The organism is Pseudomonas sp. NPDC086566 (assembly GCF_050280885.1).
GTDB lineage: Bacteria > Pseudomonadota > Gammaproteobacteria > Pseudomonadales > Pseudomonadaceae > Aquipseudomonas > Aquipseudomonas vlassakiae.
On sequence record NZ_JBNNWD010000002.1, the window covers coordinates 446,713 to 559,957 of the forward strand.

General features: G+C 61.6%; 101 protein-coding genes, 2 tRNA genes and 2 pseudogenes (2 of these 105 running past the window's edge). 46 read left to right on the plus strand and 59 right to left on the minus strand.

Annotation, left to right across the window (positions count from 1 at the left end; all coding sequences use genetic code 11):
• Positions 1-311, plus strand: the end of a protein-coding gene (locus ACQKPS_RS06240) for a TonB-dependent siderophore receptor (protein WP_427603199.1). 1,987 nt of this gene lie to the left of the window's left edge; only the last 311 of its 2,298 coding nucleotides appear in the window; its start codon lies beyond the left edge, outside the window; it ends in the stop codon at positions 309-311.
• A gap of 29 nt (positions 312-340) precedes the next feature.
• Here the strand turns inward: ACQKPS_RS06240 and ACQKPS_RS06245 are convergent.
• The 3 genes and pseudogenes from ACQKPS_RS06245 to ACQKPS_RS06255 all read right to left on the minus strand — a co-directional run bounded on the left by ACQKPS_RS06245 (position 341) and on the right by ACQKPS_RS06255 (position 1,255).
• Positions 341-686: pseudogene (locus ACQKPS_RS06245) on the minus strand (type II toxin-antitoxin system RelE/ParE family toxin).
• A 10-nt stretch (positions 687-696) separates the two neighbouring features.
• The gene (locus ACQKPS_RS06250) at positions 697-945 is read right to left on the minus strand and encodes a type II toxin-antitoxin system Phd/YefM family antitoxin (protein ID WP_427603347.1); all 249 of its coding nucleotides are present in this window, start codon (positions 943-945) and stop codon (positions 697-699) included.
• Positions 946-1,054: 109 nt separating this feature from the next.
• The gene (locus tag ACQKPS_RS06255; RefSeq protein WP_427603201.1) at positions 1,055-1,255 is read right to left on the minus strand and encodes a hypothetical protein; all 201 of its coding nucleotides are present in this window, start codon (positions 1,253-1,255) and stop codon (positions 1,055-1,057) included.
• A 300-nt stretch (positions 1,256-1,555) separates the two neighbouring features.
• Between ACQKPS_RS06255 and ACQKPS_RS06260 the strand changes: the two genes are divergently transcribed.
• Together ACQKPS_RS06260 and ACQKPS_RS06265 are read left to right on the plus strand one after the other, a co-directional pair.
• Positions 1,556-1,714 carry a DUF4160 domain-containing protein gene (locus ACQKPS_RS06260; RefSeq protein ID WP_427603203.1) on the plus strand — a complete coding sequence of 53 codons (159 nt, stop codon included), beginning with the start codon at positions 1,556-1,558 and terminating at the stop codon, positions 1,712-1,714.
• The gene (locus ACQKPS_RS06265) at positions 1,702-2,154 is read left to right on the plus strand and encodes a DUF2442 domain-containing protein (RefSeq protein ID WP_283723369.1); all 453 of its coding nucleotides are present in this window, start codon (positions 1,702-1,704) and stop codon (positions 2,152-2,154) included. Before ACQKPS_RS06260 ends, ACQKPS_RS06265 begins: the two co-directional genes overlap by 13 nt.
• A gap of 202 nt (positions 2,155-2,356) precedes the next feature.
• Here ACQKPS_RS06265 and ACQKPS_RS06270 read toward each other — a convergent pair whose 3' ends face one another.
• From ACQKPS_RS06270 to ACQKPS_RS06305, 8 genes are all read right to left on the minus strand, one after another.
• Positions 2,357-3,022: a dUTP diphosphatase gene (locus ACQKPS_RS06270; protein ID WP_227696669.1), complete on the minus strand. Its 666-nt coding sequence runs from the start codon at positions 3,020-3,022 to the stop codon at positions 2,357-2,359.
• 13 nt (positions 3,023-3,035) lie between these two features.
• Positions 3,036-3,929, minus strand: a complete 894-nt coding sequence (locus ACQKPS_RS06275) for a hypothetical protein (RefSeq protein WP_227696670.1) — start codon at positions 3,927-3,929, stop codon at positions 3,036-3,038.
• Complete coding sequence (locus ACQKPS_RS06280) at positions 3,926-5,872, minus strand: hypothetical protein (RefSeq protein ID WP_227696671.1); 1,947 nt, start codon at positions 5,870-5,872, stop codon at positions 3,926-3,928. The genes ACQKPS_RS06275 and ACQKPS_RS06280 overlap by 4 nt, the downstream gene beginning before the upstream one ends.
• A gap of 2 nt (positions 5,873-5,874) precedes the next feature.
• Positions 5,875-6,753 (minus strand): phosphoribosyltransferase-like protein, encoded by an 879-nt coding sequence (locus ACQKPS_RS06285; protein ID WP_227696672.1) that lies wholly within the window; start codon positions 6,751-6,753, stop codon positions 5,875-5,877.
• 16 nt (positions 6,754-6,769) lie between these two features.
• The gene (locus tag ACQKPS_RS06290; protein ID WP_227696674.1) at positions 6,770-7,966 is read right to left on the minus strand and encodes an N-6 DNA methylase; all 1,197 of its coding nucleotides are present in this window, start codon (positions 7,964-7,966) and stop codon (positions 6,770-6,772) included.
• A gap of 1,008 nt (positions 7,967-8,974) precedes the next feature.
• Positions 8,975-10,294 carry a tyrosine-type recombinase/integrase gene (locus tag ACQKPS_RS06295; protein WP_427603207.1) on the minus strand — a complete coding sequence of 440 codons (1,320 nt, stop codon included), beginning with the start codon at positions 10,292-10,294 and terminating at the stop codon, positions 8,975-8,977.
• A gap of 162 nt (positions 10,295-10,456) precedes the next feature.
• Positions 10,457-10,532: transfer RNA gene (locus ACQKPS_RS06300), tRNA-Thr, on the minus strand.
• A 97-nt stretch (positions 10,533-10,629) separates the two neighbouring features.
• Positions 10,630-10,878, minus strand: coding sequence for a hypothetical protein (locus ACQKPS_RS06305; protein ID WP_254481862.1), 249 nt, complete (start codon positions 10,876-10,878; stop codon positions 10,630-10,632).
• Positions 10,879-11,360: 482 nt separating this feature from the next.
• Here ACQKPS_RS06305 and ACQKPS_RS06310 point away from each other — a divergent pair, with 482 nt between their 5' ends.
• Both ACQKPS_RS06310 and ACQKPS_RS06315 read left to right on the plus strand, forming a co-directional pair.
• On the plus strand, positions 11,361-11,633 hold the full coding sequence (locus ACQKPS_RS06310) for a hypothetical protein (RefSeq protein WP_427603210.1): 273 nt from the start codon (positions 11,361-11,363) through the stop codon (positions 11,631-11,633).
• Complete coding sequence (locus ACQKPS_RS06315; RefSeq protein WP_427603212.1) at positions 11,626-11,898, plus strand: DUF3077 domain-containing protein; 273 nt, start codon at positions 11,626-11,628, stop codon at positions 11,896-11,898. Before ACQKPS_RS06310 ends, ACQKPS_RS06315 begins: the two co-directional genes overlap by 8 nt.
• A 256-nt stretch (positions 11,899-12,154) precedes the next feature.
• Here ACQKPS_RS06315 and ACQKPS_RS06320 read toward each other — a convergent pair whose 3' ends face one another.
• The 5 genes from ACQKPS_RS06320 to ACQKPS_RS06340 all read right to left on the minus strand — a co-directional run bounded on the left by ACQKPS_RS06320 (position 12,155) and on the right by ACQKPS_RS06340 (position 16,467).
• Positions 12,155-13,360 (minus strand): methyltransferase, encoded by a 1,206-nt coding sequence (locus ACQKPS_RS06320; protein ID WP_427603214.1) that lies wholly within the window; start codon positions 13,358-13,360, stop codon positions 12,155-12,157.
• 133 nt (positions 13,361-13,493) lie between these two features.
• Entirely contained in the window at positions 13,494-14,183 is a 690-nt protein-coding gene (locus ACQKPS_RS06325) for an ABC transporter permease (RefSeq protein WP_054886716.1), read from the minus strand.
• On the minus strand, positions 14,180-14,875 hold the full coding sequence (locus ACQKPS_RS06330) for an ABC transporter permease (protein ID WP_254481843.1): 696 nt from the start codon (positions 14,873-14,875) through the stop codon (positions 14,180-14,182). Before ACQKPS_RS06330 ends, ACQKPS_RS06325 begins: the two co-directional genes overlap by 4 nt.
• 54 nt (positions 14,876-14,929) lie before the next feature.
• Positions 14,930-15,682, minus strand: a complete 753-nt coding sequence (locus ACQKPS_RS06335) for an ABC transporter substrate-binding protein (protein ID WP_176509095.1) — start codon at positions 15,680-15,682, stop codon at positions 14,930-14,932.
• An 11-nt stretch (positions 15,683-15,693) separates the two neighbouring features.
• A complete protein-coding gene (locus tag ACQKPS_RS06340) occupies positions 15,694-16,467 on the minus strand; it encodes an ABC transporter ATP-binding protein (protein WP_176509094.1) in 774 nt (257 codons plus the stop codon).
• 583 nt (positions 16,468-17,050) lie between these two features.
• On the opposite strand from ACQKPS_RS06340, the gene gabP reads away from it, so the two are divergent.
• A complete protein-coding gene (gabP, locus tag ACQKPS_RS06345) occupies positions 17,051-18,436 on the plus strand; it encodes a GABA permease (protein ID WP_186602818.1) in 1,386 nt (461 codons plus the stop codon).
• 115 nt (positions 18,437-18,551) lie between these two features.
• On the opposite strand, the gene ACQKPS_RS06350 is transcribed toward gabP, so the two are convergent.
• The 6 genes from ACQKPS_RS06350 to ACQKPS_RS06375 form a co-directional block, all read right to left on the minus strand.
• Positions 18,552-18,995 (minus strand): hypothetical protein, encoded by a 444-nt coding sequence (locus ACQKPS_RS06350; protein WP_427603217.1) that lies wholly within the window; start codon positions 18,993-18,995, stop codon positions 18,552-18,554.
• A gap of 59 nt (positions 18,996-19,054) precedes the next feature.
• Positions 19,055-20,044, minus strand: a complete 990-nt coding sequence (gene ppk2, locus ACQKPS_RS06355; RefSeq protein WP_427603219.1) for a polyphosphate kinase 2 — start codon at positions 20,042-20,044, stop codon at positions 19,055-19,057.
• A 186-nt stretch (positions 20,045-20,230) separates the two neighbouring features.
• Positions 20,231-20,306: transfer RNA gene (locus ACQKPS_RS06360), tRNA-Phe, on the minus strand.
• Positions 20,307-20,396: 90 nt separating this feature from the next.
• Complete coding sequence (locus tag ACQKPS_RS06365; RefSeq protein WP_254481840.1) at positions 20,397-20,669, minus strand: oxidative damage protection protein; 273 nt, start codon at positions 20,667-20,669, stop codon at positions 20,397-20,399.
• On the minus strand, positions 20,666-21,733 hold the full coding sequence (gene mutY, locus ACQKPS_RS06370; protein WP_254481839.1) for an A/G-specific adenine glycosylase: 1,068 nt from the start codon (positions 21,731-21,733) through the stop codon (positions 20,666-20,668). The genes ACQKPS_RS06365 and mutY overlap by 4 nt, the downstream gene beginning before the upstream one ends.
• Positions 21,730-23,967 (minus strand): AsmA family protein, encoded by a 2,238-nt coding sequence (locus ACQKPS_RS06375; RefSeq protein WP_427603222.1) that lies wholly within the window; start codon positions 23,965-23,967, stop codon positions 21,730-21,732. Before ACQKPS_RS06375 ends, mutY begins: the two co-directional genes overlap by 4 nt.
• Positions 23,968-24,349: 382 nt before the next feature.
• Between ACQKPS_RS06375 and ACQKPS_RS06380 the strand changes: the two genes are divergently transcribed.
• The 6 genes from ACQKPS_RS06380 to hisF all read left to right on the plus strand — a co-directional run bounded on the left by ACQKPS_RS06380 (position 24,350) and on the right by hisF (position 29,221).
• Positions 24,350-26,011, plus strand: a complete 1,662-nt coding sequence (locus ACQKPS_RS06380) for an OFA family MFS transporter (RefSeq protein ID WP_313200875.1) — start codon at positions 24,350-24,352, stop codon at positions 26,009-26,011.
• 170 nt (positions 26,012-26,181) lie between these two features.
• Positions 26,182-26,775, plus strand: a complete 594-nt coding sequence (hisB, locus tag ACQKPS_RS06385; RefSeq protein ID WP_027917570.1) for an imidazoleglycerol-phosphate dehydratase HisB — start codon at positions 26,182-26,184, stop codon at positions 26,773-26,775.
• Complete coding sequence (gene hisH, locus ACQKPS_RS06390; protein ID WP_060512243.1) at positions 26,776-27,414, plus strand: imidazole glycerol phosphate synthase subunit HisH; 639 nt, start codon at positions 26,776-26,778, stop codon at positions 27,412-27,414. It abuts the gene before it with no gap.
• Positions 27,415-27,675 carry a DUF2164 domain-containing protein gene (locus ACQKPS_RS06395; RefSeq protein ID WP_027917568.1) on the plus strand — a complete coding sequence of 87 codons (261 nt, stop codon included), beginning with the start codon at positions 27,415-27,417 and terminating at the stop codon, positions 27,673-27,675.
• A gap of 27 nt (positions 27,676-27,702) precedes the next feature.
• Complete coding sequence (hisA, locus tag ACQKPS_RS06400; RefSeq protein ID WP_023382794.1) at positions 27,703-28,440, plus strand: 1-(5-phosphoribosyl)-5-[(5-phosphoribosylamino)methylideneamino]imidazole-4-carboxamide isomerase; 738 nt, start codon at positions 27,703-27,705, stop codon at positions 28,438-28,440.
• Positions 28,441-28,450: 10 nt separating this feature from the next.
• Entirely contained in the window at positions 28,451-29,221 is a 771-nt protein-coding gene (hisF, locus tag ACQKPS_RS06405) for an imidazole glycerol phosphate synthase subunit HisF (protein WP_254481829.1), read from the plus strand.
• Positions 29,222-29,357: 136 nt separating this feature from the next.
• Here the strand turns inward: hisF and choV are convergent, their stop codons facing one another.
• From choV to ACQKPS_RS06420, 3 genes are all read right to left on the minus strand, one after another.
• On the minus strand, positions 29,358-30,536 hold the full coding sequence (gene choV / locus ACQKPS_RS06410; protein ID WP_054886704.1) for a choline ABC transporter ATP-binding protein: 1,179 nt from the start codon (positions 30,534-30,536) through the stop codon (positions 29,358-29,360).
• Positions 30,533-31,381, minus strand: a complete 849-nt coding sequence (gene choW, locus ACQKPS_RS06415) for a choline ABC transporter permease subunit (RefSeq protein WP_176509202.1) — start codon at positions 31,379-31,381, stop codon at positions 30,533-30,535. Before choW ends, choV begins: the two co-directional genes overlap by 4 nt.
• 81 nt (positions 31,382-31,462) lie before the next feature.
• Positions 31,463-32,410, minus strand: a complete 948-nt coding sequence (locus ACQKPS_RS06420; RefSeq protein ID WP_254481828.1) for a choline ABC transporter substrate-binding protein — start codon at positions 32,408-32,410, stop codon at positions 31,463-31,465.
• Between the two features lie 442 nt (positions 32,411-32,852).
• On the opposite strand from ACQKPS_RS06420, the gene ACQKPS_RS06425 reads away from it, so the two are divergent.
• Together ACQKPS_RS06425 and ACQKPS_RS06430 are read left to right on the plus strand one after the other, a co-directional pair.
• Complete coding sequence (locus ACQKPS_RS06425) at positions 32,853-34,229, plus strand: L-serine ammonia-lyase (protein ID WP_427603227.1); 1,377 nt, start codon at positions 32,853-32,855, stop codon at positions 34,227-34,229.
• 481 nt (positions 34,230-34,710) lie between these two features.
• A complete protein-coding gene (locus ACQKPS_RS06430; protein ID WP_054886700.1) occupies positions 34,711-35,817 on the plus strand; it encodes a GlxA family transcriptional regulator in 1,107 nt (368 codons plus the stop codon).
• A gap of 58 nt (positions 35,818-35,875) precedes the next feature.
• Here ACQKPS_RS06430 and ACQKPS_RS06435 read toward each other — a convergent pair whose 3' ends face one another.
• A complete protein-coding gene (locus tag ACQKPS_RS06435) occupies positions 35,876-36,133 on the minus strand; it encodes a hypothetical protein (RefSeq protein ID WP_003255717.1) in 258 nt (85 codons plus the stop codon).
• A gap of 526 nt (positions 36,134-36,659) precedes the next feature.
• Here ACQKPS_RS06435 and ACQKPS_RS06440 point away from each other — a divergent pair.
• A complete protein-coding gene (locus ACQKPS_RS06440) occupies positions 36,660-37,994 on the plus strand; it encodes a hypothetical protein (protein ID WP_427603229.1) in 1,335 nt (444 codons plus the stop codon).
• Positions 37,995-38,029: 35 nt separating this feature from the next.
• Here ACQKPS_RS06440 and ACQKPS_RS06445 read toward each other — a convergent pair whose 3' ends face one another.
• The 4 genes from ACQKPS_RS06445 to choX form a co-directional block, all read right to left on the minus strand.
• Positions 38,030-38,497, minus strand: coding sequence for a thioesterase family protein (locus ACQKPS_RS06445; protein WP_427603231.1), 468 nt, complete (start codon positions 38,495-38,497; stop codon positions 38,030-38,032).
• 10 nt (positions 38,498-38,507) lie between these two features.
• Positions 38,508-39,473: an L-carnitine dehydrogenase gene (locus ACQKPS_RS06450; RefSeq protein WP_254481814.1), complete on the minus strand. Its 966-nt coding sequence runs from the start codon at positions 39,471-39,473 to the stop codon at positions 38,508-38,510.
• Between the two features lie 19 nt (positions 39,474-39,492).
• Positions 39,493-40,377, minus strand: coding sequence for a 3-keto-5-aminohexanoate cleavage protein (locus ACQKPS_RS06455; protein WP_427603233.1), 885 nt, complete (start codon positions 40,375-40,377; stop codon positions 39,493-39,495).
• 121 nt (positions 40,378-40,498) lie between these two features.
• Complete coding sequence (gene choX, locus ACQKPS_RS06460; RefSeq protein ID WP_283725061.1) at positions 40,499-41,443, minus strand: choline ABC transporter substrate-binding protein; 945 nt, start codon at positions 41,441-41,443, stop codon at positions 40,499-40,501.
• A 146-nt stretch (positions 41,444-41,589) separates the two neighbouring features.
• On the opposite strand from choX, the gene ACQKPS_RS06465 reads away from it, so the two are divergent.
• A complete protein-coding gene (locus ACQKPS_RS06465) occupies positions 41,590-42,552 on the plus strand; it encodes a GlxA family transcriptional regulator (protein ID WP_427603236.1) in 963 nt (320 codons plus the stop codon).
• Here the strand turns inward: ACQKPS_RS06465 and ACQKPS_RS06470 are convergent.
• The 3 genes from ACQKPS_RS06470 to ACQKPS_RS06480 all read right to left on the minus strand — a co-directional run bounded on the left by ACQKPS_RS06470 (position 42,543) and on the right by ACQKPS_RS06480 (position 44,392).
• On the minus strand, positions 42,543-43,094 hold the full coding sequence (locus tag ACQKPS_RS06470) for a hypothetical protein (protein WP_254481809.1): 552 nt from the start codon (positions 43,092-43,094) through the stop codon (positions 42,543-42,545). The genes ACQKPS_RS06465 and ACQKPS_RS06470 overlap by 10 nt on opposite strands.
• Before the next feature lie 64 nt (positions 43,095-43,158).
• Positions 43,159-43,875, minus strand: coding sequence for a hypothetical protein (locus tag ACQKPS_RS06475; RefSeq protein ID WP_427603238.1), 717 nt, complete (start codon positions 43,873-43,875; stop codon positions 43,159-43,161).
• 115 nt (positions 43,876-43,990) lie between these two features.
• Complete coding sequence (locus ACQKPS_RS06480; protein ID WP_254481803.1) at positions 43,991-44,392, minus strand: lysozyme inhibitor LprI family protein; 402 nt, start codon at positions 44,390-44,392, stop codon at positions 43,991-43,993.
• A gap of 284 nt (positions 44,393-44,676) precedes the next feature.
• Here ACQKPS_RS06480 and ACQKPS_RS06485 point away from each other — a divergent pair, with 284 nt between their 5' ends.
• The 7 genes from ACQKPS_RS06485 to ACQKPS_RS06515 all read left to right on the plus strand — a co-directional run bounded on the left by ACQKPS_RS06485 (position 44,677) and on the right by ACQKPS_RS06515 (position 53,866).
• Entirely contained in the window at positions 44,677-45,654 is a 978-nt protein-coding gene (locus ACQKPS_RS06485) for a dipeptidase (protein ID WP_016392223.1), read from the plus strand.
• A gap of 76 nt (positions 45,655-45,730) precedes the next feature.
• Positions 45,731-46,261, plus strand: coding sequence for a DUF5943 domain-containing protein (locus ACQKPS_RS06490; RefSeq protein ID WP_054886693.1), 531 nt, complete (start codon positions 45,731-45,733; stop codon positions 46,259-46,261).
• 15 nt (positions 46,262-46,276) lie between these two features.
• Complete coding sequence (gene dgcA / locus ACQKPS_RS06495) at positions 46,277-48,337, plus strand: dimethylglycine demethylation protein DgcA (protein ID WP_427603241.1); 2,061 nt, start codon at positions 46,277-46,279, stop codon at positions 48,335-48,337.
• A 181-nt stretch (positions 48,338-48,518) separates the two neighbouring features.
• Positions 48,519-50,471, plus strand: coding sequence for a dimethylglycine demethylation protein DgcB (gene dgcB, locus ACQKPS_RS06500; protein ID WP_254481799.1), 1,953 nt, complete (start codon positions 48,519-48,521; stop codon positions 50,469-50,471).
• Positions 50,471-51,703 carry an electron transfer flavoprotein subunit alpha/FixB family protein gene (locus tag ACQKPS_RS06505; protein WP_427603243.1) on the plus strand — a complete coding sequence of 411 codons (1,233 nt, stop codon included), beginning with the start codon at positions 50,471-50,473 and terminating at the stop codon, positions 51,701-51,703. Before dgcB ends, ACQKPS_RS06505 begins: the two co-directional genes overlap by 1 nt.
• A gap of 10 nt (positions 51,704-51,713) precedes the next feature.
• Positions 51,714-52,484: an electron transfer flavoprotein subunit beta gene (locus ACQKPS_RS06510; RefSeq protein WP_254481791.1), complete on the plus strand. Its 771-nt coding sequence runs from the start codon at positions 51,714-51,716 to the stop codon at positions 52,482-52,484.
• Between the two features lie 569 nt (positions 52,485-53,053).
• Positions 53,054-53,866, plus strand: a complete 813-nt coding sequence (locus ACQKPS_RS06515; protein WP_427603245.1) for an RHS repeat-associated core domain-containing protein — start codon at positions 53,054-53,056, stop codon at positions 53,864-53,866.
• 52 nt (positions 53,867-53,918) lie between these two features.
• Here ACQKPS_RS06515 and gbcA read toward each other — a convergent pair whose 3' ends face one another.
• Positions 53,919-55,211, minus strand: a complete 1,293-nt coding sequence (gene gbcA, locus ACQKPS_RS06520) for a glycine-betaine demethylase subunit GbcA (protein WP_283725057.1) — start codon at positions 55,209-55,211, stop codon at positions 53,919-53,921.
• A gap of 298 nt (positions 55,212-55,509) precedes the next feature.
• Here gbcA and gbcB point away from each other — a divergent pair, with 298 nt between their 5' ends.
• Positions 55,510-56,610: a glycine-betaine demethylase subunit GbcB gene (gene gbcB, locus ACQKPS_RS06525; RefSeq protein ID WP_254481788.1), complete on the plus strand. Its 1,101-nt coding sequence runs from the start codon at positions 55,510-55,512 to the stop codon at positions 56,608-56,610.
• A 44-nt stretch (positions 56,611-56,654) separates the two neighbouring features.
• Here the strand turns inward: gbcB and ACQKPS_RS06530 are convergent, their stop codons facing one another.
• The gene (locus ACQKPS_RS06530; RefSeq protein ID WP_427603349.1) at positions 56,655-57,527 is read right to left on the minus strand and encodes a methyl-accepting chemotaxis protein; all 873 of its coding nucleotides are present in this window, start codon (positions 57,525-57,527) and stop codon (positions 56,655-56,657) included.
• Positions 57,510-58,280 (minus strand): annotated as a pseudogene (locus ACQKPS_RS06535) (MCP four helix bundle domain-containing protein); the annotation flags it as partial. The pseudogene ACQKPS_RS06535 and the gene ACQKPS_RS06530, both read right to left, overlap by 18 nt.
• A 274-nt stretch (positions 58,281-58,554) precedes the next feature.
• Between ACQKPS_RS06535 and ACQKPS_RS06540 the strand changes: the two are divergent.
• From ACQKPS_RS06540 to ACQKPS_RS06550, 3 genes are all read left to right on the plus strand, one after another.
• Positions 58,555-58,785 (plus strand): hypothetical protein, encoded by a 231-nt coding sequence (locus ACQKPS_RS06540; RefSeq protein ID WP_054903631.1) that lies wholly within the window; start codon positions 58,555-58,557, stop codon positions 58,783-58,785.
• Positions 58,782-59,084 (plus strand): cell division protein ZapA, encoded by a 303-nt coding sequence (locus ACQKPS_RS06545; RefSeq protein WP_254481781.1) that lies wholly within the window; start codon positions 58,782-58,784, stop codon positions 59,082-59,084. Before ACQKPS_RS06540 ends, ACQKPS_RS06545 begins: the two co-directional genes overlap by 4 nt.
• Positions 59,085-59,190: 106 nt before the next feature.
• The gene (locus ACQKPS_RS06550; protein WP_427603249.1) at positions 59,191-61,128 is read left to right on the plus strand and encodes a methyl-accepting chemotaxis protein; all 1,938 of its coding nucleotides are present in this window, start codon (positions 59,191-59,193) and stop codon (positions 61,126-61,128) included.
• 106 nt (positions 61,129-61,234) lie between these two features.
• Here ACQKPS_RS06550 and ACQKPS_RS06555 read toward each other — a convergent pair whose 3' ends face one another.
• Complete coding sequence (locus ACQKPS_RS06555; protein ID WP_254481776.1) at positions 61,235-62,275, minus strand: threonine aldolase family protein; 1,041 nt, start codon at positions 62,273-62,275, stop codon at positions 61,235-61,237.
• Between the two features lie 328 nt (positions 62,276-62,603).
• Between ACQKPS_RS06555 and ACQKPS_RS06560 the strand changes: the two genes are divergently transcribed.
• The 6 genes from ACQKPS_RS06560 (at position 62,604) to purU (ending at position 70,171) form a co-directional block, all read left to right on the plus strand.
• On the plus strand, positions 62,604-63,857 hold the full coding sequence (locus ACQKPS_RS06560) for a serine hydroxymethyltransferase (RefSeq protein WP_254481774.1): 1,254 nt from the start codon (positions 62,604-62,606) through the stop codon (positions 63,855-63,857).
• A gap of 15 nt (positions 63,858-63,872) precedes the next feature.
• Positions 63,873-65,123 (plus strand): sarcosine oxidase subunit beta family protein, encoded by a 1,251-nt coding sequence (locus ACQKPS_RS06565; protein WP_003255680.1) that lies wholly within the window; start codon positions 63,873-63,875, stop codon positions 65,121-65,123.
• Positions 65,124-65,137: 14 nt separating this feature from the next.
• A complete protein-coding gene (locus tag ACQKPS_RS06570) occupies positions 65,138-65,473 on the plus strand; it encodes a sarcosine oxidase subunit delta (protein ID WP_054886031.1) in 336 nt (111 codons plus the stop codon).
• The gene (locus ACQKPS_RS06575) at positions 65,470-68,487 is read left to right on the plus strand and encodes a sarcosine oxidase subunit alpha (protein WP_176509066.1); all 3,018 of its coding nucleotides are present in this window, start codon (positions 65,470-65,472) and stop codon (positions 68,485-68,487) included. Before ACQKPS_RS06570 ends, ACQKPS_RS06575 begins: the two co-directional genes overlap by 4 nt.
• A gap of 181 nt (positions 68,488-68,668) precedes the next feature.
• The gene (locus ACQKPS_RS06580) at positions 68,669-69,301 is read left to right on the plus strand and encodes a sarcosine oxidase subunit gamma (RefSeq protein ID WP_254481768.1); all 633 of its coding nucleotides are present in this window, start codon (positions 68,669-68,671) and stop codon (positions 69,299-69,301) included.
• Between the two features lie 12 nt (positions 69,302-69,313).
• Positions 69,314-70,171 carry a formyltetrahydrofolate deformylase gene (gene purU / locus ACQKPS_RS06585; protein ID WP_254481761.1) on the plus strand — a complete coding sequence of 286 codons (858 nt, stop codon included), beginning with the start codon at positions 69,314-69,316 and terminating at the stop codon, positions 70,169-70,171.
• Here the strand turns inward: purU and ACQKPS_RS06590 are convergent.
• Entirely contained in the window at positions 70,168-70,494 is a 327-nt protein-coding gene (locus tag ACQKPS_RS06590) for a hypothetical protein (protein ID WP_254481759.1), read from the minus strand. The two genes, purU and ACQKPS_RS06590, sit on opposite strands and share 4 nt — an antisense overlap.
• Positions 70,495-70,789: 295 nt before the next feature.
• Between ACQKPS_RS06590 and fdhA the strand changes: the two genes are divergently transcribed.
• On the plus strand, positions 70,790-71,989 hold the full coding sequence (gene fdhA / locus ACQKPS_RS06595; RefSeq protein WP_051095434.1) for a formaldehyde dehydrogenase, glutathione-independent: 1,200 nt from the start codon (positions 70,790-70,792) through the stop codon (positions 71,987-71,989).
• 44 nt (positions 71,990-72,033) lie between these two features.
• Here fdhA and ACQKPS_RS06600 read toward each other — a convergent pair whose 3' ends face one another.
• The 5 genes from ACQKPS_RS06600 to ACQKPS_RS06620 form a co-directional block, all read right to left on the minus strand.
• A complete protein-coding gene (locus tag ACQKPS_RS06600) occupies positions 72,034-72,243 on the minus strand; it encodes a hypothetical protein (protein WP_254481757.1) in 210 nt (69 codons plus the stop codon).
• Positions 72,244-72,454: 211 nt separating this feature from the next.
• A complete protein-coding gene (locus tag ACQKPS_RS06605; protein WP_427603254.1) occupies positions 72,455-73,435 on the minus strand; it encodes an RHS repeat-associated core domain-containing protein in 981 nt (326 codons plus the stop codon).
• Between the two features lie 162 nt (positions 73,436-73,597).
• Entirely contained in the window at positions 73,598-73,861 is a 264-nt protein-coding gene (locus ACQKPS_RS06610; RefSeq protein ID WP_313200862.1) for a DUF3077 domain-containing protein, read from the minus strand.
• Positions 73,862-73,998: 137 nt separating this feature from the next.
• Positions 73,999-74,241, minus strand: coding sequence for a hypothetical protein (locus tag ACQKPS_RS06615; RefSeq protein WP_427603256.1), 243 nt, complete (start codon positions 74,239-74,241; stop codon positions 73,999-74,001).
• 368 nt (positions 74,242-74,609) lie between these two features.
• Positions 74,610-75,551: an RHS repeat-associated core domain-containing protein gene (locus ACQKPS_RS06620; protein WP_427603258.1), complete on the minus strand. Its 942-nt coding sequence runs from the start codon at positions 75,549-75,551 to the stop codon at positions 74,610-74,612.
• A gap of 164 nt (positions 75,552-75,715) precedes the next feature.
• Here ACQKPS_RS06620 and ACQKPS_RS06625 point away from each other — a divergent pair, with 164 nt between their 5' ends.
• Positions 75,716-76,291, plus strand: coding sequence for a DUF2780 domain-containing protein (locus tag ACQKPS_RS06625; RefSeq protein ID WP_427603260.1), 576 nt, complete (start codon positions 75,716-75,718; stop codon positions 76,289-76,291).
• Between the two features lie 121 nt (positions 76,292-76,412).
• On the opposite strand, the gene ACQKPS_RS06630 is transcribed toward ACQKPS_RS06625, so the two are convergent.
• Positions 76,413-77,762 (minus strand): APC family permease, encoded by a 1,350-nt coding sequence (locus ACQKPS_RS06630; RefSeq protein WP_427603262.1) that lies wholly within the window; start codon positions 77,760-77,762, stop codon positions 76,413-76,415.
• A 183-nt stretch (positions 77,763-77,945) separates the two neighbouring features.
• Positions 77,946-78,833, minus strand: a complete 888-nt coding sequence (locus tag ACQKPS_RS06635) for an acyltransferase (RefSeq protein WP_427603264.1) — start codon at positions 78,831-78,833, stop codon at positions 77,946-77,948.
• Between the two features lie 182 nt (positions 78,834-79,015).
• On the opposite strand from ACQKPS_RS06635, the gene ACQKPS_RS06640 reads away from it, so the two are divergent.
• Positions 79,016-79,516, plus strand: a complete 501-nt coding sequence (locus ACQKPS_RS06640) for an ATP-dependent zinc protease family protein (protein WP_254481742.1) — start codon at positions 79,016-79,018, stop codon at positions 79,514-79,516.
• An 84-nt stretch (positions 79,517-79,600) separates the two neighbouring features.
• On the opposite strand, the gene ACQKPS_RS06645 is transcribed toward ACQKPS_RS06640, so the two are convergent.
• The 5 genes from ACQKPS_RS06645 to aceE all read right to left on the minus strand — a co-directional run bounded on the left by ACQKPS_RS06645 (position 79,601) and on the right by aceE (position 88,236).
• Positions 79,601-80,224, minus strand: a complete 624-nt coding sequence (locus tag ACQKPS_RS06645; RefSeq protein ID WP_427603266.1) for a glutathione S-transferase — start codon at positions 80,222-80,224, stop codon at positions 79,601-79,603.
• Positions 80,225-80,227: 3 nt separating this feature from the next.
• The gene (msrA, locus tag ACQKPS_RS06650; protein ID WP_186602869.1) at positions 80,228-80,896 is read right to left on the minus strand and encodes a peptide-methionine (S)-S-oxide reductase MsrA; all 669 of its coding nucleotides are present in this window, start codon (positions 80,894-80,896) and stop codon (positions 80,228-80,230) included.
• Between the two features lie 105 nt (positions 80,897-81,001).
• Positions 81,002-83,683, minus strand: coding sequence for a putative bifunctional diguanylate cyclase/phosphodiesterase (locus ACQKPS_RS06655; protein ID WP_254481740.1), 2,682 nt, complete (start codon positions 83,681-83,683; stop codon positions 81,002-81,004).
• A 247-nt stretch (positions 83,684-83,930) separates the two neighbouring features.
• Positions 83,931-85,577 (minus strand): dihydrolipoyllysine-residue acetyltransferase, encoded by a 1,647-nt coding sequence (gene aceF, locus ACQKPS_RS06660; RefSeq protein WP_427603270.1) that lies wholly within the window; start codon positions 85,575-85,577, stop codon positions 83,931-83,933.
• 13 nt (positions 85,578-85,590) lie between these two features.
• On the minus strand, positions 85,591-88,236 hold the full coding sequence (gene aceE / locus ACQKPS_RS06665) for a pyruvate dehydrogenase (acetyl-transferring), homodimeric type (protein WP_176506812.1): 2,646 nt from the start codon (positions 88,234-88,236) through the stop codon (positions 85,591-85,593).
• A gap of 383 nt (positions 88,237-88,619) precedes the next feature.
• Between aceE and glnE the strand changes: the two genes are divergently transcribed.
• From glnE to ACQKPS_RS06705, 8 genes are all read left to right on the plus strand, one after another.
• The gene (glnE, locus tag ACQKPS_RS06670) at positions 88,620-91,553 is read left to right on the plus strand and encodes a bifunctional [glutamate--ammonia ligase]-adenylyl-L-tyrosine phosphorylase/[glutamate--ammonia-ligase] adenylyltransferase (protein ID WP_254481738.1); all 2,934 of its coding nucleotides are present in this window, start codon (positions 88,620-88,622) and stop codon (positions 91,551-91,553) included.
• A 139-nt stretch (positions 91,554-91,692) separates the two neighbouring features.
• Positions 91,693-92,742, plus strand: coding sequence for a lipopolysaccharide heptosyltransferase II (waaF, locus tag ACQKPS_RS06675; protein WP_054886016.1), 1,050 nt, complete (start codon positions 91,693-91,695; stop codon positions 92,740-92,742).
• A complete protein-coding gene (gene waaC, locus ACQKPS_RS06680; protein WP_283725042.1) occupies positions 92,743-93,801 on the plus strand; it encodes a lipopolysaccharide heptosyltransferase I in 1,059 nt (352 codons plus the stop codon).
• The gene (locus ACQKPS_RS06685) at positions 93,801-94,925 is read left to right on the plus strand and encodes a glycosyltransferase family 4 protein (protein ID WP_283725041.1); all 1,125 of its coding nucleotides are present in this window, start codon (positions 93,801-93,803) and stop codon (positions 94,923-94,925) included. Before waaC ends, ACQKPS_RS06685 begins: the two co-directional genes overlap by 1 nt.
• Entirely contained in the window at positions 94,922-95,728 is an 807-nt protein-coding gene (gene rfaP / locus ACQKPS_RS06690; protein WP_283725040.1) for a lipopolysaccharide core heptose(I) kinase RfaP, read from the plus strand. The genes ACQKPS_RS06685 and rfaP overlap by 4 nt, the downstream gene beginning before the upstream one ends.
• Positions 95,728-96,462 carry a lipopolysaccharide kinase InaA family protein gene (locus tag ACQKPS_RS06695; RefSeq protein WP_054886012.1) on the plus strand — a complete coding sequence of 245 codons (735 nt, stop codon included), beginning with the start codon at positions 95,728-95,730 and terminating at the stop codon, positions 96,460-96,462. Before rfaP ends, ACQKPS_RS06695 begins: the two co-directional genes overlap by 1 nt.
• Positions 96,459-97,211, plus strand: a complete 753-nt coding sequence (locus ACQKPS_RS06700; RefSeq protein ID WP_254481734.1) for a lipopolysaccharide kinase InaA family protein — start codon at positions 96,459-96,461, stop codon at positions 97,209-97,211. Before ACQKPS_RS06695 ends, ACQKPS_RS06700 begins: the two co-directional genes overlap by 4 nt.
• Positions 97,211-98,653, plus strand: a complete 1,443-nt coding sequence (locus ACQKPS_RS06705) for a lipopolysaccharide kinase InaA family protein (RefSeq protein WP_427603274.1) — start codon at positions 97,211-97,213, stop codon at positions 98,651-98,653. The genes ACQKPS_RS06700 and ACQKPS_RS06705 overlap by 1 nt, the downstream gene beginning before the upstream one ends.
• Here the strand turns inward: ACQKPS_RS06705 and ACQKPS_RS06710 are convergent.
• The 8 genes from ACQKPS_RS06710 to ACQKPS_RS06745 form a co-directional block, all read right to left on the minus strand.
• The gene (locus ACQKPS_RS06710; RefSeq protein WP_427603276.1) at positions 98,614-101,433 is read right to left on the minus strand and encodes a dermonecrotic toxin domain-containing protein; all 2,820 of its coding nucleotides are present in this window, start codon (positions 101,431-101,433) and stop codon (positions 98,614-98,616) included. The genes ACQKPS_RS06705 and ACQKPS_RS06710 overlap by 40 nt on opposite strands.
• Positions 101,434-101,499: 66 nt before the next feature.
• Positions 101,500-101,685: a hypothetical protein gene (locus tag ACQKPS_RS06715; RefSeq protein WP_427603278.1), complete on the minus strand. Its 186-nt coding sequence runs from the start codon at positions 101,683-101,685 to the stop codon at positions 101,500-101,502.
• The gene (locus ACQKPS_RS06720) at positions 101,682-102,794 is read right to left on the minus strand and encodes a PepSY-associated TM helix domain-containing protein (RefSeq protein WP_427603279.1); all 1,113 of its coding nucleotides are present in this window, start codon (positions 102,792-102,794) and stop codon (positions 101,682-101,684) included. Before ACQKPS_RS06720 ends, ACQKPS_RS06715 begins: the two co-directional genes overlap by 4 nt.
• Before the next feature lie 57 nt (positions 102,795-102,851).
• The gene (locus tag ACQKPS_RS06725; protein WP_427603281.1) at positions 102,852-105,281 is read right to left on the minus strand and encodes a TonB-dependent siderophore receptor; all 2,430 of its coding nucleotides are present in this window, start codon (positions 105,279-105,281) and stop codon (positions 102,852-102,854) included.
• Between the two features lie 158 nt (positions 105,282-105,439).
• Positions 105,440-106,396, minus strand: a complete 957-nt coding sequence (locus ACQKPS_RS06730) for a FecR domain-containing protein (RefSeq protein WP_427603282.1) — start codon at positions 106,394-106,396, stop codon at positions 105,440-105,442.
• Positions 106,393-106,902, minus strand: a complete 510-nt coding sequence (locus ACQKPS_RS06735) for an RNA polymerase sigma factor (protein ID WP_254481727.1) — start codon at positions 106,900-106,902, stop codon at positions 106,393-106,395. The genes ACQKPS_RS06730 and ACQKPS_RS06735 overlap by 4 nt, the downstream gene beginning before the upstream one ends.
• 114 nt (positions 106,903-107,016) lie before the next feature.
• Positions 107,017-107,727 (minus strand): 3'-5' exonuclease, encoded by a 711-nt coding sequence (locus ACQKPS_RS06740; RefSeq protein WP_283725033.1) that lies wholly within the window; start codon positions 107,725-107,727, stop codon positions 107,017-107,019.
• Entirely contained in the window at positions 107,724-109,661 is a 1,938-nt protein-coding gene (locus ACQKPS_RS06745; RefSeq protein ID WP_427603285.1) for a DUF294 nucleotidyltransferase-like domain-containing protein, read from the minus strand. Before ACQKPS_RS06745 ends, ACQKPS_RS06740 begins: the two co-directional genes overlap by 4 nt.
• A gap of 214 nt (positions 109,662-109,875) precedes the next feature.
• On the opposite strand from ACQKPS_RS06745, the gene ACQKPS_RS06750 reads away from it, so the two are divergent.
• Entirely contained in the window at positions 109,876-110,319 is a 444-nt protein-coding gene (locus ACQKPS_RS06750; RefSeq protein ID WP_254481724.1) for a response regulator, read from the plus strand.
• Positions 110,320-110,362: 43 nt separating this feature from the next.
• On the opposite strand, the gene ACQKPS_RS06755 is transcribed toward ACQKPS_RS06750, so the two are convergent.
• Complete coding sequence (locus ACQKPS_RS06755; protein ID WP_427603288.1) at positions 110,363-112,540, minus strand: malate synthase G; 2,178 nt, start codon at positions 112,538-112,540, stop codon at positions 110,363-110,365.
• Between the two features lie 452 nt (positions 112,541-112,992).
• Between ACQKPS_RS06755 and ACQKPS_RS06760 the strand changes: the two genes are divergently transcribed.
• On the plus strand, positions 112,993-113,245 hold the beginning of the coding sequence (locus ACQKPS_RS06760) for a glycine cleavage system protein R (protein WP_427603290.1). Its footprint extends 266 nt past the window's final position; 253 of the gene's 519 nt are visible here — the first part of the coding sequence; its start codon is at positions 112,993-112,995; its stop codon lies beyond the right edge, outside the window.

The window sequence follows — 113,245 nt, forward strand, 5'->3', positions numbered from 1 at the left end:
ATCGCCTGTCCGGCCCGCTGGACCGCCTGACCCTGGGTGCGGGCGTTAAAGCGCAGACCAACATCCGCGCAATTTCCAGCCCGGCCGGGCAGCCGGTGGATGGTGTGAGTGCGGGGGCGACCGATGTGAACTGGTCTGGTTATGCGATCTGGAATGCCATGGCCAAGTACCAGCTCACCGATGACACCACGGTGAGCCTCAATGTCGACAACCTGTTCGACAAGCACTACTACACCCAGTACGGGTTCTATGCCGGGGCGATTTACGGTGACCCGCGAAATATGTCGCTGACGGTCAGTACCGCGTTCTGATCGATTGGGGCCGCAAAGCGGCCCCTTTGCTAGGGCAGGGGATAGATCAGGCAATAGCGGATCAGGGCTTGTTCGACACTCTGCTTCTGCCGGACAACCAGTTCCACAGCGATGGTGTGGTCATCCTCGAAAATTTCGTAGAAGACCCGGTAGCCGTCGACATTGAGCTCCCGGTATTGCATCACTCCCAGGTCACTTGCCTGCGGGCTGACGGGTAGCCAACCGGGGCGGCCGACAACCGTTGTTCGATGCTGTCGACCAACGATGTGATCTTCTGCAGAGCGGTCTGCGTGCCGTGGTAAACGGCTAGATGATGGACCTGGTCTCGATGCTTTGCGAGGCGGAATCGGTAAAACACATGATTGGCCTGGTCATGCGCTACCGCTTACTCCCCGGAAAACTTGTTCAGCAGGCGCGCCTTCAGATCTTCGGCAGAACTGTGTTTGCCCTGTGCATATTCGCGTGAGCCCATGGCTAGCAGCTTGACCAGTGCAATGGCTTCATCACGTTGCTTTCGATCCGCGTAAGACTCGACGACGTAGGCTGGGGTGCCATTCTGTGTGACGATCATGGGCTCTGCGAGGTCAAGGTCTGCCGCGTGACGCTTCAGATAGCTGATGGTTTCGACTCTGATCTGAATGCCCTCGTTTACTTGATAGCGACATCGTAGTCTGAATTCAGACTGAACCGAGACCAAATATTCGATAGGCGCCCAGCCTCAGGCTGTGAACATGCGGCGGGGGCTATACCATAGTCTCTTCATCTGGCATTTCATCGGTAACCATCACTCGCACATGAGCGCCGCACGGGTCTTCCAGGCGTAAGCCAAAATAACGGGTATCGTTGTCATCCCAGAAAGCCTCGACCTGCGCCATGGAGGCATTGGCAAGCAGCACTTCGGCGTTGTGCTCCAGGATGATCGAGTAACGGATTTCGGCATTCATTGCAGAGGGGCTCGCAAGGGCGGATTGAGTAAACGGATGGGCGAGTAGATCGCGATGGCGATGCCATTATGCCCACCTGTGGATTCTCGATCTTCGCCGCTCGTCGCGCGGTGCCTCACAGCTTCCGCTCACCCGTGACGGGCCTGCTCGTTTTGCAAAGGTTTGTTCGAGCATTCAAGGCTACTCAGCCGCTCCTTGATGTATCGCCAGATTGGCGATACGGTCAAGCCATGTCTACCAAACACCTATTTCGCGGAAAGTATCCTATCGAGCTGAGGGAAGGGATCATCTGCCTCCCACGTGCACCTCACGGGAGGTGGGGTAGACGTGGTGATCAGTCTGGAAACCGTGACTGGTACCCAGGGCAGAGCGCCTGCCAAAGTGATGCAAAAGGCCCTAGCTTGGGTCGCGACCAATCAGGCCGATCTGTTGAAGGAATGGATGAAATGGCATCGATGAAACGTCCCCGCTTGCGAGCTGTTCAGCCTCGCCCAGGCGCCTGCCTCGAACTGACCTTTACCAACGGTCAACGGTTCACCCTGGATATGAACGACGCGTTTGGGGCTTATCCCGGGTTGGCGCCACTGGCTAAGCGTGAAGCATTCGAGGGTGTGGCGTTGGGTGATGGGGGGTGGTCTGTAGAATGGCCTGAGCTGGATATTCAGATTGGTGCCGACACTTTATTACTGGACGCTCTCGCCCAGACCGCTCCCGATGAGAACACCCGAATTTTCATTCGCTGGCGTCTACGACACAGGATGACCCTCGATCAGGCAGCCGAAGCGCTGGGGGTAAGTGCGCGCAGCATTAGCCGTTACAGCAGTGGACGGGAAGCGGTGCCGCGTACGTTGGCGCTGGCTTGTTTGGGTTGGGAGATGTTGGAGCAGAAAGCTGCTTGATAGGCGGTTGTTCCAATCATGAAAACAAAAAGGCCCACCTTTCGGTGAGCCTTTTGAGTACTGCGTATGGTGCGGCACCAGGAGTCGAACTCATCAATATCATGCTGATTTAACGAGTTTTTAGCATTTCGATATGTGGCACTATCCCTAAAGCTATCCTTTAAAGACAGTGCCGTCAGCCGTGGCAGCTATTGGCCCGCAGTCAGCCAATGGATTTGTACTTTAGATCGAGTTCTTTGAGAATCTCTTGAGAGAAGGTAGAAGAAGATGCGTCTAATTTTAATATGATGTCATAGAGGTGTTCATTATCTTCTCTACCATTCCATATTTTCTGATAGCTGCCATCTTTATAGCCGTTATTCTGTCTAAAAATATTAAGTATATTTTTAGACACATAGCCGACATATAAAGAATTCCAGTCTAGTTCGCATTTCTCCATTATCTTTTGCAGGATATTGAAGCTGCGCTGCCTGATAACTGAGGTTGCAGCGAGTAGCTCAAAAAGCGTCTGGGTTTCGACTGAACGTAGGTCGAAATTAATTTTGCCTATACTTAAAGTCTGGCTAAGATCGTTACATTCGGTTGCCATTAGTTTTGTGGCTGATTTAATATCGCCGGAAGTACTTATCAGCAGGTCGGAAAGGTAAAAGTGTAAAATGTCAGAAATCTCAATCTGGACTTGAGGGATGTCTGAAGTTTGTTTTTTCCACCATTTCCATCCGAAGTGGTCTAATGCTTCTGCTGACTCTACAAAAGCGGCTCGTAGGTACGGGAATTTTTTAGTCAGCCAGTCGCGATCTACTAGTGCATTGAGCTTGTACTGAAGGTCAAGCATTGTCTCAATTTGGCTGTCGTTAGGCTTTTTCACGATTATGAAATCCTTAAGAGATTATGACAGTAAATTTGTGCCAGGTACCTACGCCACTTGAGCGTTTAGATTTTTTTTCAGGATGGTCGTATAAAATCCCTACCCGATCCTGATTCAAACTAGCAAATAAGGCTGTTGCAACGCCGCATGGCTTTGTACCAATAGGGGCAATAAACATTTGGCTTTCTTCGGATAACGAGTTTTTAGTTTTCTCAAGCAATTCGTATGCTGCGCTCGGATCATTGGCCGCGCAGTAGGCTATATCGAAAGACTTTTCGCTTAAGCTTGGGAGGTGCGGTATGAAAGAATTTAGTTCCCATCCTGGTTTAAATGCAGGTACACCAAAGACGACTTTGATTTCCTTTGAAGAAATCATCTGGTATTCTTCGAGCGCACGCTCAAGCCTCTCGGGCTCATAGCCGAGAAAAAATACGCCCGCCTCAACATTCTCGCTTGATAAATCAACCACCGCATTAGGAATAGGTCTATATCCAACTATTTTATTGGATAGTGCAAAAGAATCCCCTCCCGGATGGACTGGTGTATAGTCTGCGGGCTCACCATAAATTATGTCGAATTCTTTAACGCCCAAGTTAATCACCGAGCGTATCGTGCAGAAGAGTTCGGCAAGTCCTAGTGTTGTTGCTTCAAATACAATTGGTGCGTCGATATAGTCTTTGATTATTTCTTCAGATATGTCTGCGCTGGCTTCCTGGGGGCCAACTTCAAGGCTCATGGTTTCGTATGAATATGAAACTTTCAGCCTTTCAGATGCTGTAGACTTATCTAACAATAACGCGATATCTCCGCGCTCATCTAGCGAAACGCCATGTAATAAAACGCAGCCTTTGGGAAGTTCTACGTCTTTGGCATCGCTATAGCGTGTAGTGAGTATTGTAGTTGTCATAGCCCAAGCCCGAGCTGGAGATTATCTTGCTGTTCAGATTTTCTATAAAGCGATACCGCAAGCTCGTTGTACTTGTCCTCGGTGCCCATTGATAATGTGTGAAAATCTTCAACTGAAAAGTCTACCTTGCGTTTACGACGGTAGCTAATCATAAAGTAAGGCGAGTAAATCGGATTCAACTGAAAGTCAGTGATGTCTGTGCTTACAGCGCTTTTAGCTTTTGTTTCCAACATTTCGATGAGGATTGCATACTTCAGCGCTTCAGAAATGAATAACATTTCTCCTGCGTCGAGTGATCTATTACCTGAGTTTATAGTGAATTGGTTCTGCTCTGGTTCACTCATGCTAGGTGCAGACTGAAGTGTTCTAAACACATTCCCCAAACGGAGAACAAAGCTACGCAATTGCTCTCCCGACTCACCGAATGTCTTTATTTCCCGAATTAGTTGGTCGGCAGCCTCATATGCGGCTCGTGCCTGGATGTCAATCGAGAATATGTCTGTACCCTCATCCTCCAGCTCACTCATTTCTAGTACTTTATAGGAAAGAATTAAGAAGTGGCGAAGATTTTTGTTGGACATCGATATGAATGTATCGAATCCACTATATAAAGGGCAGTATGTTCTGTAAGGTCTGTAAAGCTCAAGAATGGAGCCAAACAAGTTGTTGTGGATCCAGTTTGAGAATTTGCTTTCTTCGGATTTGCTGTATTTCTCTAGCTCATCAAGAACAAACTCTGCGGAGTTTGTATTTCGATTGAGTAGCGCTGGTAAGATAACCTTTGCTTCGGCGAGGTAGCCTGGCTTTAAGAAACTATCTACATCTAATTTTGTTTGCTTTCTCGAAAGTGCCTTTTCAATGCGCTCGCGTAGAATGTTTTTAATGCGATCTGTTTCAAAGGCATCTACTGCAAATTGTTTATGCTCTTTTGTTGGAAATCGCTTTCTTATTTCATCAATAACATTACTTTTGTAGGCTTTTTCACGGCGGCTCTCTAAAGAGTTCTGGTCGCGGACCAAAAGCAAGAGGTTGGAATCTTGTTTGCCAGCAGCTAGGTCGAGGTTTGCGAGGAATACCTCAGCGAAGAAGCAAGACCTTTCTGTGTCATCCATTAGATTATCGATGTAACACAGGTTGTAGTCATTAGTTGCAGTGATTGACTCTTTGCCGGTGGTTCGATTTTCGTCGGATAATTCTTTTGAGGTGAAATTTACAATAAGCGGTTGTTGGCTATGTCGTAAATATGTGTTTAGCACTCGTCTTTGATAGGGTACTAAATTTTCAACTTCATCAATGTAGATATAAAAGCAGCTTTTGGTCAGGCCTGGTGCTTTTCTAATGTCCGAAATTAACGAGTCTAAAAAGTCTTTGCCAGGTGGTAGAAGCGGGCGCGGGGCTGTGGATAGATTTGAAATCCATAGGCTAAACGCTTTTCTAGTTTTGTCTAGTGCTCTTTCCAATTCTTCAGGATTAGATGGGAAAGAGTAATCCTCTGCAGATGGAAAGGTTAACTTTTCTAAATCTTTGAGGTTGAACTCAGCGTATGAGCTTTGAGAAATACTTCTTAGAGAGCGAACTATTTCTCCGGCGATGGCTAGTGAGAAATAACAATTGAAAATGGTAGTCCACTCGGCTTCTTCAATGCCACGCAATCTCATGGAATTGCAAAATTGAGTATCGACACGCCAGTAGATCCCGATGTGCTCAATTTCGCTTTGGGGTATCTGCTGCCGGTTAGGAGAAAAAAGCGTATGGTAGTCGAGATATTTGAGCAGCATGGTTTTTCCACAACCACGCTTTCCGACCAAATAAGTCGACTTTGTTGCATCTTTAAGTGAAAGGCTATCAAAATAAGGTGGGACGAAGAATTTCCCCCATACGTCAGCTGCATGCTCTTCCGCACGGGTTTTAGCTAATATTGAGTGATCTATTATTGGTTGCATAATTATCTCTCGAATAGAGGTTCCCAGTTTGCGGAGCGCTTCCATAGCAACGGAAGAGTATTGTCAGGTATTCCATGTTCGTAAACTACCATCAACCCGCCCATGCCGGCATCGGACATGTCTGCACGAGCCAGTGTCTTCAAATATAGGTCGTAGGGGTCAACTTTATCGTACGGCCAGATTTTATTTTCAATCCAAAGTTCGCAAACTTTTTTAAAATTATCTTTTTCTGTGAGTAGCTCCCCGTAGAATACTTTTACATTGGGGAAATCTTTTGCGAGACGTTTTATAGCTTCTTCATGAGCGATAGCAAGGACAATTCCGCCTCTCTCGTGATTTCGCATTAGGTCGCCACATTGTACTAAAGTTTGTGATATCTGAGAGCCCGAAAAAGATCCATCGTCAACAATCAATAGGTATTCATCTTCTGGGAGCTTTCTGCTGTTGCAGTAAGTTTGATAGCTCTTGTCAATTCCGAAGTTAGAGTGTAGTGATCGTGCTATTAGCTCACCACTTTTTCCAGGAGGAGTTGTTCCTTCGGTCATAATTGGTGGGGCAAAATAAAAATATCTATTGCTGCGTAGGGGCTTTTTGTTTGAAAGTATTTCTTTCCAGTTGTAACCCGCTTCTGATTTTTCTGGGGGTTCAAAATGGAGTGCGGCCTCTTTCAGCGCCTGTCGGAGTGATGACTCAATCTGAGCAGAATTTCTGAATATAAGATTTTTTACAATAAGTAGTGCTAAGGTTTGCTCTTCCTGGCTTTTGAATTGTTTCAGCCATGTTCTTACTCGCTCCATTGTAAGCGGGTTGCGAATCTTAGTCGCGCAGAGCTTTCGTATTATTTCTTTGAGTTTTGTGTTGTCAGTTGGTGGTACGTCCATGTTTCTAATTCTCAATCTAAAAAGGGAAGTTTTCTAAATCACTTTTCGTTATGAATTTTGCACAGGCGCCGTGGATATGTGCTTGAAGCCAAGACTGCCCGTCTTCTGAGGTAAGAGCTCTGTATAGTTCCTCGGCAGGTCGGTTATCTGTGCGGAGAACGTATAAACAGTCGCTGATTGGAGCAAGTCCACTTTTGACAATTCTAATGCCACTTAGGATGTTTCTCCCTACGCGTGGTATTAGAATATCGCCAGGCTTGGCTATAACTTTGCTTGAAAGCTTTGCGTTGCTAGCGAATTCTTCAGAGAAATTTACTTCGCCAGGAATGCTCTGATCCTTTAGGTCAGTGGTGTGAAATATACACCATTCATTTTTTAGTGCTTCGCTGGTTGTAACGCTGCCTCTCAATACCGAGAGTGTGTGAGCGCTGTGTTTGGGGGCGTTTTTTTTGCTGTGACTTCGCCACTTGTAGTAGCTATAGTCCATTCTGCTTTTGGCTTCTTCTTGAGAAATCCAAATTGGATGTTCCATGCAACCGTCTTTGTTGCATCGATACAGCGCTATTTTCTTTGTTCCTGGCTTATTCTTCTCTAAGTTGAGAATGAATGTTTTGACTTCAGTACCCTTAAAAGCATTGTCGGGCAGCTCAACGATTTCGGTAATACAATGTTGTGATAGCAGTGCGTCTCTAATTGCGTAGTTACGTTCGCCAGAAATTATGCCAGACGGTATTATTATTCCAAGTTGCCCTTTATCTTTAAGGAGCCATAAATTTTGGGCGAGGAATAAAATGTCTGCCCCAACTTTTAATGCCTTGCTCGGTACTGGAAACCCTGCGCGACTGAGTAACGTGGAAAAATTAGGCTTCCAATCTGCAGCGATGAACGGGGGGTTGCAGACGGCTAAGTCCGCGACTCCGCTGGGGAGGCCGATGAGCTCCTCAAGCTGTGGGCTCAATGCATCGGCGCAGTAATGGTGGTGATCTGAAGGCTGGTAAAAAGGCGAGCGCGACAGCATTGGATCTATATCCACTGATATGCAGCGTGCATCAGGCCAACGACCGTTGACAGCTGACAGCAGGGCTCCACCTCCCACCCCTAGCTCCAAGGCGACACTCACGGCATCCTCTTGGAAACGATTCACTAGAAGCGATCCATAGGCTGCGTCAGTGAAATACTGGCCGTGTCGCTTCTTTTTTTCCTGTGCCTGCATTCAGCGACCGCTCTAGCGAAAATATGCATGTTACATCCTATGCAGCGCTGGCAGCACTACGCCCTACCGAGTTTTTTGGATCATTTGATGAGCTAGACAACTGACTTGCCTATCCCCACGTCATCCCGCCAAGAATGCTGAGTGTTATCAGGGATCAAGGCCCCTGCGACCTGTGGGGATGTCCTCTAGCGCGGGACTGGCGGCTCCTTACGTCCGGGAGCAAGGGCATCTCATGATCTGGCCTCCTGAGCACCGTTACCGGTGGGCGGGCGGAGGCTGCATTGGCTGACGAGACCAGTGCCGCGAGATCCTGAGCCAGGTGCAAGCAGCAATGCGATGACCGGGGCATACCTGACTGTCAGTCAGGTGCAGTCCATTCCTTGGTCTGCGGCACCATCATCTACAGCGCTGTTGCTTGTGGCATCGGCGTTTGTCACGCCGATTGTCACGAGGGGAATTGCCGCAAAGCCATGTGCGATCAGGGCTGCAGCAGTTCTAGAAGTGCCCGTCTCTTTCCAGAAGAAAGAGACGGGCACAGGTTGGCGCAATAGGCGGCCAAGCGGATAGGTTGCTGCAGGGCAGCGAGGTACGGTCTGTCTGGCGCACGAGGGCCATATGTGTAAGAGCATCCATCACATGGGTAGTGACCGGGCGAGCTGCCGGATGCGAATCGCCCTTGGGGAGAACCACCGCCAGAGCGGCGTGACCTTTAAGGTTCGGGTCACCTGGGGTGCTGTCATCGACAGCGTTTGCAACTCCCGGTCTACGCCTGTGGACAATGTTCGTCAAGCAAAGCGATTTCAGGGATTTAGCGCCTGTGGATAAAACTATCCCCCGGTGGACATCAGTGGTTTTCCACAGACGTACTCTGTGCCAGCAGTTTTTTTCCAAGGTATGGTCCATTCAAACGGGGCGGCTATGCAGCCCCGTTTGAATGGACCCGCGCGGAGGAGCTTCATGCGGTGCTGTGGGTAACTTCACAGCGAGTTGAGGTGGTGGTGCGGCGGGTTACTCGGTCCTCTTGGCACTGCGCAGGCGCGTGACGTTCTCGCCCGTCTGCTTGGCAAACTCGTGCGGCGTCACATGGTCCTCGCGGTTCGCCTCCAGAAACCGGCTCCACCAGGTCATGATCATCCGGCGTTCTTCGAGGAACTCGGCCTTGTGGGTATAGGCGGCGCGCACGTTGTTGCGTTCCTTGTGGCTCATCTGCCGCTCGATAGCTGTCTCCGACCACAGCCCGGATTCGACCAGCGCACTGCACGCCATGGCTCGGAACCCGTGGCCGCAGATATCCACCTTGGTGTCATAGCCCATCGTCCTGAGCGCGGCATTCACCGTGTTCTCGGACATCGGTTTCCACGGTTTGGCATCTCCCGCGAACACCAGCTCGAACTTGCCGGTGATCGCGTGGATCTGCTCAAGCAAGGCCACTGCTTGCGGCGATAAGGGTACAACGTGAATGTCCCCGGCCATCTTCGTACCCCTTGTGGAAAAGGGTACTCCGTCCAGCGCCGGGCGGGTGTCGGGGATCTCCCAGATGCCACGCTTGAGGTCAAACTCGTTCCAACGGGCGAAGCGCAGTTCACTGGAGCGCACGAACACGTGCAGCGATAGCATCACCGTGAGGCGCGTGAGCGGGCGACCTTTGTAGCCGTCGATACGCGCCTGTAGCTCAGGCAACCGCGATAAGGGTAGTGCGGGTCGATGTGTAACCCGTGGCGTTTTGATCGAGCCATCGAGATCGTGAGCCGGGTTCGCCGTGATCAGTCGCAGCCGTTTGGCTTCGCGCATGATGCTTTGCAGGTAGTTCTTGATCCTGAGCGCCACGTCGATGGTGCCGCGCTTCGTCACAGCCTCCAGTGGCTGCATGAGGTCGTGGGTGTCCAACTCAACGATTGCCCTGGCACCTAACAAAGGGAATACGTGAGTCTTCAACCGGCTGAGCACAGTCTTAGCATGGCCCGGCGCCCACTTCGGCACCATCCCGGCATACCAATCGAGCGCAACGCTTTCGAAGGTGCGGCCATTGATCACGGCTTGCACCTTGGCCTGCTGCTTGGACTGAATAGGGTCAATGACGTTGGCGAGTTGCTGTTTGAGGTCGAAGCGCTTGCGGCGAGCGTCAGCCAGCCCGACCACTGGATAATTGCCGAATGAGGTCAGGCCCTCGCGGCCATCGGGCTTCACGTACCTGAGCCGCCAGCCTTTGCGACCGTTGGGCTTCACGAGCAGGTAAAGGCCATCGCCGTCAAAAAGCTTGTACTCACGTTCGCGAGCCTTTGCAGTGCGGCAGGCGTTGTCGGTGAGGGGAGCCGTTGTGCGAGCCATAAGGGTACTTTCCAATGTCGAATTGGTAGGTATCCTTAAAAGTACCCTTATTAGCGCTGGCTACCCTCGGAATCCGACGGAACGCCAAAACGAAAAAACCCGCCAGAAGGCGGGTTTTTCGGGGGTTCCAGAGATTTTGAAAGCTTTCTATGGAACCTTGAATGGTGCCGGCACCAGGAATCGAACCCGGGACCTACTGATTACAAGTCAGTTGCTCTACCATCTGAGCTATACCGGCAATGGGGCGTCATTATAACGATCGGTTGGCGCCTGTAAACCACTTCCTTGCGAAAGCGTGCAAATAGCCTAAGTCACCGGCCCAAAAGGATATTTTCTTACCAGCCGCGATGGATGGTATTGACGTTCGGCTCGGTCTTGCCCGGGTTGAAAAACAGCTTGTCGTTGTCGCAGCCGCGCTTGCGGCACGGGCTTTCGACGCGCAGGGGCAGGCCGTTGTCGCCGCCCAGCTGCATGCCGGGGGTGTTCCAGTCTAGGTTGCTGGCAGGGCGCGGCGCAGGATCGCTGGCACAGGCGCCCAGGGTCAGGGTGAAGGCGAGCAGGGCAAGGGGTTTGGCTTGGGTCACGATGGGGTAGTCCGTTAGTCCAGTGTCGATTCTGGCGCAACGCCAGACGGTCGCAGGGCTGGCGGGCAGCGTGCGACGTAGCTTTTTAATGATTTGGGGGCGGATGATACACCGTCGGGCCTCTTCGCGGGTGAACCCGCTCCCACAGGGACCGTGGTGATTTTGTGAGGGAAGTCTGAACTTGAGACCAAATGCTTCAGGATTGGAGTATTTGGGAATTATCCTACGCGCGCAGTCGACCGTTCACTGTTGGCGGGGAAATGCCCCGGGGCTAACGTTCTCGGGTCGCCAAAACTGGTGACCGGGTGTGAGAACCCGCTTTGAATGTAGCGGCTGCGTTATGGCGACCGTGCGCGGGCAGATTTCGGTCTGGCCGAGCTTCCTATGTTCACTCGGTTTCTCACCCCGTGTACGGTTGCCGCCTTTGTTCCGTGAGAAAGAATGAGAGTGGCAATCCCTTTTTGAACATAGGGATTTCCATTATGAAAAAGATCGTTCCAGATCCATCTCGTTTTTTAATCCAAACCCCGTATTTCTCCGTCCACAGCGACATCTCCTCCGAAGATGCCATCACCCATGGTGCCGAGCTCATCCGCGGCGTCGCCGAAACCATCGATGAACACTGCCGCCTTCACGCTGGTGAACCTGGTTTGAACACGCTGGCAAACGCCGCCTTTGCGGCCGAATCGGCACTTATCCTGTTCCAGCATGCGTTGGCGAGCATGAGCGATGAAGAGGGGCAGGCGCATGAGTGATACTGCTAAAACCATCGTCACAGCAGGCGTAGAGACCTTCCTTGAAGCAGGAAACCCGACTGTGGACCTGCTACGCGTGCAACCGGGTATCCCGATCGATCATGCCTACGAGCATGTGTCGGTGTTGCTCGGCTATATCAAGCACCTTGTGCGCGAGGGGGATATGGAGGATGACCACAAGCTCTTGGGCGCTGCGGATTACCTGCTGGCCCTGGCCAAGGCGCTGATGAACGATATCGAGATTGCCAAGAACAAGGTGCATTGATTCGAGGGCCCTTTCGCGGGCGCGCCCGCTCCCACAGGGGGCCTATTGCCTAATCGAATTTTTGTTTATGCACAAGAGGCATTGCCGCCGTGCGCGAAAGGCATGCCGCCTCCGCGTACCGCCTGTCTTTGCGCAAACACCTGTTTTTACTGGGCTTGAGGCCCATACTGGAATAAGCCAGACGCTTGACATAGCGCTTGGCTCCATCCAGTCATCAAAAGCTTGTTCACAGAGTTATCCACAGGTTGTCCTGCGGCTAACAGTCACGTTCGGCAAGCAGCAGCAGGTTGCGTGGGGTGAGTGGGTAATCGCAGAAAGTACCCAAGCGCACGGAGTAGCCCTGTTCTTCGAGGAACAGGGCGCGATCGAGCACCAGCCAGAGTTCCAGCGGGCGGCGGAACAGGTTGCGCAGGCGTTCGAGGTTGCGCACCTCGGCCAGGCGTTGCCAGCCAGCCGCCTCCAGCGCCGCCCAGTCCGGATTACCCCTCAGCTCGACTTCGCGCAGCTCGGCCAACTCACGGCAGTACTGCTCGAAAGGCTTGTCCAGCCAGGCGATCGGCAGCGAAGGGGTGGACAGGTATTGATCACACTGGCGCTGTTCGCGCTGCAGCAGGTCGAAGCCCAGGCGCCGGGCCATGGAGCAGTCGCGCTGATGGCGCACGCGGGCGCTGGCGGTGACGGCTTCGTTCAGCGGCAGGCCCAGGTCGATCATGCTCAGCTGCAGCGGGGAGTTCTGCGCGGCTGTGGATAACGGCTGATAATGCTCACCCGGTATGCGGTTGTAACAGCAAGGGGCCACGGCCAGGTGGCGGCAGCCTTGCTCGCTGGCCTGGCGCAGCAGGTGCACGTGCAGTTCGCCGCACGCGTGCAGGGCGACCACGCTTTTCTCGTGGTTCAGGTGTTGGGTGCTGCTGGCAGCCATCACATCCTGGTGCACATGGGTCGCGGGCAGGTGATGGTGATCGCTCAGGGCCTGGCCGGCGGCCACCAGCTCAGGGTTGTATTCCAGGCAGGTGAGCTGCTGGCCGGGTTGTAGCAGACGGCGGCCGAGGTGGCCTTTGCCGGAGCACCAGTCGAGCCAGTGACGGGTCTGCTCGCGAAAGCCCAGGCGGCGGCTGAAGGCTTCGATCTGTTGCCATTTGCGGCCGGGCACGGCGACGTCGAGGCGGTGGCCGGCGATGGGCAGACCGGTGTCGGGGAGTTCGCCCAGGGCTGAAAGTTGCCCGGCTCGTGCGGCCAGTTGCGGGAATGGAGTGGGCAGGGCTTGCGGTTCGATGTCGGCTTCGGCGTCGGCCAGGGTGCACTGGCGCAGGTGGGCGGCGAGTGCGGGGTATTCGGTTTCCCAGTCCAGGCGCAGGGCGGTGAAGGGCCGGGGTTTCCACAGCGACTGGTGCTCGGTCAGGAACTGGTCGAGGGCCTGGAAGCGGTCGTGCAACTGGTGGCTGTGGAGGTAGGTGGACATGGGTGGGGCTTGAGGTGGGTGGTGGTTTTCAGGGCCCTATCGCGGGAAACCCGCTCCTACAGGTTTCAGCACAGGCCCAGAGGCAGTGTGATCCCTGTAGGAGCGGGTTTACCCGCGATAGGGCCAGTAGGGTTTAACGGCCCTGGCAGGCGTCCACGCGCAGCCAGCGCTCCAGCAGCTTGAAGCCTTGCACCAGCACGAACGAGATCACCAGGTAGAAGACCCCGGCAGCGAAGAAGATCTCCACTGGCAGGTAGGTCCGGGCAATGATCGTACGGGCCATGCCGGTCAGTTCCAGCAGGGTCACGGTACTGGCCAGGGCGCTGGCCTTCAGCATCAGGATCACTTCGTTGCTGTAGGCCGGCAGGCCGATGCGCGAGGCGCGTGGCAGCATGATGTAGAACAGCGTCTTGCCCCGCGACATGCCCAATGCCCGCGCTGCTTCGATTTCACCCTTGGGGATCGACTGCAGCGCACCGCGCAGAATCTCGGCGATGTAGGCGGCGGTGTGCAGGGTCATGGTCAGCACCGTGCACCAGAACGGATCGCGCAGGTACGGCCATAGCGAGCTGGAACGCACGGCGTCGAACTGCGCCAGGCCGTAGTAGACCAGGAACAGCTGCACCAGCAGCGGCGTGCCACGGAAGAAGAAGATGTAGCTGAACGGCACGGCGCGCACGTACCAGTGGCGCGAGGAGCGGGCAATGCCCAGCGGGATGGCCAGGATCAACCCGGCGACCACGGCGATGGCCACCAGCTCCAGGGTCAGGGTCGCACCTTGGGCCAGTCGCGGCAGCCACTTGATGATGACTTCCCAATTCATTGTTCAGCCCTCGCAAAGCCGCGAGCGGCGCGTTTTTCCATGAAGTACATGCCGGTCATGGCGATGATCGTGAGGCTCAGGTAGATACAGGCAGCGACCATGTAGAAGGTGAATGGCTCCTTGGTCACGGTCACGCCGATCTGCGCGTGGCGCATGATTTCTTCCAGGCCGATCACCGACACGAGGGCAGTGTCCTTCATCAGGATCATGAACAGGTTGCCCAGGCCCGGCAGGGCGATCCGCCACATCTGCGGCAGGATGATCCGCGACAGGATGCGGCCTTTGGACAGGCCCAGCGCCAGGCCGGCCTCACGGTGGCCCTTGGGGATCGCCAGGATCGCGCCGCGGAACACTTCGGTGGCATAGGCGCCGAAGCACAGGCCCAGGGCGATGACGCCGGCCGCGAAGGCGCTCAGTTCGAGGCCCGGCATGTTCAGGGCTTCGCCGAGGCTGTTCATCAGGCCGACGGTGCCGAAATAGATAAGCAGGACCCAGAGCAGCTCGGGCACGCCGCGCACCAGGGTCGAGTAGAAACCGCCAAGCCATTGCAACGGCTTGATCGTGGAAGTCTTGGCCAGGGCGCCGAGCAGGCCCAGGACCAGCCCCAGCAACAGGGCGCAGAGCGCCAGTTTTACGGTCATCAGGGTGCCGGCCATCATGGCCGGACCGAATCCGTGCAGGTCGATATTCATGGGCAGGTCATTCTAGGGACCTGCGCGCCCCGGGGACGCGCAGGTCGGAGCGGATCATTCGATGCTGAATGGGAAGTACTTGTCGTTGATCTTCTTGTACGTACCGTCAGCCTTGATTTCCGCCAGGGCCTTGTTCAGCTTCTCACGCAGCGGGTCACCTTTACGCACGGCGATGCCGATCTTGTCGCTGTCCACCACAGGCTCGCCCTTGAACTCGAAGTTCATGCCGTCCTTGCTCTTGAGCCACTCGTACTGCACGTACTTGTCGGCCAGGATGCCGTCGATGCGGCCGGACACCAGGTCCAGGTAGGCGTTTTCCTGGGTGTCGTACAGCTTGATCTCTACGTCGTTGCCGTAGTTGTCTTCCAGCCAGGTGCCTGCCAGGGTGGCGCGCTGGGTGCCGATCACCTTGCCTTTGAGCGACGCCTTGTCGGTCTTGAAGTCGACATTCTTCGGCGCGATGAACTGCAGCTTGTTGGAGTAGTACGGGTCGGTGAAGTCGACCGCCTGCTTGCGCTCGTCGGTGATCGACAGCGACGACACCAGGAAGTCGAACTTCTTGGCATTCAGGGCCGGGATGATGCCGTCCCAATCGGAGGTGACCACGTCGCACTCGACCTTCATCTTGGCGCACAGGGCGTCGCCGATGTCCTTGTCGAAGCCGACGACGTTACCGCTGGCATCCTTGTTGTTGAACGGTGGGTAGGCGGCTTCGATACCCATGCGCAGTTTTTCCGCGGCCATGGCGTTTGCCGACATCACCAGGGTGGCAGCGGCTGCCAGGAGGAACTTCTTGTAAATGTGCATGTATTGCTCCGTTAGCGGTGGCTGGACATGAATTGCTTGCAACGCGCCGAGGTCGGGTTCTCGAAGACCTGCTGCGGCGATCCTTGCTCTTCAACCAGGCCCTGGTGCAGGAAGACCACTTCACTGGACACCTGGCGGGCAAAGTTCATCTCGTGCGTCACCAGCAGCATGGTACGGCCTTCTTCGGCCAGTGCGCGGATAACGTTAAGCACTTCCTGGACCATTTCCGGATCGAGCGCCGAGGTCGGCTCGTCGAACAGGATGACCTTGGGCTTCATGGCCAGGGTGCGGGCGATGGCAGCACGTTGTTGCTGGCCACCGGAAAGCTGGGCGGGGTAGCTGTGGCGCTTGTCGTGGATGCCGACCTTGTTCAGCAGCGCTTCGGCGGCTTCGATGGCCTCGGCCCTGCTCTGGCCGAGCACGCGGCGTGGCGCCTCGATGATGTTGTCGAGGATCGACATGTGCGGCCACAGGTTGAAGTTCTGGAAGACGAAGCCGATTTCGCTGCGCAGGCGGTTGATCTGGCGGTTGTCGGCGGCGATCAGGTCGCCGTTCTTGGCGGCCTTGAGCTTGAGGCTCTCGCCGGCAACGAGGATTTCACCCTGGTGGGGGTTTTCCAGCAGGTTGATGCAGCGCAGCAGGGTGGACTTGCCGGAGCCGGACGACCCCAGGATGGAGATCACGTCACCGTCGCGCGCGGTCAGCGAAATGCCCTTGAGAATTTCCTGCTCGCCGTAGCGTTTGTGCAGATTGCGGATTTCCAGCGCGGGCGTGGCCTGGGCCATGTGCGGTCCTCATGTGATCGGGTGCGTTCCCAGCTGTTGGCGGCCTTCCTGGCGTGCGCCAAGCTAGCATAGCGGCATTATCACGGCCAACAGGGTCGCTGGGCACTCGGGGCGCTGGTGGGGCAGTTTGTCGCATCGTTGCAGCGCAACGTCGCGCGGATGTCCGCGAAGGTGTCGCCCAGCACCAGAGCCTTGATGAAAAAAGGCGCGATGGTGCCAGTTTTGGCCCGCGCATGGAAGCGGTTTTAGACCTTTCGCGGGCGGCCGGGTCATGAGGTTGTACCTCGAGGTTGCGCTTTTTGGCATTGCAGTGGTGCACGGGTGTTACCGTGGAGCACCTTTGGTGCGTTTGTAAGTGGGTATTTCAGTAATCCGATGATTTGGCGGCCTTTCGGTCAGCCGCTGGCCGAAAGCCCTCCAAACCGCGTCCTAAAAGGCGCGCTGGCTTTTCTGATGAATGCATCCCGAATATGGCGCGCTTATTGCCAGTACGAAGCCGCCGATTGCAGCGATGCCTAGGTCAACCCCAGGTGCGCTCTGTTAACGCAATCGGAGTGGTCCACTCCTTACAAAGGTAGTTTTAATGAGCGGTAACAATTCCAATGACCTCGCTCAGGGGCTCAAACAACGGCATGTCACCATGCTGTCCATTGCTGGCGTCATCGGCGCCGGTCTGTTCGTGGGTTCCGGCCATGCCATCGCAGCTGCCGGCCCGGCCGTGCTGCTGGCCTATGCCGCCGCTGGTACCTTGGTCGTACTGGTGATGCGCATGCTCGGCGAAATGGCAATCGCCTCGCCGGATACGGGCTCGTTCTCCACCTATGCCGACCGCGCCATTGGCCGCTGGGCCGGTTTTACCATTGGCTGGTTGTACTGGTGGTTCTGGGTGCTGGTGATTCCACTGGAAGCCAACGCCGCTGCGGCCATTCTTCACGCCTGGTTCCCGTCCGTGGACCTGTGGGCCTTCTCGCTTCTTATTACCTTGGCGCTGACCCTCACCAACCTGTGCAGCGTGAAGAACTACGGTGAGTTCGAGTTCTGGTTCGCCCTGCTCAAGGTGCTGGCGATCATCGGCTTCATCGTCGTTGGCTGCATCGCCATGTTTGGCTTCGTGCCAAGCAGCCAGGTGAGCGGCGCTTCGCACCTGTTCGATACCCAGGGCTTCATGCCTAACGGGCTGGGCGCGGTGCTGGCGGCCATGCTGACCACCATGTTCTCGTTCATGGGTACCGAAATCGTCACCATCGCCGCTGCTGAATCGAAAGACCCGGGCAAGCAGATCAGCCGCGCCACCAACTCGGTGATCTGGCGTATCTGCCTGTTCTACCTGGTGTCGATCTTCCTGGTCGTTGCGCTGGTACCGTGGAACGACCCGGCCCTGGCCGAAGTCGGCTCCTACCAGACCGTGCTGAGCCGCATCGGTGTGCCGAACGCCAAGCTGATCGTCGACATCGTGGTATTGGTCGCCGTGACCAGCTGCCTGAACTCGGCGCTGTACACCTCGTCGCGCATGCTGTTCTCGCTGAGCAAGCGTGGTGACGCCCCGGCCATCGCCCAGCGCACCACCAAGGCGGCAACCCCGCATGTGGCCGTGCTGCTGTCGACCGCAGCTGCGTTCCTCTGCGTATTCGCCAACTACGTGGCCCCGGCCCAGGTGTTCGAGTTCCTGCTGGCCAGCTCCGGCGCCATCGCGCTGCTGGTGTACCTGGTGATTGCCGTGTCGCAACTGCGCATGCGCAGCCAGCGTGAAGCGCGTGGCGAGAAAATCGACTTCAAGATGTGGCTGTTCCCTGGCCTGACTTGGGCAACCATCGCCTTCATCATTGCCGTGCTGGCGGTGATGGCGCTGCGTGAGGATCACCGTGCCGAGATCATCGCGACTGCGCTGCTGAGCATTGGCGTGGTGGCGGCGGGCTTGCTGGTGCACCGCAAGCGTGAAGCTGCCGGGCGGGTGGCGCTGGATAACTGATCCGCGCTGCTTGAAAAAAAGGCCGCGTCCTCTGCAGGGCGCGGCCTTTTTTATTGTCTTGCACCCTCTTCGCGGGTTTACCTGCGAAAGGGCCGGAACAGGTCAAGCAGCCCGGTCAGCCAAACTGCTTCTGCTGTTGCTGCTGCTTGGCGACCAGTTCGGAAGCGGCGATATAGGCTTCCTGGAACTCATCGCTCTCCAGCCAGGCCATGGTGGTTTCCTCATCGGCGCCGTCGAGCCAGGTGCGGTAGGCGTTGAACACCAGCACGATGTAGTCGGTGGCGTGCTCTTCCTTGTGGCCCTTGAGCACCAGGGCCAGCAGTGGGTCGACCAGGAACACCGAGATCATCGCCACCAGGCTGGTTTCCTGCGCGGCCTTCATCTTCGCGAACAGCTCTTTGTAGCTGTCGGTCTCCATGGCCTTGTTGAACACCTGCTCGATGCTGGCGCTGTCACCGGCACTGGCCTTGACCGCCTGACCGCTGCGCACCATGCGGTTCTGCTTGGCTTTGCTGGCGGCGCGCTTGGCGCGTTTCTGTTGTTTGGTTGGGGTGGCCATGGGTGAATCCTTGGGGTGTTCGGAAATTGCGCGTATTGAAGCGCAGCAGCCCGGGCGATTCAACTGGCGGGCGGTGTCGGCTCGTCTTCCTCGAACCCGCGCGATGCGCGGCCGACCAGCAGCTCATCGGGCGCATGAGCCACGCGGTGGTCCTTCCCTGGATAGTCCAGCGAATGCAGGAAGTGCCGGATACAGTTGATCCGTGCGCGTTTCTTGTCGTCCGACTTGATCACCGTCCACGGTGCGTCGGCGGTATCGGTATGGAAGAACATCGCCTCCTTGGCTGCGGTGTAGTCTTCCCACTTGTCCAGCGACTTGATGTCGATGGGTGACAGCTTCCAGTGCTTGAGCGGGTCGTCCCGGCGCGAGATGAAGCGGCGCAGCTGCTCTTCGCGGTTCACCGAGAACCAGTACTTGAACAGCAGGATGCCGCTGTTGCACAGCATCCGCTCCAGGTCCGGCGCCTGGCGCATGAACTCCAGGTACTGCAGCGGCGAACAAAAGCCCATTACCTTCTCGACCCCGGCGCGGTTGTACCAGGAGCGGTCGAAGAAGACCATCTCGCCTGCCGTGGGCAGGTGCTGGATGTAACGCTGGAAGTACCACTGGCCCAGTTCCTGCTCGGAAGGCTTCTCCAGCGCGACGATCCGTGCGCCTCGCGGGTTGAGGTGCTCCATGAAGCGTTTGATCGTCCCACCTTTGCCCGCTGCGTCACGCCCCTCGAACAGAATGACCACGCGCTGGCCGGTTTCCTTGACCCAGCTCTGGACCTTCAGCAGTTCGATCTGCAGCGCATGCTTGGCCTTCTCGTACTCCTGGCGACGCAGGCGGGTGCGGTACGGGTAGCTGGCTGGCAGCCGCGCCGAGGTGCTGTCTTCATTACTGCCCTTTGGTGCGCTGGCCACTTCCAGCGCGGCTGGGGCCTGGCTGACCTTGCTGATGGAGGGTTCAGTTTTGCGCTGGCGAGGGCGGCGCGTGCGAGGTACGGCAGGGGCGGGGGAAGAGGATTCGCCGGGGGCGGGGAGCAGGAGGGTGGCTTCTTCGCTCATGGAGGTCCTTGCGAGGTTGGGTCGAATGTCCACCTGCAATTTTGAAACTGAGCGAGAGAAGGCTTGTTGATACCGGTCAACGGCAGAGAGGGGTGGAGCAATAAATCCAAGACAACAAAAAACCCGCACTAGGCGGGTTTCTTGTTGTCGCTTCGGGTAACTTTGCAACCACCAGAAGCTTGAAGGTGGTGCCCAGAGACGGAGTCGAACCGCCGACACGAGGATTTTCAATCCTCTGCTCTACCGACTGAGCTATCTGGGCGACGAGGTGAATTAAATAGATTTTCTGACGGCCCGTCAACGACTTTTTGAAAAAATTTTAAATTAATTCCGTCGCTTACGATTCGTGGGGTCATTCGGAGGGTGGAACGTAGCCTTCCGCCTGGGCGTATTCCTCGCCGGCGAAAAACTTGTCCATCTCGCCCTGGAGGAACTTGCGGTCGTCGCCGTTCATCATGTTCAGGCGCTTTTCGTTGATCAGCATGGTCTGGTGTTTCTTCCAGTCTTCCCAGGCTTTCTCCGAGATGTGGTCGAAGATGTCCTGGCCCTTGGCGCCGGGGTAGGGCGGGCGGGCCAGGCCGGGGAGTTCTTCTTTGTACTTGCGGCACATCACGGTGCGGGTCATCGGGCTTCTCCTGCAATCAGTTCGTCGGCCGCGCGTTTGAGCAGCTTCTTGACCGGGGCGGCGAGGCCCAGGCGCGGCGGGGTGGCGAGGTTATACCAGAGCCAGTCGGCCTCGGCCACGTGCTGGCCGACCGGGTCGACACGTACCAGCCACGGCTCGATCGCCAGCTGGAAGTGGCTGAAGGTATGGGTCAGGCCGTCCAGTGCGCGGCTTTCGGCCAGGCGCAGGCCGTGCTGGTAGGCAAGGTCGTCGAGCTGGGCGATATCGTCCAGCTCTGGCAGGCTCCACAAGCCGCCCCACAGGCCGCTGGATGGGCGGCGGTAAAGCAGAATGGCGCCTTCATCGTTGGCCAGCAGCGGCATCAGCGTGCGCCGTTGCGGCAGTGCCTTGCGTGGCTTGGGCTCGGGGTAGCGGGTTTCTTCGCCGTGCAGGTGCGCTTCGCAGCCGCGCTGCAACGGGCAGATCAGGCAGCTGGGCTTGCTGCGCGTGCACAGCGTCGCGCCCAGGTCCATCATCGCCTGGGTGTAGTGGTTGGCGCGCTGGTGCGGGGTGAAGCGCTCGGCCGTGGCCCACAGCTGGTTGGCCACCTTGGGCTCGCCGGGGTAGCCGGCCTGGGCGGTGTAGCGGGCCAGCACGCGCTTGACGTTGCCATCGAGAATCGGCGCGCGAATGCCCATGCTAATGCTGGCGATGGCACCCGCTGTGGAACGGCCGATGCCGGGCAGCTCGGTGAGTTGCTCGACGCTGCGCGGGAATTCGCCGCCATGTTGCTCGACGACGATCTTCGCGGCCTTCTGCAGGTTGCGTGCGCGGGTGTAGTAGCCAAGGCCGGTCCACAGGTGCAGCACTTCGTCCTCCGGCGCCTCAGCCAGGGCCTGCACGGTCGGCAGGGCCTGCATGAAACGGTCGAAGTAATTGAGCACGGTGCTGACCTGGGTCTGCTGCAGCATGATTTCCGAAACCCACACGCGGTATGGGTTGATGCCCTGTTGCCAGGGCAGGTCGTGGCGACCGTGCTGGTCGTACCAGTCCAGCACGGCGCTGGAGAACTGCGTGGGGGTCATCGCTTGAACAGCCCCTTGAGCGCGTCTTTCAGTTCTGGGCTCACTTTGTCTCCGAGTTTTTCATCGATCTTGTCTTTAAGGCGGTTGCCGGCCAGCTTGGCCGCGACCTTGCCCAAGCCGTCCTGGTCCAGGCGGCAGGCCTTGGCGCCGAGCTCCAGCGGGCCACGGCAGCGCAGCGGCACTTCCACGCCGACGAAGCGCTCACCTACCTGGCAGGCCGGGTCGGGCATGGCGCGCTGGTCACCCTCGACGATCACGCCGATGTTGTAGTCCATGCCCAGCACGCGCAGGTCGAGGTCGCCATGGCCGTTGACGGTCAGGCCCGGGATGCGTGCCTTGAGGTCCGGGTTGCTGGCCACGCCATTGCGAATCACCAGGCTGCCGCGCAGTTCTTCGAACGGGGTGTCCTTGCCACGGGGTTCGCCACTCAAAGTCTTGCGGTTGAGGGTGGCGATGGCCTGGCAGAGTTGCTGCTCGAGGTTGGCGTTGACCAGCACGCCGTCATTGATGGTGAAGTTTGCGCTGCCATTGAGGGTGTCGACCAGTGCCTTCTGGCTGTTACCGGTAGCCGTCAGATCACTGGTCAGGGTCAGCAGGCCTTTGACCGGCGGCGTCTGTGCCTTGCCTTCAGTTTTGATGAAGTGCTCGACCGGCACCCGGTTGATCCTGGTGTTGATGCCGAGCTGCGGCACGGCAGGGCGCACGTCGACGTTGCCCTTGGCTTCGAAAGTGCCGTTATAGAGGCCGCCGCGCAGGGTTTGCAAGGTCAGCAGGCCGCCCTGGCCGGTGGCCTGCAACTGAGCATCGCTGATTGGCAGCTTGTCCAGAATCAGCGAGCCGAAGGCCAGGTCGGCCTGCAGATCGAGGACGCGCAGGCGGTCGACCGGCAGCAGCTTGTCGTCGCTCCAGGCCACCTGGGTCGGGGCGCTGGGCAGCGGCGAGCTACCGGCTGCGGCCACCGCGGTGGATTCCTGTTGCTGAACCTCGGCCTGGCGCGCGGCAGTCGCGCCCTTGGCCTGTTCGCTCTTGGCCAGCAGGTAGCGATCGGCGTCGAACTTGTCACCTTTGAGTTGCAGGCGCAGGGCCTGCTTGGTGAAGTCCTCAATGGCTGCGCGGCCAGTGAAGGTGGTGTCGTCCAGTTTCACGGCCAGGTCGGCCAGGGTCAGGCTGGTCGGTGTGCCTTGCAGGCGGGTCACCAGCTCCAGCTTGCCGAAGGCTGCCGGGTCGTTGGTGGCCGGCAGCGGGTGGCCGATGCCATCGAGGAAGGTGCGCAGGTTGAACTGGGCGATGGACAGGCCGCCGCTCAGTTGCGGGGCCTTGTCGAGGTCGCGCAGGTTCAGTTCGCCGAGGGCGCGCAGCTGGTTGGCCGAGACTTTCAGGCCGCTCCACGAGGCCACGTTGGCCCCCATGTCGACCAGCAGCTGGCCCTGGGCGCCAAAGGTGACGGTCTTGCCAGCGGTAGGTTCGCCCGAGGTTTCGCCGGTCAGGCGCAGGTCTTCGAAGTTGTAGCGCTTGAGCTTGCGATCGAAGCGCAGCTCGCCGGCAAGCTCGGTGCGGGCCTTGATGGCCGGCTGGCTGGCGCTGATGAAGGCGCTGGCTTTCAAGGCGATATTGGCGCCCTCGTGGACCGGGCCGGTGCTCAGCTGGATGCTTTCGGCGCTGTAGCTCTGGCCGCTCTTGGCATCGGTGTAGTAAACCCGGGCGTTGTTCACGGCCAGGCTGTCGATGTCGAGCTTCACAGCGCGCTCACTGTTGCTTTCAGCAGGTTTGGCGGGTTGCTCGGCAGGTGCCTGGGCCGGCGCACTGGCAGTGCCATCGGTGGCGGCCGGTAGCGGCTTGCCGATGTCTTCCCAGTTGCCGTGGCCATTTTCGTCACGAACCAAGGTCAGGTTGAGGCCCTCGACACGCACATCGCTCATCTGCACTTCGCGGCGCAGCAGCGGCAGCACACGCACGGAGAGGCCGAGCATCTGCAGGTCGGCGAACGGTTCCTTGGGTTTGGCCAGGGTCGCGATGCTGGCTTCGTGCAGCTCCAGGCCTAGCCAGGGGAACAGGCTCCAGCCGATGTCGCCGTTGAGGGTCAGCTCGACGTGCGCCTTGTCGCGCGCCAGTTGGCGGATCTCGTCTTTGTAGTCGTTGGGATCGAAGAGGTGGGTCAGGGCGAAGCCCAGCGCCACGATGATCAGCAGCAACCCGAGAAGCCCCAGTCCCAGGATTTTGCCGAACGCTTTCATGGGCGAGTCCTTGTAGTCCGTAGTGTGAATTCCGAACGGCTGAGTATAGCGCCGCAGCGGTGGGTCCTGCGTATTCGACTAGCGATGCAGGGCATTTCAGATAGTTGCGGGATTCGACAGTTGTGGTTTTGGCAGTTCCTTCGGCGCTGGATTCTTCGCGGGTACAGAAAACGTCGAAATACCGTTTCAGCCACGCGAAAAATAACGATATCAGATTGCTTTCATGTCATCTGCGAACTGGTACCCTTGTGCCGCTTCGCGGAACGGCCGCGACCCATTGTCGCGGGCCGTCACCCCCGCAAAGGCCAGTTCGCCCTGCGTGCGAGAACAAGAGCTTGGGCAGTATCCGCCAGCACTGTCTACCTACAAAAGGATCGAATCCATGAGCAGTACCATCACGGCAGAAGGGCTGGCCAGCGCGCCTGGCTTCCTGTCGAAGGAGCGCATCATCGCCCGCCCGGGCTTCAACCGCTGGCTGGTCCCGCCAGCCGCCTTGGCCATCCATCTGTGCATCGGCATGGCCTACGGCTTCTCGGTGTTCTGGCTGCCGCTGTCGCAAGCCATCGGCATCACCGCGCCTGTTGCCTGTTCGGCGGACATGGGCTTCATCGCCCGTATGTTCAGCGCCGAATGCGACTGGCCGATCTCGATGCTGAGCTGGATCTACACCCTGTTCTTCGTCTTCCTTGGCTGCTCGGCAGCGGTGCTGGGCGGCTGGCTGGAACACGCTGGCCCGCGCAAGGCTGGCCTGGTATCGGCACTGTGCTGGTGCGGCGGCATGCTGATCTCGGCGATTGGCGTGAAGACCCACCAGCTGTGGCTGATGTGGCTGGGCTCCGGCGTCATTGGTGGTATCGGCCTGGGCCTGGGCTACATCTCGCCGGTCTCGACCCTGATCAAGTGGTTCCCGGACAAACGCGGCATGGCCACCGGCATGGCGATCATGGGCTTCGGTGGTGGCGCCATGGTGGGTGCACCGCTGGCTACCGCGCTGATGGGCCATTTTGGCAACGCGCAGGAAGTGGGCGTCTGGCAGAGCTTCGTCGCCATGGCCGCCATCTACTTCGTGTTCATGACCGCTGGCGCCCTGGCTTACCGCGTGCCGCCTACCGGCTGGAAGCCTGAAGGCTGGAGCGCGCCGGCGAAGAAGGCCGGCAACGGCATGGTCACCGACCGCCACGTGCACGTCAGCGTCGCCTGGAAAACCCCGCAGTTCGCCCTGGTGTGGCTGGTGCTGTGCCTGAACGTTTCGGCCGGTATCGGCATCCTCGGCATGGCTTCGCCGCTGCTGCAGGAAGTGTTTGCCGGCAAGTTGCTGGGCAACGAGCTGAGCTTCAGCGAGCTGAACGCCGCACAGCTGGCGCAGATCGCCGCCATCGCCGCCGGCTTCACCGGCCTGCTGAGCCTGTTCAACATCGGTGGCCGCTTCTTCTGGGCATCGTTCTCCGACTACATCGGCCGCAAGAACACTTACTTCGCCTTCTTCGCCCTGGGCGTCGGCCTCTACAGCCTGGTGCCGAACATGGGCCACCTGGGCAACGTGGCGCTGTTCGTGGCGGCGTTCTGCATCATTCTGTCGATGTACGGCGGTGGCTTCTCCACCGTTCCGGCCTACCTGGCCGACCTGTTCGGCACGCAGATGGTCGGTGCCATCCATGGTCGCCTGCTGACTGCCTGGGCGGCAGCCGGCGTGCTGGGCCCGGTGCTGATCACCTACCTGCGCGAGTACCAGTTGGCGGCGGGCGTGGAGCGTGCAGCGGCCTACGACATGACCCTGTACATCCTCGCCGGCCTGCTGGTGCTGGGCTTTATCTGCAACATGCTGATCCGCCCGGTGGCCGACAAATACTTCATGACCGATGCCGAACTGGCCGCCGAACGTGCGCTCAGCCACGACAAAGGTGCTGACGGTGCGCGTTCGCTGGAGTGGCACGCCGCACCGGGCAGCCTGCCGCTGGTGCTGCTGGCCTGGGCTGTGGTGGTCGTGCCGCTGGCTTGGGGTGTTTGGATTACCCTGCAGAAGACCGCTGTACTGTTCCATTGATGTAGCCATCTGGGGGTTGCCTGGCAGCCCCCATGATCGGGTTGTATAGACCTGTAGGGCCGTCCGGCCCCGCAATTCCTTGCCATGCCATATGTCATCCGCGTTTCAAGCGGGCGCGTTCTGGGCCTATAATGGAGCCCTTTTCGCCCAATGATTTTGCGGAGCTGGTGATGGTCGAACGTAAGGCTTCCGTCGAGCGCAATACCCTGGAAACCCAGGTCAAGTGCTCGATCAACCTCGATGGCAGTGGCAAGGCCCGATTCGATATCGGTGTGCCTTTCCTTGAACACATGCTGGACCAGATCGCTCGCCATGGGCTGATCGATCTGGATATCGAGTGCAAGGGTGACCTGCATATCGACGATCACCATACCGTCGAAGACGTCGGTATCACGCTGGGCATGGCATTCGCCCAGGCCATCGGCGACAAGAAAGGCATCTTCCGCTACGGCCATGCCTACGTGCCGCTGGACGAAGCGCTGTCGCGCGTGGTCATCGATTTCTCCGGCCGCCCAGGCCTGCAGATGCATGTGCCCTACACCCGCGCCACCGTTGGCGGCTTCGATGTCGACCTGTTCCAGGAATTCTTCCAGGGCTTCGTCAACCACGCCCTGGTGACCCTGCACATCGACAACCTGCGTGGCCATAACACCCACCACCAGATCGAAACCGTATTCAAGGCTTTCGGCCGCGCCCTGCGCATGGCCGTGACCCTCGACGAGCGCATGGCCGGGCAGATGCCGTCCACCAAAGGGTGCCTGTAAATGCAGACGGTAGCCGTAATCGACTATGGCATGGGCAACCTGCACTCGGTGGCCAAGGCGCTAGAGCACGTCGGCGCCGGCAAGGTGCTGGTCACCAGCGACGCTGCGGTGATCCGCGAGGCTGATCGCGTGGTGTTCCCGGGCGTGGGCGCGATCCGTGACTGCATGGCCGAAATCCGCCGCCTGGGCTTCGACAGCCTGGTCCGCGAAGTGAGCCAGGACCGCCCGTTCCTCGGCATCTGCGTCGGCATGCAAGCGTTGCTCGACCATAGCGAAGAAAACGACGGTGTCGACTGCATCGGACTGTTCCCTGGCCAGGTGCGCTTCTTTGGCAAAGACCTGAAAGAAGACGGCGAGCACCTGAAGGTGCCGCACATGGGCTGGAACGAAGTCAGCCAGACCATCGACCATCCGCTGTGGCACGACATTTCCGACCGTGCGCGTTTCTACTTCGTGCACAGCTACTACATCAATGCCGGCAAGCCGGGCCAGGTGGTCGGCCGCGGCCATTATGGCGTCGACTTCGCTGCCGCGCTGGCCGATGGCTCGCGCTTTGCCGTGCAGTTCCACCCGGAGAAGAGCCATACCCATGGCCTGCAGCTGCTGCAGAACTTCGTCGCCTGGGACGGGCGCTGGTAAATGAGCCGTTCGAAGACCAAGGCCCCGATCATTACCCTGGCCCCCGAAGAGGAGCGCGAGGCGCTCGACACGCTCAAGCGCTTCCTGGAAGACCGCTTCGAGCTGCAGCTCGGGTCGTTCGAGGTGGCCGAGGTTCTCGAGCTGTTCAGCAAAGAAATTGCACCCCATTACTACAACAGGGCGATTGCCGATGTTCAGCTGCACCTCAAGGAGCGGTTCGAGAGCATCGAAAGCGATCTGTGGGCACTCGAAAAGCCCTGAACCCCCAAGAACAGACAGGTTCCCAAGATGCTGATTATCCCCGCTATCGATCTGAAGGACGGTGCCTGCGTGCGCCTGCGCCAGGGCCGCATGGAAGACTCCACGGTATTCTCCGACGACCCGGTGAGCATGGCTGCCAAGTGGGTCGAAGGTGGCTGCCGCCGCCTGCACCTGGTCGACCTCAACGGCGCCTTCGAAGGCCAGCCGGTCAACGGTGAAGTGGTCACCGCCATCGCCAAGCGCTACCCGAACCTGCCGATCCAGATCGGCGGCGGCATCCGCTCGCTGGAAACCATCGAGCACTACGTCAAGGCCGGCGTCAGCTACGTGATCATCGGCACCAAGGCGGTCAAGCAGCCTGAGTTCGTCGCCGAAGCGTGCAAGGCTTTCCCGGGCAAGGTCATCGTTGGCCTGGATGCAAAGGACGGCTTCGTCGCCACCGACGGCTGGGCCGAAGTCAGCTCGGTACAGGTCATCGACCTGGCCAAGCGTTTCGAGGCCGATGGCGTGTCGGCGATCGTCTACACCGACATCGCCAAGGACGGCATGATGCAGGGCTGCAACGTGCCGTTCACCAAGGCGCTGGCCGAAGCCACCTCGATCCCGGTGATCGCCTCGGGCGGCATCCACAACCTGGGTGACATCAAGGCCCTGCTGGACGCCAAGGCCCCGGGCATCATCGGCGCCATCACCGGCCGTGCCATCTACGAGGGCACCCTCGATGTCGCCGAGGCCCAGGCATTCTGCGACAACTACCAAGGCTGAGGACTGAACCATGGCACTGGCCAAGCGCATCATCCCTTGCCTGGACGTGGACAACGGCCGGGTGGTCAAGGGCGTCAAGTTCGAGAACATCCGTGATGCCGGCGACCCGGTGGAAATTGCCCGCCGCTACAACGAGCAGGGTGCCGACGAAATCACCTTCCTCGACATCACGGCCAGCGTCGATGGCCGCGACACCACCCTGCATACCGTCGAGCGCATGGCCAGCCAGGTGTTCATCCCGCTGACCGTGGGCGGTGGCGTGCGTACCGTGCAGGACATCCGCAACCTGCTCAACGCCGGTGCAGACAAGGTTTCGATCAACACCGCCGCGGTGTTCAACCCGGAGTTCGTCGGCGAGGCGGCGGACCGTTTCGGTTCGCAGTGCATCGTCGTCGCCATCGACGCCAAGAAGGTGTCCGCGCCAGGCGAAGCGCCACGCTGGGAGATCTTCACCCACGGCGGGCGCAAGCCTACCGGGCTGGACGCGGTTGAGTGGGCGAAGAAGATGGAAGGCCTGGGAGCCGGCGAGATCCTGCTGACCAGCATGGACCAGGACGGCATGAAGAATGGTTTCGATCTGGGTGTAACCTGCGCCATCAGCGATGCGCTGGGGATTCCGGTGATTGCTTCGGGTGGTGTGGGTAACTTGCAGCACCTGGCAGACGGGATTCTGGAAGGACACGCCAGCGCGGTGCTGGCGGCGAGTATCTTCCACTTTGGCGAGTACACTGTGCCGGAGGCCAAGGCCTACATGGCTTCGCGCGGGATCGTCGTTCGCTGAGAGCGTGATTGGGGCTGCGTTGCAGCCCATCGCGGCTAAAGCCGCTCCTACAGGTACAGCACAGGCCCAATGCCTTGTGCGGTCCCTGTGGGAGCGGCTTTAGCCGCGAATGGGCCGCAAGGCGGCCCCAATTGCATCACCCGTGGTTCTTGCCGAGCAGCGCGTGGTAAAGCTCGGTATCCCCAAGAATCCCCACCACCTTGTCATTCTCCTGCAGCACCAGCTTGTTGCCGGTCTGATAACGAATCTGCAGCGCCTCACGCATGCCAATGTCGGCATGCACCAACGTCGGCTTGCGGCCCAGGCCTTCCACAGCCTGCCCCGGCACCCAATTCTGCATGTCCAGCCCGTTCTGCCCCTGGCGTGCACGCTTGATCGAATTCCCTTCACCCAGGTCAAGCCACGAATCGCCACCCGGGTCCAGGCACACCGAGCCGTTGACCCGCTTGCAGTTGTCCAGGCTGCGCATCAGGCTGCGGCCGCACAATACGTTCAGCGGGTTGGTGTGGGCGACGAAGGTACGCACGTATTCGTCGGCCGGGTTCAGCACGATCTCTTCCGGCTTGCTGTACTGGATGATCCGCCCATCCTTCATGATGGCGATGCGGCTGCCCAGTTTCAGCGCCTCGTCGAGGTCGTGGCTGACGAACACGATGGTCTTGCTCAGCTTGGCCTGCAGGCCCAGCAATTCGTCTTGCAGGCCTTGGCGGATCAGCGGGTCGAGGGCCGAGAACGGTTCGTCCATCAGCAGGATGTCGGCATCCATCGCCAGCGCCCGCGCCAGGCCCACACGCTGCTGCATGCCGCCGGAGAGTTCGTCCGGCTTTTTGTTGCGCCACTGGGTCAGGCCGACCAGTTCGAGTTTCTCGTCGACCAGCTTGCGCCGTTCCTTTTCCGGGCGGCCCTGCATTTCCAGGCCGAAGCTGATGTTCTCGCGCACCGTCAGCCATGGCATCAGGGCGAATTTCTGGAACACCATGGCGATGCGCTTGGTGCGCATCATCTTCAGCTCTGCCGGGGTGCAGTGGGCAATATCGATGTGCTTGCCTTCATGCTCGACGAACAGCTTGCCGCGGCTCACGGTGTTGAGGCCGTTGATGCAACGCAGCAGGCTCGACTTGCCTGAGCCGGACAGGCCCATCAGCACGCAGATCTCGCCTTTGTTGATATCGAGGTTGGCCTTTTCCACACCGACCACCAGCCCGGTCTGCTTGAGGATCTGCTCGCGGGTCTGGCCTTTGTCCAGCAGCGCCAGCGCTTCGCGTGGCTTGTTGGAGAAGATGACGTCGACGTCTTCGAATCGAATGATGCTCATGCCTCACCCCTTACCGGCAGTTCCGGTTGCTTGCAGATACGGTCGAGCATGATCGCCAGCAGCACGATCGCCAGGCCTGCCTCGAAGCCCAGGGAGATATCGGCGGTGTTCAGTGCGTTGACCACAGGTTTGCCCAGGCCATCGGCACCCACCAGGGCGGCGATCACCACCATCGACAGCGACAGCATGATGCACTGGGTGACGCCGGCGGCGATGCTTGGCATCGCGTGCGGCAGTTCGATACGGGTGAGCAGCTGGCGGCGCGAACAGCCAAAGGCCTTGCCGGCGTCCATAAGTTCCTGCGGCACGTCGCAGATGCCCAGGTAGGTCAGGCGGATCGGGGCGGCGATGGCGAACACCACTGTCGAGATCAGCCCCGGCACCACGCCCAGGCCGAACAGGGTCAGGGTCGGGATCAGGTAGACGAAGGTTGGCACGGTCTGCATCAGGTCGAGCACCGGGCGCATGGCCGTGTAGAACATCGGCTTGTGCGCGGCGACGATGCCAAGCGGCACGCCGATGGCCACGCAGACCACGGTGGCGAAGGTCACCTGGGCCAAGGTCTCCATGGTTTCCTGCCAGTACCCCAGGTTGAGGATCAGCAGGAAGGAAAGGGCGACGAATGCGGTGAGCGCCCACTTGCGCTGGATGAAATGCGCCAGGGCGGCGAACAGGGCGATGAGCACGAACGGGTTGAAGAAAGTCAGGGTACTGGTGACGCCATGGATCATGAACTCCAGGCCTCGGGCAATGGCGTCGAAATAGTTCGCGCCATTCTGGGTCAGCCATTCGACGAACGCCGCGATGTACTGACCCAAGGGTATTTTCTGATCGATGAGCATGATAGCGAGCTTCCACCTGCGAAGATTGAAAACAGTCCGGGGCGGGCACGGTCCCGCCCCGAGGTAGCGCTACGACATGGTGCGTTATTGCGTGAGCTTGGCCTTGGCCGCCTCAAGGCCGGGCTTGCCGTCCACGGTGGTGACGCCCGCCAGCCAGGTGTCCAGCTTGCCGGGGTTGTCCTTGAGCCACTTCTTGGCGGCCGCTTCGGGCTTCATCTTGTCGTCCAGGACGTAGCCCATCATGGTGCTTTCATCCTTGAGCTCGAACGACAGGTTCTTCAGCAATTGGCCGACGTTGCTGCATTCCTGCACATAGCCCTTGCGGGTATTGGTCAGCACGGTGGCCTTGCCGAATTCGGGGCCGAAGAACTCGTCACCGCCGGTGAGGTACTGCATCTTGAAGCGGGTGTTCATGGGGTGCGGTTCCCAGCCCAGGAACACCACCGCCTCACCACGCTTCTGTGCGCGATCGACCTGCGACAGCATGCCGGCCTCGCTCGACTGCACGATCTTGAAACCGGCGTCCTTCAGGCCGAAGGCGTTCTTGTCGATCATGCTCTGGATGGTGCGGTTGCCATCGTTGCCCGGCTCGATGCCGTAGATCTTGCCGTCCAGCTCCTTCTTGAACTTGGGAATGTCGCTGAAGTCCTTCAGCCCCTTGTCATACAGTGCCTGGGGCACGGCCAAGGTGTACTTGGCGTTTTCCAGGTTGGCGCGCACGGTTTCTACAGTGCCGGCATCGCGGTACTGCTTGATGTCGTTCTCCATGGTCGGCATCCAGTTGCCGAGAAACACGTCCAGGTCCTTGCCGGTGGCCAGCGACTTGTAGGTCACCGGTACCGAGATCATGGTGGTGTGGGTCTTGTAACCCAGTGCTTCGAGCACAACGCTGGTGGTCGCAGTGGTGACGGTGATGTCAGTCCAGCCGACATCGGAGAAGCGTACCGTCTGGCACTGCTCGGGCTCGGCGGCCTGGGCCAGCAGAGGCGCGGACAGCATCGCAACCAGCAACAGCGAGGGTGAACCTTTCATGGATGGACTCCTGTGATTTTGTCTTCGGGTTCGCGTGGGTCGCCGGGCTTTCTCAGGGTCCGGTCGACCAGGCCTGCAGAGGGCAGGATGCGTGGCCGTGCTTTACGAGTCGCTTTCGATAATCCTCCAGCGCCGGGCAATCGCCTACTGGTGGCGTCGTAACCAGTACGGAACGGGTCGCATCCAGTACGGGCGATGTCGTTTATGAGTTTTTCCACCCCTGTAGCCGCATTTTTGCGTCACCCGGTCGCTTGAAAGCGGCGACAAGGTGGCCGAAAAGGCTACGGCGCTGCTGGACAAAATTACGTCGGTTGCAGACGGCGAGGGGGTAGGCAAAAGCCCGATGATGCGTGCATTCGTGGCGGCTCGCAGCTTCAGCCTAGCAGTTGCCCCGCCCTGCGCATGGCGCGCAGAGACAAGCCCAGCAAGAGGTGATTCGACAATGGCCATCAGCGTGTTCGACCTGTTCAAGATCGGTGTCGGGCCTTCCAGCTCCCACACCGTCGGCCCCATGCGTGCAGGTGCCTTGTTCGTCCAGGGCCTGCGGGAACGCGGTGAGCTGGAGCAGGTGCGAAGGATCGAAGTGCGGCTGTACGGTTCGCTGTCGGCCACTGGCATCGGCCATGGCACCGACAACGCCACCATCATGGGCCTGATGGGCGAATGGCCGGACGCCATCGACCCGACCCAGATCGTCCCGCGGATCGCCGACCTGCGCGAAACCAACATCCTGAAGCTGGATAACCGCCTGCCCATCGAGTTCGTCTGGGCCCGCGACATGCTGCTGCTGGACGAGAACCTGCCGTACCACCCCAACGCCATGACCCTGATCGCCGAAGGTGCCCAGGGCGAACTGCATCGCGACACCTATTACTCGGTCGGTGGCGGCTTCGTGGTCGACGCCGCCCAGGCCGCCAGCGGTGTGCTGGACGCCGACCAGACCGTGCTGCCCTACGATTTCAACAGCGCCGCCGAGCTGCTGCGCCTGTGCAAGCAAAACGACCTCAGCGTGTCGCAATTGATGATGGCCAACGAGAAGGTCTGGCGCAGCGAAGAAGAAATCCGCGCCGGCCTGCACAAGCTCTGGGAAGCCATGCAGGAATGCGTCAACAACGGCCTGAAATACGAAGGCACGCTGCCCGGCGGACTGAACGTGCGCAGGCGCGCCGCGAAGTTGCACCGCAGTCTGCAGGAAATCGGCAAGCCCAACGTGATCGGCTCGACCATGAGCGCCATGGAGTGGGTCAACCTGTTCGCCCTGGCCGTCAACGAAGAAAACGCCGCTGGCGGGCGCATGGTCACTGCGCCTACCAACGGCGCGGCGGGCATCATCCCGGCGGTGCTGCATTACTACATGCGCTTCAGTGATGCGGTAGACGAATCGAGCGTGGTCGACTTTTTCCTCGGCGCCGCCGCCGTGGGCATCCTGTGCAAGAAGAACGCGTCGATTTCCGGTGCAGAAGTTGGCTGCCAGGGCGAGGTCGGCTCGGCCTGTGCCATGGCTGCTGCCGGCCTTGCCGAAGTGCTGGGGGCGACCCCGGCACAGGTGGAGAACGCTGCCGAAATCGCTCTGGAGCACAACCTTGGCCTGACCTGCGACCCGGTCGGCGGCCTGGTGCAGGTGCCTTGCATCGAGCGCAACGCGATTGCCGCAGTCAAGGCGATCAATGCCGTGCAGATGGCGTTGCGCGGCGATGGCGAGCACTTCATCTCTCTCGACCAGGTGATCCGCACCATGCGCGACACCGGCGCCGACATGCACGACAAGTATAAAGAGACCTCTCGCGGTGGCCTGGCGGTCAGCGCCATCGAGTGTTGAGTTTTTGAGCCAGCCTCAAGGGCCTCATCGCGGATGAATCCGCTCCTGCAGGATATGCATGATCTTGTAGGAGCGGATTCATCCGCGATGGGGCCCTTGAGTGTTTTAAGTGCACCGCGCCCTGTTTAAGTGCATGGCCCAGGCTGACCAATCGTCGGCTGTCGCTATCAGTGCGGGCATTGTCGGTGACACTCAAGAGTGTCGTTTCTGGGCAACCAAGGCTGCGCGTGTCACCAAATTGCTCAGTCGTTACACGCAAGGCGCTAGCACGGCGCTTTGCGAAGAATTGCCAACTCGATCGAAATCCCTGATTTGCCGAATGAAGGCGTCGTTTTCAGGTTTTTTCGGATGGTCGTTCAATTTCAGGCACGACCCTTGCGTTGAGATTGGCAGCAAGCCCCTGCACGTGAAGCTGGGGCCATAACAAGAAAATCAGTGCCCGCCTGAGGCACACCCTGCATTTGTGTGAGGAGAAATCGCGATGACGTCGTACACCTCCGGGAACCCAACCCAGAACCGCACAGCCCCCCAGTCCATCGGGTTTCTCCTTCTGGACAATTTCACCCTGATTTCCCTGGCATCGGCCGTGGAGCCGCTGCGCATGGCCAACCAGCTTTCCGGCCGCGAGCTGTACCGCTGGCACACGCTGACCGTCGATGGCGGCCAGGTATGGGCCAGTGATGGCCTGCAGATCACTCCCGATGCCGCCATGCACAGCGCACCGCCGATCGACACCGTGATCGTCTGCGGCGGCGTTGGCATCCAGCGTACGGTCACCCGTGAGCATGTCACCTGGCTGCAGGCCCAGGCTCGCCAGTCGCGCCGCCTCGGTGCGGTGTGCACCGGTAGCTGGGCGCTGGCCTGTGCCGGCCTGCTCGATGGCTTCGATTGCAGTGTGCATTGGGAATGCCTGGCGGCCATGCAGGAGGCCTTCCCGCGGGTCAACATGAGCACCCGCCTGTTCACCCTCGACCGCAACCGCTTCACCAGCTCCGGCGGCACCGCGCCGCTGGACATGATGCTGCACCTGATCAGCCGCGATCACGGCCGTGAGCTGTCGGCAGCGATCTCGGAAATGTTCGTCTACGAGCGCATCCGCAACGAGCAGGACCACCAGCGTGTGCCGCTCAAGCACATGCTTGGCACCAATCAGCCGAAGTTGCAGGAGATCGTTGCGCTGATGGAGGCCAACCTCGAAGAGCCGATCGACCTGGATGAACTGGCCGTGTACGTGTCGGTGTCGCGCCGTCAGCTCGAACGGCTGTTCCAGAAGTACCTGCATTGCTCGCCGTCGCGCTACTACCTCAAGCTGCGCCTGATCCGCGCCCGGCAGTTGCTCAAGCAGACACCGATGTCGATCATCGAAGTGGCCTCGGTGTGCGGCTTCGTTTCTACCCCGCACTTCTCCAAGTGTTACCGCGAGTACTTCGGCATCCCGCCGCGTGATGAGCGTGTAGGTTCCAACACCGCGCAGCAGGTGGCGATGATGCCGATCCCGCAAGCCATGACCCTGTCGCCGCACAGCGGACCGATGGCAGCCCTGAGCCAGGCGCGCAACGAGTCGACCTTTGCCAGCGTAAGGCTCTGAAACGGCACTGGCCCCTTCGCGGGTAAACCCGCGAAGGGGCCAGTGCAGGAATAATCGCTCAGGCGCGTTTGTTGAACTGCGCCAACGCCGGCAACAGCTGCTTGTCGATGGCTTGGCGCACCGCCGGCAGAATGGTCGCGCTACCGGTATACATTTGCTCCACCATCCCTTTCAGCGCCCGCGCATTGGGCTCGGTCAGCCCGCGCACCACCGCTTCACAGGCCTGCTCGGCACTGGCCCCGGCCGGAATGTCGAACCCGCGTGCGCGCAGGTGGCCTGCCAGGTCGTCCTGGTCTATCAAATCCGCATGCATCATGGCTGTTGTCCCTTTTATCGCGAAGAGAGTGCTGCTGTGATTTACGACCGATTCTGTGTCCGCTGCGACAGGCCCGCAAGGGCAGAATGTCGCAATGGCTGGTTTGGCTAAGAACAGGTCGCTTCCGGCTAATTGCAGGGGCCGGGAAGCCAGCAGACTGCACTCATTCACGGCTCACGAGGTTTGGTCACCCTCACTCATGCACAGTGGATGTTGCTCGCTCTTGGCCCCGGATGCTCACGGCTTTCCGGGGTTTTTTTATTGGGCGATGGGAATTTATTCCTAACCCATCTCCGGCCGGGTGAAAAGTGTCACGCGTTGTATAGGGCGTGCATACATATGGGCGTTGCATATTTATTGGGTGTGCTGTGTTTCTATTTTCTGGTGCCGGTTGCTGCCGGCGAACTACCAGATAAATAGAGGGTAAATTGTGATTTACAGGGATAATGATGTAACGATTATTTCGCCATACATAGACCATACGTCGTTTCGGCGAGAGTACAAAATTATAGGTGGTACTTGCCGGGTGACCGGGCTGTCCATCACGGGCGGGCAAGACCCAAAACGCTACAACTTTATAGGGCAGGTTAAAACCTTTGGCGAAAACGGCAGGTTGCGTTTCAGAGTCGGGCGTAAAGGATCTGGGGCCGTTGCTTCATGGTGGAAAAGCAGAGTTGCGGCGAGCCAGTGCACGTTCAACCATACACCAGGAAAACTGAATTTTGCCTTCAACGTCGACATGGTCGTCAAGCTGACAGGTGGTAACCTCGGCAGTCGGGTAGCCAGCGTCAGGCTCGATGATCTCTACATTGGACAGGGGCGTGCGGCGTCGAGCAACAATTGGTGGTTCGGTGGTCGGCACTGTACCCACATCGGCGGCGGAAAAGTCCGCGTCGAGGGGTTGGATGTTGCAACCAACCTGAAGGTTTATGTGGATGTAAAGCGTGGTGGGAGCGGTAATCCGGTCAACCACTACGAGTTCAGCAATTACCGATTGGCGGAGTCGGAAAGTTGGATGAAACGCATCGACTCAGCAAAAACGTTGAACCAGATCGTGCTGCCAGGTAGCCACAATGCTGGCATGGGCGAGACGCGAAACTGCAATCCGAATGGATTGGGGCAGGCATTGTCGAGAAATCACGAGTATACGGTTCGTGGTCAGTTGAATCACGGTGCGCGTTATCTGGAGCTCCGCGTTGACTATGACAAGGATAGACTGGTCACTTACCATCGGGACGGTGCGAGGGGATGCAGCGGCCAATATATTGATAGTGTATTGGCCGATGTGAACAGCTTCCTGAGTGCGTATCCCAGTGAAACAGTCATTCTAAAGTTTTCACATATTCGTGGCGATTTCGGCAAGCAAGTCACGACCAAGCGTTTGCTTGATGAGCAGATCGGACGTTTCAGCAAGCGCTTCCAAAGTGCTTCGGTGACCAACCTGGCGCATATGAAACTGCAAGATGTACGCGGCAAGGCGATCATGGTGTTCGATTACAGTGAGCATTATTCCCCGATGTCGGGACGTTACCGTTTTATGGATGGGACCCGGGGTGGGCAACTGGCGGTGTACGACGAATACGCCAATACCTCTACGCTGAGTACCATGACGCGTGATCAGTTGAAGAAGTGGCAGGCATACGCTGGGCTAGGTAAAAACTATCTGTTTCTGCTGTCCTGGACCCTTACGCCAGGCCTGACGACGCCCAGCATTCTTGACATGGCCAAGCAGGCCAACGCAGCGCTGCCGAGCGCGCTTGACCGGTATTCCAAAGAATACCGGTCAAAACCCAATATCGTTTTCATTGACGGTCTTGATCGAGCTGTTACCTCGTCGATCATTGCCCTCAACTTTCTATGACTAGCGGGTGATGGTCAGCCGACGCTACTGCTTCGTCAGGGAAGGTGGATAACGTTACCGATGTACTGCGGCGGCGCCAGATCATGCTGACTGTTTGCCAACTCGTTCAGCAACGCCACACTTCGCTCACCGAACGGCGCCGACTTCGGCCCGGCCAGGTCCACATGCAACAGCATCTGCTCGCTCGCGGACAGCACCTGGTCGAACCCGGCCCGGTGCAGGCTGTGGTAGACATGCAGGCGTTTGCGATCGAAGCCGATGATCTGCGTCTGCACCCAGACCTCGGTACCCAGCTTCACCTCGTGCAGGTAGTTGATATGGGCTTCCAGGGTGAACAGCGAGTTACCACTTTGCCCGCGGCTGCCTTCGTCCAGGCCGATGCGCTCCATCAGCGCATCGGTGGCGTAGCTGAAAATCAGCAGGTAGAAGGCATCGCGCAGGTGCCCGTTGTAGTCGACCCAGTCCTCCTGGACCGGGGTGCGGTAGGTGATCAGTGCGGGCATCGTCTGTTCCTCAGTCGCCGAAGGCCATGCCGTGGCTGGCTTTGCTGGTTTTCACCGCTTCCAGTACGGCCAGCAGCGTGTCATCACGATAGCGCTCCAGCGCGGCGATGCTGCGCTCGCCCAATTGTTCCGAAGTGCCTTCGACCACATCGTCGATCAGCTTGTCGGTCAGCTCCGGTGCCGGCAGGTAGGTCCAGGGCAGCTTCAGCGCCGGGCCGAACTGGGCCATGAAGTGGCGCATGCCGGCATCCCCACCGGCCAGCGTGTAGGTGAGGAAGGTGCCCATGAATGACCAGCGCAGGCCGGCGCCGAAGCGGATCGCGTCGTCGATCTCACCGGTGCTGGCCACACCGTCGTTGACCAGGTGCAGGGCCTCGCGCCACAGCGCTTCGAGCAGGCGGTCGGCAATGAAGCCGGGGACCTCCTTGCGCACATGCAGCGGGCGCATGCCGAGGGCGGTGTAGATGGTTTTCGCGGCCTCGATGGCTTCGGGTGCTGTGCGGTTGCCGCCGACGATCTCCACCAGCGGCAGCAGATACACCGGGTTGAACGGGTGACCCACCACACAACGCTGAGGGTTAGTGGACGACTCGTAGAACTCGCTGGGCAGCAGGCCCGAGGTGCTGGAACCGATGATTGCATCGGGCTTGGCGGCAGCACTGATCTTCGCGTGCAGGTCGAGCTTGAGCTCCAGGCGCTCGGGCGCGCTTTCCTGGATGAAATCAGCGTCGCGTACACATTCCTCGATGGTCGCCACGAATGTCAGCCGGTCCTGCGATGCACCTGGCGCCAGGCCTTGTTTCTCCAGTGCCGGCCAGGCGTTGGCGATACGCTTGCGCAGGGCCTGCTCGGCGCCGGGGGCCGGGTCCCAGGCGACCACGTCCAGGCCGTGGGCCAGGGCGCGGGCGACCCAGCCGCTGCCGATCACGCCGCTACCCAGGGCGGCGAAGGTCTTGATTTCGGTGATGAAAAGCATATCGGTCTCCTGAAGGGGATCAGCGGCGCTTGAGGTTCATTTTTTCCCGGCCTTCCGCCGGGCTGAGCACGCGGCCACCCATGCGGGTGATGATCTCGGCGGCGCGTTCCACCAGCTGGCCGTTGCTGGCCAGCACGCCACGGTCCAGGTACAGGTTGTCTTCCAGGCCCACCCGCACGTTGCCGCCAAGCAACACGGCTTGCGCCGCCATCGGCATCTGCATGCGGCCGATGCCGAATCCGGCCCAGGTGGCGTTGGCTGGCAGGTTGTCGACCATGGCCTTCATGGTGGTGGTGTCGGCCGGCGCGCCCCATGGGATGCCCAGGCACAGCTGGAACAGCGGGTCTTCGAGCAAGCCTTCTTTCATCATCTGCTTGGCGAACCACAGGTGGCCGGTGTCGAAGATCTCCAGCTCGGCCTTCACCCCCAGTTCGGTGATGCGCTTGGCCCCGGCGCGTAGCTGCGCGGGAGTAGATACGTAGATGGCGTTGCCGTCGCCGAAGTTGAGGGTGCCGCAGTCGAGGGTACAGATCTCCGGCAGCAGCGCTTCGACGTGGGCCAGGCGCTCCAGTGGGCCGATCAGGTCGGTGCCGGGGCCGAACTCCATGGGCGATTCGCCCGGGCCGATTTCCAGATCGCCGCCCATGCCGGCGGTGAGGTTGACGATGATGTCGACGTCGGCCTCGCGGATGCGCTCCATGACTTCGCGGTACAGCGCCACGTCGCGGCTGAAGCGGCCGGTCTGCGGGTCGCGGACGTGGCAGTGGACCACAGTGGCGCCGGCCTTGGCGGCCTCTACGGCGGATTCGGCGATCTGTTTGGGGGTGACGGGGACCAGGTGGCTCTTTGCGACCGTGTCTCCAGCGCCGGTGAGGGCGCAGGTGATGATGACGTCGTGGTTCATGGCGGTTCCTTGTGATGTCGGTGTTTGCCGTTTCGCGGGCAAGACCGCTCCCTCAGGGCTCGCGGTGAGCCCCGGTTGCAGGAAAACCTGTGGGAGCGGGCGAGCCCGCGAAGCGGCCGGATCAGTTGGCGGTGAGCTTGAGGTTGTCCGCCGCTGGCTTGCCATCGAAGGTGGTCACCCCTTCAAGCCAGCGGGCCTTGTCCTCGGGGTGGTCCTTGAGCCACTGGCGTGCCGACTCCAGGGCGTCCTTGTGATCGAGCAGCGGCTGCATCATGCGGCTCTCGTCCTCGGCGCTGAAGTTCAGGTTTGCCAGCAGGCGGTGGGCGTTGGGGCAGCGTTCGGCGTAGTCCGGCGCGGTCACTGTCCACACCGTGGCACGGCCTTCGTCCGGGCCCAGGGCGTCCTGGCTGTCGCCCAGGTAGGCCATGTCGATGTTCACGTTCATCGGGTGTGGCGCCCAGCCGAAGAACACTACTGCTTCCTTGCGCCGTACGGCGCGGTCGACGGCGGCGAGCATGCCAGCTTCGCTGGACTCGACCAGCTGGAACTTGCCCAGGTCGAACTGGTTCTTGCTGATCATGGCCTTGATCTGGGTGTTGGCACCGGAGCCGGGTTCTATGCCGTAGATCTTGCCGCCTAGCTCCTTCTCGAACTTGTGGATGTCGGCGAAGGTTTTCAGGCCTTTGTCATACAGGTACTTCGGCACGGCGAGGGTGGCGCGGGCGTCTTCCAGGCTGGGTTTTTCGAGGACCTTGACCTGGTTGGCGTCGACGAACGGGGTGATGGTCTGGGTCATGATCGGGTTCCAGTAACCCAGGAACATGTCCAGGCGCTTGTCGCGAATACCGGCGAAGATGATCTGCTGCGAGGCGCTGGTCTGCTTGGTCTGGTAACCCAGGCCGTCGAGCAGCACCTGGGCCATGGCGCTGGTGGCGATGACGTCGGTCCAGTTGACCACGCCAAGGCGCACGTTCTTGCAGGCCGCGGGCTCGGCGGCGTAAAGCGGGGTGGCGGCGATGCTGCTCAGGGCAAGGGACAACAGACTGCGGCGGATCAAGCGATGCATGGTGGCTCTCCATCGGCAGAGTATTTTTTATAGGTTTCGACCTCTCTGGGCCGTATGAACACGCTACGCTGCTGTCTGGGTGGAAAATCGCACCCTGGCGACCAACAATTGCACGGAGGCGACCACCTTCAGCCGTGGAGCATGCAATGCCGCAGATCATCCATTTCCTGCTGTTGCCGGGGTTCTCGGCGATGGGGTTCATCAGTGCCATCGAGCCTCTTCGCGTGGCCAACCGTTTCAAGGGCCCGTCATATCGCTGGCGCGTACTCAGCCTGGATGGCGGCCCGGTGCTAGCCAGCAATGGCATGTCGGTGAACGCTGATGCGGCGCTGGGGGAGGGAGAACCATGCGGCATTCTGCTGATCGTGGCCGGGTTCGACCCGCTGGCGTGCTATGGGCCGGCATTGCAGCAGGTGCTACGCCGCCTTGACCATGAAAAGGTGCTGCTGGGTGGCATCGACACCGGGGCGATGGTGCTGGCAGAAGCGGGCCTGCTCGATGGCCACCGCGCCACCGTTCATTGGGAAGCCCTGGAGGCGTTCAAGGAAAACTACCCGAACCTGCAGGCGACCCAGGAACTGTTCGAAATCGACCGGCGGCGGATCACCTGCGCGGGTGGCACCGCCTCGATCGACCTGATGCTGGACCTGATCGCGCAGGCCCATGGCAGTGAGTTGGCGGTTCAGGTTTCAGAGCAATTCGTACTCGGTCGCATCCGGCCCCGTCAGGATCACCAGCGGATGCAGATTGCCTCGCGCTATGGCATCAGCAACCGCAAGCTGGTGCAGGTGATCGGCGAAATGGAAAAGCACACCGAGCCGCCGTTGAGCACGTTGGAGCTGGCAGCCAGAGCCATGATCACCAGGCGTCAACTGGAGCGTCTGTTTCGTTTGTACCTGAGCGACACGCCAAGTGGTTTTTATATCGGCTTGCGCCTGGACAAGGCGCGTCAGTTGCTGTGCCAGACGCAGATGAGCATCACGCAGGTCAGCGTGGCGTGTGGTTTCGAGTTGCCGTCGTACTTCACTCGCCGTTACAAGCGACGCTTTGGCCGCTGCCCGCGCGAAGAACGTCAGGCACTCAAGCCACAGGCGCCTGATCAGAACTGATCAAGGTCGGATAACGCTTGCAGTCGGCTCTCGATACGGGCTCGCCGCGTCTGGAATGCCGGGGTATCGAGTTTTACACCCAAGTGGTTCAGGTGCAGGGCCAGGCGCGTGCGAGGGGCATCGGGGTCGGTCGCACACCACAGGTGGAACACGATCGCCGCGGGCTCGCCATCGGCATCCACGTCGAACGCGATGTTCATGTGCGAGCTGGCCGATGTAGTGCGCAGCAGGGCGAGGTCGGGCTGTTTCAAGCCTTGAAGGATGTCGCTGGCAACCCGTTTGAACTTGAGGTTTGGCTGTTGAGGTGACGCAATCCAGCCAGCGAAGACGTCTTCAAACACCGTGGCCGTGGGAATGTAAGGGATGCTTTTTGTCGTCCGTTCGAACAGTGTGGCCCCGCAATCTTCGAGGGTCAGCAGAAATTGACTGAACCAGCGCTGGCCATCTTGCTGGCGGTCGTGAGCGCGGTTGGCCTCCAGCTGCGCCAGACGCAAGCAGGCATGGAGGTCTTCGTAGCGCTGGGCGGCAGGTTTAGCGGGCATATTGCAGGCCCTCAATCTATGCGCAAGAAGGGAAGCGTGGCGCCACATGGGCGCCACGTTCAGGTCAGATGTCGAGTGCCAGGATGTCGAACGCCTGGCTGGCCAGCTTCAGCCTTACGGCTTCGCGCATGGCTTCGAAGTGGCGAACGCTGAACGAGCCTTGTTGCGAGGCCCGATAGACGCGCGTGTTCGACTTGTCGATGATGCGGCCAGCGGAACCTGCCGCCTTTTCGGCTTTGTCGTAGCTCAGCTGAACGCTGGTCATGTGCATGATCGGCAGCCCTTGCGGCGACATTTCGCAGGCGGAGATCTGGACGGTGCTGGATTTGCCCGAAACGCTCACGCTGCTCTCTTCAAGCAGTTGCTGCGCCTTTGGCGTCTTCACGATCACTTCGAAAGAGCGTTTGATACAGCGGCTCAGGCGATGGCTGCGGCCGATCTGGATGGTGATGATTTCGGGTGCCAGGGTGGCCAGCGTGTGGGTGTCCTTGTCGAGGGCTTCTTCGACATGGGCCGCGCCGGTCAGTGTCCAGCCGAACTTGCCCAGGCCGTCGTTGTAGTAGTTGTACCACTCGCGCTGCTGGGTCTCTTTGTCGAACTTCTTGTTTGCCGACAGGTTCATCAGGCGCATGCCATCCAGTACGTCTTCGGCAACGCTGGCGGGCACATCCGGGGCAAAGATGCAGACGGTGTTGGCAACCATGACGGCGCGCTCTTCGCCTTCTTTCTTCAGGGCCGCGATGGCGCTGTCCATATCGGTCTTGCTGAGGGGGGTGGTCATATCTTGGACTCCGATTCAGTACATACCTGCGCCTCGAGTGAGGCGCCCGGGATGCACTGTGGTTCGGATCAGCCACGTAGATAAGCTGAAAGCACTTCCCGCTCAGCGGAGATTTCTACTGCTGGCCAATGGACTGCAGATACTCCGAGCGATCATCGCTGCGCTGCGCCACGCAGGTATCCCAGGCCGCCTGGAACGCCTTGCTGCCGGGCTTCTCGGCATAGGTCTCGACCTTGCAGTCGGCATCGCGCAGCTGCGCCCACAGTTTCTCGGCGGCGTCCATGCGCCCGACCAGGGCCGTGGCCTTGTCCCCTTCGTCGGCATACTGGTCGCGAATGCGCTGGATCAGGTCGTCATACGCCGCTTTGAGTTCGCGCTCGGCGGTCTGCTTGTTGAATGCCGCGCAAGCGAAAGTTTGCTGGTCGCTTTCGACGTTGTCGCACGGGGTGCTTTCTTCCTCGCCGGCGTGGGCGCCCGAGACGACCGCCAGCAGTACCAGCCATGCCATTGATTTCATCCGTTTTCTCCTTAACAGGCTGACGAATCGGCTGGATTCTCGCTCAGCCGCCGAGAAGACGATAGCTCCCTGACGAAATGTTCATGAAATCGCGCCACATGTCGTTATCGAGACCGTCTCTCATCGCCAGACGGCGTGCCAGAGGGCGCGATGTCGCGCATTGACGCTTTCGGCAAACCCCCTGTCGTTTTTGCACCGGGGCGTCGCAGGGCACAGGCATATGCTGGCCCCAAAGCGCCGACAGAAGATTTGGCGCGGCCCAATATCACAAAGGGGACAGCCTGATGAGCCCAGCCGAACTTCACGCCGACAGCATCGTCATCGACGGCCTGATCATTGCCAAATGGAACCGCGAGCTGTTCGAGGACATGCGCAAGGGCGGGCTGACTGCGGCCAACTGCACGGTGTCGGTCTGGGAAGGCTTCAAGGCGACTGTCGACAACATCGCCGCCAGCCAGAAGCTGATCCGCGACAACAGCGACCTGGTGATGCCGGTGCGCACCACCGCCGACATCCGCAAGGCCAAGGAGCTGGGCAAGACTGGCATCCTCTTCGGCTTCCAGAACGCCCATGCGTTCGAAGACCAGATCGCCTACGTCGACGTGTTCAAGCAGCTGGGCGTGGGCATCGTGCAGATGTGCTACAACACCCAGAACCTGGTCGGCACCGGTTGCTACGAGCGTGATGGCGGCCTGTCGGGCTTCGGCCGCGAGATTGTCGCCGAGATGAACCGCGTCGGCATCATGTGCGACCTGTCCCACGTCGGGTCCAAGACCTCCGAGGAAGTGATCCTCGAATCGAAGAAGCCGGTCTGCTATTCCCACTGCCTGCCTTCGGGCCTGAAGGAACACCCGCGCAACAAGTCGGACGCCGAGCTGAAGTTCATCGCCGACCACGGCGGCTTCGTCGGTGTGACCATGTTCGCGCCGTTCCTGGCCAAGGGCATCGACTCGACCATCGACGACTACGCCGAAGCCATCGAGTACACCATGAACATCGTCGGTGAAGACGCCATCGGTATCGGTACCGACTTCACCCAGGGCCACGGCCAGGACTTCTTCGAGTACCTGACCCACGACAAGGGCTACGCCCGTCGCCTGACCAACTTCGGCAAGATCATCAACCCGCTGGGCATTCGCACTGTCGGCGAATTCCCCAACCTCACCGAGACCTTGCTCAAGCGCGGCCATTCCGAACGCGTGGTACGCAAGATCATGGGCGAGAACTGGGTCAACGTCCTCAAGGACGTCTGGGGCGAGTAAGCCGCTCTCCAAGCCTGATAGCCCCTGCCAGCAACGCCGGGGCACCCACATAAAAATTTTATGGAGTTGAGTTTCCATGGCCAAGATCGCCCCGCAATTGCCAATTGAAGTCGACAGCGAGACCGGTGTCTGGACCAGCGACGCCCTGCCGATGCTGTATGTGCCGCGCCATTTCTTCGTCAACAACCACATGGGCATCGAGGAAGTGCTGGGCGCCGACGCCTACGCCGAGATCCTCTACAAGGCCGGCTACAAGTCCGCCTGGCACTGGTGCGAGAAAGAGGCCGAATGCCATGGCCTGGAAGGCGTGGCGGTGTTCGAACACTACATGAAGCGCCTGAGCCAGCGTGGCTGGGGCCTGTTCGAGATTCAGGACATCGACCTGGATAAAGGCACCTGCAGCGTCAAGCTCAAGCATTCCGCATTCGTTTACGTCTATGGCAAGTGCGGCCGCAAGGTCGACTACATGTTCACCGGCTGGTTCGCCGGCGCCATGGACCAGATTCTCGCTGCCCGCGGCAGCTCGATCCGTACCGTGGCCGAGCAGGTCTACGGCGGTTCGGAAGAAGGCCACGAAGATGGCCTGTTCGTCGTCAAGCCGTTGTAAGCCGGAGAGAGCGTCATGGCATTCGAAGCAATGTTCCAGCCGATCCAGATCGGCAAACTGACCATCCGCAACCGCGTACTCAGCACCGCGCACGCCGAGGTCTACGCCACTGACGGCGGCATGACCACCGACCGCTACGTGAAGTATTACGAAGAGAAGGCCAAGGGCGGCATCGGCCTGGCGATCTGCGGCGGCTCATCCGTGGTGGCCATCGACAGCCCGCAGGAATGGTGGTCGTCGGTCAACCTGTCGACCGACCGCATCATCCCGCACTTCCAGAACCTCGCTGACGCCATGCACAAACATGGCGCCAAGATCATGATCCAGATTACCCACATGGGCCGTCGCTCGCGTTGGGACGGCTTCAACTGGCCAACCCTGATGTCGCCGTCGGGCATCCGTGAACCCGTGCACCGCGCCACCTGCAAGACCATCGAGGTGGAAGAGATCTGGCGCGTGATCGGCAACTATGCGCAGGCTGCGCGGCGTGCCAAAGAGGGCGGCCTGGATGGCGTGGAACTGTCGGCCGTGCACCAGCACATGATCGACCAGTTCTGGAGCCCGCGGGTCAACAAGCGTACCGACGAATGGGGCGGTACCTTCGAAGGCCGCATGAAGTTCGGCCTGGAAGTGCTCAAGGCGGTGCGTGCCGAAGTCGGCGACGACTTCTGCGTGGGCATGCGTATCTGCGGTGACGAGTTCCACCCCGATGGCCTCAGCCACGAGGACATGAAGCAGATCGCCGCCTACTACGATGCCACCGGCATGATCGACTTCATCGGCGTGGTCGGTTCGGGTTGCGATACCCACAACACCCTGGCCAACGTCATCCCCAACATGAGCTACCCGCCGGAGCCGTTCCTGCACCTGGCGGCCGGCATCAAGGAAGTGGTCAAGGTCCCTGTGCTGCACGCGCAGAACATCAAGGACCCGAACCAGGCCACGCGTATCCTGGAAGGCGGCTACGTCGACATGGTCGGCATGACCCGCGCGCACATCGCCGACCCGCACCTGATCGCCAAGATCAAGATGGGCCAGATCGACCAGATCAAGCAGTGCGTCGGTGCCAACTACTGCATCGACCGCCAGTACCAGGGCCTGGACGTGCTGTGCATCCAGAACGCCGCGACCTCCCGTGAATACATGGGCGTGCCGCACATCATCGAGAAGACCACTGGCGTCAGGCGCAAGGTGGTGGTGGTTGGCGCAGGCCCCGCCGGCATGGAAGCGGCCCGGGTGGCGGCCGAACGCGGCCACGACGTGACCCTGTTCGAGAAGAAAGAACAGATCGGCGGGCAGATCACCATCGCCGCCAAGGCGCCGCAGCGTGACCAGATTGCCGGTATCACCCGCTGGTACCAGCTGGAGCTGGCGCGCCTGAAGGTCGACCTGCGCCTGGGTACCGCCGCTGACGTGGCGACCATCCAGGACCTGCGCCCGGATATCATCGTGCTCGCGGTCGGCGGCCATTCGTTCCTTGAGCAGAACGAACACTGGGGCGCTGCCGAAGGGCTGGTGGTCAGCAGCTGGGACGTGCTCGACGGCAAGGTTGCGCCGGGCAAGAACGTGCTGGTGTACGACACCATCTGCGAATTCACCGGCATGTCGGTGGCCGACTTCATCGCCGACAAGGGCAGCCAGGTGGAGATCGTCACCGACGACATCAAGCCGGGCGTGGCCATGGGTGGTACGACCTTCCCGACCTACTACCGCAGCATGTACCCGAAAGAAGTGATCATGACCGGCGACATGATGCTGGAAAAGGTCTACCGCGAAGGCGACAAGCTGGTGGCGGTGCTGGAGAACGAATACACCGGCGCCAAGGAAGAACGTGTCGTCGACCAGGTAGTAGTGGAAAACGGCGTGCGTCCTGACGAGCAGCTGTACTACGCGTTGAAGGATGGTTCGCGCAACAAGGGCCAGATCGACGTGGAGGCGCTGTTCGCCATCAAGCCACAGCCGATCCTCAGCCAGCCGGGCGAGGGCTACCTGCTGTACCGCATCGGTGACTGCGTGGCCCAGCGCAACGTGCATGCGGCGATCTACGACGCCTTGCGCCTGTGCAAGGACTTCTGATCGCACCGCCTCTCTAGAGGCGGGACTGGCCCCCCTGTAGGAGCGAGCAGAGCTCGCGATGGCGTCAGCTTTGGCAACCGGGTTGTCTGATCGGACGCTATCGCGAGCGATGCTCGCTCCTACAGGGGTCCGCGCTGTCTTTGAAGGTGGCGCAAGAATCCAGCTGTTGTGGGAGCCTCCCATGTTGAACACCCTTCTACCCATCCTGCTGTTCGCTGCCCTTGGCCTGGCAGTGCTCGGCGCCCTGCGCCGGGTGCGCATGTGGCGGCGTGGCCGGCCGTCCAAGGTCAACCTGATCGGCGGCCTGCTGGCCATGCCGCGGCGCTACCTGGTCGACTTGCACCACGTGGTCGAGCGCGACAAGTACATGTCCAGGACCCACGTGGCCACTGCCGGCGGCTTCGTGCTGTCGGCTGCGCTGGCGATCCTGGTGCATGGCTTCGGCCTGCAGAGCAAAATCCTCGGCTACGCACTGCTGGTGGCCACGGTGATCATGTTCAGTGGCGCCATCTTCGTCTTCAAACGCCGCCTGAATCCGCCTTCGCGCCTGTCCAAGGGCCCGTGGATGCGCCTGCCGAAGAGCCTGCTGGTGTTCGCTGCCAGCTTCTTCATCGCCACCTTGCCGGTCGCCGGCATCCTGCCGGCCAACACCGGTGGCTGGGTGATGGTCGGCATCCTCGGCCTGGGTGTGCTGTGGGGCGTGTCGGAGCTGTTCTTCGGCATGACCTGGGGCGGCCCGATGAAACACGCCTTCGCCGGTGCCCTGCACCTGGCCTGGCACCGCCGCGCCGAACGCTTCGGCGGTGGCCGCTCCACCGGCCTCAAGCCGCTCGACCTGGAAGACCCGAATGCGCCGCTGGGCGTGGAAAAGCCGGTGGACTTCACCTGGAACCAGCTGCTCGGCTTCGATGCCTGCGTGCAGTGCGGCAAATGTGAAGCCATGTGCCCGGCGTTCGCCGCCGGCCAGCCGCTGAACCCGAAAAAGCTCATTCAGGACATGGTCATCGGCCTGGCCGGTGGCAGCGATGCCAACTTTGCCGGCAGCCCGTACCCCGGCAAGCCGATCGGCGAGCACGGCGGCAACCCGCACCAGCCAATCGTCAACGGCCTGGTCGACGCCGAGACGCTGTGGTCGTGCACCACCTGCCGCGCCTGCGTCGAGGAATGCCCGATGATGATCGAGCACGTCGATGCCATCGTCGACATGCGCCGCCACCTGACCCTGGAAAAGGGCGCGACCCCGAACAAGGGCGCCGAGGTACTGGACAACCTGATCGCCACCGACAACCCGGGCGGCTTTGCTCCTGGCGGGCGGATGAACTGGGCGGCCGACCTGAACCTGCAGCTGCTCTCGGAGGTGAAGGCCACCGACGTGCTGTTCTGGGTCGGTGACGGTGCCTTCGACATGCGCAACCAGCGCACCCTGCGTTCGTTCGTCAAGGTGCTCAAGGCGTCCGGCGTGGACTTCGCCGTGCTCGGCCTGGAAGAGCGCGACAGCGGCGACGTGGCGCGCCGCCTGGGCGATGAGGCGACCTTCCAGCAATTGGCCAGGCGCAACATCCAGACCCTGGCCAAGTACCGGTTCCAGCGCATCGTCACCTGCGACCCGCACAGCTTCCATGTGCTGAAGAACGAGTACGGCGCACTGGGCGGTGATTACCAGGTGCTGCACCACAGCACCTACATCGCCGAACTGATCGCGGCCAGGAAGTTGAACCTCGGCAAACACAAAGGTGGCAGCGTCACCTACCACGACCCGTGCTACCTGGGCCGCTACAACGGTGAGTACGAAGCCCCGCGTGAAGTGCTCAAGGCGCTGGGTATCGAAGTGCGCGAAATGGAGCGTTCGGGCTTCCGGTCCCGTTGCTGCGGCGGTGGCGGCGGTGCGCCGATCACCGACATCCCTGGCAAGCAGCGGATTCCGGACATGCGCATGGACGACATTCGAGAGACCCAGGCCGAGCTGGTGGCCGTGGGCTGCCCGCAATGCACCGCGATGCTTGAAGGTGTGGTCGAACCGCGCCCACAGATCAAGGACCTCGCCGAGCTGGTGGCGGATGTGCTGATCGAAGAGGAAACTCCCGCGGCCCCAAAGTCGCCAACGGTTAAACGCGAACCTGCGGAGGTGCACTGATGAGCGACATTATCCGCCGCGACCCTCGCGCCGAGTGGATCGCCCGTAACCGTCTGCATCCGCTGCACGCGGCGCTGCAGACGCAACAGACTCGCTGGATGGGGCCCAACGGCCTGATCCGCAAGAACCCCCATGCGCTTGCCGCAGGTTTCATCGGCCCGGCTGGCCTCAAGCGCATCGACCGCAGCGGCGCCCAGCAGGGCACCGGTGTCGGCGGGCGGCGCACGGCGGCAGCCGAAGTACAGCTGCCGCTGCACCAGGTGCCGGCGCCAGCGTTCTACATCGCCGTGGTGCCAGACATGGTCGGCGGCCGCCTGAGCAGCCACGACCGCGACCTGCTGGGCCTGGCCCATGGCCTGGCCGGCAGCGACGGCGCAGTGCTGGCGGTGGTGTTTGGCGAGCACAAGGAAAGCAACTTTTCCACAGCCGGTGTCGACCGCCTGCTGGTGCTCGAAGGCGAGGAATTCGAAGGTTATGCACCGGAGCAACTGGTGCAGGGCCTGCGCGCTGTGGATAACCAGTTCGCCCCGCGCCACTGGCTGCTGCCCGACAGCCGAACCGGTGGCGGCGAACTGGGCCGGCGCCTTGGCGCGTCCCTTGGCGAGCGCCCGGCGACGCGGGTCTGGCAGGTCAAGGACGGCCAGTGCATCGGCCGTGCCGGTGCCGGCCAGCAAGACCTGCAACGCGCTGTGCCGCGGTTGATCCTGGCCGCGGCAGAGTGTGCCGAGCCGGTCAGCGAAACCCGTCACGAAGCGCTGCCGGTGGAGTTGTCCACAAGTGTGGTACGCAGCCTGTCGCGCATCGAGGACCTGGGCTCGGTGGCCGTCGACCCGGCGACCATCGCCATGGCCGAAGCCGAGTTCATCGTCTCGGGCGGCAATGGCGTCAAGGACTGGGACCTGTACCACAAGGCCACTGCGGCCCTTGGCGCCACCGAAGGCGCCTCGCGGGTGGCGGTGGACGACGGCTTCATGCCGCGCAACCGCCAGGTGGGCGCCACCGGTACCTGGGTCACTGCACGGGTGTACGTGGCTGTGGGTATCTCGGGCGCGATCCAGCACCTGCAGGGCATTGGCGCCTGCGACAAGGTGGTGGCGATCAACATGGACCCGGGCTGCGACATGATCAAACGGGCCGACCTGTCGGTGATTGGCGACAGTTCGGCGATTCTTCAGGCACTGATCGAGGCTGTGGACAACTACCGCAGCGGCGGCCAGCGCGACGCGGCATAAGGGCACGAGCATGAGTACGAAAGTGATCAGCCTGGTTTCCATCGGTGCCCACCCTAGCTCCGGCCGCGCCCGTCGCGCCGAGCAGGATGCCCGCGCGGTGGAGCTGGGCTTGCAGCTGGCTGGGGATAACTTACAGGTGGTACATGCCGGCGACCCGCGGGAGGAGGCGCTGCGTGCCTACCTGGGCATGGGCCTGGACCATCTGGATGTGCTGGAGCAGCCGGCCGGCGCCGATGTGCTGGGGGTGCTGGGTGATTACCTGCGCGATGCTGGCGCCCAGTTGGTGCTGACCGGCAGCCAGGCCGAGACCGGTGAAGGGTCGGGCATGCTGCCGTTCCTGCTGGCCGAGAAGCTCGGCTGGCCGTTGGTGGTGGGGTTGGCCGAAGTGGAGTCGATAGAGAACGGCACCGCTCAGGTGCTGCAAGCGTTGCCACGCGGTCAGCGGCGCCGGCTGAAGGTGCGGCTGCCATTGCTGGCGACTGTGGATAACGCTGCACCGAAGCCGCGCCAGAGTGCCTTCGGGCCGGCGCGTCGCGGTGTGCTGGCGGCGCGCAATGTGGCGATCGTCGAGGATGAACTGCTGGCTGACGCCGAGCTGCAACCGGCACGGCCACGGCCCAAGCGGCTGAAGGTGATCAAGGCCAAGAGCGGCGCGGACCGGATGAAGGCAGCTACCGCCAAGGCCAGCGGTGGCGGCGGCAAGGTGCTGAAGGATGTATCTCCACAGGAAGGCGCCGAAGCCATTCTCAAGCTGCTGGTGGAAGAGGGAGTGTTGCGCTGAATCTGAAGTTCCCTGGGGCGGCCCGCTTCTGCGACGCCAGGCCGCTCCATTTGCCCACTTAATCTGTTCGCCAAGATGTGGATAAAGTGTTGGCGTATGGCTGCAGGCCAGAGCTGGCAAGGCTTGCGTCGACTTGGTCAAAAAATGTTCAATTACACCTGTTCAAAGCTGACGCTACGGCTACCTGCCTGCCTCAGATTTACCCACAATAGCTGTTAGCCGGTCTGTGGATAATCTGTTTGATAGAGGCTGAGAGCCTTGTAAATCAAGGCCCTCCACGAAATAGTTCAAAAAATGTTCAATCCAGCCTGAATCCATCCTCCTCAATAGAAATCAAGGCCTTGAGTAGTTTATCCACAAGCAAATTGCCGAGCATTGGCCTGTTACTCACAAACCCTGTTGGTGTCTCTGTGGACAAGGTGTAGGAAATTCGCTGCAGCCGAACAAATCTGCGGCTTTGCATGGTCCGATCAAATTATGACCAGCGTGTACCTGATATTTTTGTCAGTACCCAACCATGTTCCATGCCGCTAGGGTAATCGAGTCCATAGGCGGAGTTGTGGATAACCATGGTACGAAACTACTCACCTTACGGCGTTGCGGGGGCTCTTCCTCCAACAACCTTGGCTTTTTGCGGCCAGCGCCGTGATCCGCTGTCAGGGAATTACTCGTTGGGGAATGGTTATCGCCATTACAGCCCTACTTTAATGCGATTTCTCAGCCCTGACAGCCTTAGCCCCTTTGCTCATGGAGGCATCAATGCTTATGCATACTGTGGAGGTGACCCTGTTAATCGAACTGATGAGTCGGGGCGGTTCTGGATCCGGTTGTTAACGCAGGTGGCTTTTGGCACAAGTGCGGTAGCAGGTATCGGCAACATGGTAGTTTCGCGAATGAGAGCCAGGATAAACAACGTTCCGCTTCCGGCTGGCGTTGTCGAACCACCCCTGCCTCAACTCCATCCTCGCGTAGCTGCGTTTGCTAACGTCGCTGATGCTTACGCTTACACGACTTCGGCGGTTCTGCGTGGACCGCTAATTGGCAGTACCTTCAATCCTGAGGCTGTGCTGAACATTCAGCCGGCACTCGACAGGGCTGACCTGGGGCGCGCAGGGGCAGGGTTCCTGGGTTACGCAGCCCTCCCCATGAATGCCAGGCATGAGTGGCGTCGTGCGGGCGTGCGAGGCATGCCCCGAGCGCCACTAATCGGCGGTGCCTTGCTGGATGCATACGGCTTAAGCTATGCGTGGCAAGGGGTGCGGCATGTCACCAGGGCAGCGGGTTCCGCCGTATCAGGTGCCATAAGGGGGCTTGTCCGCAGGATAAGGGGGCTTCGCAGGCCAGTTGACGTTGAGGCCGATATCGACGACACACGGCTATAAGCTGCTGGAGATCCCCGCCGCAGCACTTGGGTGCCTTGGCGGGGATTACCTTTTACTGCGCCTGTACCTCCTTCAGATACGGCGCCGGCTCCGCTCCCAGGTTGTTCAACACCCGCTGGCTGTACCAGTCGATGAAGTTGACCACGCCAAACTCGTAAGTCTTCGAGTACGGCCCTGGCTGGTACGCGGTGGAGTTGATCCCGCGCTGGTTCTCTTCAGCCAGACGACGGTCCTGGTCGTTGGTGGCATCCCATACCTTGCGCATGTGCTCAGGGTCGTAATCCACACCCTCTACGGCATCCTTGTGCACCAGCCACTTGGTGGTGACCATGGTTTCCTGGGCGCTGATCGGCCACACGGTGAACACGATCATGTGGTCGCCCATGCAGTGGTTCCACGAGTGCGGCAGATGCAGGATGCGCATCGAGCCCAGGTCCGGGTTCTTGATGCGGCCCATCAGCTTCTGGCAGGCCTGCTTGCCGTCCATGGTCATCGACACGGTGCCCTTGAGCAGCGGCATGCGCACGATGCGGTTACGCAGGCCATGGCTCTTGTGCAGGTACGGGATCTTTTCGGCTTCCCAGGCGGCGGCGGAGGCCGCTACATGGTCCTTGAAGGCCTGGTCGGCACGTGGGTCGTTGGTGTCGTCCCATTCCAGCAGGGTCTGCAGCAGCTCCGGGTGGGAACCGGAGCAGTGGTAGCACTCGCGGTTGTTTTCCAGCACCAGCTTCCAGTTGGCCTTTTCCATCAAGGTGGTCTGCACCGCCACCTTGGTGTTCTCCATGTCGTACGGTTCCATGTAGTGGTCCAGGGTGGCCAGGAACTCGTCGATGGCAGGCGGGTTTTCCGCCAGGCTGATGAAGATGTAGCCGCCCGCGACTTTCACGTTCACAGGCTTGAGGCCGTATTGCTTCATGTCGAAGTCGGCGCCCATTTCGGTGCCCGCGAACAGCAGGCGACCGTCCAGCTCATAGGTCCACTGGTGGTAGTGACAGACCAGCTTGGCGACCTTGCCTTTGTCGCTCACACACAAACGCGAACCGCGGTGGCGGCAGACGTTATGGAAGGCGTGCACCTTGCCTTCGGCACCCCGTACCACGAGGATCGGGTTCTTGCCGATCTGCAGCGTGATGTAGTTGCCCTTGGCCGGGATCTCGCAGGTCATGCCGGCGATCAGCCATTCCTTCTGGAAGATCTCCTGCATGTCGATCTGGAACAGACGCTCGTCGGTGTAGAACGGCTGGGGCAGCGAGTAGGTGCGCTCGCGGGTCTGCAGCATCTCGGCGGTGGCCTTGCGTGCAGGTTCCAGTGGATCGCCCAGGCTCAGGGTTGCGGTGACGTCCATCGTGTATTCCTCGGGGCCGTGCGCGGCCGGCTAAAGGTGGCTAATCGTTGTTGTGGTGCCGCAAGGCTGCTCTTGGCAAACAAACAGCTGGTTGTTTTGCCGTGGAGTGTGCGTCCGAAGACGCCATGAACCGTATCCATGGGCGACATGGCCGATTTGAATTACGACGCGCCAGCCCTTGTAGCGCGGGGCTGGTCGCGATAAGCACGCCGATGTCGCTGGCAGGAATGTATGTCGCTCACGGCTTGCGCATTATCGGAGCCATAAAAAGGGCCATAGTCGGCCGCTGGAGATGAACATGTCCGATACCTTCCTCAATCCGGTCACCACCCAGACCTGGGCCAACGGCCGCCACATCGTGCGCTGCGTCAAGGTCATCCAGGAGACCTGGGACGTGCGCACCTTCTGCTTCATGGCCGACCAGCCGATCATGTTCTTCTTCAAGCCCGGGCAGTTCGTCACTCTGGAACTGGAGATCGAAGGCAAGCCGGTGATGCGTTCGTACACCATCTCCAGTTCGCCGTCGGTGCCCTACAGCTTCTCGATCACCGTGAAGCGTGTACCGGGCGGGTTGGTGTCCAACTTCCTTCACGACACCATGCACGAAGGTGCCGAGCTGCCAGTGCACGGCCCGGTAGGGTTGTTCAACGCCATCGATTTCCCGGCGGGCAAGGTGCTGTACCTCTCCGGTGGCGTGGGCATTACCCCGGTGATGTCGATGGCGCGCTGGTTCTACGACACCAACGCCAACGTCGACATGGTGTTCGTGCACAGTGCCCGTTCGCCCAAGGACATCATCTACCATCGCGAGCTGGAACAGATGGCGTCGCGCATTCCCAACTTCAGCCTGCACATCATCTGCGAGAAGCATGGGCTGGGTGAGCCTTGGGCGGGCTATCGCGGTTACCTCAACCAGCGCCTGATGGAGCTGATCGCGCCGGACTACATGGAGCGTGTGGTGTTCTGCTGCGGCCCGACGCCGTACATGAGTGCGGTCAAGCGCATGCTCGAAGCGGTCGGCTTCGACATGAAGAACTACCACGAGGAGTCGTTCGGCGCGACGCCCCCTGAGGCCAAGGCCGATGCGGTGGAGCATGCCGAGCAGGCGGCCGACGCACCGGAAGTGGATGCTTCGGACCTCAACCTGGTGGAATTCATCGGCAGCGACAAGAGCATCCGCGTCGCCCCGGGCGAGACCGTGCATGCGGCGGCGGCGAAAGTTGGGCTGATGATCCCGAAAGCCTGCGGCATGGGCATTTGCGGGACCTGCAAGGTGCTCAAGCTGGGCGGCGAAGTGGAGATGGAACACAACGGCGGGATTACCGAGGACGACGAAGCCGAGGGCTACATCCTGTCGTGCTGCAGTGTGCCGAAGGGGGATGTGCGGATCGATTACTGATCCGATATTGCAGGGGGCCGCAAAGCGGCCCCGGCAATCTGAAATCAGGTACGGAAGCGAGCCACCAACCCGTTCAGATCAACGGCCAGGCGCGACAGCTCGGCACTCGCTGCGCTGGTCTGATGCGCACCGGTCGCACTCTGCACCGACAGGTCATTGATGTTCACCAGGTTGCGATCCACTTCACGCGCCACCTGGGCCTGCTCTTCCGCTGCACTGGCAATGACCAGGTTACGCTCGTTGATCTGCGCCACGGCCCCGGCGATGGTATCCAGCGCCATGCCCGCACCCTTGGCGATATTCAGCGTCGATTCGGCGCGCTCGGTGCTGGTGCGCATCGATTCCACCGCCTCTTCGGTACCGCCCTGGATGCTGCCGATCATGCGCTCGATCTCGCTGGTCGACTGCTGGGTGCGGTGCGCCAGCGCCCGCACTTCGTCCGCCACCACGGCAAAACCACGCCCCGCCTCACCGGCACGTGCCGCTTCGATCGCCGCGTTCAGCGCCAGCAGGTTGGTCTGGTCGGCCAGGCCGCGGATCACGTCGAGCACCTTGCCGATGTCGCGCGATTGCTCGGCCAGGTGAGTGATCAGCCTGGCGGTGGCCTGCACGTCGACGCTCATGCGCTCGATGGCGCCCACGGTTTCCATGACCAGGTCACGGCCGTCGCCTGCCGAGCGGCTGGCTTCGCTTGAAGCTTCCGATGTGCTGACCGCATTGCGCGCCACTTCTTCCACGGCGCTGGTCATCTCGGTGACGGCGGTGGCGGCCTGTTCGATTTCGTTGTTCTGCTGCTGCAGGCCGCGGGCGCTTTCGTCGGTGACGCAGTTCAACTCCTCGGCCGCCGAGGCCAGCTGGGTAGCGGAGCCGGCGATCAGTTGCAGGGTGTCGCGCAGCTTGTCCTGCATGCGCGCCATGGCGCGCTGCAGACGGGCCGCTTCGTCGGTACCTTCGGCGCGGATGACCTTGGTCAGGTCGCCGTCGGCCACCTGCTCGGCTGCCTGCAAGGCTTCTTCGATCGGCTTGACGATGCTGCGGGTCAGCAGGAAGGCGCAGAGGAAGGTCAGCGCGGTCGCGGCAACCAACAGGCCGATTACCAGGCCGAACGCGGTGTCGTACTGGTTGGCGGCGGTTTCATTGGTGGCGCGAGTCTGCTCGGTGTTGATCTGGACCAGGGTCTCCATGACCTTGTTGATCTGTTCGGAATTGGCCAGCAGGTCGCGGTTGAGCAAGTCACGCAGTTCGTCGAGGCGGTCGGCCTGGCTCAGGCTGCGCATGCGCGACTCGAGCTGGCGGTACTGGTTGAGCAGCTGGGTGTACTGCTCGAAGGCGGCACGCTCGTCTGCTGCGGTGATCATTGGCAGGTAGGCCTGGCGGGCACGGTCGATCTGGGCGTTGCGCTGGTCCAGCAGGTTGAGGGTGTCGCGCTGGGTTTCCGCTTCGCGGTTGAGCAGCAGCCGGTAGGACAATGAGCGCAGGCGCAGGTTGAGCGCAGCCAGTTCGTCGAGCGTCTTGATGCTGGGCACGCTGTTGACTTCAATGGTTACGCCGGCCTGTCGGATGTTGCCCATTTGCATGAGCGAGAAGATACCGAGGCCGAGCATGAGCGCGCCGATCAGAGCGAACCCGAGCAACGCTCGCGGTGCGATGTTCATGTTGCGTAGTGACATGGAGAGAGTCCAGGCTGGGAGGGGTGGCGCGGTCCGTGCGACGGAATATGACCTACCTGTCTATCGGTCGTGACTGAACAGTCTTGAGGATGACCACATGAAAGTTTTCAGCGCACAGGCCCATTACCTGACCGGCGGTTGACCCAGGTCGGAACAAGGGGCCCGATACCCTGTCAATCTGCGGGTTAGAACCCTTGAGAATCCGATATTTAATGGCGGGGGCTCACGCTTTTCTTTATCGTGTGCGCCCTTTGCAACAACCCGAGATAGACCCATGCTGGAAGCCTCCCTGAATCAACTCGAGCAACTGGTCAGCGACCTGATGCAGAAAAACGCTCAACTCACCGAGCAGAACACCGCCCTCGGCCAGGAACTGGCCCAGGCCAAGGAAGAAAACGAAACCCTGCAACTGTCGCTGATGGAGCAGGAAGAGAAGCACGGCGCCACCGCCGCGCGAATCCAGGCGCTGGTTGACCGCGCCAGTGCAGGCGTCGTCGGCGCATGAGACTGCAAGCGCAGCCGATCAATGTCGTGTCGATCCTTGGCAGCGACTATTCGATCAAGGCGCCCGCAGGCCAGGAAGAAACCTTGGCCCAGGCAGTGCGTATGCTCAATTCCGCGCTGAGCGAGACCAAACGCCAGTACCCGACCCTGATCGGCGACAAGTTGTTGGTGCTGGCAGCGCTGAACCTGTGTTCCAGGCAGGTCGAGCTGCAAAAGGAACACCAGCAGACCCTCGAGCGTACCCAGGCGCAGATCGACGCCACGGTGGACGCCATCGTCAAGACTATCGCTGAGTCCTGACATCTTCGGGGTCGCAGTGCGGCCCCATTGTTCCAGATCACTGGATTAACTGAATACGCAAGTGTATACACTTCCCGCAAAACAATAATTGGCGGGGAGCAGGGGCATGCGTATCTGGCGTAAGAGCATCCAGTGGCAATTGATTGCAAGCATGGGCGCCGCCCTGCTGGCGAGCATCCTGGTGGTGGTGATCATCTTCACGGTGGCACTCAACCGCCTGACCGAACGTTACCTGGTCGACACCGCATTGCCGGCCAGCATCGAAGCCATCCGCAACGACATCGAGCGCATGCTCGGCCAGCCTCTGGTGGCTGCCGCCGACATTGCCGGCAATACCCTGCTGCGCGATTGGCTTGCCGCTGGCGAAGATCCCGCGCAAGCCCCGCAATTCCTGGAGTACCTGCAGGCCGCCAAGCAACGCAACCATGCGTTCACCACGCTGTTCGCCTCGACCGAAACCGGCAACTACTACAACGAGAATGGCCTGGACCGCGTGCTCAGTCGCGCCAACCCCAATGACAAGTGGTTCTACGGCTACATCGACAGTGGCGCCGAACGCCTGGTGAACATCGATATCGATCATGCGACGGGCGAACTGGCGCTGTTCATCGATTACCGGGTGGAAAAGGCCGGCAAGCTGATCGGCGTAGCCGGCATGGGCCTGCGCATGACCGAACTGTCGAAACTCATCCACGACTTCAGTTTCGGCGAGCACGGCAAGGTTTTCCTGGTGCGCAACGATGGGCTGATCCAGGTGCACCCGGACGCGTCCTTCAGCGGCAAGCTTCAGCTCGCCGAGCAGATGGGTGAAGACGCGGCCAGGGCGGTCATGGTCAAGGGCGGCCAACTGCACAGCGGTCAGTTCAGTCGAGACGGTGAAGATTATCTGGCGCTGGGTTTGCCCTTGCGTGACTTGAACTGGACCTTGGTGGCCGAGGTACCGAAGTCGGAAATCTATGCACAGATGCGCCAGGCGGTATGGCTGACCAGCCTGATTGGTGGCGCGGTTGCATTGATTTCGCTGCTGCTGGTGGTGCTGCTGGCGCGTGGCCTGGCGCTCCCGATCCGTCGCGTCACCGCCGCGCTGGTACAGATCGGCAGTGGTGGCGGAGATCTCAGCCATCGTCTGGACGATTCCCTCCAAGATGAACTGGGCGATCTGGCCCGTGGTTTCAATCGCTTCCTCGACAGCCAGCGTGGCCTGATCGGCGAAGTGTTGCGCACCAGCGAACGCCTGCACCAGTCAGTAGAGCAGGTGACCCAGGTGGTGGATAACACCGCCGAGCGCTCCGGGCGCCAGCAGGAAATGACCGAAATGGTCGCCACCGCCGTGCACGAGATGGGCCTGACCGTGCAGGACATCGCCCGCAATGCCGGCGACGCGGCGCAGGCATCGCAATCGGCGCGGGAGGAGGCGCTGCAGGCGCGCGAAGTGGTGCGGCGCTCGATCCAGGGTATCGAGGGCATGTCCGGCGATATCGGCAAGGCTGCCGATGCGGTCAGCCAGTTGGCCGATGAAGTCGCCTCGATTGATCAGGTATTGGCGGTGATTCGCAGTATTTCCGAACAGACCAACCTGTTGGCGCTGAACGCTGCCATTGAAGCGGCCAGGGCTGGCGAAATGGGCCGTGGGTTTGCCGTGGTGGCTGACGAAGTGCGCACGTTGGCCCGGCGTACACAGCTGTCCACCGACGAAGTGCAGCAAATGATCCAGCGCCTTAAACAGGGTGCCGGTTCCGCCGTGAGTTCGATGCAGGCGGGGCAGCAGGCGACCGGCAGTGGTGTGGAATCCAGTCAGCGCACTGGCGCGTCGTTGGGCGCGATTACCGATCAGGTCGAGCACATCAGCGACATGAACCACCAGGTGGCCACGGCGACCGAGGAGCAGTCGGCGGTGACCGAGGAGATCAACCGGACGGTGCAGGGGATTTCCGACCTGGCGCGGGAGACGGCGGCGGAGGTGCAGGGCTGTCGGGAGGAGTGCCAGGCGCTGCGTGGCTTGGCTGATGACCTGGCGCGGCAGATGGGTGGGTTCAAGCTGTAGAGCGGGGTTGGCTTCTTCGCGGGCTTGCCCGCTCCCACAGGTACTGCACAGCGCCCGAAGGCTGCGCTAATCCTGTGGGAGCGGGCATGCCCGCGAATGCAATCTGTCAGGCAGTAATGATGCTACGGATATCCGCCGCCAGTTCACGCACCCGTTCTTGCTCGGTATCCCACGAGCACATGAACCGCGCACCGCCGCTACCAATGAAGGTATAGAACCGCCAGCCCTTGCCACGCAGCGCTTCAATAGCGTGCTCCGGCATTTGCAGGAACACCCCGTTGGCCTCCACCGGGAACATCAGCTCGACCCCTGGCAAGTCACTCACCAACGATGCCAGCAACTGCGCGCAATGGTTGGCATGCGCGCCATGGCGCAACCAGGCGCCATTTTCCAGCAACCCGACCCACGGCGCCGACAGGAAGCGCATCTTCGACGCCAGCTGCCCGGCCTGCTTGCAGCGGTAGTCGAAGTCCTCGGCCAGCTGGCGGTTGAAGAACAGGATCGCCTCGCCCACCGCCATGCCGTTCTTGGTGCCGCCAAAGCACAGCACATCGACGCCGGCCTTCCAGGTCAACTCGGCCGGGCTGCAGCCAAGGAATGCGCAGGCATTGGTGAAGCGCGCGCCGTCCATATGCAAGTTCAGGCCCAGCTCCTTGCAGGTGGCGCTGATCGCTCTGAGCTCGTCGGGGCGGTAGACGGTACCGACTTCGGTGGCCTGGGTGATGGTGACCACGCGTGGCTTTGGGTAGTGAATGTCCTGGCGCTTGAGCGCCACTTCGCGGATCGATTCGGGCGTCAGCTTGCCGTTTACGCTGGGCGCGGTGAGCAGTTTGGAGCCGTTGGAGAAGAACTCCGGCGCGCCACATTCGTCGGTTTCGACGTGGGCGGTCTCGGAGCAGATCACGCTGTGGTAGCTCTGGCACAGCGAGGCCAGGGCCAGGGAGTTGGCGGCGGTGCCGTTGAAGGCGAAGAACACCTCGCAGTCGGTTTCGAACAGGTTGCGGAAGTACTCCGATGCACGCTCGGTCCACTGGTCGTCGCCGTAGGCGCGGTCGTGGCCGTGGTTGGCTTTTTCCATTGCGGCCCAGGCTTCGGGGCAGATGCCGGAATAGTTGTCGCTGGCGAATTGTTGGCTCTTGTCTGTCATGGCACTGTCCTGTGAACGACGCAGAACAGCACTCTAAACCATCGATTCAGCGGTTGCCTATACAACCCCGGCATAAGCTGGCTTCAGGGGGCTGTACCGGCCTCTTCGCGGGGCAAGCCCGCTCCCACAATGGCCCTGTGCACACCGATCATTGTGGGAGCGGGCTTGCCCCGCGAAGAGGCCGGCACGGTCAACGCAAAAGCCAATGTCGTAAACGCGCCATTGCAAGGCGTGCGCAGGCATCTGACCCGCCCCGGCCAGTCATAACATCGCCACAAAGGGCCACAGTGCCCCACGACAAAAAACGATCGCTGCCGGGAGATACACGATGTTCAGCAAGCAAGACCAGATCCAGGGTTATGACGATGCACTGCTGGCGGCGATGAATGCCGAAGAACAGCGCCAGGAGGACCACATCGAGCTGATCGCCTCGGAAAACTACACCTCCAAGCGCGTGATGCAGGCCCAAGGCAGCGGCCTGACCAACAAGTACGCCGAAGGCTACCCGGGCAAGCGCTACTACGGTGGCTGCGAGCACGTCGACAAGGTAGAAGCCCTGGCCATCGAACGCGCCAAGCAGCTGTTCGGCGCCGACTACGCCAACGTCCAGCCGCACTCCGGCTCTTCGGCCAACGGCGCGGTCTACCTGGCCCTGCTGCAGGCCGGTGACACCATCCTCGGCATGAGCCTGGCCCACGGCGGCCACCTGACCCACGGCGCCAAGGTGTCGTCCTCGGGCAAGCTGTACAACGCTGTGCAGTACGGCATCGACACCAACACCGGCCTGATCGACTACGACGAAGTCGAGCGCCTGGCTGTCGAGCACAAGCCGAAAATGATCGTTGCCGGCTTCTCGGCCTACTCCAAGACCCTCGACTTCCCACGCTTCCGCGCCATCGCCGACAAGGTCGGGGCGCTGCTGTTCGTCGACATGGCCCACGTTGCCGGCCTGGTTGCCGCTGGCCTGTACCCGAACCCGATCCCGTTCGCCGATGTGGTCACCACCACTACCCACAAGACCCTGCGCGGCCCACGTGGCGGCCTGATCCTGGCCAAGGCCAACGAAGAGATCGAGAAGAAACTCAACGCCGCCGTATTCCCTGGCGCCCAGGGCGGCCCGCTGATGCACGTGATCGCCGCCAAGGCCGTGTGCTTCAAGGAAGCGCTGGAGCCAGGCTTCAAGGCCTACCAGAAGCAAGTGATCGAAAACGCCCAGGCCATGGCCCAGGTATTCATCGACCGCGGCTACGACGTTGTCTCCGGTGGCACCGACAACCACCTGTTCCTGGTCAGCCTGATCCGCCAGGGCCTGACCGGCAAAGATGCCGACGCCGCCCTGGGCCGCGCGCACATCACCGTCAACAAGAACGCCGTGCCGAACGACCCGCAGTCGCCATTCGTCACCTCCGGCCTGCGCATCGGCACCCCGGCCGTCACCACTCGCGGCTTCAAGGTCGCCCAGTGTGTGGCCCTGGCCGGCTGGATCTGCGACATCCTCGACAACCTCGGTGACGCCGACGTCGAAGCCGATGTGGCGAAGAACGTCGCGGCCCTGTGCGCTGACTTCCCTGTTTACCGCTGAGTGGAGTAAACGACCATGCAACGCTACTCGGGCTTCGGCCTTTTCAAACACTCCCTCAGCCACCACGAAAACTGGCAGCGCATGTGGCGCACGCCAACCCCTAAAAAGGTCTACGACGTGGTCATCGTCGGCGGTGGCGGCCATGGCCTGGCAACCGCCTACTACCTGGCCAAGGAACACGGCATCACCAACGTTGCGGTGATCGAGAAGGGTTACCTGGGCGGCGGCAACACCGCCCGTAACACCACCATCGTGCGTTCCAACTACCTGTGGGACGAATCGGCGCACCTGTACGAGCACGCCATGAAGCTGTGGGAGGGCCTGTCCCAGGACCTCAACTACAACGTGATGTTCTCCCAGCGCGGCGTCTACAACCTGTGCCACACCCTGCAGGACATGCGTGACTCCGAGCGGCGTGTCAGCGCCAACCGCCTCAACGGTGTCGATGGCGAACTGCTGAACACTGCCCAGGTCGCGGCCGAAATCCCGTACCTGGACTGCTCGAAGAACACCCGTTACCCGATCCTTGGCGCCACCGTTCAGCGCCGTGGTGGCGTGGCCCGCCACGACGCCGTGGCCTGGGGCTTCGCCCGTGCCGCCGATGCCTTGGGCGTCGACCTGATCCAGCAGACCGAAGTGATCGGTTTCCGCAAGGAAAACGGCGCGGTCATCGGCGTGGAAACCAATAAAGGCTTCATCGGCGCCAAGCGCGTTGGCGTGGTTACCGCCGGTAACTCCGGGCACATGGCCAAGCTGGCCGGCTTCCGCCTGCCGCTGGAATCGCACCCGCTGCAGGCGCTGGTTTCCGAGCCGATCAAGCCGATCATCGACAGCGTGATCATGTCCAACGCCGTACACGGCTACATCAGCCAGTCCGACAAGGGCGACCTGGTGATCGGTGCCGGTATCGACGGCTGGGTCGGCTACGGCCAGCGCGGTTCGTACCCGGTGATCGAGCACACCCTGCAGGCCATCGTCGAGATGTTCCCCAACCTGTCGCGCGTTCGCATGAACCGCCAGTGGGGCGGCATCGTCGATACCTCGCCAGACGCGTGCCCGATCATCACCAAGACGCCGGTCAAGAACATGTTCTTCAACTGCGGTTGGGGGACTGGCGGCTTCAAGGCGACCCCGGGTTCGGGCAACGTCTTCGCCGCGAGCCTGGCCAAAGGCGAAATGCACCCATTGGCCGCGCCGTTCTCCATGGACCGCTTCTACAACGGCGCACTGATCGACGAACACGGCGCCGCCGCCGTCGCCCACTAACCGGAGCCACCGTCATGTTGCATATTTTCTGTCCCCACTGTGGCGAGCTGCGCTCCGAAGAAGAGTTCCACGCCTCTGGCCAGGCGCACATCGCCCGCCCGCTGGACCCCAACGCCTGCTCCGACGAGGAGTGGGGTACCTACATGTTCTACCGTGACAACCCACGCGGTATTCATCACGAACTGTGGGACCACGTTGCCGGTTGCCGCCAGTACTTCAACGTCACCCGCAACACCGTGACCTACGAGATTCTGGAAACCTACAAGATTGGCCAGAAGCCGCAAGTGACCGCTGATGGCAAAGCTGCGATCGCACCGTCCGCCGTCAAAGGCCAAGGGGAAAAAGTATGAGCCAGACCTATCGCCTCGCCAGCGGCGGCCGTATCGACCGCAGCAAGGTCCTTAACTTCACCTTCAACGGCAAGACCTACCAGGGTTATGCCGGTGACAGCCTGGCCGCCGCGTTGCTGGCCAACGGCGTCGACATCGTAGGCCGCAGCTTCAAGTACTCGCGCCCACGCGGCATCATCGCCGCCGGTAGCGAAGAGCCGAACGCGATCCTGCAGATCGGCTCCAGCGAAGCCACCCAGATCCCCAACGTGCGTGCCACCCAACAGGCGCTGTACGCAGGCCTGGTCGCCACCAGCACCAACGGCTGGCCGAACGTCAACAACGACGTCATGGGCATCCTCGGCAAGGTCGGCGGCAACATGATGCCGCCGGGCTTCTACTACAAAACCTTCATGTACCCGAAATCGTTCTGGATGACTTATGAGAAGTACATCCGCAAGGCAGCCGGCCTGGGCCGTGCGCCGCTGCAGAACGACCCGGACAGCTACGACTACATGAACCAGCACTGCGACGTGCTGATCGTTGGCGCCGGCCCTGCTGGCCTGGCCGCCGCGCTGGCCGCTGGCCGCAGCGGTGCCCGGGTGATCCTGGCTGACGAGCAGGAAGAGTTCGGCGGCAGCCTGCTCGACACCCGCGAAACCCTCGACGGCAAGCCTGCCGCTGATTGGGTCAACGCGGTGGTCAAAGAGCTGCAAAGCCTGCCGGAAGTGACCTTGCTGCCACGCGCCACGGTCAACGGCTACCACGACCACAACTTCCTGACCATTCACGAGCGCCTCACCGACCACCTCGGCGACCGCGCCCCGATCGGCCAGGTGCGTCAACGCGTGCACCGTGTCCGCGCCAAGCGCGTGGTCCTGGCTGCCGGCGCCCACGAGCGCCCACTGGTGTACGGCAACAACGACCTGCCGGGCAACATGCTGGCTGGCGCAGTTTCCACTTACGTGCGCCGTTACGGCGTGGCCCCAGGGCGCAAACTGGTGCTGTCGACCAACAACGACCACGCCTACCGCGCCGCGCTGGATTGGCACGACGCCGGCCTGCAGGTGGTCGCCATTGCCGATGCCCGTCACAACCCGCGTGGTTCGCTGGTTGAAGAAGCACGTGCCAAAGGCATCCGCATCCTCACCTCCAGTGCCGTGATCGAGGCCAAGGGCACCAAGCACGTCAGCGGCGCCCGTGTGGCCGCCATCGATGTGCAGGCGCACAAGGTCACCAGCCCAGGCGAAACCCTCGAATGCGACCTGATCGCTACCTCCGGCGGTTACAGCCCGATCGTGCACCTGGCTTCGCACCTGGGCGGTCGCCCGGTATGGCGTGAAGACATCCTCGGCTTCGTACCGGGCGATGCTCCGCAGAAGCGTGAATGCGTGGGTGGCATCAACGGCGTCTACGCCCTGGGCGATGTGATTGCCGATGGTTTCGAAGGCGGTGCCCGCGCCGCCACTGAAGCGGGCTTCAAGGCCACCGTTGGCAGCCTGCCGAAAACCGTGGCGCGCAAGGAAGAGGCCACTGTGGCGCTGTTCCAGGTGCCGCACGACAAAGGCACTGCCCGCGCACCCAAGCAGTTCGTCGACCAGCAGAACGACGTCACCGCCGCCGCTATCGAACTGGCCACCCGCGAAGGCTTCGAGTCGGTCGAGCACGTCAAGCGCTACACCGCGCTGGGCTTCGGCACCGACCAGGGCAAGCTGGGCAACATCAACGGCCTGGCCATCGCCGCCCGTTCGATCGGCATCACCATCCCGGAAATGGGCACCACCATGTTCCGCCCGAACTACACGCCGGTGACCTTCGGCGCGGTAGCCGGCCGTCACTGTGGCCACCTGTTCGAGCCGGTGCGCTTTACCGCCCTGCATGCCTGGCACGTGAAGAACGGCGCCGAGTTCGAAGACGTCGGTCAGTGGAAGCGCCCTTGGTACTTCCCGAAAGCCGGTGAGGACATCCATGCCGCGGTTGCCCGTGAATGCAAGGCCGTGCGCGACAGCGTGGGCCTGCTGGACGCCTCGACCCTGGGCAAGATCGACATCCAGGGCCCGGATGCGCGCGAGTTCCTCAACCGCATCTACACCAACGCCTGGACCAAGCTCGACGTCGGCAAGGCGCGCTACGGCCTGATGTGCAAGGAAGACGGCATGGTCTTCGACGACGGCGTGACCGCCTGTGTCGGCGACAACCACTTCATCATGACCACCACCACCGGCGGCGCTGCCCGCGTGCTGCAGTGGATGGAGCTGTACCACCAGACCGAATGGCCAGAGTTGAAGGTGTACTTCACCTCGGTCACCGACCACTGGGCCACCATGACCCTGTCCGGCCCGAACAGCCGCAAGCTGCTCAGCGAGCTGACCGACATCGACATGGACAAGGACGCCTTCCCGTTCATGACCTGGAAGGAAGGCAACGTCGGCGGCGTACCGGCCCGCGTGTTCCGTATCTCGTTCACTGGCGAACTGTCGTACGAAGTCAACGTGCAGGCCAACTACGCCATGGGCGTGCTGGAACAGATCATCGAGGCCGGCAAGAAGTACAACCTGACCCCGTACGGCACCGAGACCATGCACGTGCTGCGTGCCGAGAAGGGCTTCATCATCGTTGGCCAGGACACCGACGGCTCGATGACCCCCGACGACCTCAACATGAGCTGGTGCGTGGGCCGCAACAAGCCGTTCTCGTGGATCGGCCTGCGTGGCATGAACCGCGAAGACTGCGTGCGCGAGAACCGCAAGCAGCTGGTAGGCCTGAAACCGATCGATCCGACCAAGTGGCTGCCGGAAGGCGCCCAGCTGGTCTTCGATCCCAAGCAGCCGATCCCGATGGACATGGTTGGCCACGTCACCTCCAGCTACGCCTCCAACTCCCTGGGCTATTCGTTCGCCATGGGCGTGGTCAAGGGCGGCCTCAAGCGCATGGGCGAGCGTGTTTACTCGCCCCAGGCGGATGGCAGCGTGATCGAGGCGGAGATCGTGTCTTCGGTGTTCTTCGATCCGAAAGGTGAGCGGCAGAACGTTTGAGGCCCATAGATAGGTCCGCTTGAAATGCAAGCCCTGTGGGAGCGGGCTTGCCCCGCGAATGCGATGGTGGCCATGCCGCCCTCTTCGCGGGACAAGCCCGCTCCCACAGACTCTCGCCAGCATTCGGGCATTGCGTCTGACCTTCGGTCTTACGGACAACAGAATTCAAGGCAGGTAAGAAATGAGCGCTATCAACGTCTTCCAGCAAAACCCCGGCGCCGAGGCCAAGGCCCAGTCGCCACTGCACCACGCCGACCTGGCCAGCCTGGTTGGCAAGGGCCGCAAGAACGCAGGCGTGACCCTGCGTGAACGCAAGTTCCTCGGCCACCTCACGCTGCGTGGCAATGGCCACGACCCGGAATTCGCCGCCGGCGTGCACAAGGCCCTGGGCCTTGAGCTGCCGGTCGCCCTGACCGTGGTCGCCAACAACGAGATGTCGCTGCAATGGGTCGGCCCTGACGAGTGGCTGCTGATCGTCCCGGGCGGCCAGGAACTGGCGGTCGAGCAGAAGCTGCGCGCGGCCCTCGAAGGCCAGCACATCCAGGTGGTCAACGTCAGCGGCGGGCAGAGCCTGCTGGAACTGCGCGGCCCGAATGTGCGCGAAGTGCTGATGAAATCGACCAGCTATGATGTTCACCCGAACAACTTCCCGGTCGGCAAGGCCGTCGGCACCGTGTTCGCCAAGTCGCAGCTGGTGATACGCCGCACCGCCGAAGACACCTGGGAACTGGTGATCCGCCGCAGCTTCGCTGACTACTGGTGGCTGTGGCTGCAGGACGCTTCGGCCGAGTACGGCTTGAGCATCGAAGCCTAAGGAGAGCAGAACATGAGTCGGGCACCGGATACCTGGATTCTCACCGCCGACTGCCCGAGCATGCTCGGCACCGTCGACGTGGTGACGCGTTACCTCTACGAGCAGCGCTGCTACGTCACCGAGCACCACTCCTTCGATGACCGGCTGTCGGGGCGTTTCTTCATTCGCGTGGAGTTCCGCCAGCCGGATGATTTCGACGAGGCGGGCTTCCGTGCCGGCCTCGCCGAGCGCAGCGAAGCCTTCGGCATGGCCTTCGAGCTGACCGCACCCAACCATCGCCCCAAGGTGGTGATCATGGTGTCCAAGGCCGACCATTGCCTGAACGACCTGCTGTATCGTCAGCGCATTGGCCAGCTGGCCATGGACGTGGTCGCGGTGGTGTCCAACCACCCCGACCTCGAACCCCTGGCACACTGGCACAAGATTCCCTACTACCACTTCGCCCTCGACCCGAAGGACAAGCCGGCGCAAGAGCGCAAGGTGGTCCAGGTGATCGAGGAAACCGGCGCGGAGCTGGTGGTGCTTGCCCGCTACATGCAGGTATTGTCGCCGGAGCTGTGCCGGCGCCTGGATGGTTGGGCGATCAACATTCACCACTCGTTGCTGCCTGGGTTCAAGGGCGCCAAGCCTTATCACCAGGCTTACAACAAGGGCGTGAAGATGGTCGGCGCCACGGCGCACTATATCAACAACGACCTCGACGAAGGGCCGATCATTGCCCAGGGCGTCGAGGTGGTTGACCACAGCCATTACCCGGAAGACCTGATTGCCAAGGGGCGCGATATCGAGTGCCTGACCTTGGCGCGGGCGGTGGGGTATCACATCGAGCGGCGGGTGTTCCTCAACGCCAACCGGACGGTGGTGCTTTAACCGTTGCTGCCTTGAGGGGCGATCGAGTTCAAGTAGTCTTGAATCGCCTCCTTGAGTGCCGCTATGTACTTGACTCGGAATGCTTCAGTCGTCTTAGTGGTGCCAACCAAGCCATGCTGCCAGGTATCCCAGGCTACCTCCCAAACCTCATCGCCGTCAGCATCAAACTCGTATTTCCACCCTTGCTCAACACTGGCCTCGACGGTCTCGAATAGCCATTCGGTACCCATGAAAATACCGTCCCCTTTGTTTAGCCCATATTCGACGTCCAGGGCTATACCGTATTGGGTGGCAGCTTTTACCCAGTAATCTTGAAGATTCATGCGAGAAACTCCTGCTTGATACGTCACATGACGTTTGCACATCAAAGCAGGCGACCAAGGCAACCTTGCAGTAACTATCTATGGCTTGAGCACCGGCTCACATGGTGAGGGTTGTGAACGCCGGTTTCTGGAGGGTTGGGGCATTGCCGTTAAAAGGCATCTCCCTGTCGCTTCCAGTCAGTGCAAATCGCCGTATCAGGCCCACAATTCCCTGCATTCCAGTAACACAAGCCGCCCATGGATGGCGGCGCGTTCAACCACCGCTGCATAAATATAAATCGAGCGAGGTAAGAGCATGTCTGGCAATCGTGGAGTGGTGTATCTCGGCGCGGGCAAGGTCGAGGTGCAGAAAATCGACTACCCGAAAATGCAAGACCCACGCGGCAACAAGATCGAGCACGGCGTGATCCTCAAGGTGGTTTCCACCAACATCTGCGGCTCCGACCAGCACATGGTCCGTGGCCGCACCACTGCCCAGGTCGGCCTGGTCCTGGGCCACGAAATCACCGGTGAAATCGTCGAGATGGGGCGTGACGTAGAGCGCCTGAAGATCGGCGACCTGGTGTCGGTACCGTTCAACGTCGCCTGCGGCCGTTGCCGCTCGTGCAAAGAGATGCACACCGGTGTCTGCCTCACCGTCAACCCGGCCCGCGCTGGCGGCGCCTACGGCTATGTCGACATGGGCGACTGGACCGGCGGCCAGGCCGAGTACGTGCTGGTGCCGTACGCCGACTTCAACCTGCTGAAACTGCCGGACCGCGACAAGGCCATGGAAAAGATCCGTGACCTGACCTGCCTGTCCGACATCCTGCCAACCGGCTACCACGGCGCTGTCACTGCCGGTGTAGGCCCTGGCAGCACCGTCTACGTCGCCGGTGCCGGCCCGGTCGGCTTGGCCGCCGCTGCCTCGGCACGCCTGCTGGGCGCCGCCTGCGTGATCGTTGGCGACCTCAATCCGGCTCGCCTGGCCCACGCCAAGTCCCAGGGCTTCGAAGTGGTCGACCTGTCCAAGGACACCCCGCTGCACGAGCAGATCGTCGACATCCTCGGCGAACCGGAAGTGGACTGCGCCGTTGACGCCGTTGGCTTCGAGGCACGTGGCCATGGCCACGAAGGTGCCAAGCATGAAGCGCCAGCCACCGTGCTGAACTCGCTGATGCAAGTGACCCGCGTGGCCGGCAACATCGGCATCCCGGGCCTGTACGTGACCGAAGACCCGGGCGCGGTGGATGCCGCCGCCAAGATCGGCGCGCTGAGCATCCGCTTCGGCCTGGGCTGGGCCAAGTCGCACAGCTTCCACACCGGCCAGACCCCGACCATGAAGTACAACCGCCAGCTGATGCAGGCGATCATGTGGGACCGCATCAACATTGCTGAAGTGGTCGGCGTGCAGGTGATCAACCTGGATCAGGCGCCGGAAGGCTACGGCGAGTTCGATGCAGGCGTGCCGAAGAAATTCGTGATCGACCCGCACAAGATGTGGGGCGCGGCGTGATGCTGTGATGCAACGAAAAGCCCCTCATCTCGAGGGGCTTTTTTTTATGGCTGCTTGTCTGAGCCTTGCACGACCAGCACCGAGCCCATCTGATCGGTGGCCAGCAGGCCGCTGGAGTGCGTGTCGTCTGCGCTCAGCTCTGCCAGCGGTTGTTCCGCATTGCGGAAGATGGCGCGATGTTGGTCGCCTTCTTTCACGGTGATGAGCTTGTCGCCCTGGTAGAAGAAAAGCGAACGGTTCGATGCTTTGCTCATGATTCAAGTCCCTGCCGTGCTGGATGAATGGCGGCTGCTTGAAGCCCATTCTGAACAGATGCAGGGATTTTGCTACTGGCAGAAATAACAGTTTTATAGCCCGTCATAGTGTGGGAATGCGCTTGCCAGAGGGACAATCCGGAAGCGTTACTCAAGTCCCAGTTGGTGCTTTGGGCTGTGTCAGCATTGCGATGGACATTATCTTTTTGCTTCATTGGCTAGCCCGTCGGATAGCCGAGGCAGAGCCAGGGCTTACCCGGAAGGTTCCTGCTTCGTATGCCGTCAGGTCGAGTGGGTTAGCAGCTCGTTGCGCCAGCGCCTCGCCATACAGGGTCAAACCCAACCGGCGGTTCTCCAAATTCTGGAGGTAGGCAGGGCTCACTGCTTTAGCCGTATTCCCCAGTGCGTTGACCGCTTGCGCTGCTCGCAGGTCATTACTGACTTCTAGGAAACTGTCCAGATTGGTGCGGGTGACGTGTACCGTAGCCTGGCCTTTGTGTGGATCGGCAACCACTTCGAATAGCTCCGTGGTGCGCAGCGTTCTGCGTGTTGTTGTGATTGCCTGGCTGTTTGCACCGTTGCCGTCTCCAGGGTGTCCAATTACTGTCCTGGTTGAGGTCTCATAATGCTCGACTGTGAAACGGCGCCGAATCTGGTTGCGGAAAGATGTTAGAAATTTAGGCGGTCTGGGCTTTGTGTTGATAAGCGGGGGGGCAGGCTTAATCAGTGCCAGAATATGGCCGCTGGGGTCGGTGTAATTGATCGGGTCACCGCTGCAGTAGGCGTAAGCGTTTATGCCGCCTTGCCCGAAAGGACTCCAGGAGTCTGCTGATCGAAATCGCATCAACACCGGGTTGTAGGTTCGATATCCGAGCCCAAGCAGATAGCAGGCTGACCTTGGGTCGAAAAATTCACTGTTGAAGCCGGCAACGGTCAGCATTGAGGGTAGGGTTGGGTTGTGGCCATAGGCTGAGTAAGAATGGTCTTGCGCATTTTCTCCAGCCTTTGCATTGAGAATCGAACCACTTTTATCAGCGGCTAGTAGAGTGGTGTCGTATTGTCCATTAATTTGCTGCTCGGCCAACGGCTGTGCCGCATGGCGAAAGAGGGCGCGGTGTTGCTCGCCTTGTTTCACGGTGATGAGCTTGTTGCCCTGGTAGAAGAAAATCGAGTTTTTAGCTGTTTTGCTCACGATTCAAGTCCCTGCCGTGCTGGATGAAAGGAGGCCGCTTGAAGCCCATTCTGAACAGCCATAGGGATTTTGATACTGGCAGAAATACTAGTTTCATAGCCTGACACGGCACGTGTGGGAGCGGGCGTGCCCGCGAAGAGGCCAGCCCTGCCAACCCATCACTCAGCGCATCATCCCTAGCTCAGCATCATCCATCAGCGCCTTGGCCAACGCGCTCAGATAATGTGAAGCCCAAAGCAACTGCGGCTTGTTGTCCATCAGGCCATCAATGGTCAAATCCCGCACATAGCCCATCAATTCCGAAGCCTGTTCGCGCGCACTCTGGCAGGGAATACCCGGGGCAATGCAGAACAGCGGGTGCGTCTGGCCTTCGCCCTGGTAGAAAAAAGTCGTGCCTACGGTGGTTTTGGTGTCGTCGCCGGTCATCGTTCTATCTCCCTGAAGTTCTCGACAGTCAGGCCCGGCCCTTTCGCGGCTAAAGCCGCTCCTACAGGCCCTGCGCAACCCCTGTAGGAGCGGCTTCAGCCGCGAAGGGCCAGCCCAGCCAACACAAATCTCAAGCCTTAATGCAGCGTCCGCGGCTCCGCCGGCATCTGCACCTGAATCAACGCCGTCTCAAGCAGCACCCGCAGCGTTTCGAGCTCATGCAGCGTGGCCATGATCAGAATCGAGGCCGGTGACTTGGGCTGCAGCAGAATCGCCTGATGCGCGACGGTCTGGGCACACAGCGCATAGTCCGTGGCCTGGATGAGGGTGTCTTCGAGGGAATGGGAAGTGTGGGGTGGATCGGGGACAATCTTAAGCATCGGTTTTTTCTCGATAGGGGCCACCACCCTCTGCTGTCAAACAAAAGGGTGGCAGCTGTGCTTGGGTTGACAGACCGGTAGAAAAACCAAAAACCCGGCGCACACGAAGTGCCCCAAACACAGCCGCCATCGAAGGCGAAAGCCATGAGGATTTTCTGGTCGGCCTGTCAAAGCCGGTCGCTGATTTCGCAGCGACCGACCGAGACTAGAGCCCAGCCCAGATCATCGCAATGGCTTAAGCGGCTTGGGACTGTAATTCAGAAACGTCCTACAGGTAAGTGGAAAAAACGGAAGCTCTGATACGGGTTGGAATAATATTTGGGTATCCCGCAGCGCCGATGGTGATGGACACGGGTTAGTACCCTATCCTATCGTCGGAGCAGGCTAGTTTCTTCTTTACGAATTCCTAATACTCGGCGGTGTTGAACTATGAGTATTTTCTTTTCTATATTAAGCAGGTCTGTCATTCTTTTAAATTCTGGGTTTGGTGAGTTTGGTTTGCCTTGAGTGAACCTGTCGTGTCGTTCTTTGAGTATGAGCAATTCTCTTCGGGCGTCAGAGGCTGAGATGGGCGTTAGCGGCTCGCCCAAATTAATGCTCCTTGTTTCCTGTCCTTGGAATGGAATAGCCGCATAAGTCGGTGCTCGCTCAAACGGATTACCATGTGTAGCTAATGCAGTAGCGTAGCTGGGAAGCTCGAGCTTCTGCAATGGAAGCTTTTGTGCGTAGTCAAGGGAAGTATCTTTAGCGATTAATTTTGAAATGGTTGTGAAGGATGAGCGCTTAGGTGCAAACAGATTTCGAATCCACTTGAAGATGTGCCCACTTGGATCTGTTCGGTTGATAGGGTCCCCTGCGCAGTAGGCGTAAGTGTTCAGGCCGCCTTGCTCGGATGGACTATATATGTCGCGGCTGGAGAATCTAAATAGCGCAGGAAGATACACTCGTTTGCCATTACCCAAAATATACGCTTTCAGGATAAGGTGACGTCGCTGCCCATTGAAAGCGAACAAAGATTCTAAGTGGCCAATTTCAAGATGACCGTAGGGTGAATAGGCCATTAATTCAGGGTGCATGCCCAATACAGAGTTCGCTTGGTCCACCTGAAGGAAGGCGCATGCTTTCGCCTGGTCTAATTGAGCCATAGCTAGGCCACCGGCCCATAGGATACTTCGCGTGTTTTTTTTAGAATGCTCAGTTGCCAAGTGATCATTTTGGTAGAAGTGCAAAAGGGGCCTTTCCAGCGCGGTTCCCTGACTTTCTGTTGATGAATCTGGGCTTGAAAATTCTTTTCCCGAATTGGTCGCCATGGGTTCGACTCTCAGTGAGCTACTGAAGGCCTCCAATGTGCGCCCTGGTGGATTTGGTCTCAACTGGCAGATTTGACAGGTGACAAAGAGGTAGGAACCACTTCCTGAATTTTCAGTCCAATTGCTCGTTTCCCAGGCCATCCCGGCCAGCGAGGTCCCTCCCGATGAAAGCATTCACCCTGGCAACCCTGATGACCCTGGCCGCAAGTCCGGTGTTCGCCTTCAATCTGAGCGACGCCGCCAACGCCGTCTCCACCATGCAGAACCAGAAGCAGCAGGGGCAGGTGCAGGCGCCCGAGGCGCAGGCCAATCTGCTCAACACCCTGGGCAGCCAGTTGAACATTACCCCCGAGCAGGCCGTGGGCGGGGCAGGGGCGATGCTGGGGCTGGCGCGCAACAACCTGAGCAGCGACGACTATGGCCAGCTGACCAAGGCCGTGCCCGGGCTGGACCTGCTGTCGGGCGCCAATGTCCTGGGCGGGCTGAGCGGATTGGGTGAATTGCTGGGTAGCGACAAAGGCAGCCAGTCGGCCTTGGATAAGGCGCTGGGCAACGATGTGCAGAACCGCAGCGACCTGGACAATGCGTTCAAGGCGCTGGGGATGGACACCGGGATGATCGGGCAGTTTGCGCCGTTGATTCTGCAGTACCTGGGGCAGCAGGGGATTGCCGGGTCGTTGCTGCAGAACCTGGGGAGTTTGTGGACGTCGCCGGCGCCGTTGGCACAGCCTTCGGTCTGACGGCCGTGTGAGGACCTTGTGGGAGCGGGCTTGCCCCGCGAACTAGGCGACGCAGAGCCTGGCACCGGCTACGCCGGTGTTCGCGGGACAAGCCCGCTCCCACAGGTGTTAAGCATGTTCGTTAAGCAGCTTCGGTAAAGTCCACCAGGCGCACTGAGCGACGGAACCCTGCGGTCAGCACTGCGAGGTACGCCAGGCCAAACGCAAACCAGCACAGGCCAATCACCAACGTCAGTGCTGACAGGCTGGTCCACAGCCACAAGGTCAGCGCCAACCCCACCAGCGGCACCAGGCCGTAGCACAGCAACCCCTTGAGGTTACGCTGGGCGCCATCGTCCATCAGGTGAGTCTTCACCACCGCCAGGTTCACCGCCGAGAAGGCCACCAGCGCACCAAAGCTGATCAGCGAGGCGAGGGTGGCCAGGTCGATCACCAACGCCAGCAGCGAGAATGCCGATACCAGCGCAATGGCGAACACTGGCGTGCCGAAGCGTGGCGACAGGTAGCCGAAGCTGCGCCGCGGCAGCACGTTGTCGCGCCCCATGGTGAACAGGATGCGCGACACCGCCGCCTGCGAGGCCAGCGCCGAGCCGAGGCTGCCGGCGACATACGCAGCCGTGAAGAAGTTGGCCAGGAACTGCCCGCCCGCCTTGAACATCACCTCGTTGGCTGCCGCATCGGCATTGGCGAAAGTAGTACCGGGCATCACCAACTGGCTGACGTAGGCCAGCACGGTGAACAGCACCCCGGCGAACAGGGTAGTAAGGATGATTGCCCGTGGCACGTCCCGGCGGGCGTCGCGGCATTCTTCGGCCAGGGTCGACACGGCATCGAAGCCGAGGAATGACAGGCACAGCACCGCAGCACCCGCCATGATCGGACCGAAACCTGGCTTGGAGTTATCCCCAAGCAGCGGCGCCAGCAGGTCCAGCGGCTGGCCGGCCAGCGATTGGCACGACAGCGCGACGAACACCACGATGAAGACGATCTGCGCGCCGACGATCAGGTTGCTGGTCTTGGCCACCGAGTGGATGCCGACCACGTTCAGCACCGTCACCAGCGCGATCGAGGCCAGGGCGATGGACCACGCCGGGATGGCCGGGAAGGCGATGTTGAGGAACAGGCCGATCAGCAGGTAGTTGATCATCGGCAGGAACAGGTAGTCGAGCAGCAGCGACCAGCCGGCGAGAAAGCCGACGTTGGGGCCGAAGGCCGTGTTGGTGTAGGAGTACGCCGAGCCCGCGACCGGGAAGCGCTTGACCATGAAGCTGTACGACGCGGCGGTGAACAGCATGGCCACCAGGGTGACCATGTAGGCGCCGGCAGTGCGGCCACCGGTGAGTTCGGTGACGATGCCGTAGGTGGTGAAAATGGTCAACGGGACCATGTATACCAGGCCGAAGAACACGAGGGCGGGGAGGCCGAGGACACGGCGAAGTTGGGCGGAGTTGGAGCTGGGTGGGTTGGCCATCGATCGATCCAGGCATTTTTGTAGTTGTGCTTTGGTCGATTTTTATCCACTTGGGTGGGTGATGACAAAGAAGGATTACTTATTCTAATTATTAGCCTGGGTTTTAATTGGGTTAGGCATATCCCTGTGCCGGCCTCTTCGCGGGCTTGCCCCGCGAAGAGGCCGGTACAGACGGCAAAGGTCTCAGCCTATTTCCGCACGCAGTTGTGCAATCCGCTGGTCCTTCTCCAGCCAAAGCTGATTGACCCAGGCCTGCACGGTCTGGCGGAAGGCCGGATCATTCTCGTAATCCCCATCCCACAACGCCGGGTCCAGCTCACGCACTTGAATGTCGATAATCACCCGGTTGATGCTGCCGTTGAGCAAAGCCCAGAACCCCGGCGCCTGGTTGCCGGGATAGACGATGGTGACGTCCAGCAGCGCATCCAGCTGTTCGCCCAACGCGGCCAGCACGAACGCCACGCCGCCGGCCTTGGGCTTGAGCAGGTAGCGATAGGGCGATTGCTGTTCACGGTGCTTGGCCTCGGTGAAGCGGGTGCCTTCGAGGTAGTTGACCACCGTTACCGGCTGGCGCTTGAACAGCTCGCAGGCGGCCTTGGTGATTTCCAGGTCCTTGCCCTTGAGTTCCGGGTGCTTCTCCAGATACGCCTTGCTGTAGCGCTTCATGAACGGATAATCCAGGCCCCACCAGGCCAGGCCCAGCAGCGGTACCCAGATCAGCTCCTTCTTGAGGAAGAACTTGAAGAACGGGGTGCGGCGGTTGAGGCTTTCGATCAGCGCCGGGATATCGACCCAGGTCTGATGGTTGCTGACGGCCAGGTACGAGGTGTCGGTGCGCAGGTTCTCGACACCGCGAATGTCCCACTGGGTCGGGATGCACAGGGCGAAGATGGCCTTGTCGATTTCCGACCAGGTTTCGGCCACCCACATTACCGCCCACGATGCATAGTCACGCCCACGGCCCGGCAGCACCAGTTTGAGCAGGGCGAAGACCAGCAGCGGGCAGATCAACACCAAAGTGTTGAGCAGCAGCAGGATGGTCGTGAGAATGCCGGTAAGCAGGCGACGCATAAGGAAACTCTTGTTGTGGGAAATTAGCAGGGCGCAATGATAAGCAGCAGCGCGGCCTACGCCAAATGCCCAATGCCGGACGGCGGGGACAAATGTTTCACAACATGTTGGTTAGGCTTGTGACAGCGAACCTATCCTGCCAGTGCAGTCTAAGCACTGACCCTTTTCAAGGAAGCCTGCCTGTGAAATCTCTATTTGCCCTGTTATCGCTGTTGGCGTTGCCGGTAATGGCCGCCGAGCCGACGCTGTATGGCCGTTACGAGAACATCAAGTTGCCTGAGCTTGGCCAGACCTTGAAAGCCAAGATGGACACCGGCGCCTGGACGGCCTCGCTGTCGGCCAAGGACATCGAGTTGTTCACCCGCGATGGCGAGGAGTGGGTGCGTTTCCGCCTGGCCACCAAGGATTCCGACGGCAAGGTCTACGAGCACCAGGTCTCGCGAATCAGCAAGATCAAAGGGCGTGCCGAGGAAGAGGACGAGGGCGATGCGCCGGAAATCTCCAAGCGGCCGGTGATCGACCTGGAGATGTGCCTGGGTGGCGTGAAGCGCACCATGGAGGTCAACCTGGTGGACCGCAGCCACTTCAACTACCCGTTGCTGATTGGTTCCAAGGCGTTGCGCCAGTTCAAGGCTGCGGTGAACCCGGCCAAGAAGTTCACGGCGGGCAATCCTGACTGCTGATTTCTACTGCCTGTGCCGGCCTCACCGCGGATAAATCCGCTCCTACACGTATTTGTAGGAGCGGATTTATCCGCGATTGGCCCTTCAGGCCACCGGGGCTGTAGCGACCATCGACGGCCGCTTTGCCACCTCGGCATACCACGCCGCCAAGCCAGGCTGGCGCTCACGCCAGCCGAACTCCGGCTGACGCAGGTCCAGGTACCCTAGCGCACAGGCCACGCCAATCGATGCCATATCGAACCCGGACGCCAGCTCTGCCAGGTGCTCCTGCTCAAGGTTCGCCAGGCTGCGGCGAATCTTCTCGGCTTGCGCTTCGAGCCAGCCCTCCCAGCGCTTCGCTTCAGGCCGCAGGAAGCTTTCGTAGCGGCTCAGCACAGCCGCATCCATGATCGCGTCCGCCTGCGAAGCCAAGGTCATGCGCCGCCAGCGCGCCGACCCCTCGCGTGGCAGCAGCGGCTGGCCGACATGCTGCAGGTCGAGGTACTCGCAGATCACTCGGCTGTCGTGCAGCACGGTGCCGTCCTCCAGGCGCAGAGCCGGGATCTTGCCGATCGGGTTGTCCTGGTTGAGCTGCTCGTCGCCGCTCACCGGGCTGATGTTCACCGGCTGCAGCGCGACACGGTCTAGCTGGCCGGTCTCGTGCAGCACCACCATGACCTTGCGCACGAAAGGTGACAGCGGCGAGTGGAACAGGGTCATCGTGCTCATGGTTCAGTTGCCCTGCAGGCTCGGTGGCAGGCACACGCCGGTGCCGCCGATACCGCAGTAGCCGTCCGGGTTCTTGGCCAGGTACTGCTGGTGGTAGGCCTCGGCGAAGTACACAGTCGGCGCCTGGTCGATTTCGGTGGTGATTTCGCCGAAGCCGGCCTTGCTCAGCTCGGCCTGGAAGGCGTCGCGGCTGGCCTTGGCCTGCTCCAGCTGCTCAGGGCTGGTGCAGTAGATGGCCGAGCGGTACTGGGTACCGATGTCGTTGCCCTGGCGCATGCCCTGGGTCGGGTTGTGCAGTTCCCAGAACATCGCCAGCAGCTCGCGGTAGCTGACCTTGTCCTTGTCGAACACCACCAGCACCACCTCGGTGTGGCCGGTCAGGCCCGAGCAGACTTCTTCGTAGGTCGGGTGCGGGGTGAAGCCACCGGCGTAGCCGACCACCGTGCTGACCACGCCTTCACGCTGCCAGAAGCGGCGCTCGGCGCCCCAGAAGCAGCCCAGGCCGAAGATGGCGAAATCGATGGCGCCTTCGAAGAATGGGCCGAGCAGCGGCGTGTCTTTGAAAACGTAGTGGAACTCGGGCAGCTGCATGGGCGTTTCGCGGCCAGGCAGGGCTTGCTCCGCGGTTGGCATGACGTTTTTGTTCACCAGGATTTCCGAACGCAGGACCATGGCCGTTCCTCGTATTGATTCAGTTGGATAGGTGTTGGGGCCTTCGCGGGCGTGCCCGCGAAAGGGCCCGAATGGGTATTAGTGTGCCCGAGCTTGAAGCAGCTGTCAGGCTATTGGGCCGCGCGGATAGCGCTTGAGTTTTTCTTCCAGCTCGCGGCCCGGGATTGGCCGGTCGAACAGGTAGCCCTGGCCGACGTCGCAGCGGTGTCGGCGCAGGAAGGCGAGCTGCTCCGGCGTCTCGATCCCTTCGGCCACCACCTTGAGCTTGAGGTTGTGGGCCATGGCCACCACCGCCGAGGTGATTTCCATGTCGTCCTGGTTGTCGGGGATCTCGTTGATGAAGCTGCGGTCGATCTTGATGATGTCGATCGGAAATTTCTTCAGGTAGCTCAGCGACGAATAACCGGTGCCGAAGTCGTCCATGGCCAGGGTCAGGCCCAGGGCCTTGAGCTCGTCGAGCTGGCGGTGGGTGTCTTCGGTCGCTTCCAGCAGCAGGCCTTCGGTGAGTTCCAGCTCCAGCAGGTGCGGGGGCAGGCCTTCTTCCTTGAGGATCAAACCGATCGAGGCCACCAGGTCGGGGTCGGAGAACTGCTTGGGCGAAAGGTTGATGGCCACGTGCAAGCAGCCCATGCCGGCTTGCTGCAACTGCTGGCTCATGCGGCACGACTGGCGCACCACCCACTTGCCGATGGGGATGATCAGGCCGGTTTCTTCGGCCACGCTGATGAACTGGTCCGGGCGGATCATGCCGCGCTCGGGGTGGTTCCAGCGTAGCAAGGCCTCGAGGCCCAGCAGGCGGCCGCTGCGCAGGCACAGCTTGGGCTGGTAGAACACCTCCAGCTCGTTCTGGGTCAGGGCGCGGCGCAGGTTGTTCTCGACGAACAGCTTGTAGCTGGCTTCGGCGTTGAGCACTTCGGTGAACACCTGCACTTGGTGCTTGCCGTTGGCCTTGGCCTTGTGCAGGGCGAGGCCGGCGTTCTTCATCAGGGTGGTCGGGTCGCTGCCGTGCAGCGGCGCGCACGCCAGGCCCACCGAGGCGGTCACGTTGATCAGCTGGTTGTCGACGAACATCGGCTTGTCGAGGGTGCGCAGCAATTGCAGGGCTACGCCCTGGCCGTCTTCCAGGCTGGTGTCGTCGAGCAGCACGGCGAACTCGTTGCTGGCGAAACGGGCGAGCACGCCGTTGACGCTCAGGCTGTTGCGCAGGCGCCGGGCCAGGCTGATCAGCAGCTTGTCGCCGGTCTGGTGGCCGAGGCTGTCATTGATCCGCTTGAAGTTGTCGATGTCCACCAGCAGCAGGCAGATCGGGTTCTCGCTGTCGCGGGCGAAGCGTTCATCGAGCTTGCGGATGAATGCCGGGCGGTTGCCCAGGTTGGTCAGGTTGTCGGTGTAGGCCAGGCGCTCGATGCGTTGTTGGGCCAGCTTGGTCTGGGTGACGTCTTCGTAGATGCCGATGTAGTGCGTCAGTTCACGGTTGTCGCCATACACCTTGGAGATCGACAGCTGGCCCCAGTAAGGTTCGAGGTTCTTGCGCCGGCTCTTGAATTCGCCCTGCCAGCTGTTGCCCATGGCCAGGCTCGACGGCGAGTCGAACAGCAGCTCGCTGAGGTTTTCCAGGGCTGGCAGCTCGGCCAGGTGGTGGCCCTGGACTTCCTCGGTGCTGTACTGGGTGATGGCCGTGAAGCTTGGGTTGACGTACTCCACCACGCCGTCGCGGTTGACCAGCAGGAAGGCGCTGGCGCTTTGTTCCACGGCCCGCTGGAACAGGTGCAGGGCGCTGGCGGCGGTGCGCCGGTTGTGGTTGGTGATGACCTGGGCGAACTGGTCGGCGAGCTCACCGGCAAAGGCAATTTCATCGGACTGCCAGGCGCGTGGCTGGCCGGTCTGCTCCAGGCACAACACGCCGACTACCTGGCCATCGACGCGGATGCTGGCGTCGAGCATGGCGTTGTTGTTGGCGTAGAGGCTTTCGGCCAGGTCACGGGTGCGCGGGTCGTGGTTGGCGTTGTGCGCGTCGATGGCACGGCTGGCGTGCAAGGCGTCCAGGTAGTCGGGGAAGCGGCTGGCATCGATCGGTTCGGGCAGGCGGTGCACCTGCTCGTCGCGCAGCCAGGCACTGATCGGCTCCAGGCGCTGCTCTTCCAGGTGCCAGATGCTGGCGCTGTCAACCTTGTAGATCTCGCAGGCGCTGCGGGTAATCAGTTGGGCGGCTTCGAGCAGCGAGTTTTCGGCACTGTAGCGCTGGCGGGCCAGGCGCAGGATAAGGTCTTGCTGGGCACGCACGCGCTCCAGGTGTTCAAGCTGCTCCTGCTGGGCACGCTGATTGATCTGCAGGGCCAGTTGCAGGCGGTTGTTGCGCGATTCCAGGTCGTCGGTGTCGAGCTCACTGTCGTCGTCATCCAGCACCGTGAGGAAGCCGCGCAGCAGTTGGCGGTTGTGCTGCTTGAACGCCTCGCCGGCCTCCAGCAGGCGCAGCGCGCGGGCCTGGGTGTGCAGGGTGTAACGCACCCGGTAGTAGCCGCGGCTGCTCAGTTGCAACTGGATTTCATCGTGCAACCGGTAGCGGGCCTCGGGCTCCATCAGGCTGGCATAAGGCGCATCGATCAGCGCACACAGCTCGGCAGCGGGCAAGCCGAACTGGCGCTCGCAAGCAGGATCGAGATAAAGCATCGCCCAGCTGGCTTCGTTCAGCCTTTCGAAACGCAGCATGCCGAGCCGCGAGGGCACGGGGAGCTGCGTGACGACCTCGGCCGCCACACGGCTGGCGGCATCGGGTTGGCTTTTCATCGAAGACTCGCTTGAAGGGGGACGCGGCCTGGACGGCGGCGTATCTGGCAAGGTTGCATCATGTCCCTGAGGCTGGCAAGCGGCCATGAGGGTTGTCATGTATATGTTTTCGGCCGCCGGGCTGAAATCCTTAATTGGCCTTGCGCTTTTGCCAGGCAAAAAAAAGCCCCGCCAGCTGGCGGGGTTGAGGTACGAGCGTGGCAGCTCGAAAAGGGTGCTGCCCCTCCGAGGAGGGGCAGTGTGCCGCTTACAGCAGCATGGTGCGGATATCGCTCAGCACGTCGCCCAGGCGCTTGGTAAAGCGCGCGGCGGCAGCGCCGTTGATCACACGGTGATCGTAGGACAGCGACAGCGGCAGCATCAGCTTCGGCTGGAAGGCCTTGCCATCCCAGACTGGCTGCATGGTCGCCTTGGAGACGCCGAGGATCGCCACTTCCGGCGCGTTGACGATCGGCGTGAAGCCGGTGCCGCCAATGTGGCCGAGGCTGGAGATGGTGAAGCAGGCACCTTGCATGTCGTCGGCCGACAGCTTCTTGGTGCGCGCCTTCTCGGCCAGCGCAGCGGCTTCGGCAGCCAGTTGCAGCAGGCTCTTCTGGTCGACGTTCTTGATCACAGGGACCAGCAGGCCGTCCGGGGTGTCCACGGCGAAGCCGATGTGCACGTACTTCTTGCGGATGATGGCCTTGCCGCTTGGCGCCAGCGAGCTGTTGAAGTCTGGTAGTTCCTTGAGCAGGAAGGCGCAGGCCTTGAGCAGCAGTGGCAGCACGGTCAGCTTGACGCCAGCTTTCTCGGCCACGGCCTTCTGCGCAACGCGGAAGGCTTCCAGCTCGGTGATGTCGGCGGAGTCGAACTGGGTCACGTGCGGCACGTTCAGCCAGCTGCGGTGCAGGTTGGTGGCACCGACCTGCATCAGGCGGGTCAGGGCCACTTCTTCTACTTCACCGAACTTGCTGAAGTCCACGGCCGGGATCGGCGGGATGCCAGCGCCACCGGTTGCGCCAGCGGCTGCCGGGGCTTCCTTGGCCTTCTGCATCATCGCCTTGACGTAGACCTGCACGTCTTCTTTGAGGATGCGGCCGTGCGGACCGGTGGCAGCAACTGCGCCCAAGTCGACACCGAATTCACGGGCCAGCTGGCGAACTGCCGGGCCGGCGTGAACCTTTGCGTTGCTGCCGGCAGCCGGTGCGGTAGCGACCGGAGCTGGAGCTGGAGCTGGAGCTGGAGCCGGGGCGGCAGCGGCAGGTGCGGCGGCCGGAGCAGCCTCAGCCTTGGCCGGAGCAGCAGCGGCAGGTGCCGGAGCGGCAGCCGGCGCAGCGCCAGCAACCTTCAGCTTGAAGATCAGGTCGCCAGTGCCGACTTCGTCTTCCAGCTTGCACAGGACTTCTTCGACCACGCCGGCAGCCGGCGACGGGATTTCCATGGAGGCTTTGTCGGACTCCAGGGTAATCAGCGACTGATCGGCTTCGACGGTATCGCCGACCTTGACCAGCACTTCGATGATCTTGGCCTTGCCCGACGAACCGATGTCCGGTACGTGGATGTCCTGCACGCTGGCGGCAGCCGGCGCTGCTGCCGGAGCAGGGGCTGCTTCGGCGGCTGGCGCTGGGGCGGCAGCTGGAGCCGGAGCGGCAGCCGGGGCCTCAGGAGCCGCAGCAGCGGCGCCCTCGGCTTCCAGGACCAGCAACTCGTCGCCTTCTTTCAGGCGGTCGCCCAACTTGACCTTCAGTTCCTTGATCACGCCGGCCTTGGGCGCCGGGATCTCCATGGAGGCCTTGTCGGACTCCAGGGTCAGCAGGCTCTGGTCAGCCTCGATACGGTCACCGACCTTGACGAACAGCTCGATGATTTCACCTTCACCGCTGCCGATGTCAGGTACGCGAATGAGTTCGCTCACTTAAAAATACTCCTCAGCAGTCCAGTGGGTTGCGCTTGTCCGGGTCGATGCCGAACTTGACGATGGCGTCAGCCACAACCTTGGGTTCGATCTCGCCGCGGTCAGCCAGGGCTTCCAGGGCAGCCAGCACCACGAAGTGGCGGTCGACTTCGAAGAAGTGACGCAGCTTCTTGCGGCTGTCGCTGCGACCGTAACCGTCGGTACCCAGGACCTTGAACTCTTTGCTCGGCACCCACTGGCGGATCTGCTCGGCGAACAGCTTCATGTAGTCGGTGGAGGCGATGACCGGACCTTTGCGACCGTTCAGGCACTGCTCGACGTAGGTCTGCTGTGGCTTCTGGCCAGGCTTCAGGCGGTTGGCGCGTTCCACGGCCAGGCCGTCGCGACGCAGTTCGTTGAAGCTGGTGACGCTCCACACGTCGGCACCGACGTTGAACTCTTCACGCAGGATCTTCGCCGCTTCGCGGACTTCGCGCAGGATGGTGCCGGAGCCCATCAGCTGTACGTGGTGCGCGGCTTCGCGGGTGTCTTCTTCGAGCAGGTACATGCCCTTGATGATGCCTTCCTCGACACCGGCCGGCATGGCTGGCTGCTGGTAGGATTCGTTCATCACGGTGATGTAGTAGAAGATGTCCTGCTGCTCTTCGGTCATCTTCTTCATGCCGTCCTGGATGATCACCGCCAGCTCGTAGCCGTAGGTCGGATCGTAGGTGCGGCAGTTCGGGATGGTGCCCGCCATCATGTGGCTGTGACCGTCTTCGTGCTGCAGGCCTTCACCGTTGAGGGTGGTGCGGCCGGCGGTACCGCCGATCAGGAAGCCACGGGTACGGCTGTCGCCGGCAGCCCAGGCCAGGTCGCCAATGCGCTGGAAGCCGAACATCGAGTAGAAGATGTAGAACGGCAGCATCGGCTGGTTGTGGCAGCTGTACGAGGTACCGGCAGCGATGAACGACGACATGGCGCCGGCTTCGTTGATGCCTTCCTCGAGGATCTGGCCCTTCTTGTCTTCGCGGTAGAACATCACCTGGTCTTTATCGACAGGCTCGTAGAGCTGGCCGACCGACGAGTAGATGCCTAGCTGGCGGAACATGCCTTCCATACCGAAGGTACGGGCTTCGTCCGGGATGATCGGGACGATGCGCTGGCCGATGTCCTTGTCCTTGACCAGCTGCGCCAGGATGCGCACGAAGGCCATGGTGGTGGAAATTTCGCGGTCGCCCGAGCCGTCCAGGATCGCTTTCAGCGTTTCCAGTGGCGGGGTCGGTACGCTGAAGCTCTTGGCACGGCGCTGTGGCACGAAACCGCCCAGGGCAGCACGGCGCTCGGCCAGGTACTTGGCTTCGGCAGAACCTTCTTCAGGCTTGAAGAACGGCAGGTTCTCGAGGTCGGCATCCTTGACCGGGATGTCGAAGCGGTCACGGAAGTGACGCAGGCTGTCGACGTCGACCTTCTTGGTGTTGTGCGCGGTGTTCTTGGCTTCGCCGGCACCGGTACCGTAACCCTTGATGGTCTTGGCCAGGATGACGGTTGGCTGGTCCTTGTGGTTGACCGCCTGATGGTAAGCCGCGTAGACCTTGTACGGGTCGTGGCCGCCACGGTTGAGCTTCCAGATCTCGTCGTCGGACAGGTCTTCGACCATGGCCTTGAGCTCTGGGGTGTTGAAGAAGTTCTCACGAACGTACGCGCCGTCTTTGGCTTTGTAGTTCTGGTACTCGCCGTCGATGACTTCGTCCATGCGGCGCTGCAGGGCACCGTTGGTGTCCTTGGCGAACAGTGGGTCCCAGAAGCGGCCCCAGACCACCTTGTTGACGTTCCAGCCACCGCCACGGAATACGCCTTCGAGTTCCTGGATGATCTTGCCGTTGCCGCGAACCGGGCCGTCGAGGCGCTGCAGGTTGCAGTTGATGACGAAGATCAGGTTGTCCAGCTTCTCGCGGCCGGCCAGGGCGATTGCGCCCAGGGATTCCGGCTCGTCGCACTCGCCGTCGCCCATGAAGCACCAGACCTTCTGCTTGCCGGCCGGGATGAAGCCACGGGCTTCCAGGTACTTCATGAAGCGTGCCTGGTAGATGGCCTGGATCGGGCCCAGACCCATGGATACGGTCGGGAACTGCCAGAAGTCAGGCATCAGCCATGGGTGCGGGTACGAAGACAGGCCGTTGCCGTCCACTTCCTGACGGAAGTTGTTCATCTGCTCTTCGCTGATGCGGCCTTCCATGAAGGCACGGGCGTAGACGCCTGGCGAGGCGTGGCCCTGGAAGAAGATCAGGTCGCCGCCATGTTCTTCGGTCGGTGCCTGGAAGAAGTAGTTGAAGCCGATGTCGTACAGGGTGGCACTGGAAGCGAAGCTGGAGATGTGGCCGCCCAGATCCGAATCCTTCAGGTTGGTGCGCATCACCATGGCCAGCGCGTTCCAACGCACCATCGAGCGAATGCGGCGTTCCATGAACAGGTCGCCAGGCATGCGTGCTTCGTGGGTGACAGGGATGGTGTTGCGGTATGGCGTGGTGATCGCGTATGGCAGCTGGGAGCCACTGCGGGTGGCCAGCTCGCCCATGCGGGTCATCAGGTAATGAGCGCGGTCTTCGCCTTCTTTGTCGAGGACCGACTCCAGGGCATCCAGCCATTCCTGGGTTTCGATTGGATCGAGGTCTTGCATGGCTTGCTCCAGGGCGGAAAGGCCACCAGAATCGGGGGCCTGAGTTTGCGACTGGCCTTATGGGCAGACGTCGTGAATTCTTGGATTACCGGGGTGTCTCCCGGCGCCGTGTAGTTTTACTACATTTGCTTCGGCATTTCATGCTTTTGCACGTCACGGGTAGTAGTAAAACTACACAAATGCGACGTTTGGTCGCACCTTGGCTTGTGAGGAAAAACGTTCATGTTGGTTGGCGGTGTGTCGCGAACGGGTGAATCTTGATGTTTCATGCCAATGATTCGTTTTTTTCAGCTATTTCCAACTTTTGTATGACAGTCCAACCGAGGTCTGGCTCCCTCTTGGCCGCTTTTTCCCCTCCATTTCACGCCGATCAAGGATAGACCATGCGCCTACCTTTGCCGCTCGAACTGCCTGCTTCCCTGCAACCGCTGGTCGTTCGCAACCAGCAGTTCCTGCGCGAGGCCGTGGCAGGCCACGCTGACCTCGACCTGAACAGCTGGACGCCGTTGCACCGGCAACAGTTCGATCAGGTCGCCGCCGCCAGTGATTTTTTCCTGGGCGTTGCCCAGCGCGAGCCGGCCATGCTGTTCACCCTGATCGCCAGCGGTGAACTGGACCGCCGTTACGCACCGGGCGAGCTCCGCGGGCAGGTCGCCGCTGCAGCCCAGGCCGCGCAGACCGAGGACGAACTGGCGCGCAACCTGCGTCGCCAGCGCAATCGCCATCAGCTGCGCATCATCTGGCGTGACATTACCCGCCAGGCCGAGCTGGGCGAGACCTGCCGCGATTTGTCCGACCTCGCCGATGCGGCCATCGATGAAGCCTACCAGTGGCTGTACCCGCGCCACTGCCAGCAGTTCGGCACGCCGATCGGCAACCGTAGCGGCCAGCCGCAGCACATGGTGGTGCTGGGCATGGGCAAATTGGGCGCGGTGGAGCTGAACCTGTCGTCGGACATCGACCTGATCTTCGCCTTCCCCGAAGGCGGCGAAACCGAAGGGGTCAAGCGCTCGCTGGAAAACCAGGAATTCTTCACCCGCCTGGGCCAGCGCCTGATCAAGGCGCTCGACCCGGTGACCGTCGACGGCTTTGTATTCCGTGTCGACATGCGCCTGCGCCCCTACGGCTCGGCCGGGGCGCTGGTACTCAGCTTCAATGCGCTGGAGCAGTACTACCAGGACCAGGGCCGCGACTGGGAACGCTACGCGATGATCAAGGCGCGGGTGGTGGCGGGTGACCAGGCCGCTGGCGCGCAACTGCAGGACATGCTGAAACCGTTCGTGTATCGGCGTTACCTGGACTTTTCGGCGATCGAAGCGCTGCGCACCATGAAGCAGCTGATCCAGCAAGAAGTGCGGCGCAAGGGCATGGCCGACAACATCAAGCTGGGCGCGGGTGGCATCCGCGAAGTCGAGTTCATCGCCCAGGCCTTCCAGCTGATTCACGGTGGCCGTGACCTGAGCCTGCAACTGCGGCCTTTGCTCAAGGTGCTGGCAATCCTGGAAGGCCAGGGTTACCTGCCACCCGCCGTGGTGGCAGAGCTGCGCGAAGGCTATGAGTTCCTGCGCTACACCGAACACGCCATCCAGGCCATCGCCGACCGCCAGACGCAGATGCTGCCGGACAACGAACTCGACCGTGAGCGTGTCGCCTATATGCTTGGCTTTGCCGACTGGCAGCGTTTCCACGATCAGTTGACGTACTGGCGCGGCAGGGTGGACTGGCACTTCCGTCAGGTCATTGCCGACCCGGATGAAGACGAAGGTGAAGGCGAGCTGATGGTCGGCGGCGAGTGGTCCCCGCTGTGGGAACAGGCCCAGGATGAAGAAGCCGCAGGTCGCCAGCTGGAAGAGGCCGGTTTCAAGCAACCGACCGAAGCCTTGCGCCGCCTGGCAGCGCTGCGCGCCAGCCCGCAGCTGCGCTCGATGCAGCGCATCGGCCGCGAGCGCCTCGATGCCTTCATCCCACGCCTGCTGGCCCAGGCCGTGGAACACGAAAACCCGGACCTGGTACTGGAGCGCGTGTTGCCGCTGGTCGAAGCCGTGGCACGGCGCTCGGCCTACCTGGTGCTGCTCACCGAAAATCCGGGTGCCTTGCGGCGCTTGCTGACCCTGTGTGCAGCCAGCCCGTGGATCGCCGAGCAGATTGCTCGCTACCCCTTGCTGCTCGATGAACTGCTCAACGAAGGCCGCCTGTTCAGCCCGCCACTGGCGCCGGAGCTGGCCGCCGAGCTGCGTGAGCGGCTGACGCGCATCCCCGAGGACGACCTGGAACAGCAGATGGAGGCTCTGCGCCACTTCAAGCTGGCGCATAGCCTGCGTGTGGCAGCGTCGGAAATCAGCGGCAACCTGCCGTTGATGAAAGTCAGCGACTACCTGACCTGGCTGGCCGAAGCCATTCTCGACCAGGTGCTGGCCCTGGCCTGGCGCCAGACCGTGGCCCGCCATGGCCAGCCCCGGCGCAGCGACGGCAGCCTGTGCGACCCGGGCTTCATCATCATCGGCTACGGCAAGGTCGGCGGCCTGGAGCTGGGCCATGGCTCGGACCTGGACCTGGTGTTCATTCACGATGGCGACCCGCAGGCGGAGACCGACGGCGCCAAACCGATCGACGGTGCGCAGTTCTTCACCCGCCTGGGCCAGCGCATCATCCACCTGCTGACGACCCAGACCAACTCCGGCCAGCTGTACGACGTCGACATGCGCCTGCGCCCGTCTGGCGCGGCGGGGCTGCTGGTCAGTTCGCTGGGGGCGTTCGAGCGCTACCAGCAGAGCGAGGCCTGGACCTGGGAGCACCAGGCCCTGGTGCGTGCCCGTGTACTGGTGGGCTGCAAACAGGTGGCGACGGCATTCGAGGGTGTGCGTGCCAAGGTCCTGGGCAAGCCCCGCGATCTGGGCAAGTTGCGCAGCGAAGTGAGTGAGATGCGCGCCAAGATGCGCGACAACCTCGGCACCAAGGCCACCCTTGCCGGCACCGCGGCCAATGCCTTCGAGGCCGGTGTGCCGTTCGATATCAAGCAGGATGCCGGCGGTATCGTCGATATCGAATTTATGGTGCAATACGCCGCTTTGGCCTGGTCTCACGAGCACCCGGCCATACTTCGATGGACCGATAACATCCGCATCCTGGAAGAACTGGAGCAGGCAGGTCTGATGCCGGCCAGTGACGCGGTGCTGTTGCGTGAGGTGTACAAGGCGTTCCGCTCGGCGTCGCACCGCCAGGCCCTGCAGAAGCAGGCCGGGGTGATCGATGCGGCGCAGTTTGCCGATGAGCGCCGCCAGGTGCGACGGATCTGGGGTGAGCTGGGGCTGACTTGAGATGCTGGGGCCGCAAAGCAGCCCCAAAGGCTCATGCCTCAGCTCCAGTGGTACACTGTCCGCCACATAGCCTGAATATAAAGAGGGGAGGCCAGGCTGTATGCAGCCTGTAGCCTCCCCGAGCGTTTCTGGACTAAGCATGAGAATACTGATCATTGGCCCCAGCTGGGTCGGCGACATGGTGATGGCGCAGACCCTGTTCCAGTGCCTGAAACAGCAGCATCCCGACTGCGTGATCGACGTGCTGGCGCCCGAGTGGAGCCGGCCGATCCTGGAGCGCATGCCCGAAGTGCGTCAGGCCTTGAGCTTCCCGCTCGGCCACGGCGCGCTGGAACTGGCCACGCGTCGGCGCATCGGCAAGTCCCTGGCCGGCCAGTACGACCAGGCCATCCTGCTGCCCAACTCGTTGAAGTCGGCACTGGTGCCGTTCTTTGCCGGCATTCCCAAGCGCACCGGGTGGCGCGGTGAAATGCGTTTCGGCCTGCTCAATGACGTGCGCAAGCTGGACAAGGCCCGCTACCCGTTGATGATCGAACGTTTCATGGCCCTGGCCTACGCACCCGGTGCCGAGCTGCCGCAGCCGTATCCGCGGCCAAGCCTGCAGATCGAAGCGCAGAGCCGTGAAGCCGCCCTGGCCAAGTTCGGCCTGGCGCTGGACCGCCCGGTGCTGGCGCTGTGCCCGGGCGCCGAGTTCGGTGAGGCCAAGCGCTGGCCGAGCGAGCACTACGCCGCTGTGGCCGATGCGATGACCCGCCAGGGCTGGCAGGTGTGGCTGTTCGGCTCGAAGAACGACCACCCGGTCGGCGAGCAGATCCGCGACCGCCTGATACCAGGCCTGCGTGAAGAGTCGTACAACCTGGCGGGCGAAACCTCGCTGGCCGAGGCCATCGACCTGATGTCCTGCGCCGATGCCGTGGTGTCCAACGACTCTGGCCTGATGCACGTGGCGGCGGCGCTGAACCGCCCGCTGGTCGCGGTGTACGGTTCCACGTCGCCTGGCTTTACGCCGCCGCTGGCCGAACAGGTGGAAGTCGTGCGCACCGGCATCGAGTGCAGCCCGTGCTTCGACCGCACCTGCCGCTTCGGCCACTACAACTGCCTGCGCCTGCTGGAGCCGGGCAGGGTGATCGCCGCCCTGCACAGCCTGGGTGGTCCGAACCTGATCGATACCGTGGCCGAGGTCGACTAAGTGCGGGTACTGATCATCAAGACTTCGTCGCTGGGTGATGTGATCCACACCCTGCCCGCGCTGACCGACGCCGCCCATGCCATCCCGGGCATCCGTTTCGACTGGGTGGTGGAAGAAGGCTTTGCCGAGATCCCCAGCTGGCACCCGGCGGTCGACCAGGTCATCCCGGTGGCGATCCGCCGCTGGCGCAAAAACCTCTGGCAGACCCTCAAGAGCGGCGAGTGGAAGGCGTTCAAGCAGCGCGTTCGCCAGCGCCAGTACGACCTGGTGATCGATGCCCAGGGCCTGGTCAAGTCGGCTTGGCTGACCCGCTACGTCAAGGCCCCGGTCGCCGGGCTGGACCGCTACTCGGCCCGTGAAGGCTGGGCCAGCCGGTTCTATGACCGGCCGCTGTCGGTCGCCGTTGGCCAGCATGCGGTGGAGCGGGTACGACAACTGTTCGCCATGGCCCTGGCCTATGACCTGCCCGAAGGCATCGGCCAGTACGGCCTCGACCTCGACCGCCTGCAATTGCCGCCGGCTGCGCCTTACGTGGTGTTCCTCCATGGCACGACCTGGGCGACCAAGCACTGGCCTGAAGCCTACTGGCGCGAACTGGCCGAGCGCATGGGCCGGCGCAAACTGCAGGTACGTCTGCCTTGGGGCAACCCCGCCGAAAAGGCCCGTGCCGAGCGCATTGCCCAGGGCTTGAACAACTGCCAGGTGCTCCCCAGATTGAACCTTGCCGGCGTCGCCCGTGTGCTGGCGGCGGCCAAGGCCTGTGTGGCGGTGGATACCGGCCTCGGCCACCTGGCTGCAGCGCTGGACGTGCCGACCATTTCGCTGTTCGGCCCGACCAACCCAGGCCTGACCGGCGCCTACGGACGGACTCAGATTCACCAGGCCAGTGATTGGCCATGCGCGCCCTGCCTGCAAAAGAAATGCACCTACAAACCGAGCGCCGACGACCTGCGCCGGTTCGATCTGAAACGCGAGTGGCCACTGTGCTTCACTCGCCTGAATCCCGAGCATGTAGCGAGCCGCCTGAGCGCGCTGCTGCTGGCTGAGGATGTTCGTTGATGCAACTGGCTTTCGTGCTTTACAAATATTTCCCCTTCGGCGGGCTGCAGCGCGATTTCATGCGCATTGCCCTGGAATGCCAGAAGCGGGGCCACCAGATCCGCGTGTACACGCTGATCTGGGAGGGTGATATTCCGCCGGGCTTCGAGGTGTTGGTGGCGCCGGTCAAGGCGATCTTCAACCACCGACGCAACGAGAAGCTCAGCGCCTGGATGGCAGCGGACCTGGCCAAGCGCCCGGTCGACCGCCTGATCGGTTTCAACAAGATGCCGGGGCTGGACGTGTACTACGCTGCCGACGGCTGCTTCGAGGACAAGGCGCAGACCCTGCGCGGCGGCCTGTACCGCCGCTGGGGCCGCTACCGGCATTTTGCCGAGTACGAACGTGCCGTGTTCGCCAAGGACGCGCGCACCGAAGTGCTGATGATTTCCGAAGTGCAGCAGCCGCTGTTCATCAAGCACTACGGCACCCCGGTGGAACGCTTCCACCTGCTGCCGCCAGGCATCTCCCAGGACCGCCGCGCGCCGGCCAACGCCGCCGAGATCCGCGCCGGGTTCCGCAAGGAATTCAACCTGGGCGATGACGACCTGCTGCTGGTACAGATCGGCTCCGGCTTCAAGACCAAGGGCGTCGATCGGAGCCTCAAAGCCCTGGCCGCGCTGCCCTCGGCGCTGCGCAAACGCACCCGGCTGATGGTCATCGGCCAGGACGACCCCAAGGTGTTCCAGTTGCAGAGCGCCGCCTTGGGCCTGGGGGAGCAGGTGCAGTTCCTCAAGGGCCGCAGCGACATCCCGCGCTTCCTGCTGGGTGCCGACCTGCTGATCCACCCGGCCTACAACGAGAACACCGGCACGGTGCTGCTCGAAGCGCTGGTGGCCGGCTTGCCAGTGCTGGTGTCCAAGGTCTGCGGCTACGCCCATTACATCGCCGAGGCCGACAGCGGCCTGGTGCTGGACGAGCCGTTCGAGCAGGAGCAGCTCAATGCCTACCTGCAGCGCATGCTCGAAGACGGGCAGGCCCGCGCCGGCTGGTCGCGCAACGGCCTGGCCTTTGCCGACAGTGCCGACCTGTACAGCATGCCGCAGCATGCTGCCGATGTGATTCTGGGGCAGGAGAACGCATGAAGCTGATAGTGGCCGAACCCTTCAAGCATCTGTGGGCCGGGCGGGACGCCTTCGAGGCCGTGGAAGCGCTGCAAGGCGAGGTCTATCGCGAGCTGGAAGGCCGTCGCACGCTGCGTACCGAGGTCGATGGCGAGGGTTTCTTCGTCAAGATCCACCGTGGCATCGGCTGGGGCGAGATCTTCAAGAACCTGCTCACTGCCAAGTTGCCGGTACTCGGTGCCGGCCAGGAATGGCAGGCCATCCAGCGCCTGCATGAAGTGGGCGTGCCGACCATGACCGCAGTGGCCTATGGCGAGCGGGGCAGCAACCCGGCCAGCCAGCATTCGTTCATCGTCACCGAAGAGCTGGCGCCGACCATCAGCCTGGAAGACTTCAGCATCGACTGGGTCAGGCAGCCGCCCGAGCCGCGCCTGAAGCGTGCATTGATCGCTGAAGTGGCAAAGATGACCGGTGGCATGCACCGCGCCGGGGTCAACCACCGAGACTGTTACATCTGCCACTTCCTGCTGCACACCGACCGGCCGGTGACGCCGGAAGACCTCAAACTGTCGGTCATCGACCTGCATCGTGCCCAGACCCGGGCGAAAATCAGTCGCCGCTGGCGCGACAAGGACTTGGCCGCGCTGTACTTCTCGGCGCTGGACATTGGCCTTACCCGGCGTGACAAGCTGCGTTTCCTGCGCGGTTACTTCCAGCGCCCGTTGCGGCAGATTCTGGCCGAGGAGGCCGCGCTGCTCGCCTGGCTCGAACGCAAGGCGCAGAAACTCTACGATCGCAAGCAACGCTATGGGGATGCACTCTGATGGCGAGTTGGACACTGGCGCCAGGCTACGAACATCTGGCGTCGGACTTCGGCAGCCTCGATGCGGTCTTTGCCCTCAAGGGTGAGCACCTCACGCGTGACCCGCTCAGCGAGGTCATTCGCGTCGAGCGTGACGGGGTCAACTACTACGTCAAGCGTTACACCGGCGCTGGCAAGCACATGCGCCGTTACCTGGGCCGGCCACGCATCAAGGCCGAATGGCAGAACCTCAAGCAGTTCGCCAAGTGGGAAATCCCCACTGCCGAGGTGGTGGCCTGGGGCCTTGAACGCAAGGGCCTGGCCTTTGGCCGTGGGGCGATGATCACCCGCGAGTTGCCGCGTACCGAAGACCTTTCGGCTTTGGCCGAGCGCAACGACCCACGCCTGGCCGACCGGGTCTGGGTCGACAAGCTGAGCCGTCAGCTGGCGCGCCACACCCGGGTGATGCATGAACACCGTTTTGCCCACAACGACTTGAAGTGGCGCAACCTGCTGGTCGACGACCTGGGTACGCTGTTCTTCATCGACTGCCCGACCGGCGACTTCTGGCGTGGCTTCATGTGGCGCCACCGCATGATCAAAGACCTGGCGTGCCTGGACAAGGTGGCCAAATATCATCTGTCGGCGACCCAGCGCCTGCGCTTCTATCTGCAGTACCGTGGGCGTCAGCGCCTGAATGTGCGCGACAAGCGGCGCATTCGCCAGGTGCTGAGCTTCTTCGAGGGAAGGGAATGACCGATTACCTGGCCAGCGCGGACCTCGCGCTGCTCAAACGCCATGGCTTGAACGATTTCGAAGCGCTGTGGGCGCTGCAGCTCGACGCCGTGGACGAACCCAACACCGGCCGCGGCGGCTGGAGCAGCGTCTATCGCCTGGAGCTTGAGGGCAAAGGCTATTACCTCAAGCGCCAGAGCGATTACCTGACCCGCAGCTTGCACCGGCCGTTTGGCGAACCGACCTTCGCCCGCGAATTCCGTAACATCAGCCGTTACCACAAACTGCACATCCCGGCCTTGCAGGCTGTGTTCTACGGCGAGCGCAAGCAGAACGGCCAGCACCGGGCCATCCTGATGACCCGTGCGCTGGACGAGTGGAGCGACCTCGAAGGCCTGCTGGCTCAGTGGCCACAGCTTGCCGATGACGCCCGGGCAGGGATCCTCAAGGCCTGCGGCCAGCTGGCGCGCACCCTGCACGGTGCAGGCCTGGTGCACGGCTGCTTCTATCCCAAGCACATTTTCCTGCGCCAACGTCGCGAAGGCTGGGAAGCGCAACTGATCGACCTGGAAAAGACCCGGCCGCTGCTGTTCGGCATGCGTGACCGCCTGCGCGACCTGGAGCCGCTGCTGCGACGTGCCGGGGCCTGGAGCGAGGCGGACGTGCGCCAGTTGTTGGCGGCGTACCTGCAGCAGCCTGCCGACAGCGCCCTGGTCGGCACCTGGCTGCAACGCCTGACGCAACGCCGTCGTGAAAAAGAGGCCCGCTGATGCGTTTGTCCGAACTCAAAGACGCCGGGCGCAGCCCGGCGCTGCCGTTGAGCATCACCCTGGCCGATGCCGCTGGCCCGGCTGACCTGCAATTGCTCAGCCTGCTGCGGGTGCTACCCGGCCAGCGCTATGTCGGCGCCGGTATCTGGCGTGGCACCCCGGTGCTGGCCAAGCTGCTGGTCGGCGGCAATGCCGCGCGGCATTTCCAGCGCGAACTGGAGGGCGTGAAGCTGTTGGCCAAAGAGGGCCTGACCACACCGCAACTGCTGGCCGACGGCCTCAAGGAAGGCGAGGGCGGCTGGCTGCTGTTCGAATTCCTCGATGGCGCCGAAAGCCTGGCCGATGCCTGGGCGGCGGTGGAAAGCCTGCCGGTGCTGGCTGACGAGCAGCACCTGGTGCTGGGCGAAGCCCTGACTGCCGTGGCACAGATGCATGCACAAGGCCTGTGGCAGGAAGACCTGCACCTGGACAACCTGCTGCGCCACGGCGGCAAGCTGTACCTGATCGACGGCGCCGGCATCAAGGCCGAGACACCCGGCCAGCAGCTGTCGCGCCCGCGTGTGCTGGAAAACCTCGGGGTGTTCTTCGCCCAGTTGCCCAAGCGCCTGGAGCCGTTCATCGAAGAGTTGTTGGTGCACTACCTGCTGGCCAACGCCGAGCACGCGCTGCCGCTGGAAGCGCTGCTGAAGCAGGTGGACAAGGTGCGCAGCTGGCGCCAGAAGGATTACCTGGAGAAGGCTGGCCGCGAGTGCAGCCTGTTCAGTGTCGAGCGCAGCCTGTCGGGCCTGCGCGTGATCCGCCGCAACGAGGTGCAGGCCATGCTGCCGGTGCTGGAGCAGGCGGATGCACTGATCGACCAGGGCCACCTGTACAAGACCGGCGGCGCTGCCAGCGTGGCTCGCATCGAGGTCAACGGCCGCCAGCTGGTGCTCAAGCGCTACAACATCAAGAACACCGCCCACTGGTTCAAACGCTTCTGGCGGCCGAGCCGGGCCTGGCATTCGTGGATCGAAGGGCACCGCCTGGAGTTTCTCGATATCGCCACCCCGCGCCCGCTGGCGGTGCTGGAGCAGCGGGTGATGGGCCTGCGCAGCCGTGCTTACCTGGTCACCGAGTATGTCGATGGACCGGACCTCACCGCCTGCTTCGCGCCCTACGTGGAAAACGGCGATGCCCCTGAAGAGCAGGTCGATGCGCTGGTACACGTGATGCAGCAGCTGATCCGCGAGCGCATCAGCCATGGTGACTTCAAGGGCCACAACCTGTTCTGGGACAACGGCCGTTGGTCGCTGATCGACCTCGACGCCATGTGCCAGCATGCCACCCAGCTCAGCTTCGCCCCGGCTTACGCCCGTGACCGGGCGCGGCTGCTGCGCAACTGGCCGAGTGGCAGTGCCTTGCATCAGCGGCTCGACAGGCTGCTGCCGCGCTTGTCGGAGTAATCCGCCGGCAGTGCCAGCCAGTCGCTGCTGCGACCAGGCTGGCGCACGCGGATGCGCCATTGGCCATCCTGACGACGCAGCACGGCCCAGGCGTGTACGGCGCCCAGGGCATGCTCGGCAAGCATCAGATGATAATGACCGGCGAGCAGGTGGCGACGTACCGGTAGCTGCCTGCCCCCCAACTGCAGGTAGAGCTGCCCGCCGGCATCGAACAGATCGGCTTCGCTCGCTATCGCCAGCCCCTCACGCGCCGGTTGCAGGCGGCAATCGTCCAGTACCTGCTGCAGGTCCGGCAAGCCGTCGTGCCAGAGCACCGGCGAGTCGACCACCCAGGTGCCGTCGAGCAGGCGTTTGAGCGGCAGCTGCACGTAGGCGTCCGGCTGCCGGGGATCGAGCGCTCGCCAGCGCTGGCCGTCGAAGTTGACGTTGTAGAGCCGGCCATGGCTGTCCTTCACGAAGTAGCGATCGGGGCCGGGCGTGCTGCTGATCTGTTCATAGACTTCCTCGCCATGAACGCCATCGATGCGGTAGCGCAGCTTGCTGATGTCGACTGGCGCTTGAATGGCGCTGGGCAGCGGTCGTGGTGGTTGTGGTGGCAGGCCGCGCATGGCTCGACGCATCAGCGTCGAACCGGCAAAGCTGTTGAGACCATCGGTGGTATGGCTGAGTGCGGCAATGGCATGGTGCAGGGCCGCTTCGTGGTCGTCCTTGTGCATGGCTTCCAGGCCGTCCCAGATGGAAATGGCCATGCGCCCGAATGCCAAGGCCGACAGGGTGCGCGCGGGGAGCACGAGGCTGACCAGGTCGAGGATCAGACGCAGTGTGGAGAGTGCGAATTCGCCCAGTACTTCGCGGTTGCTGCGGCTATTGCCATCGGCCTCGGCGATCAGTGCCTGTACCTCTGCGCGGTACAGGGCTTGGTACAGGTTCCCGACGATGACCGGGCGTTGCACATAGGGCCCAAGGCGCCCTTTGCGGATCAGTCTGTCGAGCCGTTGTCCATCGGCTTGAGGCGCGCGTTCAATCAGGTATTGGCGTAGCGCTGGCTTGCTGCGCAAGGTCCGCAACAGTTCACGGGTATTACGAAACTCGCGCCAGGCGCGGCGGTCGGGCGCGTCCGGGGTGTACATCACCAGTGACGCAACGCTTGCGACTTCGGCATTCAACAGCAGCACGCCCTGAAGGGTGTGCCCATCGATGATCAGCTGACGGACGACGATACGGTGGCTTTCGATAGTCGGCCGCCAGTTGCTGTCGGGGTAGTGGATGATCGCCCTGGCCCAGCGGTAACCCTGCTCCAGCGGGTCTGTGAGGAAGTGCCCGGCATAACGGGCCTTGGCGGCCTCGGCGCGCATGCGGGCGCGGTTGATCGCGCCATGGGCCTGCATGCGCCAGTGGCCTGCAGGGGAGTTGAGCAGGTGGTGGCGCAGGTAGCGAACATAGCCCGTGCCGGCGTCCAGTTCACGCACCAGCTGTTTGACCTGGCCAGGTGTGAGGTTGGGCAGCGCGCTGCCGTCATCGCGCTGGACGCGGGCGGTCAACCAGTAATCGATATCGAACCAGCCGATATTGAGCAACGCCAGCTCGTCCAGGCGATAGCTGACCGGCACCATTTCTACGGTATCGCCCACCTGCGGGCGACTGGCTGCGGCGATGTAGCTGGACGGTACCAGCGGGTTGAGCAGTGGCCCTTTGCGGCGCGCCAGGGTGACATGGATACGGATCTCCTCGGGCGCTGTGTGGATAGCGTGCTCGCGGCGCAGCTTCTCGCCCAGGCGATCACGGACCCACGCCAGCAAGTGGTTGCGATTGCTGAACTGCTCCAGGGTGAGGATGCCAGGTGCCGCTGCCTGGGTAATGGCCCCGGCGAGCTCCTGCAAGGTCTGCATGATGTGGGCGAGGCCTTGCGGGGATGCGTTGCGCAGCCAGCCGGGCAGGTGTTTTTCCAGCAGCAGGGCGTAACGAGTGGCCAGCGCGTGCTTGCTGCCCATCAGGCCAAGCAGCGCCTGCTGTTCGTCGAGCAAGCGCTTGAAGTCTGCCGGGTCGGGCGCTTCGCGGTGTTGCCAGGCCGCGTGCCAGGTGAGCGTCAGGCGCTGGCGCTGGACATCGATCAGGTCCCTTGATTGTTGCGCCACCATGTCCTCGGCAAACCATTCATAACGCAGGCGATCGGCACGCTGGATCATTTGCCGGTCTTCGCTGCGTGGTAACAGTTGCAGCATGGGCTCGCTCTGCAAGGGGTCGTCCAGGCGCTCGCAAAGCTCGGCATGCAGTTCGGCCAGGTTGGCGAAGGCTTCGATGCCATGCGAGAGGCTGCACAGCAAGGCTTTGCCAGTGCTTTCACCCGGTTTGGCCGCAGTGCCCTGCGGGCCGTCGGCAATCAGGACCAAGGCGCCTGGCAAGGCCAGCCGGCGGTTAGGGCTTAGCTGGCTGAATACCGGGCGATAGAGCTGGGCGCGAAGCGTTGCAGGCAGGTGCTGGCGCTGCCAGGGCAGGGGTAGTGCCAGGCACGTGCGCAGCAGCACGATGTGCTCGTCGGTGAGGGTCTGGTCGGCCAAGCGCAGTTCCAGTTCCGCCAGCAGTTGCTCGTGGCGCAGCTGCTGCAAGCGCTGTTGGCGGCTCTGGCCGCTAGCGTCCACTCCGCTCCAGAACTGCGCCAGGTCTCCGAAGAAGCGCTGGCGCTGCGCGGTCGGCGTCAGCGCGGCGGCGGGTTCGGGGAGGTCGTGCTGCAGCTGCGTGATCTGCTTGTCCAGTGCTTCGAGGCGTTGAAGAGGGGTCATGCTGAGGCTCCATGGGCAAAAGGAGCCAAGCCTGTCGGGAGGGTGGCGCGTGTTGGCGGTAGCCGGTTATCGCCGACGCCGGCGCCAGAAACCGCTCAGGCCCAGCGCTGCCGAGATCCCCAGGCCGAGCCAGGCCAGGCTGTCCCACCAGCCATCGCCGAGCAGCGCGGCGAACAGCCCGACGGCGCTGAGCAGGGCGATCAGCGCCGGCCAGGCGAAGATGCGCCGGGTTGATTGCGACCTGTGGCTCATGCGTGGCCTTCCTTGGGTTTACGGCGTTTGCCCCACCACAGGTACAGGCCGCTGCCGAGGACGATGAGGGTCAGGACATCGAGCAGCGCCCACAGGACCTGCATCGGCCGACCACCATAGTCACCGAAGTGCAGCGGCTGCGACAGGCCCATGGCGTCCATGTACCAGGGGCGCTCGCCGACTGCGGTCACCTCGAGTGTGCGGGCGTCGATCAGCACCGGCGTGAACAGGTGTGAGCTCAGGTGCGTGGCGCCATTCATGAACACGGCGTAGTGGTGTTCGCTGGAGAAGCGCGTGCCGGGGAAGGCAATGAAGTCCGGGCGCATGCCGGGGGCGGTCTGTTCGGCAATTTCCAGCAGGCGGGTGGCCGGAGCGCGCTCGGTGAGCGGTGGTGCATCGCGGTAGGGTGCAACCATGGCCGCCAGGCTATCGTTGCGCCAGGCGGCGATGACCAGATCGGAGAGGGCGCTGATCACCCCGGTCACGCCGACGGTCAACGCCCAGGCCAGGGTGACCACGCCGATCAGGTTGTGCAGGTCTAGCCAGCGCAGGCGGCGTGACTTGTCGTGGCGCACGGTGGCGAAGTCCAGGCGGCGCATGAACGGCGCGTAGAGCACGGTCCCGGAGACGATCGCCACGACGAACAGCACGCCCATGAAGGCCAGCAGCAGCTTGCCGGGCAGGCCGGCGAACAGGTCCACATGCAGGCGCAGCATGAGCATCATGAAACCGCCATTGGCGGCCGGCATGGCCACGGCTTCGCCGCTGCGGGCGTCGAGCATGAAGGTGTGCGACGCATTGGGTTCGGTGCCGGCGGTGGCCGCGGTGATCGCCAGCACGCCGTCGGGTTCGTCCTTGTCGAAACCGAAATATTGCACGACCTCGCCGGGGCGGTGCTGCTCAGCTTTCAGTACCAGTTGTTGCAGGTCCAGGTGCGGGGTGCCGGCGGGCATCTCGCGCAGTTCTGCGGCATCGCCGAGCAGGTGTTCGAGTTCGTGGTGGAAGATCAGCGGCAGGCCGGTGAGTGCCAGCAACATCAGGAACAGGGTGCAGACCAGGCTGCTCCAGGTGTGGATCACCGACCAGCGGCGGATGGTAGGGCTTTTCATCACGGTACCGATTTCTGCCTGTTGGATCGTGGGGCTGCACAGCAGCCCCCTGCTCACTCAGAACTTGTAGGAAGCACTGGCCACGACGCTGCGCTCATCGCCGTAGTAGCAGTAGTAGCTATCGCAGGTGGAGATATAGTCCTTGTTGAACAGGTTGGTGGCATTGACCGCCACCGACGCGCCCTTGAGGCTAGTGCTCAGGCGACCAAGATCGTAGTGCACCGAAGCGTCGAACACGGTGTAGGCGTTGGCCTTGCCCAGGTAAGTGTTGGCCTGGTCGCCGTAGGTGTTGCCGGTGTAGCGCGCACCGCCGCCGATACCGAAGCCATCGAGCACGCCGCTGTGCCAGGTGTAGTCGGCCCACAGCGAGGCTTGCTGGTTGGGCATCAACTGCAGGCGATTGCCTTTGAAGTCGCCGTCCTGCACTTCCGACTTGGCCAGGGTGTAGGCGGCGGTCAGCTTGAGGTTTTCGGTGACGTCGGAAACTGCTTCCAGCTCCAGGCCGTGGACTTTGACTTCGCCGGTCTGGCTAGTGATGGTTACACCGCCGACGTTGTCGGTTACCGAGACGTTTTTCTGCGTCAGGTCATACACGGCTGCCGAGAGCAGGGTGTTGGAGCCCGGTGGCTGGTATTTGATGCCCAGTTCCCACTGCTTGCCTTCGGTCGGCTTGAACGACTCCGTTGCAGACACGGCAGCATTGCTGGATGGCTGGAACGATTCGGCATACGACAGGTACGGCACGAAGCCCGAGTCGAACACGTAGCTGATGGCCGCGTTGCCGCTGAATTTCTTGTCGCGCTGGGTGTTGGTGGCATCGCCCTGGTTGAGGAACTTGGTGCTGGTGTGCACCCAGTCTTCGCGACCGCCCAGGGTCAGGCGCCAGTTGCCGAGGGCCATCTGGTCCTGGACGTACACGCCGGTCTGATAGGTTTTCTGGTCGTAGTCGTAGAACGCCGTGGAGCGGTCCGGGCGAGTGATAGGCACGCCATAGACCGGATTGTTCACGTTGCTGTCCGGCACGGAGCCGAAGATCGACAGGTAGTTGGTGTTGACGCGCTGGTGGTCCAGGCCCAGCAGCAGGGTGTGGGTCACGTCGCCAGTGGCGAAGTCGGCCTGGAAGTTGTTGTCCACTGCAAACTGGCTGATGTCCTCATCGGTGTTGGTGGACATGCGGCTGACGGTGCCATCGTCCTGCACCGGTGGTGTGGTCGGGTTATAGCTGCCGGGCGTGATGGTCTGGAACGCCAGGTCGGTCTTGGTGTAGCGCAGGTTCTGACGGAACTGCCAGACATCGTTGATGCGATGCTCGAAGGCGTAGCCCAGCGCGTAATAGGTACGGTCGTAGAACTCGTAGTCCGGGTCGCCCAGGTTCTTGTGGTGGGAGATCTTGCCGAACGGCATGTCGATCTTGGTGCCCTGGATCGGCCGGAACTGGCTGGTGGCACCGGTATCGTCGCGGGTGAACTGGGTCAGCAGGGTCAGCGAAGTATCTTCGTCGATGTTCCAGGTCAAGCTCGGCGCAATGTTGTAGCGCTTGTCGTCGATATGGTCAATCTGCGTGCCGCCATCGCGAACAACACCACTGACGCCGTAAAGGAATCGGCCTTCGTCATCAATCTTGCCGGTGCTGGCAAAGTTGATCTGGCGATGGTTGTCGCTGCCGTACTGCAGTTCGATCTCGTGGGCGCTTTCGGCCTGCGGGCGGCGGCTGACCATGTCCAGCAGGCCGCCGGGCGGGGTCTGGCCATACAGCGAGGAAGCCGGGCCGCGCAGCAGCGCCAGGCGGTCGAGATTCCAGGTTTCGGCTTTCGGGTTGGCATATACGCCGCGTGGCAGCGGCAGGCCGTCGAGGAACTGGGTCGGCTCGAAGCCGCGCACCCGCATCCAGTCGTAACGGGTGTCGCTGCCGAAGCTGGCGGAGACGATGCCCGGCATATATTTCACGGCATTGTCGAGGCTGTGTACGCCACGGTCGCTCATCTGCTGACGGGTGGCCACGGAGATCGACCGCGGCACTTCGACCAGCGCGGTGTCGGTCTTGGTACCCGCTGCAGTGCGCTTGGCCAGGTAACCGTCGACCGGGCCCCAGGCATTTTCGGACGCGCTGGCGGCGTTCACGGTGGTTTCCGGCAGGGCCAGGGCGCCATCCGGCACGGCGATCAGGCTGTAGCTGCCGACGCTGCTTTGCTGCAGTTGCAGGCCGGTGCCCTGCAGCGCCGCTTGCAGGGCGCCGAGGCCATTGTATTGGCCGTTGACCGGGGCCGAGGTGCGGCCGCTGACCAGCGCCGGGTCTATGGCCAGGGCGATGCCCGACTGGCTGGCGATCTGGTTCAGCGTAGAGGCCAGCGGCGCAGCGGGCAGGTTGTAGGCGCGTGACGCAGACTGCTCGGCGGCGAACAGGGCGGTGCTGGACAAGGGCGCGGCCATGGCGATGGCCAGGGCCATCAGGCTGGGGCGCAGGATACGATCAACGGCACGGGACATGCAGCGGTTCCTCGACGGATAAGTGCTTACTGCTTCCTTGCCGAGCGAGATTCCGGAAGTGACAGGGGGAATCGGAAAAAAAGTGAGAATTGTTTGAATCTGGCTTTTGCCTGCACGGGCCTCTTCGCGGGCTCGCCCGCGAAGAGGGGGGTACAGGTTTACTTGGGAACGACGGTCACCCACCACGGCGTGTGCCGCTCGATCTTCACCGGCAGCGCCGGCACCAGCGAAGCCAGGGCCAGGTCGGTGTTGGTCAGCGGGAAGCTGCCGGTCACGCGCAGGTCGGCCACTTCATCGGCCACACCCAGGTGACCGCTGCGGTATTGACCCAGCTGTTTCACGAGGTCTGCCAGGCGCACGTTGTCGACCACCAGCATGCCGCGGGTCCAGGCATCGGCCCCGGCCGGCACCGGGCCTATCTGGCCGAGGCCGTTGCTGTTCATCAGCACTTGCTGGCCTTCGTGCAGGACCAGCTCGTCGCCGCTGTTGTGCGGCATGGCGGCTACCGACGACTGCAAGACTTCAAGGCGCGTGCCGTGGTCTTCGCGGCGCACCTGGAAGCGCGTGCCCAGCGGGCGCAGGCGGCCATCGTCGGTACGAACCAGTAACGGGCGAGGATCGTCGTGGCCGGTTTCCACCGAAATTTCGCCTTGATGCAGTACCAGCACGCGCTGGTCGCCGTCGTAGTCGATGTCCACGGCGGTGTGGCTATTGAGGCTCAGCAACGTGCCGTCGGCCAGACGCAGGGTACGCAGTTCACCGGTGGCGGTGCGCTGGTCAGCGAGCCAGTAACTGGGTGCCAGCGACAGTGGGCCGACGCCGGTCAGCAGGGCACCGAGCAGGAACAGACCGGCCAGCCCGCCGCCGGCCTTGCCTATCCGGCGTCGCAGGCTGGCGCGCGATTGCAGCAGGGCCTGGCGAGCCGGGCCGGCAGCGGCACTGACGCGCTGGTCGAGGGCGCCGAGCTGGCGCCAGGCACGGGCGTGTTCTTCGCTGGCGGCATGCCAGCGGATGAAATCGCTACGCTCGTCAGGCGTGCTGCGCCCATCGTCCAGGCTCATTTTCCAGGCGATGGCGGCTTCCAGCACGCGCGACGAAACCGGTGTGTTGTTCACCTGGGTTCCCCGTACAGGGCCACGTAGCACTGGCGCATGCCCTGGGCGATGTACTGGCGCACGCGGGACACCGAAACGCCCAGGCGCTCGGCGATTTCGGCGTGGCCCATGCCATCCAGGCGATTGTGCAGGAAGGCTGCACGGGCCTTGCTCGACAACTTGCCGAGCAGGCGGTCGATGGCCTTGAGGTCTTCGAGGATCAGTTGCTGGGTTTCCGGGGAGGGGTGTTCCGCTTCGGGCAGCAACGCAAGCTCCGCGAGGTAGGCCTGCTCCAGCGCCGCACGGCGGAAATGGTCGAACATCAGGCCCTTGGCCACGGCGGCGAGGAAGGCGCGCGGTTCGCGCGGGGCGTCCAGCTGGTCACGGCCGAGCAGGCGCACGAAAGTGTCCTGGCTCAGGTCTTCGGCGCGCTGGCGGCAGGCCATGTTGCGCTGCAGCCAGGCAAGCAGCCAGCCGCGATGGTCGCGGTACAGCGAGCCGACCAGTTCGGTGTGGGCAGAAGACATGCAGCGTCCCCCGGAACGAATGCATTAACTAACGATAATTATTCGCGATTGTTACAGAGGCGGGGGGTGGGGTGCAATGGACGCTTATCGGATTGCCATCATTCAAGTCATGGACTAAAGCCCGTGGTGATGCGCTTTGCGCCGGCGCCAGCTGCCCAGCCGCTGCTCCAGCTGCAACGGGCTGTCGAGTTGCTGGCGCCGGGCCTGGCTGAACAGGATCAGCGCCAGCTCAGCCGTGACCTGTGCATCGGCGCTGGCATGGTGACGCTCATCCACCTGCAGGCCGAAGCGCGCCACCCAGTCGTCCAGCCCGGCTTCGCGCAGTACGGTGTCGGGGTTGAGCATCGGCGCCAGTTCCGCAACGTCGAGGAAGGGCAATTGCAAGCGATGGCCGAGGCTTTCTTTCAAGGCCCGGGCAAGCATGCGCTGGTCGAATGGCGCATGGAACGCCAGCACCGGGCTGTCGCCAATGAACTCGAGCAGGTCGAGCAATGCCCCGGCCGGGTCGCAGCCAGCCGCGAGGGCGCTCGGCCCGAGGCCATGGATCAGCACGCTAGCGTTGGTTTTCTGCTCAGGACGGTGCAGGGTGCGTTCGAATTGCTGGGCGAAATCGATTGCCCCGTCTTCGATGGCCACCGCGCCGATCGACAGTACAAGGTCACGATGGGGATTCAGGCCGCTGGTTTCCAGGTCAAGCACGACCCAGCGCTGCTCGCGCAACGAGCACACCCCCCACGGCCGTGCCTTGGGCAGCCGGGCCAAGCGATGGCGCAAGGCGTCGTCCAGCAGTGGGGCCGTGGGGCGCAGCCAGGCGAACAGGCTCACAACTGATACCGCAGCGCCAGGCTGCTCTGCAGGCGCTGGGCCTGGCGCAGCGATTCGCGCAGGATGCGCCGGTCCAGATGGTTGAGGCTGTCCGGATCGAGGCGGTTGGAGTAGGGCAGGTTGTCGCGGGTCTGGCGCTGGTGCTGCTGCATGCGGGTCTGCTGGATGAAATGGTAGGCCTCTTCATAAGCGGCGCCGTCGAGCGCTTCGATGACCCCTTTGTCGACCAGCTGACGCAGGCGCTCCAAGGTGTTGCAGGTACCAATGCCATTGGCCAGGGCCAGCAGGCGGGCGCCATCGACGAAGGGGGTCAGGCCCTGGACCTTGAGGTCGAGGGTGGCGGCCTTGTCGTTGCCCTGGCGGGTCAGCACGAATTCGCGCAGGCGGCCCACCGGTGGGCGCTGGCGCAGGGCGTTATCGGCCAGCATGCGCTGGAAGATGCGGTTGTCCGCCACCTGCTCGAGCAGCTGCCGACGCAGCTGTTCACAGCCCTGTTCATCGCCCCAGACCACGCGCAGGTCGAAGTAGATGCTCGAACCCAGCAGGTTCTGCGGGCTGGCTTCGCGCACGAAACCGGCAAAGCGGCGCGCCCACTGGGCACGTGACAGGCACAACTCGGGGTTGCCGGCCATGACATTGCCCTTGCACAGGGTGAAACCGCACTGGGCCAGGCATTGGTTGATGTATTGCGCCAAGGGCAGCAGGCGTGCACGAATGGCCTCGGCTTGGGCGTCGTCGGCGGCTTCGAAGAGGATGCCATTGTCCTGGTCGGTATGCAGGGTCTGCTCGCGGCGCCCCTCGCTGCCGAAGCACAGCCAGCTGAACGGCACGCCGGGGTCGCCGCGTTCGGCTATGGCCAGCTCGATCACCCGGCATACCGTGTGGTCGTTGAGCAGCGTGATGATCTGGGTGATCTGGGTCGAGGAGGCGCCGTGAGCGAGCATGCGCTCTACCAGCTGACCGATCTCGCCGCGCATTTGCACCAGCGAATCAAGGCGTGGCGCGTGGCGGATGGTCCGCGCCAGGTGTACCAGGTCGACCCGCTGCAACGAAAACAGATCACGCTCGGAAACCACGCCACACAGCCGCTGGTTATCCACCAGGCAGACGTGGGCGATGTGCCGTTCGGTCATCGCCATGGCGGCATCGAAGGCGCTGGCCTGGGGGCCAAGGTAAAAGGGCCTCGCTGTCATGTGCTGTTCGATCGGTGCACCGAGCTCGGCATCGGCGGCGGCCACCACTTGGCGCAAGTCGCGCAGGGTGAAGATGCCGATCGGGTAGCGCTGCGGGTCGACCACGACGATGCTGCCTACCTGCTGCTCATGCATCAGCCGCACCGCCTCGCGCAGCGGTGTATCTGGCGCGCAGACCACCGGGTGGCGCATGGCCAGTTCGCCCAGCGGGGTATTCAGCGAGTATTGGGTGCCAAGGGTTTCCACCGCACGTTGGCGTACCTGCTGGTTGACCTGGTCGAGCAGGCTGCTGACGCCGCGCAGTGCAAAGTCGCGAAACACGTCCGACATCGAGAACACGCGGATGAACGCCGCTTTGTTCAGTTGCAGGCAGAAGGTGTCTTCACCGGCCAGGTGTTCGGTGCGCGTGGCACGCTCGCCGAGCAGTGCCGCCAGCGGGAAGCATTCGCCGCCGGTGATCTCGAAGGTGGTTTCCACCCCGGGCTTGACCAGGTGCTGGCGCTCGCCGACCACACGGCCTTGCTTGACGATGTAGAAGTGTTCGACTGGCCCATCTGCGGGCTTGATGATGCTTTCGCCGCTCGCATAGAAGCGCAGCTGGCATTGTTCCACCAGAAAGGCCAGGTGGCTCTGCTCCATCTGGTTGAACGGCGGGAAACGCTGCAGGAACTGCAGGGTGCCCTGGATGTTCTGTAGTACTGCCGTTCTGCCCGCCTGACTGTAGGCGTCCTTTTTGCTCATGACACTGACCGTATCGCTACGCCGAACTATATATATCTATATATAGGTGCCGGCCTTGTTGTTCTCGGCCCCCATGGTCGGCTGGCAGCGGGGTGGTGCCCATTGGACGTAAGTCTAGTGAACCCTGGCTGTCAAAACGCCGACGAAAGGTGAGCCGGGTTACGTGGCTTTCGTGGTCCTAACCCATGAGCGGGATTTTTTTGACGAGATGAACATGGCTGAGCATGACGACATCCTGAGTGACGCCGAACGCGAGGCCCTGGCCGTGCTCAGTGCGCCCCTTGCGCAGAGCCCGGTGGTTTTGATCGTCGATGACGACCCGGTCAACAGTGATGCGCTGAAGTGGTACCTGAAAAGCTGGGGTATCGAATGCATGACCGCTGACGGCGTAGAGGAAGCAATGTTCAAGCTGCATTACGAGCCGCGCATTGCACTGTTGATCACCGACCTGCGGATGCAGCCCTGCGATGGCCTGGACCTGATACGGCAGATTCGCGAATCGGAGCGGGCAGCCTTGTCGATCATCGTGGTGTCTGGCGACACCGATGTGGAGGAGGCGGTGGACGTGATGCACCTGGGGGTAGTGGATTTTCTGCTGAAGCCGGTGGATCTGGAGAAACTGCTGGGGTTGGTGAAGAAAGAACTGAAGATCGGCTAGTGCTGGACCGGGGCCGCCAAGCGGCCCCGGTCGCAGGTGTTACTTACAGCCCGTTACGCGCCTTGAACTCGCGGCGGCGGCGGTGCAGCACTGGCTCGGTGTAGCCGTTCGGTTGCCTGGCACCTTCGATGACCAGTTCGATCGCCGCCTGGAACGCGATGTTGTCATCGAAGTTCGGCGCCATCGGGCGGTACAGCGCGTCGCCGGCGTTTTGCTTGTCGACCACCGCAGCCATGCGCTTGAGGCTTTCCAGCACCTGCTCCTGGCTGACCACGCCATGGCGCAGCCAGTTGGCCAGCAGCTGGGCCGAGATGCGCAGGGTGGCGCGGTCTTCCATCAGGCCGACATCGTTGATGTCCGGTACCTTCGAGCAACCTACGCCCTGATCGATCCAGCGCACGACATAGCCGAGGATGCCCTGGGCGTTGTTGTCCAGTTCGTTGCGGATCTCTTCAGCCGACCAGTTGGTGTCGGCCGCCAGCGGGATGGTCAGGATGTCGTCGACCGAAGCCGGGGTGCGCGAAGCCAGCTCGCGCTGACGCGCCTGCACGTCCACCTTGTGGTAATGCAGGGCGTGCAGGGTGGCGGCGGTTGGCGACGGTACCCAGGCGGTGTTGGCGCCGGCCAGCGGGTGAGCGATCTTCTGCTCGAGCATGGCGGCCATCAGGTCAGGCATGGCCCACATGCCCTTGCCGATCTGCGCACGGCCTTGCAGGCCGGTGGCCAGGCCGACGTCGACGTTGTTGTTCTCGTAGGCGCCGATCCACTTCTCGTTCTTCATGGCGCCCTTGCGCACCACCGCGCCGGCTTCCATCGAGGTATGGATTTCGTCACCGGTACGGTCGAGGAAGCCGGTGTTGATGAACACCACGCGCTCGGCGGCCGCCTTGATGCAGGACTTCAGGTTGACCGTGGTACGGCGCTCCTCGTCCATGATGCCGACCTTCACGGTGTTGCGCTTCATGCCCAGCAGGTCTTCGACGCGGCTGAAGATCTCGGCGGCGAAGGCGACTTCTTCCGGGCCGTGCATCTTCGGCTTGACGATGTACACGCTGCCAGTGCGGGTGTTCTTGCGGCTGGTGTTGCCGTTGAGGTTGTGCAGGGCGATCAGGTTGGTGAACAGGCCGTCCTGGATGCCTTCAGGGATTTCGTTGCCCTGACCATCGAGGATCGCCGGGTTGGTCATGAGGTGACCGACGTTACGAACGAACAGCAGCGAACGGCCGTGCAGGGTGACGCTGCTGCCGTTGGGCGCGGCGTATTCGCGGTCCGGGTTCATGGTGCGGGTGAAGGTCTTGCCACCTTTGCTCACGCTTTCGGCCAGGTCGCCTTTCATCAGGCCCAGCCAGTTGCGGTAGACGATCACCTTGTCGTCGGCATCCACGGCGGCGACCGAGTCTTCGCAGTCCATGATGGTGGTCAGTGCCGATTCCATCAGGATGTCTTTGACGCCGGCGGCATCGGTGCTGCCGACCGGGGTGCTGGCGTCGACCTGGATTTCGAAGTGCAGGCCGTTGTGCTTGAGCAATACGGCGGTCGGTGCCTTGGCGTCGCCATGGAAGCCGATCAGTTGGGCGTCATCACGCAGGCCGCTGTTGCTGCCGCCTTTGAGGGTGACGACCAGCTTGCCGCCTTCGATGCGGTAGCCGGTGGAGTCGACGTGCGAGCCGGCAGCCAGTGGCGCGGCTTCGTCGAGGAAGGCACGGGCGAAGGCGATGACCTTGTCGCCGCGCAGCTTGTTGTAACCCTGGCCTTTCTCGGCGCCGCCTTCATCGCTGATGGCATCGGTGCCGTACAGGGCATCGTAGAGCGAACCCCAACGGGCGTTGGCGGCGTTCAGGGCGAAGCGGGCGTTCATCACCGGAACGACCAGCTGCGGGCCGGCCATGTGGGCGATTTCTTCGTCCACGTTCTGGGTGGTGGCCTGGAAATCGTCGGCTTGTGGCAGCAGGTAGCCGATTTCCTGGAGGAATGCTTTGTAGGCTACGGCGTCGTGTGCCTGGCCTTTGCGTGCCTGGTGCCAGGCGTCGATCTTGGCTTGCAGCTCGTCGCGCTTGGCGAGCAGGGCTTTGTTCTTTGGAGCGAGGTCATTGATGATCTTCTCTGCACCGGCCCAGAACTGCTCGGCGACGATGCCGGTCCCCGGAATGGCTTCGTTATTCACGAAGTCGTACAGGACCTTGGCGACCTGAAGGCCACCGACTTGAACGTATCCAGTCATTGCTTGCCTCACTCTGCTCAGCTATTTCGCTCTTCTGTATTAAGCCTGTAGCGCTTCTCTAAACACGTTCCAGTGCTTGCCCTCGTCGGATGGCACGAGCGCGGCTGGGTGCGGCCTGCCAGGCGGGCTGGCAGACAGTGTGCGTATTTTCACAGGCGCCTTGGCAGACATCCAAACGACGTTTTGTAGTCCGCGCCACGGGATACTACATGAAGCAGTAGACGAGGCAAAATCAGACTAAAAGCGCCGTTATGCGACCGGTTGGTCGCGTATGGTCACGCTGGGAGAACGTATGTTCGCAAAAAACGGGTGGATTGTTCCAGATAAATCTTGAAACAGTACACGATTTGTTATGCCGATTGCCCTGCGGCAGGTTGCCGCGCCTTGCCTATACTGAGTCGAACCCCCGTATTTACGCCGCCTCTGGGCGGCCCGACACCGAGGAAGGGCCTGTGGATCATCTTGTACTGACCGTGATTGCCCCGGACAAGGCCGGCCAGGTCGAGCGCATTGCCCAGTGCATCGCCGACTATAACGGCAACTGGCTGGAAAGCCGCATGTCGCGGATGGCCGGGCAGTTCGCCGGGATCCTGCGGGTGGCGGTACCGGCGGAAAACTACGATGAACTGGTGAAGTCGCTGCAGGCACTGGGTCAATACGATATTCGCGTGCTCATCGCCGAGAGTGGCATCGAACCGTCGTGTA

Excerpts from the sequence above, each read along its gene's own strand:
- ACQKPS_RS06255 (WP_427603201.1), bottom strand. The coding sequence starts at position 1,255 with ATGAATGCCGAAATCCGTTACTCGATCATCCTGGAGCACAACGCCGAA.
- ACQKPS_RS06265 (WP_283723369.1), top strand. The coding sequence starts at position 1,702 with ATGGCATCGATGAAACGTCCCCGCTTGCGAGCTGTTCAGCCTCGCCCA.
- ACQKPS_RS06275 (WP_227696670.1), bottom strand. The coding sequence starts at position 3,929 with ATGACAACTACAATACTCACTACACGCTATAGCGATGCCAAAGACGTA.
- ACQKPS_RS06280 (WP_227696671.1), bottom strand. The coding sequence starts at position 5,872 with ATGCAACCAATAATAGATCACTCAATATTAGCTAAAACCCGTGCGGAA.
- ACQKPS_RS06285 (WP_227696672.1), bottom strand. The coding sequence starts at position 6,753 with ATGGACGTACCACCAACTGACAACACAAAACTCAAAGAAATAATACGA.
- ACQKPS_RS06290 (WP_227696674.1), bottom strand. The coding sequence starts at position 7,966 with ATGCAGGCACAGGAAAAAAAGAAGCGACACGGCCAGTATTTCACTGAC.
- ACQKPS_RS06295 (WP_427603207.1), bottom strand. The coding sequence starts at position 10,294 with ATGGCTCGCACAACGGCTCCCCTCACCGACAACGCCTGCCGCACTGCA.
- ACQKPS_RS06310 (WP_427603210.1), top strand. The coding sequence starts at position 11,361 with ATGAAAAAGATCGTTCCAGATCCATCTCGTTTTTTAATCCAAACCCCG.
- ACQKPS_RS06315 (WP_427603212.1), top strand. The coding sequence starts at position 11,626 with ATGAGTGATACTGCTAAAACCATCGTCACAGCAGGCGTAGAGACCTTC.
- ACQKPS_RS06320 (WP_427603214.1), bottom strand. The coding sequence starts at position 13,360 with ATGTCCACCTACCTCCACAGCCACCAGTTGCACGACCGCTTCCAGGCC.
- ACQKPS_RS06325 (WP_054886716.1), bottom strand. The coding sequence starts at position 14,183 with ATGAATTGGGAAGTCATCATCAAGTGGCTGCCGCGACTGGCCCAAGGT.
- ACQKPS_RS06330 (WP_254481843.1), bottom strand. The coding sequence starts at position 14,875 with ATGAATATCGACCTGCACGGATTCGGTCCGGCCATGATGGCCGGCACC.
- ACQKPS_RS06335 (WP_176509095.1), bottom strand. The coding sequence starts at position 15,682 with ATGCACATTTACAAGAAGTTCCTCCTGGCAGCCGCTGCCACCCTGGTG.
- ACQKPS_RS06340 (WP_176509094.1), bottom strand. The coding sequence starts at position 16,467 with ATGGCCCAGGCCACGCCCGCGCTGGAAATCCGCAATCTGCACAAACGC.
- gabP (WP_186602818.1), top strand. The coding sequence starts at position 17,051 with ATGAGCGGTAACAATTCCAATGACCTCGCTCAGGGGCTCAAACAACGG.
- ACQKPS_RS06350 (WP_427603217.1), bottom strand. The coding sequence starts at position 18,995 with ATGGCCACCCCAACCAAACAACAGAAACGCGCCAAGCGCGCCGCCAGC.
- ppk2 (WP_427603219.1), bottom strand. The coding sequence starts at position 20,044 with ATGAGCGAAGAAGCCACCCTCCTGCTCCCCGCCCCCGGCGAATCCTCT.
- ACQKPS_RS06365 (WP_254481840.1), bottom strand. The coding sequence starts at position 20,669 with ATGACCCGCACCGTGATGTGCCGCAAGTACAAAGAAGAACTCCCCGGC.
- mutY (WP_254481839.1), bottom strand. The coding sequence starts at position 21,733 with ATGACCCCCACGCAGTTCTCCAGCGCCGTGCTGGACTGGTACGACCAG.
- ACQKPS_RS06375 (WP_427603222.1), bottom strand. The coding sequence starts at position 23,967 with ATGAAAGCGTTCGGCAAAATCCTGGGACTGGGGCTTCTCGGGTTGCTG.
- ACQKPS_RS06380 (WP_313200875.1), top strand. The coding sequence starts at position 24,350 with ATGAGCAGTACCATCACGGCAGAAGGGCTGGCCAGCGCGCCTGGCTTC.
- hisB (WP_027917570.1), top strand. The coding sequence starts at position 26,182 with ATGGTCGAACGTAAGGCTTCCGTCGAGCGCAATACCCTGGAAACCCAG.
- hisH (WP_060512243.1), top strand. The coding sequence starts at position 26,776 with ATGCAGACGGTAGCCGTAATCGACTATGGCATGGGCAACCTGCACTCG.
- ACQKPS_RS06395 (WP_027917568.1), top strand. The coding sequence starts at position 27,415 with ATGAGCCGTTCGAAGACCAAGGCCCCGATCATTACCCTGGCCCCCGAA.
- hisA (WP_023382794.1), top strand. The coding sequence starts at position 27,703 with ATGCTGATTATCCCCGCTATCGATCTGAAGGACGGTGCCTGCGTGCGC.
- hisF (WP_254481829.1), top strand. The coding sequence starts at position 28,451 with ATGGCACTGGCCAAGCGCATCATCCCTTGCCTGGACGTGGACAACGGC.
- choV (WP_054886704.1), bottom strand. The coding sequence starts at position 30,536 with ATGAGCATCATTCGATTCGAAGACGTCGACGTCATCTTCTCCAACAAG.
- ACQKPS_RS06420 (WP_254481828.1), bottom strand. The coding sequence starts at position 32,410 with ATGAAAGGTTCACCCTCGCTGTTGCTGGTTGCGATGCTGTCCGCGCCT.
- ACQKPS_RS06425 (WP_427603227.1), top strand. The coding sequence starts at position 32,853 with ATGGCCATCAGCGTGTTCGACCTGTTCAAGATCGGTGTCGGGCCTTCC.
- ACQKPS_RS06430 (WP_054886700.1), top strand. The coding sequence starts at position 34,711 with ATGACGTCGTACACCTCCGGGAACCCAACCCAGAACCGCACAGCCCCC.
- ACQKPS_RS06435 (WP_003255717.1), bottom strand. The coding sequence starts at position 36,133 with ATGATGCATGCGGATTTGATAGACCAGGACGACCTGGCAGGCCACCTG.
- ACQKPS_RS06445 (WP_427603231.1), bottom strand. The coding sequence starts at position 38,497 with ATGCCCGCACTGATCACCTACCGCACCCCGGTCCAGGAGGACTGGGTC.
- ACQKPS_RS06450 (WP_254481814.1), bottom strand. The coding sequence starts at position 39,473 with ATGCTTTTCATCACCGAAATCAAGACCTTCGCCGCCCTGGGTAGCGGC.
- ACQKPS_RS06455 (WP_427603233.1), bottom strand. The coding sequence starts at position 40,377 with ATGAACCACGACGTCATCATCACCTGCGCCCTCACCGGCGCTGGAGAC.
- choX (WP_283725061.1), bottom strand. The coding sequence starts at position 41,443 with ATGCATCGCTTGATCCGCCGCAGTCTGTTGTCCCTTGCCCTGAGCAGC.
- ACQKPS_RS06465 (WP_427603236.1), top strand. The coding sequence starts at position 41,590 with ATGCCGCAGATCATCCATTTCCTGCTGTTGCCGGGGTTCTCGGCGATG.
- ACQKPS_RS06470 (WP_254481809.1), bottom strand. The coding sequence starts at position 43,094 with ATGCCCGCTAAACCTGCCGCCCAGCGCTACGAAGACCTCCATGCCTGC.
- ACQKPS_RS06475 (WP_427603238.1), bottom strand. The coding sequence starts at position 43,875 with ATGACCACCCCCCTCAGCAAGACCGATATGGACAGCGCCATCGCGGCC.
- ACQKPS_RS06480 (WP_254481803.1), bottom strand. The coding sequence starts at position 44,392 with ATGAAATCAATGGCATGGCTGGTACTGCTGGCGGTCGTCTCGGGCGCC.
- ACQKPS_RS06485 (WP_016392223.1), top strand. The coding sequence starts at position 44,677 with ATGAGCCCAGCCGAACTTCACGCCGACAGCATCGTCATCGACGGCCTG.
- ACQKPS_RS06490 (WP_054886693.1), top strand. The coding sequence starts at position 45,731 with ATGGCCAAGATCGCCCCGCAATTGCCAATTGAAGTCGACAGCGAGACC.
- dgcA (WP_427603241.1), top strand. The coding sequence starts at position 46,277 with ATGGCATTCGAAGCAATGTTCCAGCCGATCCAGATCGGCAAACTGACC.
- dgcB (WP_254481799.1), top strand. The coding sequence starts at position 48,519 with ATGTTGAACACCCTTCTACCCATCCTGCTGTTCGCTGCCCTTGGCCTG.
- ACQKPS_RS06505 (WP_427603243.1), top strand. The coding sequence starts at position 50,471 with ATGAGCGACATTATCCGCCGCGACCCTCGCGCCGAGTGGATCGCCCGT.
- ACQKPS_RS06510 (WP_254481791.1), top strand. The coding sequence starts at position 51,714 with ATGAGTACGAAAGTGATCAGCCTGGTTTCCATCGGTGCCCACCCTAGC.
- ACQKPS_RS06515 (WP_427603245.1), top strand. The coding sequence starts at position 53,054 with ATGGTACGAAACTACTCACCTTACGGCGTTGCGGGGGCTCTTCCTCCA.
- gbcA (WP_283725057.1), bottom strand. The coding sequence starts at position 55,211 with ATGGACGTCACCGCAACCCTGAGCCTGGGCGATCCACTGGAACCTGCA.
- gbcB (WP_254481788.1), top strand. The coding sequence starts at position 55,510 with ATGTCCGATACCTTCCTCAATCCGGTCACCACCCAGACCTGGGCCAAC.
- ACQKPS_RS06530 (WP_427603349.1), bottom strand. The coding sequence starts at position 57,527 with ATGGCGCGCATGCAGGACAAGCTGCGCGACACCCTGCAACTGATCGCC.
- ACQKPS_RS06540 (WP_054903631.1), top strand. The coding sequence starts at position 58,555 with ATGCTGGAAGCCTCCCTGAATCAACTCGAGCAACTGGTCAGCGACCTG.
- ACQKPS_RS06545 (WP_254481781.1), top strand. The coding sequence starts at position 58,782 with ATGAGACTGCAAGCGCAGCCGATCAATGTCGTGTCGATCCTTGGCAGC.
- ACQKPS_RS06550 (WP_427603249.1), top strand. The coding sequence starts at position 59,191 with ATGCGTATCTGGCGTAAGAGCATCCAGTGGCAATTGATTGCAAGCATG.
- ACQKPS_RS06555 (WP_254481776.1), bottom strand. The coding sequence starts at position 62,275 with ATGACAGACAAGAGCCAACAATTCGCCAGCGACAACTATTCCGGCATC.
- ACQKPS_RS06560 (WP_254481774.1), top strand. The coding sequence starts at position 62,604 with ATGTTCAGCAAGCAAGACCAGATCCAGGGTTATGACGATGCACTGCTG.
- ACQKPS_RS06565 (WP_003255680.1), top strand. The coding sequence starts at position 63,873 with ATGCAACGCTACTCGGGCTTCGGCCTTTTCAAACACTCCCTCAGCCAC.
- ACQKPS_RS06570 (WP_054886031.1), top strand. The coding sequence starts at position 65,138 with ATGTTGCATATTTTCTGTCCCCACTGTGGCGAGCTGCGCTCCGAAGAA.
- ACQKPS_RS06575 (WP_176509066.1), top strand. The coding sequence starts at position 65,470 with ATGAGCCAGACCTATCGCCTCGCCAGCGGCGGCCGTATCGACCGCAGC.
- ACQKPS_RS06580 (WP_254481768.1), top strand. The coding sequence starts at position 68,669 with ATGAGCGCTATCAACGTCTTCCAGCAAAACCCCGGCGCCGAGGCCAAG.
- purU (WP_254481761.1), top strand. The coding sequence starts at position 69,314 with ATGAGTCGGGCACCGGATACCTGGATTCTCACCGCCGACTGCCCGAGC.
- ACQKPS_RS06590 (WP_254481759.1), bottom strand. The coding sequence starts at position 70,494 with ATGAATCTTCAAGATTACTGGGTAAAAGCTGCCACCCAATACGGTATA.
- fdhA (WP_051095434.1), top strand. The coding sequence starts at position 70,790 with ATGTCTGGCAATCGTGGAGTGGTGTATCTCGGCGCGGGCAAGGTCGAG.
- ACQKPS_RS06600 (WP_254481757.1), bottom strand. The coding sequence starts at position 72,243 with ATGAGCAAAGCATCGAACCGTTCGCTTTTCTTCTACCAGGGCGACAAG.
- ACQKPS_RS06610 (WP_313200862.1), bottom strand. The coding sequence starts at position 73,861 with ATGACCGGCGACGACACCAAAACCACCGTAGGCACGACTTTTTTCTAC.
- ACQKPS_RS06615 (WP_427603256.1), bottom strand. The coding sequence starts at position 74,241 with ATGCTTAAGATTGTCCCCGATCCACCCCACACTTCCCATTCCCTCGAA.
- ACQKPS_RS06620 (WP_427603258.1), bottom strand. The coding sequence starts at position 75,551 with ATGGCGACCAATTCGGGAAAAGAATTTTCAAGCCCAGATTCATCAACA.
- ACQKPS_RS06625 (WP_427603260.1), top strand. The coding sequence starts at position 75,716 with ATGAAAGCATTCACCCTGGCAACCCTGATGACCCTGGCCGCAAGTCCG.
- ACQKPS_RS06630 (WP_427603262.1), bottom strand. The coding sequence starts at position 77,762 with ATGGCCAACCCACCCAGCTCCAACTCCGCCCAACTTCGCCGTGTCCTC.
- ACQKPS_RS06635 (WP_427603264.1), bottom strand. The coding sequence starts at position 78,833 with ATGCGTCGCCTGCTTACCGGCATTCTCACGACCATCCTGCTGCTGCTC.
- ACQKPS_RS06645 (WP_427603266.1), bottom strand. The coding sequence starts at position 80,224 with ATGAGCACGATGACCCTGTTCCACTCGCCGCTGTCACCTTTCGTGCGC.
- msrA (WP_186602869.1), bottom strand. The coding sequence starts at position 80,896 with ATGGTCCTGCGTTCGGAAATCCTGGTGAACAAAAACGTCATGCCAACC.
- ACQKPS_RS06655 (WP_254481740.1), bottom strand. The coding sequence starts at position 83,683 with ATGAAAAGCCAACCCGATGCCGCCAGCCGTGTGGCGGCCGAGGTCGTC.
- aceE (WP_176506812.1), bottom strand. The coding sequence starts at position 88,236 with ATGCAAGACCTCGATCCAATCGAAACCCAGGAATGGCTGGATGCCCTG.
- glnE (WP_254481738.1), top strand. The coding sequence starts at position 88,620 with ATGCGCCTACCTTTGCCGCTCGAACTGCCTGCTTCCCTGCAACCGCTG.
- waaF (WP_054886016.1), top strand. The coding sequence starts at position 91,693 with ATGAGAATACTGATCATTGGCCCCAGCTGGGTCGGCGACATGGTGATG.
- ACQKPS_RS06685 (WP_283725041.1), top strand. The coding sequence starts at position 93,801 with ATGCAACTGGCTTTCGTGCTTTACAAATATTTCCCCTTCGGCGGGCTG.
- rfaP (WP_283725040.1), top strand. The coding sequence starts at position 94,922 with ATGAAGCTGATAGTGGCCGAACCCTTCAAGCATCTGTGGGCCGGGCGG.
- ACQKPS_RS06695 (WP_054886012.1), top strand. The coding sequence starts at position 95,728 with ATGGCGAGTTGGACACTGGCGCCAGGCTACGAACATCTGGCGTCGGAC.
- ACQKPS_RS06700 (WP_254481734.1), top strand. The coding sequence starts at position 96,459 with ATGACCGATTACCTGGCCAGCGCGGACCTCGCGCTGCTCAAACGCCAT.
- ACQKPS_RS06705 (WP_427603274.1), top strand. The coding sequence starts at position 97,211 with ATGCGTTTGTCCGAACTCAAAGACGCCGGGCGCAGCCCGGCGCTGCCG.
- ACQKPS_RS06710 (WP_427603276.1), bottom strand. The coding sequence starts at position 101,433 with ATGACCCCTCTTCAACGCCTCGAAGCACTGGACAAGCAGATCACGCAG.
- ACQKPS_RS06715 (WP_427603278.1), bottom strand. The coding sequence starts at position 101,685 with ATGAGCCACAGGTCGCAATCAACCCGGCGCATCTTCGCCTGGCCGGCG.
- ACQKPS_RS06720 (WP_427603279.1), bottom strand. The coding sequence starts at position 102,794 with ATGAAAAGCCCTACCATCCGCCGCTGGTCGGTGATCCACACCTGGAGC.
- ACQKPS_RS06725 (WP_427603281.1), bottom strand. The coding sequence starts at position 105,281 with ATGTCCCGTGCCGTTGATCGTATCCTGCGCCCCAGCCTGATGGCCCTG.
- ACQKPS_RS06735 (WP_254481727.1), bottom strand. The coding sequence starts at position 106,902 with ATGTCTTCTGCCCACACCGAACTGGTCGGCTCGCTGTACCGCGACCAT.
- ACQKPS_RS06745 (WP_427603285.1), bottom strand. The coding sequence starts at position 109,661 with ATGAGCAAAAAGGACGCCTACAGTCAGGCGGGCAGAACGGCAGTACTA.
- ACQKPS_RS06750 (WP_254481724.1), top strand. The coding sequence starts at position 109,876 with ATGGCTGAGCATGACGACATCCTGAGTGACGCCGAACGCGAGGCCCTG.
- ACQKPS_RS06755 (WP_427603288.1), bottom strand. The coding sequence starts at position 112,540 with ATGACTGGATACGTTCAAGTCGGTGGCCTTCAGGTCGCCAAGGTCCTG.